Origin of the sequence: Nocardia sp. NPDC046763 (genome assembly GCF_040645495.1) — a bacterium.
GTDB lineage: Bacteria > Actinomycetota > Actinomycetes > Mycobacteriales > Mycobacteriaceae > Nocardia.
This window is the reverse complement of the sequence record NZ_JBEYYI010000011.1, coordinates 57,672-173,014: the sequence shown is the minus strand read 5'-3', so window position 1 is coordinate 173,014 and position 115,343 is coordinate 57,672. Positions and strand designations below refer to the sequence as shown.

At 68.7% G+C, this 115,343-nt stretch carries 100 protein-coding genes and 2 pseudogenes (2 of these 102 cut by a window edge); 56 read left to right on the top strand and 46 right to left on the bottom strand.

Annotated features, from left to right (window positions below; genetic code table 11):
• Positions 1-954 carry the 5' portion of an acyl-ACP desaturase gene (locus ABZ909_RS19990; protein WP_357001584.1) on the bottom strand. Its footprint begins 45 nt before the window's first position, so only the first 954 of its 999 coding nucleotides appear in the window; the start codon lies at positions 952-954; its stop codon lies off the left edge, out of view.
• Between the two features lie 301 nt (positions 955-1,255).
• Between ABZ909_RS19990 and ABZ909_RS19985 the strand changes: the two genes are divergently transcribed.
• Both ABZ909_RS19985 and fadD32 read left to right on the top strand, forming a co-directional pair.
• Positions 1,256-2,500: a KasA/KasB family beta-ketoacyl-ACP synthase gene (locus tag ABZ909_RS19985; RefSeq protein ID WP_357001582.1), complete on the top strand. Its 1,245-nt coding sequence runs from the start codon at positions 1,256-1,258 to the stop codon at positions 2,498-2,500.
• Between the two features lie 167 nt (positions 2,501-2,667).
• On the top strand, positions 2,668-4,545 hold the full coding sequence (gene fadD32, locus ABZ909_RS19980) for a long-chain-fatty-acid--AMP ligase FadD32 (RefSeq protein ID WP_357001775.1): 1,878 nt from the start codon (positions 2,668-2,670) through the stop codon (positions 4,543-4,545).
• Positions 4,546-4,691: 146 nt separating this feature from the next.
• Here the strand turns inward: fadD32 and ABZ909_RS19975 are convergent, their stop codons facing one another.
• Positions 4,692-5,261 (bottom strand): NADPH-dependent FMN reductase, encoded by a 570-nt coding sequence (locus tag ABZ909_RS19975; protein WP_357001580.1) that lies wholly within the window; start codon positions 5,259-5,261, stop codon positions 4,692-4,694.
• A 226-nt stretch (positions 5,262-5,487) separates the two neighbouring features.
• Between ABZ909_RS19975 and ABZ909_RS19970 the strand changes: the two genes are divergently transcribed.
• Positions 5,488-6,645, top strand: a complete 1,158-nt coding sequence (locus ABZ909_RS19970) for a lipase family protein (protein ID WP_357001578.1) — start codon at positions 5,488-5,490, stop codon at positions 6,643-6,645.
• A 54-nt stretch (positions 6,646-6,699) separates the two neighbouring features.
• Here the strand turns inward: ABZ909_RS19970 and ABZ909_RS19965 are convergent.
• Positions 6,700-7,113: pseudogene (locus ABZ909_RS19965) on the bottom strand (putative sulfate exporter family transporter); the annotation flags it as partial.
• On the opposite strand from ABZ909_RS19965, the gene ABZ909_RS19960 reads away from it, so the two are divergent.
• The 3 genes and pseudogenes from ABZ909_RS19960 (at position 7,018) to ABZ909_RS19950 (ending at position 9,428) form a co-directional block, all read left to right on the top strand.
• Entirely contained in the window at positions 7,018-7,341 is a 324-nt protein-coding gene (locus ABZ909_RS19960) for a hypothetical protein (protein ID WP_357001576.1), read from the top strand. The pseudogene ABZ909_RS19965 and the gene ABZ909_RS19960 overlap by 96 nt on opposite strands.
• 14 nt (positions 7,342-7,355) lie before the next feature.
• Positions 7,356-7,697 carry a hypothetical protein gene (locus tag ABZ909_RS19955; protein ID WP_357001574.1) on the top strand — a complete coding sequence of 114 codons (342 nt, stop codon included), beginning with the start codon at positions 7,356-7,358 and terminating at the stop codon, positions 7,695-7,697.
• 2 nt (positions 7,698-7,699) lie between these two features.
• Positions 7,700-9,428: pseudogene (locus tag ABZ909_RS19950) on the top strand (GMC family oxidoreductase).
• A 233-nt stretch (positions 9,429-9,661) separates the two neighbouring features.
• On the opposite strand, the gene ABZ909_RS19945 reads toward ABZ909_RS19950, so the two are convergent.
• Positions 9,662-10,612 (bottom strand): oxidoreductase, encoded by a 951-nt coding sequence (locus ABZ909_RS19945; RefSeq protein WP_357001572.1) that lies wholly within the window; start codon positions 10,610-10,612, stop codon positions 9,662-9,664.
• 294 nt (positions 10,613-10,906) lie between these two features.
• Positions 10,907-11,467, bottom strand: a complete 561-nt coding sequence (locus ABZ909_RS19940) for a hypothetical protein (protein ID WP_357001570.1) — start codon at positions 11,465-11,467, stop codon at positions 10,907-10,909.
• Between the two features lie 605 nt (positions 11,468-12,072).
• Between ABZ909_RS19940 and ABZ909_RS19935 the strand changes: the two genes are divergently transcribed.
• The gene (locus ABZ909_RS19935) at positions 12,073-13,029 is read left to right on the top strand and encodes an oxidoreductase (RefSeq protein WP_357001568.1); all 957 of its coding nucleotides are present in this window, start codon (positions 12,073-12,075) and stop codon (positions 13,027-13,029) included.
• Between the two features lie 194 nt (positions 13,030-13,223).
• On the opposite strand, the gene ABZ909_RS19930 is transcribed toward ABZ909_RS19935, so the two are convergent.
• The gene (locus ABZ909_RS19930) at positions 13,224-14,117 is read right to left on the bottom strand and encodes an oxygenase MpaB family protein (protein ID WP_357001565.1); all 894 of its coding nucleotides are present in this window, start codon (positions 14,115-14,117) and stop codon (positions 13,224-13,226) included.
• A gap of 132 nt (positions 14,118-14,249) precedes the next feature.
• Here ABZ909_RS19930 and ABZ909_RS19925 point away from each other — a divergent pair, with 132 nt between their 5' ends.
• Entirely contained in the window at positions 14,250-14,873 is a 624-nt protein-coding gene (locus ABZ909_RS19925) for a helix-turn-helix domain-containing protein (RefSeq protein ID WP_357001562.1), read from the top strand.
• 146 nt (positions 14,874-15,019) lie between these two features.
• On the opposite strand, the gene ABZ909_RS19920 is transcribed toward ABZ909_RS19925, so the two are convergent.
• Positions 15,020-16,819 (bottom strand): alkyl sulfatase dimerization domain-containing protein, encoded by a 1,800-nt coding sequence (locus tag ABZ909_RS19920; RefSeq protein WP_357001559.1) that lies wholly within the window; start codon positions 16,817-16,819, stop codon positions 15,020-15,022.
• 420 nt (positions 16,820-17,239) lie between these two features.
• On the opposite strand from ABZ909_RS19920, the gene ABZ909_RS19915 reads away from it, so the two are divergent.
• The 6 genes from ABZ909_RS19915 (at position 17,240) to ABZ909_RS19890 (ending at position 22,350) form a co-directional block, all read left to right on the top strand.
• The gene (locus ABZ909_RS19915) at positions 17,240-17,782 is read left to right on the top strand and encodes a helix-turn-helix domain-containing protein (RefSeq protein WP_357001556.1); all 543 of its coding nucleotides are present in this window, start codon (positions 17,240-17,242) and stop codon (positions 17,780-17,782) included.
• 169 nt (positions 17,783-17,951) lie between these two features.
• Positions 17,952-18,812: a metal-dependent hydrolase gene (locus ABZ909_RS19910; protein WP_357001553.1), complete on the top strand. Its 861-nt coding sequence runs from the start codon at positions 17,952-17,954 to the stop codon at positions 18,810-18,812.
• 30 nt (positions 18,813-18,842) lie between these two features.
• A complete protein-coding gene (locus ABZ909_RS19905) occupies positions 18,843-19,724 on the top strand; it encodes a metal-dependent hydrolase (RefSeq protein ID WP_357001551.1) in 882 nt (293 codons plus the stop codon).
• A gap of 47 nt (positions 19,725-19,771) precedes the next feature.
• Complete coding sequence (locus ABZ909_RS19900) at positions 19,772-20,665, top strand: SDR family NAD(P)-dependent oxidoreductase (protein ID WP_357001549.1); 894 nt, start codon at positions 19,772-19,774, stop codon at positions 20,663-20,665.
• Positions 20,662-21,729: a ferredoxin--NADP reductase gene (locus ABZ909_RS19895; RefSeq protein ID WP_357001546.1), complete on the top strand. Its 1,068-nt coding sequence runs from the start codon at positions 20,662-20,664 to the stop codon at positions 21,727-21,729. Before ABZ909_RS19900 ends, ABZ909_RS19895 begins: the two co-directional genes overlap by 4 nt.
• Positions 21,730-21,798: 69 nt before the next feature.
• Positions 21,799-22,350: a GtrA family protein gene (locus tag ABZ909_RS19890; RefSeq protein WP_357001544.1), complete on the top strand. Its 552-nt coding sequence runs from the start codon at positions 21,799-21,801 to the stop codon at positions 22,348-22,350.
• 111 nt (positions 22,351-22,461) lie between these two features.
• Here ABZ909_RS19890 and ABZ909_RS19885 read toward each other — a convergent pair whose 3' ends face one another.
• Together ABZ909_RS19885 and ABZ909_RS19880 are read right to left on the bottom strand one after the other, a co-directional pair.
• Entirely contained in the window at positions 22,462-23,664 is a 1,203-nt protein-coding gene (locus ABZ909_RS19885) for an amidohydrolase (RefSeq protein ID WP_357001542.1), read from the bottom strand.
• On the bottom strand, positions 23,661-24,896 hold the full coding sequence (locus tag ABZ909_RS19880; RefSeq protein WP_357001539.1) for an MFS transporter: 1,236 nt from the start codon (positions 24,894-24,896) through the stop codon (positions 23,661-23,663). The genes ABZ909_RS19885 and ABZ909_RS19880 overlap by 4 nt, the downstream gene beginning before the upstream one ends.
• Before the next feature lie 204 nt (positions 24,897-25,100).
• Here ABZ909_RS19880 and ABZ909_RS19875 point away from each other — a divergent pair, with 204 nt between their 5' ends.
• From ABZ909_RS19875 to ABZ909_RS19850, 6 genes are all read left to right on the top strand, one after another.
• Entirely contained in the window at positions 25,101-26,321 is a 1,221-nt protein-coding gene (locus ABZ909_RS19875; RefSeq protein WP_357001538.1) for a serine hydrolase domain-containing protein, read from the top strand.
• A 232-nt stretch (positions 26,322-26,553) separates the two neighbouring features.
• Entirely contained in the window at positions 26,554-28,302 is a 1,749-nt protein-coding gene (locus ABZ909_RS19870) for a thiamine pyrophosphate-binding protein (RefSeq protein ID WP_357001535.1), read from the top strand.
• Positions 28,299-28,958, top strand: coding sequence for an SRPBCC family protein (locus ABZ909_RS19865; RefSeq protein WP_357001532.1), 660 nt, complete (start codon positions 28,299-28,301; stop codon positions 28,956-28,958). The genes ABZ909_RS19870 and ABZ909_RS19865 overlap by 4 nt, the downstream gene beginning before the upstream one ends.
• 2 nt (positions 28,959-28,960) lie before the next feature.
• Positions 28,961-29,971, top strand: a complete 1,011-nt coding sequence (locus ABZ909_RS19860; protein WP_357001530.1) for a 3-oxoacyl-[acyl-carrier-protein] synthase III C-terminal domain-containing protein — start codon at positions 28,961-28,963, stop codon at positions 29,969-29,971.
• Between the two features lie 13 nt (positions 29,972-29,984).
• Positions 29,985-30,989, top strand: coding sequence for an aminotransferase class I/II-fold pyridoxal phosphate-dependent enzyme (locus ABZ909_RS19855; protein WP_357001527.1), 1,005 nt, complete (start codon positions 29,985-29,987; stop codon positions 30,987-30,989).
• On the top strand, positions 30,989-31,501 hold the full coding sequence (locus ABZ909_RS19850) for a MarR family transcriptional regulator (RefSeq protein ID WP_357001524.1): 513 nt from the start codon (positions 30,989-30,991) through the stop codon (positions 31,499-31,501). The genes ABZ909_RS19855 and ABZ909_RS19850 overlap by 1 nt, the downstream gene beginning before the upstream one ends.
• Before the next feature lie 113 nt (positions 31,502-31,614).
• Here the strand turns inward: ABZ909_RS19850 and ABZ909_RS19845 are convergent, their stop codons facing one another.
• Positions 31,615-32,520, bottom strand: coding sequence for a Mut7-C RNAse domain-containing protein (locus ABZ909_RS19845; protein WP_357001521.1), 906 nt, complete (start codon positions 32,518-32,520; stop codon positions 31,615-31,617).
• 197 nt (positions 32,521-32,717) lie between these two features.
• Here ABZ909_RS19845 and ABZ909_RS19840 point away from each other — a divergent pair, with 197 nt between their 5' ends.
• From ABZ909_RS19840 to ABZ909_RS19830, 3 genes are all read left to right on the top strand, one after another.
• The gene (locus ABZ909_RS19840; RefSeq protein WP_357001518.1) at positions 32,718-33,728 is read left to right on the top strand and encodes a diiron oxygenase; all 1,011 of its coding nucleotides are present in this window, start codon (positions 32,718-32,720) and stop codon (positions 33,726-33,728) included.
• A 133-nt stretch (positions 33,729-33,861) separates the two neighbouring features.
• The gene (locus tag ABZ909_RS19835) at positions 33,862-35,364 is read left to right on the top strand and encodes an NAD(P)/FAD-dependent oxidoreductase (RefSeq protein WP_357001515.1); all 1,503 of its coding nucleotides are present in this window, start codon (positions 33,862-33,864) and stop codon (positions 35,362-35,364) included.
• Between the two features lie 91 nt (positions 35,365-35,455).
• A complete protein-coding gene (locus tag ABZ909_RS19830) occupies positions 35,456-36,508 on the top strand; it encodes an aminotransferase class V-fold PLP-dependent enzyme (RefSeq protein WP_357001512.1) in 1,053 nt (350 codons plus the stop codon).
• 8 nt (positions 36,509-36,516) lie between these two features.
• Here ABZ909_RS19830 and ABZ909_RS19825 read toward each other — a convergent pair whose 3' ends face one another.
• Both ABZ909_RS19825 and ABZ909_RS19820 read right to left on the bottom strand, forming a co-directional pair.
• A complete protein-coding gene (locus tag ABZ909_RS19825; RefSeq protein ID WP_357001510.1) occupies positions 36,517-37,215 on the bottom strand; it encodes a hypothetical protein in 699 nt (232 codons plus the stop codon).
• A 64-nt stretch (positions 37,216-37,279) separates the two neighbouring features.
• On the bottom strand, positions 37,280-38,839 hold the full coding sequence (locus ABZ909_RS19820; protein WP_357001507.1) for a carboxylesterase family protein: 1,560 nt from the start codon (positions 38,837-38,839) through the stop codon (positions 37,280-37,282).
• Positions 38,840-38,906: 67 nt separating this feature from the next.
• Between ABZ909_RS19820 and ABZ909_RS19815 the strand changes: the two genes are divergently transcribed.
• Complete coding sequence (locus tag ABZ909_RS19815) at positions 38,907-40,184, top strand: ROK family transcriptional regulator (protein ID WP_357001504.1); 1,278 nt, start codon at positions 38,907-38,909, stop codon at positions 40,182-40,184.
• On the opposite strand, the gene ABZ909_RS19810 is transcribed toward ABZ909_RS19815, so the two are convergent.
• Together ABZ909_RS19810 and ABZ909_RS19805 are read right to left on the bottom strand one after the other, a co-directional pair.
• Complete coding sequence (locus ABZ909_RS19810; protein WP_357001501.1) at positions 40,185-40,826, bottom strand: hypothetical protein; 642 nt, start codon at positions 40,824-40,826, stop codon at positions 40,185-40,187. It abuts the gene before it with no gap.
• Between the two features lie 46 nt (positions 40,827-40,872).
• On the bottom strand, positions 40,873-41,259 hold the full coding sequence (locus ABZ909_RS19805) for a hypothetical protein (RefSeq protein WP_357001499.1): 387 nt from the start codon (positions 41,257-41,259) through the stop codon (positions 40,873-40,875).
• Positions 41,260-41,602: 343 nt separating this feature from the next.
• Here ABZ909_RS19805 and ABZ909_RS19800 point away from each other — a divergent pair, with 343 nt between their 5' ends.
• Entirely contained in the window at positions 41,603-42,622 is a 1,020-nt protein-coding gene (locus ABZ909_RS19800; protein WP_357001496.1) for a helix-turn-helix domain-containing protein, read from the top strand.
• The gene (locus tag ABZ909_RS19795) at positions 42,619-45,108 is read left to right on the top strand and encodes an aminotransferase class I/II-fold pyridoxal phosphate-dependent enzyme (RefSeq protein WP_357001494.1); all 2,490 of its coding nucleotides are present in this window, start codon (positions 42,619-42,621) and stop codon (positions 45,106-45,108) included. The genes ABZ909_RS19800 and ABZ909_RS19795 overlap by 4 nt, the downstream gene beginning before the upstream one ends.
• A gap of 102 nt (positions 45,109-45,210) precedes the next feature.
• On the opposite strand, the gene ABZ909_RS19790 is transcribed toward ABZ909_RS19795, so the two are convergent.
• Complete coding sequence (locus tag ABZ909_RS19790; RefSeq protein ID WP_357001491.1) at positions 45,211-45,792, bottom strand: TetR/AcrR family transcriptional regulator; 582 nt, start codon at positions 45,790-45,792, stop codon at positions 45,211-45,213.
• 67 nt (positions 45,793-45,859) lie between these two features.
• Between ABZ909_RS19790 and ABZ909_RS19785 the strand changes: the two genes are divergently transcribed.
• Positions 45,860-47,176, top strand: a complete 1,317-nt coding sequence (locus tag ABZ909_RS19785) for a family 1 glycosylhydrolase (protein ID WP_357001488.1) — start codon at positions 45,860-45,862, stop codon at positions 47,174-47,176.
• A gap of 163 nt (positions 47,177-47,339) precedes the next feature.
• Here ABZ909_RS19785 and ABZ909_RS19780 read toward each other — a convergent pair whose 3' ends face one another.
• Positions 47,340-48,332: an LLM class F420-dependent oxidoreductase gene (locus tag ABZ909_RS19780; RefSeq protein WP_357001485.1), complete on the bottom strand. Its 993-nt coding sequence runs from the start codon at positions 48,330-48,332 to the stop codon at positions 47,340-47,342.
• The gene (locus ABZ909_RS19775; protein ID WP_357001482.1) at positions 48,332-48,805 is read right to left on the bottom strand and encodes a MarR family transcriptional regulator; all 474 of its coding nucleotides are present in this window, start codon (positions 48,803-48,805) and stop codon (positions 48,332-48,334) included. The genes ABZ909_RS19780 and ABZ909_RS19775 overlap by 1 nt, the downstream gene beginning before the upstream one ends.
• Positions 48,806-48,884: 79 nt before the next feature.
• Between ABZ909_RS19775 and ABZ909_RS19770 the strand changes: the two genes are divergently transcribed.
• Together ABZ909_RS19770 and ABZ909_RS19765 are read left to right on the top strand one after the other, a co-directional pair.
• Positions 48,885-49,208 carry a rhodanese-like domain-containing protein gene (locus tag ABZ909_RS19770; protein ID WP_357001479.1) on the top strand — a complete coding sequence of 108 codons (324 nt, stop codon included), beginning with the start codon at positions 48,885-48,887 and terminating at the stop codon, positions 49,206-49,208.
• A 116-nt stretch (positions 49,209-49,324) separates the two neighbouring features.
• Complete coding sequence (locus ABZ909_RS19765; protein WP_357001476.1) at positions 49,325-50,014, top strand: dienelactone hydrolase family protein; 690 nt, start codon at positions 49,325-49,327, stop codon at positions 50,012-50,014.
• 195 nt (positions 50,015-50,209) lie between these two features.
• Here the strand turns inward: ABZ909_RS19765 and ABZ909_RS19760 are convergent, their stop codons facing one another.
• Positions 50,210-50,794 (bottom strand): helix-turn-helix domain-containing protein, encoded by a 585-nt coding sequence (locus ABZ909_RS19760; RefSeq protein ID WP_357001473.1) that lies wholly within the window; start codon positions 50,792-50,794, stop codon positions 50,210-50,212.
• 134 nt (positions 50,795-50,928) lie between these two features.
• On the opposite strand from ABZ909_RS19760, the gene ABZ909_RS19755 reads away from it, so the two are divergent.
• Together ABZ909_RS19755 and ABZ909_RS19750 are read left to right on the top strand one after the other, a co-directional pair.
• Entirely contained in the window at positions 50,929-51,759 is an 831-nt protein-coding gene (locus ABZ909_RS19755; protein WP_357001772.1) for a CoA transferase, read from the top strand.
• Positions 51,760-51,764: 5 nt separating this feature from the next.
• Positions 51,765-52,925 carry an acyl-CoA dehydrogenase family protein gene (locus ABZ909_RS19750; RefSeq protein WP_357001471.1) on the top strand — a complete coding sequence of 387 codons (1,161 nt, stop codon included), beginning with the start codon at positions 51,765-51,767 and terminating at the stop codon, positions 52,923-52,925.
• A 76-nt stretch (positions 52,926-53,001) separates the two neighbouring features.
• Here the strand turns inward: ABZ909_RS19750 and ABZ909_RS19745 are convergent, their stop codons facing one another.
• A complete protein-coding gene (locus tag ABZ909_RS19745; RefSeq protein ID WP_357001469.1) occupies positions 53,002-54,228 on the bottom strand; it encodes an MFS transporter in 1,227 nt (408 codons plus the stop codon).
• On the bottom strand, positions 54,228-54,878 hold the full coding sequence (locus ABZ909_RS19740) for a GntR family transcriptional regulator (protein ID WP_357001467.1): 651 nt from the start codon (positions 54,876-54,878) through the stop codon (positions 54,228-54,230). The genes ABZ909_RS19745 and ABZ909_RS19740 overlap by 1 nt, the downstream gene beginning before the upstream one ends.
• Positions 54,879-55,026: 148 nt before the next feature.
• On the opposite strand from ABZ909_RS19740, the gene ABZ909_RS19735 reads away from it, so the two are divergent.
• Complete coding sequence (locus ABZ909_RS19735) at positions 55,027-55,488, top strand: YiiD C-terminal domain-containing protein (RefSeq protein ID WP_357001465.1); 462 nt, start codon at positions 55,027-55,029, stop codon at positions 55,486-55,488.
• Between the two features lie 58 nt (positions 55,489-55,546).
• Here ABZ909_RS19735 and ABZ909_RS19730 read toward each other — a convergent pair whose 3' ends face one another.
• Both ABZ909_RS19730 and ABZ909_RS19725 read right to left on the bottom strand, forming a co-directional pair.
• Positions 55,547-55,930 (bottom strand): hypothetical protein, encoded by a 384-nt coding sequence (locus ABZ909_RS19730; protein ID WP_357001462.1) that lies wholly within the window; start codon positions 55,928-55,930, stop codon positions 55,547-55,549.
• Between the two features lie 112 nt (positions 55,931-56,042).
• Positions 56,043-56,255: a cytochrome P450 gene (locus ABZ909_RS19725; protein ID WP_357001770.1), complete on the bottom strand. Its 213-nt coding sequence runs from the start codon at positions 56,253-56,255 to the stop codon at positions 56,043-56,045.
• A 153-nt stretch (positions 56,256-56,408) separates the two neighbouring features.
• Between ABZ909_RS19725 and ABZ909_RS19720 the strand changes: the two genes are divergently transcribed.
• Both ABZ909_RS19720 and ABZ909_RS19715 read left to right on the top strand, forming a co-directional pair.
• Positions 56,409-58,004 carry a carboxylesterase family protein gene (locus ABZ909_RS19720; protein WP_357001459.1) on the top strand — a complete coding sequence of 532 codons (1,596 nt, stop codon included), beginning with the start codon at positions 56,409-56,411 and terminating at the stop codon, positions 58,002-58,004.
• A gap of 548 nt (positions 58,005-58,552) precedes the next feature.
• Entirely contained in the window at positions 58,553-59,128 is a 576-nt protein-coding gene (locus tag ABZ909_RS19715; RefSeq protein WP_357001767.1) for a TerD family protein, read from the top strand.
• On the opposite strand, the gene ABZ909_RS19710 is transcribed toward ABZ909_RS19715, so the two are convergent.
• Positions 59,125-59,904 (bottom strand): SGNH/GDSL hydrolase family protein, encoded by a 780-nt coding sequence (locus ABZ909_RS19710; protein ID WP_357001456.1) that lies wholly within the window; start codon positions 59,902-59,904, stop codon positions 59,125-59,127. The two genes, ABZ909_RS19715 and ABZ909_RS19710, sit on opposite strands and share 4 nt — an antisense overlap.
• A 76-nt stretch (positions 59,905-59,980) precedes the next feature.
• Positions 59,981-60,418 (bottom strand): nuclear transport factor 2 family protein, encoded by a 438-nt coding sequence (locus tag ABZ909_RS19705; protein WP_357001453.1) that lies wholly within the window; start codon positions 60,416-60,418, stop codon positions 59,981-59,983.
• Between the two features lie 166 nt (positions 60,419-60,584).
• On the opposite strand from ABZ909_RS19705, the gene ABZ909_RS19700 reads away from it, so the two are divergent.
• On the top strand, positions 60,585-61,517 hold the full coding sequence (locus ABZ909_RS19700) for a LysR family transcriptional regulator (RefSeq protein WP_357001451.1): 933 nt from the start codon (positions 60,585-60,587) through the stop codon (positions 61,515-61,517).
• 63 nt (positions 61,518-61,580) lie between these two features.
• Here the strand turns inward: ABZ909_RS19700 and ABZ909_RS19695 are convergent, their stop codons facing one another.
• The 4 genes from ABZ909_RS19695 to ABZ909_RS19680 form a co-directional block, all read right to left on the bottom strand.
• Positions 61,581-63,344: an oleate hydratase gene (locus ABZ909_RS19695; protein ID WP_357001448.1), complete on the bottom strand. Its 1,764-nt coding sequence runs from the start codon at positions 63,342-63,344 to the stop codon at positions 61,581-61,583.
• A 51-nt stretch (positions 63,345-63,395) separates the two neighbouring features.
• Positions 63,396-64,256, bottom strand: a complete 861-nt coding sequence (locus ABZ909_RS19690) for a 3-hydroxyacyl-CoA dehydrogenase (protein ID WP_357001446.1) — start codon at positions 64,254-64,256, stop codon at positions 63,396-63,398.
• 2 nt (positions 64,257-64,258) lie between these two features.
• Complete coding sequence (locus ABZ909_RS19685; protein WP_357001444.1) at positions 64,259-64,936, bottom strand: helix-turn-helix domain-containing protein; 678 nt, start codon at positions 64,934-64,936, stop codon at positions 64,259-64,261.
• 62 nt (positions 64,937-64,998) lie between these two features.
• Positions 64,999-65,169 carry a hypothetical protein gene (locus ABZ909_RS19680; RefSeq protein WP_357001442.1) on the bottom strand — a complete coding sequence of 57 codons (171 nt, stop codon included), beginning with the start codon at positions 65,167-65,169 and terminating at the stop codon, positions 64,999-65,001.
• A 255-nt stretch (positions 65,170-65,424) separates the two neighbouring features.
• On the opposite strand from ABZ909_RS19680, the gene ABZ909_RS19675 reads away from it, so the two are divergent.
• Positions 65,425-67,713, top strand: a complete 2,289-nt coding sequence (locus ABZ909_RS19675; RefSeq protein WP_357001439.1) for a molybdopterin guanine dinucleotide-containing S/N-oxide reductase — start codon at positions 65,425-65,427, stop codon at positions 67,711-67,713.
• On the opposite strand, the gene ABZ909_RS19670 is transcribed toward ABZ909_RS19675, so the two are convergent.
• Positions 67,700-68,581, bottom strand: a complete 882-nt coding sequence (locus tag ABZ909_RS19670; protein ID WP_357001436.1) for a LysR family transcriptional regulator — start codon at positions 68,579-68,581, stop codon at positions 67,700-67,702. The two genes, ABZ909_RS19675 and ABZ909_RS19670, sit on opposite strands and share 14 nt — an antisense overlap.
• 91 nt (positions 68,582-68,672) lie before the next feature.
• Between ABZ909_RS19670 and ABZ909_RS19665 the strand changes: the two genes are divergently transcribed.
• Positions 68,673-69,941 carry an MFS transporter gene (locus ABZ909_RS19665; protein ID WP_357001434.1) on the top strand — a complete coding sequence of 423 codons (1,269 nt, stop codon included), beginning with the start codon at positions 68,673-68,675 and terminating at the stop codon, positions 69,939-69,941.
• Here the strand turns inward: ABZ909_RS19665 and ABZ909_RS19660 are convergent.
• The 3 genes from ABZ909_RS19660 to ABZ909_RS19650 all read right to left on the bottom strand — a co-directional run bounded on the left by ABZ909_RS19660 (position 69,914) and on the right by ABZ909_RS19650 (position 78,373).
• A complete protein-coding gene (locus ABZ909_RS19660; RefSeq protein WP_357001432.1) occupies positions 69,914-71,305 on the bottom strand; it encodes an aminotransferase class I/II-fold pyridoxal phosphate-dependent enzyme in 1,392 nt (463 codons plus the stop codon). The two genes, ABZ909_RS19665 and ABZ909_RS19660, sit on opposite strands and share 28 nt — an antisense overlap.
• Complete coding sequence (locus ABZ909_RS19655) at positions 71,302-77,640, bottom strand: beta-ketoacyl synthase N-terminal-like domain-containing protein (RefSeq protein ID WP_357001430.1); 6,339 nt, start codon at positions 77,638-77,640, stop codon at positions 71,302-71,304. The genes ABZ909_RS19660 and ABZ909_RS19655 overlap by 4 nt, the downstream gene beginning before the upstream one ends.
• 100 nt (positions 77,641-77,740) lie before the next feature.
• Complete coding sequence (locus ABZ909_RS19650; protein ID WP_357001427.1) at positions 77,741-78,373, bottom strand: GNAT family N-acetyltransferase; 633 nt, start codon at positions 78,371-78,373, stop codon at positions 77,741-77,743.
• 282 nt (positions 78,374-78,655) lie between these two features.
• Between ABZ909_RS19650 and ABZ909_RS19645 the strand changes: the two genes are divergently transcribed.
• A complete protein-coding gene (locus ABZ909_RS19645) occupies positions 78,656-79,750 on the top strand; it encodes a TerD family protein (protein WP_357001424.1) in 1,095 nt (364 codons plus the stop codon).
• A 175-nt stretch (positions 79,751-79,925) separates the two neighbouring features.
• On the top strand, positions 79,926-81,266 hold the full coding sequence (locus ABZ909_RS19640; RefSeq protein ID WP_357001421.1) for a hypothetical protein: 1,341 nt from the start codon (positions 79,926-79,928) through the stop codon (positions 81,264-81,266).
• 69 nt (positions 81,267-81,335) lie between these two features.
• On the opposite strand, the gene ABZ909_RS19635 is transcribed toward ABZ909_RS19640, so the two are convergent.
• Positions 81,336-82,676 carry a TerD family protein gene (locus tag ABZ909_RS19635; protein ID WP_357001418.1) on the bottom strand — a complete coding sequence of 447 codons (1,341 nt, stop codon included), beginning with the start codon at positions 82,674-82,676 and terminating at the stop codon, positions 81,336-81,338.
• 57 nt (positions 82,677-82,733) lie between these two features.
• Positions 82,734-83,441, bottom strand: coding sequence for a haloacid dehalogenase type II (locus ABZ909_RS19630; RefSeq protein ID WP_357001415.1), 708 nt, complete (start codon positions 83,439-83,441; stop codon positions 82,734-82,736).
• 65 nt (positions 83,442-83,506) lie between these two features.
• Between ABZ909_RS19630 and ABZ909_RS19625 the strand changes: the two genes are divergently transcribed.
• From ABZ909_RS19625 to ABZ909_RS19605, 5 genes are all read left to right on the top strand, one after another.
• A complete protein-coding gene (locus ABZ909_RS19625; protein ID WP_357001413.1) occupies positions 83,507-84,379 on the top strand; it encodes a class I SAM-dependent methyltransferase in 873 nt (290 codons plus the stop codon).
• 64 nt (positions 84,380-84,443) lie between these two features.
• Entirely contained in the window at positions 84,444-85,748 is a 1,305-nt protein-coding gene (locus ABZ909_RS19620) for a DUF1800 domain-containing protein (RefSeq protein ID WP_357001411.1), read from the top strand.
• 13 nt (positions 85,749-85,761) lie between these two features.
• Entirely contained in the window at positions 85,762-86,955 is a 1,194-nt protein-coding gene (locus ABZ909_RS19615; RefSeq protein ID WP_357001408.1) for a DUF1501 domain-containing protein, read from the top strand.
• 189 nt (positions 86,956-87,144) lie between these two features.
• A complete protein-coding gene (locus ABZ909_RS19610) occupies positions 87,145-93,117 on the top strand; it encodes an amino acid adenylation domain-containing protein (protein WP_357001406.1) in 5,973 nt (1,990 codons plus the stop codon).
• 51 nt (positions 93,118-93,168) lie between these two features.
• Positions 93,169-94,197, top strand: a complete 1,029-nt coding sequence (locus tag ABZ909_RS19605; RefSeq protein WP_357001403.1) for an LLM class flavin-dependent oxidoreductase — start codon at positions 93,169-93,171, stop codon at positions 94,195-94,197.
• Here the strand turns inward: ABZ909_RS19605 and ABZ909_RS19600 are convergent.
• Positions 94,189-95,511, bottom strand: coding sequence for a hypothetical protein (locus ABZ909_RS19600; RefSeq protein WP_357001401.1), 1,323 nt, complete (start codon positions 95,509-95,511; stop codon positions 94,189-94,191). The two genes, ABZ909_RS19605 and ABZ909_RS19600, sit on opposite strands and share 9 nt — an antisense overlap.
• Positions 95,512-95,652: 141 nt before the next feature.
• On the opposite strand from ABZ909_RS19600, the gene ABZ909_RS19595 reads away from it, so the two are divergent.
• Positions 95,653-95,814, top strand: coding sequence for a hypothetical protein (locus ABZ909_RS19595; RefSeq protein WP_357001399.1), 162 nt, complete (start codon positions 95,653-95,655; stop codon positions 95,812-95,814).
• A 278-nt stretch (positions 95,815-96,092) separates the two neighbouring features.
• Positions 96,093-96,701: a MerR family transcriptional regulator gene (locus tag ABZ909_RS19590; protein ID WP_357001397.1), complete on the top strand. Its 609-nt coding sequence runs from the start codon at positions 96,093-96,095 to the stop codon at positions 96,699-96,701.
• Positions 96,702-96,778: 77 nt separating this feature from the next.
• Here the strand turns inward: ABZ909_RS19590 and rplL are convergent, their stop codons facing one another.
• From rplL to ABZ909_RS19575, 3 genes are read right to left on the bottom strand one after another with little or no spacing between them, the layout of a single operon-like run.
• Positions 96,779-97,162 (bottom strand): 50S ribosomal protein L7/L12, encoded by a 384-nt coding sequence (gene rplL / locus ABZ909_RS19585; RefSeq protein ID WP_357001394.1) that lies wholly within the window; start codon positions 97,160-97,162, stop codon positions 96,779-96,781.
• A gap of 41 nt (positions 97,163-97,203) precedes the next feature.
• Positions 97,204-97,656, bottom strand: a complete 453-nt coding sequence (locus tag ABZ909_RS19580) for a thioesterase family protein (RefSeq protein ID WP_357001391.1) — start codon at positions 97,654-97,656, stop codon at positions 97,204-97,206.
• Positions 97,656-98,039, bottom strand: a complete 384-nt coding sequence (locus ABZ909_RS19575) for a thioesterase family protein (protein ID WP_357001388.1) — start codon at positions 98,037-98,039, stop codon at positions 97,656-97,658. Before ABZ909_RS19575 ends, ABZ909_RS19580 begins: the two co-directional genes overlap by 1 nt.
• A 137-nt stretch (positions 98,040-98,176) precedes the next feature.
• Between ABZ909_RS19575 and ABZ909_RS19570 the strand changes: the two genes are divergently transcribed.
• The 5 genes from ABZ909_RS19570 to ABZ909_RS19550 all read left to right on the top strand — a co-directional run bounded on the left by ABZ909_RS19570 (position 98,177) and on the right by ABZ909_RS19550 (position 103,088).
• The gene (locus ABZ909_RS19570; RefSeq protein ID WP_357001385.1) at positions 98,177-99,133 is read left to right on the top strand and encodes a GlxA family transcriptional regulator; all 957 of its coding nucleotides are present in this window, start codon (positions 98,177-98,179) and stop codon (positions 99,131-99,133) included.
• A gap of 15 nt (positions 99,134-99,148) precedes the next feature.
• Positions 99,149-99,880, top strand: coding sequence for a DJ-1/PfpI family protein (locus tag ABZ909_RS19565; RefSeq protein WP_357001383.1), 732 nt, complete (start codon positions 99,149-99,151; stop codon positions 99,878-99,880).
• Between the two features lie 20 nt (positions 99,881-99,900).
• A complete protein-coding gene (locus ABZ909_RS19560) occupies positions 99,901-101,091 on the top strand; it encodes a cytochrome P450 (RefSeq protein ID WP_357001380.1) in 1,191 nt (396 codons plus the stop codon).
• Positions 101,092-101,223: 132 nt separating this feature from the next.
• Positions 101,224-102,228, top strand: coding sequence for a saccharopine dehydrogenase NADP-binding domain-containing protein (locus ABZ909_RS19555; RefSeq protein ID WP_357001378.1), 1,005 nt, complete (start codon positions 101,224-101,226; stop codon positions 102,226-102,228).
• 11 nt (positions 102,229-102,239) lie between these two features.
• Positions 102,240-103,088 carry an NAD(P)H-binding protein gene (locus ABZ909_RS19550; RefSeq protein WP_357001375.1) on the top strand — a complete coding sequence of 283 codons (849 nt, stop codon included), beginning with the start codon at positions 102,240-102,242 and terminating at the stop codon, positions 103,086-103,088.
• Here the strand turns inward: ABZ909_RS19550 and ABZ909_RS19545 are convergent.
• The 6 genes from ABZ909_RS19545 to ABZ909_RS19520 form a co-directional block, all read right to left on the bottom strand.
• Positions 103,075-104,727 carry a sulfatase-like hydrolase/transferase gene (locus tag ABZ909_RS19545; RefSeq protein WP_357001373.1) on the bottom strand — a complete coding sequence of 551 codons (1,653 nt, stop codon included), beginning with the start codon at positions 104,725-104,727 and terminating at the stop codon, positions 103,075-103,077. The two genes, ABZ909_RS19550 and ABZ909_RS19545, sit on opposite strands and share 14 nt — an antisense overlap.
• Positions 104,728-104,790: 63 nt before the next feature.
• Positions 104,791-105,648 (bottom strand): class II fructose-bisphosphate aldolase, encoded by an 858-nt coding sequence (locus ABZ909_RS19540; protein WP_357001370.1) that lies wholly within the window; start codon positions 105,646-105,648, stop codon positions 104,791-104,793.
• Positions 105,645-106,586 carry a hexose kinase gene (locus tag ABZ909_RS19535; RefSeq protein ID WP_357001367.1) on the bottom strand — a complete coding sequence of 314 codons (942 nt, stop codon included), beginning with the start codon at positions 106,584-106,586 and terminating at the stop codon, positions 105,645-105,647. Before ABZ909_RS19535 ends, ABZ909_RS19540 begins: the two co-directional genes overlap by 4 nt.
• Entirely contained in the window at positions 106,583-107,740 is a 1,158-nt protein-coding gene (locus tag ABZ909_RS19530) for an amidohydrolase family protein (protein ID WP_357001365.1), read from the bottom strand. The genes ABZ909_RS19535 and ABZ909_RS19530 overlap by 4 nt, the downstream gene beginning before the upstream one ends.
• Positions 107,737-108,675, bottom strand: a complete 939-nt coding sequence (locus ABZ909_RS19525) for an ROK family protein (RefSeq protein ID WP_357001362.1) — start codon at positions 108,673-108,675, stop codon at positions 107,737-107,739. Before ABZ909_RS19525 ends, ABZ909_RS19530 begins: the two co-directional genes overlap by 4 nt.
• 13 nt (positions 108,676-108,688) lie before the next feature.
• A complete protein-coding gene (locus tag ABZ909_RS19520; protein WP_357001360.1) occupies positions 108,689-109,642 on the bottom strand; it encodes a sugar isomerase in 954 nt (317 codons plus the stop codon).
• 158 nt (positions 109,643-109,800) lie between these two features.
• Here ABZ909_RS19520 and ABZ909_RS19515 point away from each other — a divergent pair, with 158 nt between their 5' ends.
• From ABZ909_RS19515 to ABZ909_RS19500, 4 genes are read left to right on the top strand one after another with little or no spacing between them, the layout of a single operon-like run.
• A complete protein-coding gene (locus tag ABZ909_RS19515; protein ID WP_357001358.1) occupies positions 109,801-111,042 on the top strand; it encodes an extracellular solute-binding protein in 1,242 nt (413 codons plus the stop codon).
• Positions 111,043-111,101: 59 nt separating this feature from the next.
• On the top strand, positions 111,102-111,938 hold the full coding sequence (locus ABZ909_RS19510) for a sugar ABC transporter permease (RefSeq protein ID WP_357001355.1): 837 nt from the start codon (positions 111,102-111,104) through the stop codon (positions 111,936-111,938).
• On the top strand, positions 111,935-112,759 hold the full coding sequence (locus ABZ909_RS19505) for a carbohydrate ABC transporter permease (RefSeq protein ID WP_357001352.1): 825 nt from the start codon (positions 111,935-111,937) through the stop codon (positions 112,757-112,759). The genes ABZ909_RS19510 and ABZ909_RS19505 overlap by 4 nt, the downstream gene beginning before the upstream one ends.
• Complete coding sequence (locus ABZ909_RS19500; protein ID WP_357001350.1) at positions 112,756-113,547, top strand: DeoR/GlpR family DNA-binding transcription regulator; 792 nt, start codon at positions 112,756-112,758, stop codon at positions 113,545-113,547. Before ABZ909_RS19505 ends, ABZ909_RS19500 begins: the two co-directional genes overlap by 4 nt.
• Positions 113,548-113,560: 13 nt before the next feature.
• Here ABZ909_RS19500 and ABZ909_RS19495 read toward each other — a convergent pair whose 3' ends face one another.
• Positions 113,561-114,076, bottom strand: coding sequence for a helix-turn-helix domain-containing protein (locus ABZ909_RS19495; protein ID WP_357001348.1), 516 nt, complete (start codon positions 114,074-114,076; stop codon positions 113,561-113,563).
• 223 nt (positions 114,077-114,299) lie between these two features.
• Between ABZ909_RS19495 and ABZ909_RS19490 the strand changes: the two genes are divergently transcribed.
• Complete coding sequence (locus tag ABZ909_RS19490) at positions 114,300-114,698, top strand: ester cyclase (protein ID WP_357001345.1); 399 nt, start codon at positions 114,300-114,302, stop codon at positions 114,696-114,698.
• Here ABZ909_RS19490 and ABZ909_RS19485 read toward each other — a convergent pair.
• Positions 114,695-115,343, bottom strand: the 3' portion of a protein-coding gene (locus ABZ909_RS19485) for a DUF1460 domain-containing protein (RefSeq protein WP_357001343.1). The gene runs 158 nt beyond the window's last position; only the last 649 of its 807 coding nucleotides appear in the window; its start codon lies beyond the right edge, outside the window — the gene reads right to left on this strand; the stop codon is at positions 114,695-114,697. The genes ABZ909_RS19490 and ABZ909_RS19485 overlap by 4 nt on opposite strands.

Sequence of the window (115,343 nt, the reverse complement as noted above, 5' to 3'; positions counted from 1 at the left end):
GGCGAGGGCGCGGTCGCGCTGCTCCTCGAAGCGGACCACGTCCTTGCGGAGCTTGTCCAGGAATTCGCCGAGCTCATTGCGGCGCCGGTCGCCGGCGGGGCCGAAGTCGGTGCGCTCGAAGATGTTCCACTTCTTGAGGTTGGGGACCAGCACCTCGTCGAGGTGCTGGCGCAGATCGTAGATGCCGTGCTTGGCCATCAGCACGCCGTTGCGGCGGAAGTTGGGCATGCCCAGGCCAGGCATCTGGAAGCTCGTCACGACATTGGTGATGGCGTCCATGGCCTGATCGGGCGAGAGGTCCAGGGCCGCGGCGCACAGGGAGCGGTAGAAGATCATGTGCAGGTTCTCGTCGGCGGAGATGCACTGCAGCATGCGGTCCGCGATGGGATCGTCGCAGACCTTGCCGGTATTGCGGTGGGACACACGGGTCGCCAATTCTTGGAATGTCACATAAGCGACGGAATGCATAAATCCGGCATCGGCTTGAATGAACGCGGTGTTCGAGTACTTCTTGATCAGACGCGCCGGGTTGTACCCGTCGGTCATGTGAATCATTCGCGCCTGCTCCAGCGCCACCGGATCCACACCTCGGGTGACCACCAGATAGTCGCGAATCACGATGCCGTGCCGGTTCTCCTCGGCCGTCCAGCGGCCCACCCAGGTGCCCCAAGCCCCGTCCTGGGAGAAGTTCTCGGCGATTTCCCGATGATAGCTGGGAAGATTGTCCTCAGTGAGAAGATTTGTCACCATGGCCGCCTTGGCGACCTCACTGAGCTTCGACTGCTCCGGGTCCCAGTCCGCACCACCCATAGCTGCAAAGTTGCGACCTAGATCCCAGGGCACGTAGTCGTGCGGGTGCCAGTCTTTGGCCATCGATAGGTGACGGTTCACGTTCTGCTCGGCGATCGGCTCCAGCTCGATGAGCAGCTCCAACTGCGTGAGACTCCTGGCCACGATCCTTTGCCCTCCCTCGGAATGGCTCGGTGCTGGGGGAATGATGTAGGAGAGAATGCTGGAGATCCGGCGATCGCCGCCGCGGCGAGAGGGATCCGTGGGGTTGAAAAGGGATGCCCGCGTGTCGCTTAATGAGACTGGTCGGCTCCGCCTCGGATAATCTAGCTCAGTTCGCCGAATATTGGCTCAAAACCCCGCCGATGTGTTCACGGCCGGGCCCAACTCTGTAGTTCCAAACCAGTCCCTGACAGCCATGCGGATCGCACGCTGGTTCGCCGAAGCATTGCTACGGAGAGTGAACATGCAGACACCCCACCGCCGGCAGTACCCCGGTGTCGTTGTCACCGCGCTCGCGGCGACCACCTCGATCGCGGGAGACGTCGACTCGACGTGGAAGGGACTACTCAATGGGGAGAGCGGGATCGACGTCCTCGAGGACAGCTTCCTCGACGATCTCGGCTTACCGGTCCGTATCGGTGGTCACCTCAAGGTCTCACCCACCAGCCAGCTCACCAGGGCCGAGACCCGGCGCCTGGCCTACGTCGAGCAGATGGCGGTGGTGCTGGGCCGTGAGGTGTGGGCCAATGCCGGCAGCCCCGAGGTGGACCAGGATCGTCTCGGCGTCTCCATCGGCACCGGCCTCGGCGGTGCGGAGGTGCTCATGTCCGCCCGCGACAAGCTGGTCAACGGCGGCTACCGCAAGGTGGTGCCGCACACCGTGCAGGCCGTGATGCCCAATGGCGCGGCCGCCTGCGTCGGAGTCGAGCTCGGCGCGAGGGCTGGTGTGTCCACGCCCGTTTCGGCTTGTTCGTCCGGTTCGGAGGCGATCTCCAATGCCTGGCGCATGATCGTCATGGGCGATGCCGACATGGTGGTCACCGGCGGCGTAGAGGGTTCCATCCAGGCGCTGCCCATCGCCGGGTTCTCCATGATGCGTGCCCTGAGCACCCGCAACCACGACCCCAAGGGCGCCTCGCGGCCGTTCGACATGGACCGTGACGGTTTCGTTTTCGGTGAGGCGGGAGCGCTCATGGTCATCGAGACCGAGGAGCACGCCAAGGCCCGCGGCGCCACCATCCACGCCCGCATCATGGGTGCGGGCGTCACCTCCGACGGCTTCCACCTGGTCGCCCCCGACCCCGAGGGCACCGGCGCGGCCCGCGCCATGTCCCGCGCCATGGAGTACGCGGGCCTGTCCAAATCCGATGTCACGCACATCAATGCGCACGCCACCGCCACGCCGATCGGCGATACCGCGGAGGCGAACGCCATTCAGCAAGCCGTCGGCAATCACGCCGCGGTGTACGCGCCGAAGTCCGCCCTCGGGCATTCCATCGGCGCGGTCGGTGCGTTGGAGTCCATCATCACCGTTCTCAGCGTGCGGGACGGAATCATCCCCGCCACACTGAATTTGGAGAATCAGGACCCCGAGATCGACCTCGATGTGGTGAAAGGCCAGGCCCGGCCGGGTCGCTACGACTACGCCCTGAACAACTCCTTCGGCTTCGGCGGGCACAACGTGGCCATCGCCTTCGGCCGCTACTGATCGCTCCGGCCGTACGCGGTACCTCCATCGGCCGTAGACGGTGACGCGGGATTCCGGCACCTGCTAGAGTTCCCCAGCCCCCAGCAACATTCGGGCTTTCGTGTCGATCTTTGTTCGGTGTCACTGCACAGTTCTGACGGCTGTGAGTTGAAAAAGGATAGGGAATGATCGGCGAGACCTTCGATGACTATCTGGACGAGCACGGCAACATCAAGATCCCTGACAACCAGACCATGGTCGACCTGGTCGACAAGCACGCCGCGGCCAACGGGGACGAGCTCGCCTACCGCTATATCGACTATTCACGCGAACGCGACGGCGAGTACCACGACATCACGTGGAATCGCTTCGGCGTCCGGCTGCGCGCCGTAGCCGCCCGGCTGCAGCAGGTCACGCAGCCGGGCGACCGGGTCGCCATCCTGGCCCCACAGGGACTCGACTACATCGTGGCCATGTACGCCGCGGTGTACGCGGGCAATATCGCGGTGCCGCTGTTCGATCCGGACGAGCAGGGCCACACCGACCGGCTGCACGCCGTGCTCGAGGACTGCACGCCCGCAGCCGTCCTGACGGTCGGTGCGGCTGCCTCCGGGGTGCGCGAGATCTTCAAACACCTACCGGCGCAGCAGCGTCCGCGCATTATCGCGGTCGAGGCGATCCCGGACGGCGTAGGGGAGAGCTGGGCGCGGCCGCACCTGCAGATGGACGATGTGGCCTACCTGCAGTACACCTCCGGCTCCACCCGTACCCCGGCGGGCGTGGAGATCACGCACCGGGCCGTCGGCACCAACCTGCTGCAGATGATCGATGCCATCGGCATCACCGAGAAGGCCCGCGGCGTCACCTGGCTGCCGCTGTTCCACGACATGGGGCTGCTGACGGTCATCCTGCCCACCATCGGCGGCAAATACATCACCATCATGTCGCCCAGCGCCTTCGTGCGCAGACCCTCTCGCTGGATCAAGGAGCTGGCCGCCCAGGAGGACGGCGCCGAGATCTTCGCCGCCGCACCGAATTTCGCCTTCGAGCACGCTGCGGCCCGCGGATTGCCCAAGGCCGGTGAGGAATTGGACCTGTCCAATGTCATCGGACTGATCAATGGCAGCGAGCCGGTGTCGGTGACCTCGATGAAGAAGTTCAACGACGCCTTCGCCCCGTACGGCCTGCCCAAGACCGCCATCAAACCCTGCTACGGCATGGCCGAGGCCACGCTGTTCGTCTCCGCCACCAAGCGCGAGGACGAGGCCCGCACGGTCTGGGTGGACCGGACGCGGCTCAATGCCGGGCACATGGTCGAGGTCGACGAGCACGCGGAAAACGCTGTGGCCCAGGTGTCCTGCGGCTATGTGGCAAAGTCCCAGTGGGCGGCCATCGTGGACCCGGACACCGGCGCGGAGAAGGCCGAGGGCGAGGTCGGTGAGATCTGGTTGCACGGTGCGAACATCGGCCGTGGCTACTGGGGCCGTCCGGAGGAGAGCCTTGCGACGTTCCACAACAGGCTCACCTCCCGGCAGCCCGCGAGCCACGCGGAAGGCGCAGCGGCGGACGGGAACTGGATGCGCACCGGCGACTTCGGTGCGTACTACGACGGCGAGCTGTTCATCACCGGCCGCGTCAAGGACCTGGTGATCGTGGACGGCCGCAACCACTATCCACAGGATCTGGAGTACTCCGCCCAGGAGTCCAGCACCGCCCTGCGCCCGGGTTTCGTGGCGGCCTTCTCGGTCGCGGGGGATCAGCTCCCGGCCGAGGTGGCCACGGTCGACACCGCCGCGTCCGCCTCCGCCGGCGAGCAACTGGTCATCGTGGCCGAACGCGGTACCGGTGCGGCCAAGCTCGACCCGGAGCCGATCACCGAGACCGTGCGGGCGGCCATCGCCAAGCGCCATGGTGTCACCGTGCGAGACCTGCTGCTGGTTCCCGCCGGATCGATTCCCCGCACCTCCAGCGGCAAGATCGCCCGCCGCGCCTGCAAGGCGGCCTATCTGGAGGGCACCCTCCGCGGCGGCCACCGCCAGCAGGCGTTCCCGGACGAGGCCGACTGACCGGGTCTCTCGGCGAGTGGCGCATCTTCAGAGACCTCGGAGCTGTGCCACTCGACGTTTCGGGCAGTGCCCGCGGCGGAGGATCCGACATCAGCGAATGTCTAGCAACTTGCCCGGTCTGTCTGCTCTTTTCGACGTGCAATGCGTCAATTGTCGAGCTGTACCGAGGTGAGTGGCTCGGCGGGATGGGCGGCGTGTGCGGCCAGGGTGCGGGCGGCGGCATTCAGGCGAGCACGCGCATCGGCATCGGCAACCAGGCCATCCGGACCGATACCGCTCTGGCGTACGGTGATCCGGCCGCAGGCCGCCTCGACCAGCTCGGCCCCGACGTAGCCGAGCACGGTGCGCAGGGTGGCCACGGCGGCCTCGCCGCGGCCCTCGTAGGCGACGTTCACGTAGGCGACCGGCTTGTCGCTGAGATCGGCATTGCCGACCGTCCACTCCAGCAGGTTCTTCAGGCTGCCGGGGATCATGCCCGCGTACTCGGGGGTGCAGAACAGCACCGCGTCGACCTCGGCGAGCTGCCGGTGCAGGGACTCGACCACAGCTGGCTCGGGCTCGCCACCGGGGATGAAAGCGGGCAGGTCGAGTAGGCCCTGGTACCGAACGGCCTCGAAATCGAGCCCGGCGTCGGCGGCGATCGAGCGCAGCGCTGCGGTGTTCGTCGAGCCCTCGCGAGTGCTGCCCGAAATCAAGAGGATGCGGGGAATGGTCACAACTGCGCCAACAGGGCTGGGGCCGGGAGTATTTCGAGGTCGCGGAGCGGTTGTCTCTTATGCGCCGTCCCACCGAATGGGAGTTGTTGTGACAAGAGGTGTCGCCATCTCTCATAGTGGGTATGGTTTCGTTCAACCGGACTGTCCGGGACAGCTGACGCCTCCCCTCGGATCCGATTGTGCGACAACTGCATAACGCGAGTATGTGCTAGAAGGGCAGGCAACGATGACTGCGAACACCAACCGCCTCGACGAGGCGGCGGTCGGTGCCGGGCATCCCGGTGCGTTCGAACCCGGCAGGCTGTTGGCCGCCGAACCGATGACCGCACGGATGCTGCCCGGGGTTCCGCTGCCCGCTCGGGCCTGGCGCATCAAATACACCTCGACGACCGCCACCGGGGCTCCGACGCAGGTCAGCGGCACCGTGCTGGTGCCGAACACGCCGTGGCGCGGACCCGGCTCGCGACCGCTGGTCGGGTATGCGGTCGGCACGCAGGGCCTGGCGAGCACGGTCGCCGCCGCATCCTGGCAGCTGCGGTTCGGGCTGGAGTACGAATCGATCTTCCTCCGCGCCGCCCTGCGCCGCGGCTGGGCGCTCGCCATCACCGACTATCCGGGCCTCGGCAGTCCTGGCCTGCACCCGTACGTCATGGGCCGCGCCCTGGGCCCGGCTGTCCTGGACAGCATGCGTGCCGCGCGCCGGCTGCCCGAGGCGGACCTGGATCCCGATGGCCCGCTGGGCGTCTATGGCTACTCCGAGGGCGGCAATGCCGCGGGCTGGGCGCTGCAGTTGCAGCCCGACTATGCCCCCGACCTGCAGCTCGCCGGCGGCGTGGTCGGCTCGGCGCCCGCCGACATGGTCGAGATGGTGAAGTTCCTGGACGGCACGCCCTACGCCTTCCTGCTCTTCTACGGTGTGCTCGGCATCGAGGCCGCCTATCCGGAACTGAATGTGCTCCAGCACCTCAAGCCGCAGGGCCGCGCCCTGGCCGCGCTCTTCCGCCGCACCCATGTCGCCGCCGCGGCCGTGCTCGGGATCGGTGCGGGTCTGATCGTGCCCACCAGAGTTTCGACCTTCTGCCACCGGCCCCCGTTCGACGTGCCCGAGGTGAAGGCCCGGCTGCTGGAGAACCGGCTGGGCGGAATCGCACCCGCCGCACCGGTTCTGGTCGCCGGTGGCACCAGCGAGCAGGTCATCCCGTATCCGCAGGCCGTGCGCCTCGCGGAGGAGTGGGAGGCGGTGGGCGCGGACGTCACCATGCACACCATGCGGGGACGCGAACACCTCGGCGGCGCAATGGCCTTCGCCGGACCGGCCATGCGGTTCCTCTCCGAGCGTCTCACCGAGCAGGCCGAAGCTCCGGCGCTGCGCCGCGGCGCGTAATCATCGGCGAAGGGCCGGGATCGACCGATGGATCCCGGCCCTTTCTCGTGAATCTCAGCCCGCGACACCCCAATACAGGATGCGTGAGGTGACCAGCACCAGCCCGAGCGACACCACCGCGACGGTCACCAGGCCGACCACGGCGACCACCAGCGGCCGCCAGCCCGTGCGGGCCAGCTCGCGAATATTGGTATCGAGCCCGACGCCCGCGAAGGTGAGCAGGAAGGCCCATCGGGACACATTGGCCAGGTTCGTGACCTGCTGCTTGCTCAGCCAGTGGAAGGTCGCCACCGCGGACACGGCCAGGAAGCCCAGCACGAATTTCGGGAACTTGGACCACACGAACACCGCTTTCGCCCGCAGCCCGAACTCGTGATCGCTGAGCCCGATGGCGTGCCCCAGCGGCGGCAGCGCGAACAGCGCGACCGCGCCCAGTGCCAGAATGGCCGCGATGGCATAGCCGACATCGGGCCGGTGCCCACCAGCATCCGCGCGGCCGGGACGCCGCGCTCGCCCGCGAATTCGGTCATGACCGCGCCGCTGGCCGTGCCGCGCGGGAAGTTTCAGGTCCGGACCTCCGGCTCCTCGACCGTGCTCATGGACCGATTATGGCCGAAAGTATTGATTTTATGGCCGTCGCTCTTTATGGCCGGATATGCGCAGGTCGTAGCGTCGGACCCGAGCACATCGAGGTGAGGAGAGGGTGACGCATGACCACCAGTCCGTCGATCGCCATCATCGGCACCGGCTCTATCGTGCACATCATCGAGTCGCAGACCCGCTCCATTCGCCAGGCCGTCGAACTGCTGGACCGCCGACCCGGCCAGGTGCTCGAGGTCCTTCCCGAGGTCGAGGCCGCCTACGACGCGAACATCCAAGGACGACTGGATCGTTCGGTGTGGAATTTCTGCACCAGCTGGTACCGCAATGCCGCCGGGCGCATCACCGACAACTGGCCGGGCACCGTCACCGGATACCGCCGCGCGACCCGCCGCCGGAACCCCGCCGACTACCGGATCACCCCGGTCGTCAGCGCAGAATCCCAGGAGTAGCAATGCGATTCGACTACGACGTCCTCATCATCGGTTCCGGCTTCGGCGGCAGCGTGAGCGCCTTGCGACTGATCGAGAAGGGCTATCGCGTCGGCGTGCTGGAGGCGGGCCGCCGCTTCGAGGACCACGAGTTCGCGAAGACTTCGTGGCGGCTGCGGCAGTATCTGTGGGCCCCGGCCCTGGGTTGCTTCGGAATTCAGCGACCTGGCGCTACTGAAGGACACCTTCGTGATGGCGGGTGCGGGTGTCGGCGGCGGCTCGCTGGTCTACGCCAACACCCTCTACGAGCCGCCGGACAGGTTCTACGCGGACCGGCAGTGGGGTCACATCACGGACTGGAAGGACGAGCTCGCCCCGCACTACGACCAGGCCAAGCGCATGCTGGGCGTGACGGCCAATCCGGCGACCACCCCGGCGGATCGCGTGCTGCGAGACGTGGCCGAGGGCATGGGAATCGGCGACACCTACCGGCCCACCCCGGTCGGCGTCTTCTTCGGAGGACCCGGCCGCCGCCCGGGCGAGGACGCGCCGGATCCGTTCTTCGGCGGCGCGGGGCCGGACCGGCGTGCCTGCACCCACTGCGGGGAATGCATGACCGGCTGTCGGCACAACGCCAAGAACACGCTGGTCAAGAACTACCTGTACCTGGCCGAAAAAGCGGGTGCCGCAGTGCATCCGCTCACCACCGTCACCGATGTTCGACCGCTGAGCGGCGGCGGCTACGTGGTGGAAACCGTCCGTACCGGGCGCGTGGTCCGGAAGCAGCGTCGCGAATCCACGGCCGAGCACGTGATCTTCGCCGCCGCCTCGCTCGGGACCCAGCGGCTGCTGCATCGGCTGCGGGACAAGGGCTCGCTCACCGGGATCTCGGACCGCCTCGGCTATCTGTCACGCACCAACTCCGAGGAATTGCTCGGCGTGCGCAGCCGTGACGAGCACGCGGATTACACGAAGGGCGTGGCGATCACGTCCTCGATCCACCCCGACCACGACACCCATGTCGAGCCGGTCCGCTATGGCAAGGGCAGCAATGCCTTCGGCGTGATGAGCACCCTCATGGTCGACGACGAGGGCGACACCCCGCGCTGGCGGCTCTGGTTGCGAGCGGCCCGCCGTCGGCCTCTCGATGCGGTCCGGGTGCACAATTCGCGACACTGGTCCGAGCGCACCATCGGCCTGCTGGTCATGCAGTCGGTGGACAACTCCATCACCACCTATACCAGGCGTGGACTGTTCGGCCGCCGCATGACGACGAAACAGGGTGAGGGCCAACCCAATCCGACCTGGGTACCCGCCGGGCACGAGGTCGCCCGCCGGATGGCGGATGCCATCGGTGGTATCCCCATCGGCGCCAGCTCCAGCATCCTGAAGATCCCCATGACCGGACACTTCCTGGGCGGCTGCGCCATCGGCGACTCGCCCGCCACCGGCGTCGTCGACGCCTACCACCGGCTCTACGGTCACCCCGGCCTGCACGTCATCGACGGCTCCACCATCTCGGCCAATCTCGGCGTCAACCCGTCGCTCACCATCACCGCCCAGGCCGAACGCGCACTCTCGTTGTGGCCCAACAAGGGTGAGCCCGACCCCCGCCCGGAGATCGGCGCGGCCTACCGCCGTGTACCCCCGATCCCGCCCCGCAACCCCGTTGTCCCGCCCACCGCCCCGGCAGCCCTGCGGCTCCCACTGGTCGGCTTCAGCGACGGTTCGAAGACACACACGAACAACTGATCCGGCCGCCGATTCGGCGGCCGAGACTTTGACCGGCCCACCACCGGCGGGCCACGGCGAACCCGTGTACCGAGCTACGCGCGGGAACACACCACCGACGCCCCCGGTCCGATGCGAGGGAAGGCGTCCACGGGTGCGTGGGACAGAGCGCCCGATGTGAGCGGCGGACCACTGAGTCTCGACTGTCCGAGGACGCGGATGACGCCGGTGCACATCCGCCCGGCATGCTTCGGCTACTCCGCGATGTCGTCGTCGAACCGGTAGGCGACCCCGGTGAGCCGCTCGGACTCGGCCCACAGTTCGGCCGCCAGCTCCGGGTCACCCGCCTGCTCGCCGATCTTGTTCTCGACCGGGTAGCCCTTGCTGGCACCGCTGGGCCCGAAGAACTCCCCGCCGCGCACCCCCAGGTCGGTGGCCGCGCGCAGCGTCGGCAGCGCCCCCATCTCGACGGTCTGCATGAAGATTCGGAACATCCACCGGACCTGCGGTTGGGACAGGAAAGCCACTGCGGGACCGAGGTTCTGGGCGAAGTCCGATTCCGCCGCCCCCGGGTGCGCCACGACCGAGATCAGCCTCGATCCGGTGCCGTTGAGCCGCCGCTGTAATTCGAACGCGAACAACGCATTGGCCAGCTTGGACTGCGCGTAGACCGACAGCCCCTTGTACTTGCGCCGCTCGTAGAACAGATCGTCGAGCTCGAACGAGGTCCGCGCGGACAGCCCGCTGGTCACCGTCACCACTCGCCCGAGCGGCGCGGCCTGCAGCAGATCCAGCACCAGGCCGGTGAACGCGAACGGCCCCAGATGATTTGTCGCGAAGGTGCTTTCGAACCCGTCCGCGGTAACCGACCGCTCCCGGTTCAGCGTCCCCGCATTGTTTACCAGCAGATCGATCCGCTCGAACTCGTCGTGCACCCGCACCGCGGCCTTCGCCACCGACTCCTGCGACGCCAGATCCAACTCCACGAACGGCAATTCGGCATCGGGCGCACTCTCCCGAATGACTTCCGCTGCCGCCGCGGCCCTCTCGGCATTCCGGCAGGCCAGCACCACCCGGGCTCCACGCTCGGCCAGCCGCCGCGCGGTCTCCAGCCCCAGCCCCGCGCTGGCCCCGGTGACAATCGCGGTGCGCCCGTTGAGATCCGGAATGTCGTCGGCGGTCCACGGCATCGTTGAGCTACCCACGGTGCGATCCTGCCTACTCAGATCCAGTACTTTTCGCCAGGGAGCCTAGATCGAGTTGTACGCCGGTACCAGCTGCGCGTCGTGAATGTCACTGCGGGACGGGCCGTCCCGCTGGGCTGGACCGCAGCCAGGACCATGCGATCGGCCCACCGGGGCGACAGGGTGCCGAGAGCCCGCGGGCCTTCGGCGATTTCAGCGCGGCTTCGATGCGGGTCTGCTGGGAGCAGCATCACGGCCTTCGCCGGTATCGAACCATCGACCGCGGCCGACGTGGCGGCGGACAACCGGTTTGGATCAGCGCAGGTTGGTGATCAGGTCGGCCGCGATCGCCTTGACTGCGGCCTCTGACGCATCTGGGCTGGTCCAGTCGTTGAACGCGACTTCGACGACGGCGTTTCCGGCTCGCATGATCAGCCGGCTGTCGGCGCGGCCGGGGAAACCCACGGAAGCACCACTGATCACGAAGGCTTCCTGAACTTGTGGCCCAAGGTCGGATGGGTTGATATCGGCCGACTTCGGTTTGGTGAGTTGTGGACCGTAGCGGTCCAGGAACGAACTCTTGGCGTTGGCATAGCTTTTCGCCGCAGCCGAGGTGATACGCAGATCCACCTGAATACTGGCGGGGTGAGTCGGAGCATCGACTGTCCAGCTGGGCGATCGGGTGAATTCGCCGTGTGCCATCGGGACCGTCGGGGTGCGTTTGCACGCCGCGCCGGGAGTGTACGTGGTGAGTACTGCCGGCGAGATCAGAGCGCATTCGTCGGTCGGGCTCTGATAGGTCGGTCCCGTGGCAGTCGGATCGGAATCCTTGCCGTGCAAAGCAATTGCCGTGCCACCGCCGATCGCGGCTGCCACGACTACGGCTCCGGCGATCAAGGCCCATTTCTGTCGAGGTCGTCGCGGCTTGCCATCGGTGACGGCATTCGATGACGGCACCGAGTTGCTGTTGAGTGACCCGGGAACAGTTCGTGTCGGCCTCGGCGCGGGAGTCGCCCTATCCATGAATCTCACTCCGATCTCAAGCGTTGCCGGCTTGAGACCCTACCGCAGCGGCTCCGAGGTCGTTGTGTCCGGTCGCGGATCGTCCTCGGCCGAATGGTTGTGGAGGCCAACCCAATTCGAATGTGCGTACCTGCGGGGGCGTTGCCGGCGGTGGTCTCCGCCGGATCAGTGATCGGTGCATGCCTGATTGCCGATGATGTCCAGCGGGGAACACGGGCCTCGACACGGCCGGACTGGATGTCCGAGCGCCGAGTGTTCGCCGCCGCACGGCGCAAGTGCGGTATGTGTTGTCTGGGCGCGTTACCGGAGCGGTGTTCGATTCGGTGGGGCAAACGTGGTTCGTCCCGGTCGTGGTCGAGACCGGGCGGCTTCAACGCCAGCATGGACCGACCCGCGCCCGCGCCTCCCCCCGACGCGATTGGTCTGCGAAGGGCCCAGACGCCCTGCACTATTGCAGGATGGGCGGAACAACACCGTGGACGACTGCCGATATCCCGGACCTACGTGGGCGGACGGCGGTGGTCACCGGCGCGAGCGCGGGACTCGGCCTCGAAACGGCCCGGCGGCTCGCCGAACGCGGTGCCGAGGTGATACTGGCCTGCCGAAGCACCGAACGCGCCGCCGCCGCGGCGGCGGCGATACGACAGGCGGTGCCGGGGGCCCAGTTGCCGATCTTGCGCCTGGATCTGGCATCCCAGCGGTCGGTACGCGAGGCGGCCGATCGGCTGCACGCGCGATACGAACACCTCGATCTGCTGATCAACAACGCCGGGACGCTCGCGCGGACGCGGTCGAGGACCGACGATGGTTTCGAAACTGTCTTCGCCACAAATCATCTCGGACCGTTCGCCTTCACCGGGCTGATCCTGAGCCTGCTCATGGCCGCGCCGAACGGACGGGTGGTGACCGTCAGCAGCGGGACCTCGGGATACCGCACTACCAAGCTCGATCTCGACGATCTGCACTACGAGCGGCGTGCATATCGAGCCTTCCGGGTCTACGGGCAGTCGAAACTGGCGAACCTGTTGTTCGCGTTCGAACTGCAGCGGCGCCTCAACGACATCGACACCCGCCTGGTCGCGGTCGCCGCTTACCCGGGAGTCGCTCATACCGACTTCAGCCGCAATCTGAGTCCGGCCCTACGACGGGTGCTGACGGCGCCGCTACTGGACAAGCTCCTACGGCCGATCGTTCAGAGCGCGGAAATGGGTGCGCTACCGACACTGCGGGCGGCCACCGACCCCGCGGTGCGCGGGGGTGAGTACTTCGGTCCGGCCAGACGCGTGACGGGGTATCCGGTGCTGTGCGAGGCGGGGGAGCAGGCCCACGATCTGACACTGGCCGCAGAGCTGTGGGCGGCATCCGAACGGCTCACCGGGGTCGTGTTCGACTTCGGCCCGACCGCTAGAAATTGACAAATCGGGCGTAGCGCGAACGGTCGCGCAGCCAGAACGGCTGCCCACGACGCCGTCCACGCTGGCCGGGACAACAAAAACGGTCGCCCACGGCGGCCTGGAGATCCTCGTCGAATGGTTGCGCGATGAGCTCGATATCGACCGTGACCAGCTCATCGACTTCCTGGTGGTCATGTTCCTGACCGCGTCCGAGATCACGACCACCGTGCAGCGCGAGCTGGCCTCCAGCTGAGTCCCTTTTCGGCGGCGCGGATCTTGCGGTAGACGCGCCGGTCGTAGCGCAGCGGACGCGGGACCAGCGGCCAGGTCGTCCGGACCGCGCCGGCGAAGACCCGGAAATCGAACTGGTCCAGGCGATTCCATTCGATACCCAGAATCTCCCGGCCGCGCTCGGGCATCAGGGCGGCCAGCAGCCAGACATTGAATTCCATGAACGGCCGCCGGATTACCGTCCATGCCCACTCCGGAACCCCGGGCACGGGCGGAATCGGGGTGGCGGCCGCCCGCAGTGCGAAGTCGGTGGTCTCGTTGGCCTCCAGCTCTTCGGCGAGCATGTGCGACCAATACGCCCGGAACTCTTCGTAAGTCCCGAACACCGGCTGCATGGACAGGCCGTAGCGCTCCCACCAGGTGACGCTCTCGGCCCACAGCTGCCGCTTCTGGGCGTCGGTCAGGGGCGTGCCGAAGTGTTCGTTCATGGTCATGACGGTCTCGACGAATGTGACGTGCGTCCACCAGAAGATGTCGGGATTCAGGGCGTGATACCGCTGTCCGTGGTGGTCGATGCCCTTGATGTCGCGGTGGTAGTCGCGCACGCGCACGGCCGACGCGGATTCGGGCGGGTCGTAGACCGAGTCCTCGATTCGTGGCACCGAGCGCAGCAGCCGATCCCACGGATCGTCGAAGAAGTTCGAATGCTGTTGCAGCGCCGCGGAAACGGCGGGGTGCATGTTCTGCAGGGTGCCGGAGCGCCCGAAGAACAGTTTGAGGCGATGGTCGCCGAAGTACTCCCACAGCAGTGAGCCGGGGCCCAGGGGTGCGCCCTTCGGCAGGGTTGTCGGCTGGTCGATCTCTGCTGCACTGCTCATGGCACGGCCTCCACGTCATTGGGAACTCCTATCGAAGAGTGCAACATATAGTCTCTCTTTGTCGCAAGACCATGCGACAAATTTTGTTGCGCTGTCGCACATCCATTAGACTCCGGTCAGGAGGTGCGCCCGGTGGAATCACCCTTGTCACTACAGGCCCTGCTCACGGCTGTAGAACCCGACGACGCCGTGGACACGCGCATCAAAGAGGCTGCCCTGGAACAGTTCTCGCTGGTCGGCATCCGGCGAACCAGTGCCGACGACATCGCCAAGCGGGCCGGGGTGAACCGGGCCACGCTCTACCGGCGGATGGGCGGCCGCGAGGAGATCACCCGGGCCGCGCTCTCCCATGAGGTGCGCCGGACCCTGGCGGAGATCGAGCGCGGCATCGGGGATATCGCCGATCCGCTGGAACGGCACACGCGCGGGTTCATCGTCACCGTCACCACGCTGCGCGACCATCCGCTGCTGCGGCGGCTGTTCGCCGTGGACCGGGACGAGGTGCTCGGCTGGCTCACCCTCGAAGCCGGTGAAATCCTGCGCATCGCAACGGCGTTCGTGACCGCGCAGGTGAACGCGGGTCGGGCCCAGCTCGGGCTGACCGGGGGCGAGCAGACGGAGTTCTACGCGACCACCGTCGTGCGGCTGATCCACTCGCTGGTGCTGACACCGGACGCGCCGCCGCTACTGGACTCCGAGGAGCGGCTGCGCGACTACGCGGTCCGCTACCTTCAGCCGTTGATGACCGCCCCCTGACCGTCGGTCACACCGGGGCCGATCGCGTCCGCACCGGCGAGTTCATGCTCTTGCTCCCTCATCCTCGATGGGTGAATTCGGCGGCGGCCGAGTTGGATCCGGACCGCCTCGGTGGGTGCCGATGCGGTCCGGCGGTCTCCCGAGCGTCAGGGAACGACGACCGTGAAATTGGGATCGGCCTTGTCCAGCAGGCGGGTGAGCCGCTTCCACACCCCGGCGTCGCCCTTGGTCCGCAGGCCGTCGAACGAACCGGTTGCCATCAGCTGCAGCAGGCCGAGCTTGGTGAGGGTGATGTCGAGATCGGCATCCCGTTTGCGGGTGGCCGGATGGTGGATGAGCGCGCCATGGCTCAGCTCCATCCGGTAGTCCTCGTCGCTGTCGGTGAAATGCCAAGCGATGCTGAACTTCTCGTCCCACGCCTTGGACCCGACGATGTTCAGCGACAGGGTGTCGAACAGCTGGGTGATGCTCATGGCGAGGGCTACCGCCTGGCTGGCGGCGATCGCCGTGGGGGTGACACCCCGGCGGAGTTCCTGTGCGCCGGTGAGAAAACAGTTGCGCCACGTCGCGTTCTCGGAGCCGAGGCCGAGCTGCTCGAACACCGCCGCCAGGGTCTCCTTGGCCTCGGCGTGGGACGGGTCGGCGAAGACCGCGTGGCTGCCGAGTTCGGCCGCGAAGCGCAGATCACCCTGGTCCACGAACTCCTTCACCCTGGCGACGGTCGCGTCCACGCCACCGAGCAACTGCACGTAGCGGGTGGCCTGCTCCTGCGGCGGGTGCGGCCACAGGTGCGCCGGATTGGCGTCGTACCAGCCGAGATAGCGCTGGTAGACGGCCTTCACGTCATGGCTGATGGAGCCGTAGTACCCGCGGTTGTTCCACTGTGCGGCCAGCTCCGGGGCCAGCGGGAAGTCTTCGGCGATCTCGATTCCGATCTCGCCCCGGTTCATTCGCCGCACGGTCTGGTCGTGCAGGTAGGCGTAGGTGTCGCGCTGCTGGATCAGGAACTCGACAATGTCGTCCCGGCCCCAGGTCGGCCAGTGGTGCGAGGCGAACACGACATCGGTGCGGTCGATGAACATCTCGATCGCCTCGGCGATGTACCGCGACCACATGCGGGCATCGCGAACCTGCGCCCCACGCAGCGTGAGGATGTTGTGCAAGGTGTGGCAGGCGTTCTCGGCCATGCACAGCGCATTGCGGTCGGGCAGCAGGAAGTTCATCTCGGCCGGCGCCTCGGTGCCGGGCGTCATCTGGAAGATGATCCGCACCCCGTCGACCACTTCCTCCTGGCCGGTGGCGGTGATGTCGAGTGTCGGTGCGAGCAGCCCGAATTCACCCGCCGAGGCGACCGGGCCCAGTCCCATGCCGACCAGTCCCTTCGGGTCGCGCGCCAGATTCGCGCCGGAGTAGTACATGCCGCGGCGCAGCATGGCCGAACCGGCGTACACGTTCTCCGAGATGGCGTGTTCCATGAAGTGCTCGGGTGCGATGATCGGCACGGTGGTGTCCGGATCGACCACCCCCAGGACGCCGCCGAAGTGATCGGCGTGCGGGTGGGTGTAGATCACCGCGGTGACCGCGCGGTCGCCGCGGTTCGCGCGGTACAGTGCCAGCGCAGCGGCCGCGGTCTCCGCGCTGACCAGCGGGTCGACCACGATGACGCCATTGTCCGACTCGATCAGTGTCATGTTCGAAATATCCAGGCCGCGAACCTGATACACGCCCTCGCACACCTCGTAGAGGCCGTGCATCGCGGTGAGCTGGGACTGCCGCCAGAGACTCGGGGGGACGGTGGCCGCGCCATCGGCCTGCAGGAAGTCGAAAGAGTCCGCGTCGTAGGCCACGCCGCCGTTCTTCCCCGAAATCACGGCGGGAGAGAGGCGGGCGATGAAGCCGCGCTCGGCATTGTCGAAATCGGTGCGATCCGCAGGTTCTAGTGTCATGTGTCACCTCACTGTTGGGCTTTCCGGCTCTCGATCCAGTTGGTTCCAAGGTCGACGGCCTTGGTGACCGGCCCGAATATTGGCGGTTGTAGTCGAGCTTGCGCCCGAGCCGCGCACCCTCTTCTCCACGCGTCGTCTCCTCGCCGACCGTTTGCCACCGCAATCCCCGAGCCAGTACGCGTATTTCTCGAGCGCGTACGCGGACACCGTCCACGCCACGTCTTCCGCCAGCCTCACACAGAAAAGGTGAACTTCCAGCAATTTGAGATAGGTCTGTTGTAGATCGGTATCCGAGGCGATTTGGTGTATTTGCGGAGATTCAGCTATCCAGTGGGCACCCCGTGGTGTCCGCATTGACCCTGGACGAATCCGGACTCACATCTCAGGATGAGACCTGATCTTCATCGATGAGGAGTGGGCATGGTGACCGAGCAGCGCGTGGACTGGCTGGCGGGTGGCGTGCGGCGGTCGGTCGCCGCGGACCGGATCGTCGGGGTCGCGTCGGAGCTGTTCCAGGCGCGCGGGTTCGACCATGTGGGGATGGACGAGGTGGCGAGCGCGGTCGGATGCTCGCGAGCCACGCTGTATCGGCACTTTCCCGGCAAGGCCGCGCTGTTCGACGCGGTGATGGCCAAATCGGCGATCGCGGTGGCGGAGCGGGTGGCCGTGGCGGTGCGGCGGTACGAGGGCTCGCGCCGGATCGCGGAGGCGATCTTGGCGTCGGTGGCGGCGGTGCGCTCGGATCCGGTGCTGGCCAACGGATTCGCGGGCACCCGGGCGGGCGGCAGTGGCGGCGCCTTCACGAGCTCGCCGGAGCTGGGGCGGGTCGCCACCCTGCTCACCGGGATCGCGCCGGATGACGAAGCGGCGCAATGGATTGTGCGCATGGTGCTGTCGCTGCTGACCTGGCCCCTGGCCGATGTCGCCAGCGAGCGGCGGATGGTGGAGCGCTTCATTCGCTGAGCCATTCCTCTCGCCCGGGCGGTCGTGACTCGGGTGGGAGGCCATGCGGCAGGTTGTAATTCGATCCGTTACGGCACCTGCCTTGTGCACTGTCTGGGACAATCCTACACTGGGCATTACATCGAGCACGCAGTACTAGGTACTTCGTGTTGCATCAAGGATGGTCCAGATGGCGAATGCCCTTCCGGCGCAGGCCTATCCCAAGGCCCGCCGCATCAGGTTCCGATTCGATCAGCGCACTTCCAGCGACAAGTACTTCGTCGAAAACGACCTGGTCTACAGCCATTTCGTGGCCGGCATGTCCGGCGGCTTCCCAGCGGGGGAGGAGTCCTTCATTCGTTCGGTGCGCCGGGTGGCCGACCGGGTCACCGATCCGATGCTCAAGAAGCGGGTGACCGGTTTCGTAGGGCAGGAGGCCATGCATGGCCAGGAGCATCGCAAACTCAATGAAAAGCTGGTCGAGCTGGGCTATCCCATCGCCTGGCTGGACTCCGAGCGGGCCCGGGAGCGCATGCTCTGGATCGAGGAGCGGGTCCCGCCCGAGGTACACCTGGCCATGACCGCGGCGGCCGAACACTACACCGCCGTGCTGGCGCAGCGGGTGCTGTCCAGCGACGAGATCCAGGCCATTCCCGGTGATCCGGAAGTGTGGAATCTGCTGAATTGGCATGCGCTGGAAGAACTCGAACACAAGTCGGTGGCCTTCGACGTGTTCCGCGCGGTCGGCGGTACCGAGCGCACCCGCATCGGGGTCATGCTCGCCATGTACTCGCTGACGCTGCCGCTGACCTACCTGAGCCTGGCGCTGGCCGTCGGGCGCGACCCGGCCGCGCGGCGGCAGCCGATCCGCGTGGCGCGCGAGGCATATCGGCTGTTCACCGGCCCCATCTTCCACGGGCTCATGCCGGAGCTCGGCAAGTACCTGCGGCCCGGCTTCCACCCCGACGACATCGACACCGCGGCACTGCTGTCCCGGTGGCAGCAGGAGCTTTTCGGGCCGGACGGTCAGCTCGTCGAGCACGTGAAGTAGTCACAACCCATGGCGAGAAAGGACCGGCCAATGGCGATCGGTCGGCAGGACAGCACGTCCCTCATGCCCTATCCGAAGGTGCGGCGCATGCGATTCCGGTTCGGCGAGCCCGAACCGATGGCGCATCAGTTCGTCCAGGGCGACATTCCCCTCACCCACCTGATTGCGGTGCTCTCGGCGGCCTTTCCGCCGGGCGAGGAATCCTTCATCCGCTCGGTGCGCAGATACTCCGGTGAGATCACCGATCCCGTGCTCAAGAAGCGGGTTGCCGGATTCATCGGCCAGGAGGCGGTGCACGGGCAGCAGCATCGGCGATTGAACGAGCAGCTCATCGAGAACGGCTTCCCCATCGTCCGCCTGTTCACCTTCGCGCCCGGCGCGCTACGGGAGAAGGGCGTGGTCGCGATCGAGAACGCGGTGCCGCGGCAGGTGCATCTGGCGGTGACCGCCGCCGCCGAGCATTACACGGCGACGCTCGCCAAGCGGGTACTGGGCACCCAGGAGATCCAGGATATTCCGGGCGATCCGGAGGTCTGGAATCTGTTGAACTGGCACGCTTTCGAGGAACTCGAGCACAAGTCGGTGGCCTTCGACGTGTTCCGGAGCGCCGGCGGGACCGAGATGGTGCGCATCGGTGTGATGGCGGGGATGTATGTCTTCACCATTCCGGTGGTCTCGCTCGGTGTGCTCGCCTCGATCCTCAGTGATCCACGCAGCTGGCGGCCCCTGCAGGTGGTGCGGCAGTCGATTCGGCTGTACCGCGGGCCGATTGTGCAGGGGCTGCTGAAGGAGATGCGGCCCTACCTGCGGCCGGGGTTCCATCCCGACGACATCGACACCAACGCGCTGCTCGAACGATGGCGGCGGGAGCTGTTCGGCACGGACGGCGAACTGCTCGACCGCATCGGCTGAGGGGTTGGCGACGTGAGAGCCAGTGACAGGGTGCGCCGGGAGGTCTCGTGAAACTCAACAGTGTCGATCCGAAGCTGGTGGTTGTCACCGGTGCGGGCAGCGGGATCGGGCGGGCCACGGCCCGGCGGTTCGCGCGCATGGGATCCCGGGTGATCGTGTCGGACATCGACAAGGACGCGGCGCTGTCGACGGTGGCCGTCATCCAGTCGCAGGGTCAGCGGGCGGTCGCCATGCAGCTCGACGTCACCGACCCGCACGCGTGGGCTGCCTTCGCCCGGGACGTGCACGCCGATCACGGGGTGCCGGATGTGCTGGTCAACAATGCCGGAATCCTGGTCAGCGGGGCGTTTCTGGATCTCGAGCCCGAGGATTGGGAGCATCAGCTGAGCGTGAATCTGCTCGGCGTGGTGTTCGGCTGCCGGGCCTTCGGGCGACTCATGATCGATGAGGGCAAGCGCGGGCACATCGTGAACATCGCCTCGGCGGCTGCGTTCACGCCTACTCCGGTGATGTCGGCGTACTCGGTGTCCAAGGCCGGGGTGAAGATGCTCACCGAGTGCCTGCGGCTGGAGCTCGGGCCCAAAGGCGTTGGGGTGAGCGCGATCTGTCCCGGCGTGATCAATACGAATATCGCCCGGCACGCGATCGCCGTGGGCGTCGATCCGCGGCTGCTGGAGCGCGGGCAGCAGCTCACCGCGCAGATTCAGGAACTGGCCGAGCGGCTGCCCTTCTCGCCGCTGAGCCCGGATCTGGTGGCGCGGGCCGTGGTGCGCGCCGTCCGCTACGACCTGGCGGTGGTTCCGGTACGCGCCGAGGCGTGGCTGGGCTACTTCATGCTGCGCATCGCGCCGGGCGTCAATCGCCGGATGACGCAACCGCTTTCGATGGAGCGTATCCAGTCCCTGGGGGAGCTGGCGTTCGGCCGGGGAGGACCCCGTTGAACGCACGCGCCCACCAGCTGAAGGTGCGCGAAGTCATCAGCGAGACCGCCGACGCGGTCTCGCTGATCTTCGATATCCCCACCGACCTGACCCGCCGCTTCGCCTACGCGCCGGGCCAATACCTCACCCTGCGCGTTCCCAGCGAGCGCACCGGCTCGGTCGCCCGCTGCTACTCCCTGTCCAGCAGCCCGCACTGCGACGACCGGCCCACCGTGACGGTCAAGCGCACGCCGGGCGGTTACGGCTCGAACTGGCTGTGCGACAACGTCTCCGCGGGCGACATCCTCACCGTCCTCGAACCGGCGGGCAATTTCGTGCCGCGCGCGTGGGACCGGGATCTACTGCTCTGCGCGGCGGGCAGCGGCATCACACCCGTCATGTCCATCCTCAAATCGGCGCTCGCCATCGGTCGCGGCAATATCGCACTGTTCTACGCCAACCGGGACCGGGAATCGATCATCTTCGCGAATCAGCTGCAGCAGCTGGCCCGCGGTTACCCGCGCCGCCTGACGGTGACCCACTGGCTCGAATCCGAGCGGGGGCTGCCGTCCGCGCGTGTCTTCGCGTTGTGGGCACGTCCCTACCGGCGTCATGACGTCTACGTTTGCGGCCCCGCGGGTTTCGCGTCCTCGGTGGAGCAGGGCCTCGGTCAGCTCCGCATTCCCGGCCGGGCCATCCGCAAGGAGAACTACCGCTCGCTCACCGGCAACCCGTTCGAACGCCACACCCCGGTGGCATCCGAACCCACGCAGGCCGTGGCGACCGCCCGGGGCACGGCTGCCGCGGATGTCGCGACCGTCCGGGTCGACATCGACGGCGAAACCCACACCCTGCCGTGGCCGAGATCCGAGAAACTCCTGGATGTCCTGCTGAGCCACGGCATCGACGCCCCCTATGTGTGCCGCGAATCGGCCTGCGCCACCTGCGTCTGCAGCGTCAAGCAGGGCCGCACCCGCATGCTCATGAACGAATCCCTGATCGAAGCGGAACTGGCGCAGGGCCTGACCCTCGCCTGCCAGACCCTGCCCGAATCGGACGACCTCCACATCGCCTTCGACCAGTGAGCGCCCGACGCAAGCCGCGCGTCAGGTCGACGTCAGGTCGATGTCAGTCGCGCCAGCGACGGTGATCACGTGAACAGCACCGCCGATCTCGGACTGCGCTACCTGCGCGGCGATCACGTCTTCGCCCAGCTGATCCGCTTCGCCCTGGTCGGCGGCGCCAGCAATATCACCTACCTCCTACTGTTCCTGACCTTGAACAGCGCCGGCCCCCTGATCGCCAATATCGCCGGCTCGATCCTCAGCACCGTGATCGCCAACGAACTCCACCGTCACCTCACCTTCCGCGCCGCCGGCCGCGTCACCTGGTTCACCGCGCAATGGGAAGGCGGCGGACTGGCCGTCATCGGCCTCCTGATCAGCACGGCCGCCCTGGCCGCCCTCGACTCCTACGCGCCCGGCCTCAGCCCCCTGACCCGCGCGGCCGCCGTCATCGCCCTCACCGCAGCCATCGGCGGCCTCCGCTTCCTGGCCCTGCGCGGCTTCGTCTTCGGATCGCCGTCCGCCGCATCCACCGCGGAGCGCGGAGAGAATCGTTCCACGGAATCCGAAGACGGCCTTCGGTATTCGCGACCCGGCGGCGATGCCCGGTCGGCCTTTCCACTGGCACCGATATTGGCGTAACTCCCAACCCCTCGGCAGCCCACTATCGCGTATCGATCGTCCCGAAAAGGACAGGGCCGACGCTGAACTCGGGTCGGCCCGGTCGCGGTATGCGTTGCTATCGGTCGGCTTTCAGGCGCGGGTGAGTTCGGCTCGGGCGGCGGTGAGCATGGTGGTGATGGCGGCGGGGAGGGCTTGGGCGGGGTCGGGGGCGAATCGGGGGGAGTGGTTGGAGGGGAAGCGGGGTGGGAGGGCGCCTTCGGTGAGCATGTAGGCCTGGTCCTCCTCGGTGAAGCGGGCGGGGTTCATGCCGCCGATGTGCCAGAAGACGGAGGGGGCGTGGGCCGCGGTGCCGAAGGCGCCGAAATCCTCGCTGCCGGTGATGGGGTTGTCCATGGGCATGACGGGGAGGCCGGCGGCGGTGAGGGTGGCCAGGACCCGTTCGGTGTCATCGGGGGTGTTCTCGGTGACCGGGAAGTGGTCGTAGAACTCGACTTTCGGTTCCTGGGGTGCGCCGGCGGCGGCCGCCTCGGCCTCGGCCATGCGCTGGATGCCCTCGACCATGTGGTTGCGCGAACTGTCGGTGAAGGTACGCAGGCTGAGCAGGACCTCGGAAGTGTCCGCGATGATGTTGGGCCGGGTGCCCGCGTGCAGGGCGCCTGCGGTGAGGACCGGGCTGGCGGCGGTGGCGGTCTGGCGGGCAGTGAGCGATTGCAGCCGCACCACCAGGGAGGCCGCCATGAGCAGCGGATCGATGGCGGTGTGCGGCTGGGAGGCGTGGCCGCCCTTGCCCAGGAAGGTGATCCGGACCGAGTCGGAGGCGGCCATCAGCGTGCCTGGCCGGCTCAGGATGATGCCCGCGGGCAGCGGGCTCACATGCTGGCCGAGCACGATGCGCGGATGCGGAAAGCGTTCCAGCAGACCGTCATTGATCATGCCCTGTGCGCCCGCCCCGGTCTCCTCGGCGGGCTGGAACAGCGCGACCACCGTGCCGGGCAATGGATTCGCCGACAGTTCCGCGCAGGTGCCGAGCAGCGCCGTGACGTGTACGTCGTGGCCACAGGCGTGCATGACGCCGGGGATCGTGGAGGCGTAGTCGAGCCCGGTCTCCTCCTGCACCGGCAGCGCATCCATATCCGCGCGCAGCCACACCACCGGCCCGGGACCACTCTGGAGCACGCCGACAACGCCGGTGCCACCGACGTTTTCGGTCACCTCCCAGCCGGGCAGGGCGCGCAGCTCATCGGCCACCAGGCGAGCAGTGGCGTGCTCCTGGCCCGACAGCTCCGGGTGAGCGTGCAGATGGCGGTAGACCTGCTGCCAGTGCTCGGTCATGTGAGACTCTCCTTCGTCGGGACGGTCGCCGAGGCGCGGCGGGCCACCGTCGCCCGGAACGCGTCGGCGGTTTGCGGGACCACGGCCGCTGCCAGCAGCGCCAGCAGCGGTCCGAGGGCCATGGCTTCGAAAGCCGTTGTGTACGAGACATGATCGGTGATGACACCGAAGGCGAGCGGGCTCGTCACCCCCGCCAGCTGCCCGCCGAAGATGATCACCCCGGTGGCCGCGCCGATGTAGGCGCTCGGCAGCGACCGCAGCGGCACCGAGAACGCGGGCATGTAGGCCATCCCGGCGACCAGACTCATCATCGTGCCCAGCAGCACGAACAGCGGGAAGGAATCGGCTCGCGGCAGGGCGAAGAGCATGGCGGCGGTGAAGGCCATGGCCGGCACCACGATCACCCGAGGCCGCCCGCCGATCCGATCGGAGAGCCGGGCGCCCAGCACGACGCCGGCCGCCGCGGCCAGCGTGGTCGGCACCGCGGCGATGGCGATGCCGCCCATGGAGATTCCGCGCTGGTGCAGGAAGGTCGGCGTCCACGCGGTGACACCCCACACCAGCACGTCGTAGCCGAAGAAGACGACCGCGAAGCCGATCAGCGCGGGCGAGAGCAGCACGGCGCGGCGTTCGGCCTTCGTGCCGGCGTTCGCGACCGGAATCTCGTCCTGCACCAGCGGTTCCGGCATCCACCACCGCCACGCCAGGATGACCGCCACCCCGAGCACCGAGATGACCCCGAACATCACCCGCCACCCGACCGTGGGCAGCATGACCCCCGCGATCACCGCGGCCAGCAGCAGGCCGGCCGCGTTCGAGGAGTTCGTCCAGCCCGCCGCGGTCGTCCGCTGCTCGGGCAGACTGCGTTCCGCCAGCGCCTTGATGGCGGCCGCCGGGAAAACACCCTGCACCGAACCGAACAGGAACCGGATGGCCAGCAGGACCGCGAAAGACCAGGCGACCGCGGTCAATCCGGTGAAGATCGACCAGGCCGTCAGGCCCACGATGCCGACCTTCAGGGCCCCGTACCGATCCGCCAGCAAACCTCCAGGAACCTGGATGAGCGCGTACGCGATGAAGAACACCGACACCAGCAGACCCTGTTGCGTGTGGTCGAGACCCAGGTCGTCGCCGATCGAGGGCAGCGCGAAATTGATCACGGTCCGATCGATGTAATCGACCACCCACGCCGCGAACAGCAGCATGATGGTTATCCGGGTGGTGCGTGGCATCCAGGCCCCTTCAAAAGCGGGAGTAGTGGCTGGGTGCCACGTTCGTGCCGATGCCGAGCATACGGCGCAATTGCTGAGAGCCGCCATGTGAGGAGGTGACGCCCTGATCGCGGTTGGTGAACGCTCTGCAATTGGCTGGCAGGGGTTCGAGCGCGAGTCACGGCCCGCACCCCTGGCCTGCGGCGTGTCGTAGTCTCGCGTCCGATGAGCGACATGACTATTCACGGGTATGCGGCCGACGGGTACGGGCGCGTTGCGGACGCGTTCCGGCGCAACTTCCAGCACGGGGAGATCGGCGCGGCCGTGGCGGTGTTCGATGGCGCCACACCCGTGGTGGACCTCTGGGGCGGCTGGCGGGATGCGGTCCGGCGGCTGCCGTGGGAGCAGGACACCATCGCCCCGGTGTTCTCGTCGACGAAAGGTATTGCGGCGCTGTCGCTTGCCATGCTGGTATCGCGCGGGCAGCTGGACTACGACGAGCCGGTGGCGCGGTACTGGCCCGAATTCGCTGCGCGAGGCAAGGCCGAGGTCACCGTCCGGCAGCTGATCGATCATCAGGTGGGCCTCCACATTCTGCGCGATACCCGGATGACCCTGGCGGACCTGTTCGATCTGGATCGCGTTGCCGGCGTGCTGGCGGCACAGCGGCCGGGGTGGACGCCGGGTACGCGGCAGGGTTATCACCCGGTCAGCATCGGGCTGTACATCAATGAGCTGGTGCGTCGCGCCGATCCGGCCGGGCGCAGCATCCGGCGGTTCATCGCCGAGGAGATCTCCGGTCCGCTGGGCGTCGATTTCACGATCGGGCTGGATGCGGATCTCGGGGGTCAGCGAATCGCCCGGCTGGTCCGCACCTCCGGGCTGGACCTGCGGCACGAGCGGAATCTGCCCTGGAATCAGGCGGTTCCGGCGCTGCTGCGCCGGGGTCCGCTCTTCCGGGCGCTGACGGTTCCGGACCTGGGCATGCCCGAGGACTTCGTACGACCCGAGATCATGTCGGTGGAGCTGCCGGGCAGCAATGGTGTCGGCTCGGCGCGCGGCCTGGCGCGGATCTATGCGACCGGGCTGACCGGTGAGTTGTCGATCGCGGACGATGTGCGCGCCCGCATCGCCGATCCGGGGCCGGTGCCCGCACCCGATGCCGTGCTCAAGACCACGACCCGATTCCACCTCGGTTTCCGAAAGTCCTGCCCGGCCTTCCCGTTTGGGTCGTCCGGCCACCGCGCCTTCGGCACGCCCGGTATGGGCGGTTCGCTCGGGTTCGCCGATCCGGAAACCGGGCTCTCCTTCGCCTACGTTCCCAACCGCCTCGGGCTCACTCTCAACGGCGACCGGCGCTGCCTCCGGCTGGCCCGCGCGGCCTTCGGAAGGCCGACACGCCGATCGGGTGCTCGCACTGAACCCCGGCCGGCCGCCGATCGTTGACTGGATAGACCGGTCCCACGCCGGTAGCCATCCAGATGCGGTCCGGTTCTCCCCCTGCGTCCGGACCGGGACCCCGCCGAGGCATCCCCGGCGGGGTCTTCGCGTGGCTAATTGTGCTTCCCAACAGCATCTTCCGAATTGAGTGTGACTTGTGCCATGTTGATCGAGTTCGCTCCGGATGGATACCTTGTGTGCGATATATCGCGGACAAGGCAATGCGAAACGGGGGATCGTGCCCGAGAGAAAGCCCGAATTCCGAACCGTGGCCGACGTCATTGCCGAGCGGATCGCGGCACACGCTGACCACATCTTCGGCGTCGGCGGCGCCAATATCGAGGACCTCTACGACGCCCTCCACCGGCACCCCGGCCTCACCGGCATCATCGCCAAACACGAATTCGGCGCGGCCACCATGGCGGACGGCTACGCCCGCGCAACCACTCGCCTCGGCGTGGTGGCGGCCACCTCCGGCGGCGGCGCCATGAATCTCCTCGCCGCCCTCGCCGAATCCTTCGACTCCCGGGTCCCGGTCCTGGCCCTGGTGGGCCAGCCCCCGACCACCCTCGAAGGCCGCGGCGCCTTCCAGGACACCAGCGGCCACCCCGGCCGCCTCGATGCCGAGCGCATCTTCACCGCAGTCTCCCGCCACTGCGCCAAAGTCACTCGGCCCCAGGACATCTCCGCCGAACTGGACCGTGCCATCGCCGCTGCCCGGTCCGGCGGCCCAGCAGTCCTACTGCTCCCCAAGGACATTCAGGCAACCCTGATATCGAGCGGCTCCACCCTGGAGGCCGGCCTGCGATACGAACCCGCCCACGCGGGCCGGGATGAGCCGATTGCGGGCTCGGAGGAAATGCCGGCGGACATCGCGGCGCTGCTTGCCGATATGCCTTCCGGTAGCCGGGTGGTTGTCATCGCCGGACCCGAGGTTGCCGCGGCCGATGCACGGGCCGAGCTTGCGGAGTTGGTGCGGGTGCTGGATGCGGCGGTGCTGGTCACACCGGATGCCAAGGATGCCTTCTCGAATCGGGATGACCGCTTCGCCGGGGTCGTCGGAGTCATGGGGCACCCCGATGCTGCCGGGCTCGTCGCGGCGGCGGAGCTGTGCCTGCTGGTGGGGGCACCGCTGTCGATGACCGCCCGGGCCGGATTGGATGCGGCGCTGGCCGCCTGTCCGCGCGTGGTGTATCTGGGAGCGGAACAGCCGTTCGTGCCGGTCCATGCCGGGGCGCGAGGGCCGTTGGGTGCATCGCTCGGCGAAATACGTGCTTTCCTGGCGGAATCGGCCGTCCTGCAGGGCACCTCGGCGATGGCTGGTGACACGGTATTCACCTCGGAATCGGTTGGTGTGCAATCGAATCCCCGCCCACTGCCCGAGCTGACCGTCCCGCCCGCGTCCGGGCCGGGTGTGCGATATCGCCCGGCCGTCGCGGCCATCGAGGCGGCGCTCGAGCCTGGGGCCGATGTGGTCGTGGATGCCGGGAACACAGGTGCCGCCGTCGTGCACTACCTGCGGGTCCCCGAGGACGGGCGGTTTCTCATCGCGCTCGGCATGGGCGGAATGGGGTATTCGTTCGGGGCGGGGATCGGGTGTGCGCTGGGGCGGGGGCGGCGGGCCGTGGTGATCGCCGGGGACGGCGCGTATTTCATGCACGGCCACGAGGTGCACACGGCCGTCGAGTACCAGGTGCCGGTGACCTTCGTGGTGTTCAACAACAACGCGCACGCCATGTGCGTGACGCGGGAGCAGGTCTTCTATTCCGGCGAGTACAGCTTCAACCGGTTCCGGGCGGCGGAGATCGGGGCGGGGGTCGCGGCCATGTTTCCCGAGCTGCCCGCCTGGACCGCGCGCACCCTGTCCGAATTCGAGAATGTACTGGACAAGGCACGGGCGGTACCGGGGCCCGCGTTCATCGAACTGCAGTGTGACCCAGACGAAATCCCACCGTTCGCCCCCTTCCTGAAGGAGCCCCTCGCATGACCGAGACCGTCACCGACGCGCCGATCGAAGTCCCGGAGCTGGATATCCCGGGCGTGTACCGCATCGAGACCATGGCCCTCAAGGAGGGCATGCCGCTGGTACTCGACATGACCCGCGCCGTGTACCCGCACGACGAGATCTACGGGGACTACTGCACCGTCACCGAATTCATCGCCGCCCCGCCGGACGAGGTGTACGGATATCTGGCCGACACGCGCAGCCTGTGCGAATGGACCTACAGCATGCGGGGTTTCGAGCGCACCGGCGATCCCGAGATCTGGGTGTCGGATGATCGGATCGGCTCGCACACCCGCATCTACACCCGCACCGTCGCCAACCCCGACGCCCGCACCGTGGACTACCACTGCGCCTGGGATCAGGCCGACCACCTGTGGATGATCTACCTGATGCGGGTCGTCGACGCGCAACTCGTGCTGAACAAGCCGGGATCCGTTGTCACCTGGACCAATTGCCATCACCCCTTCTACGAGGACAACGGCTATCCCGAGACCGAGCCGCAGGGCCGCCCGGTCTGGGTGGGCGACTTCTGGCACCTCTTCGCCGCCGGGCACCTGCTGGAACTGCGCAATCTCAAAGCGATCTGCGAACATCGGCACGCCGCCGGGCAGCCGATCAAGCCGGAATGGATGGCCTGATCATGAGCACCGTCAGCCTGCTCGACGTCGCCGGATACCTGCCCGAGAACATTGTCCCGGCAGACTATTTCGCGCAGTACGCGGATCCGGACGAGGTCACCTCGAACATCATGTTCAAGGCCCCCAAGTTCCGTCACCATGTCGCGCCCGGTGAGACGCCCGCCGATATGGCCGAGCGCGCCGTGGCCCCGATCCTGGCCCGACAGGGCCGGGATGCGTTGCGCGACATCGATGTTCTCATCGTGCACACCCAGCTCCCGGACATCGGCATCGTGGGCAGCGGCGGCGACGTGGCCGCGCGCCTGGGCATCGCGCCCGAGTGGCTGATCGACCTGCACAACGGCGGCTGCGCGTCCTTCGTGTACGGCATGAAGCTGGCCCGCCAGATCCTGCTCTCGTCCGACGCCCGCTCCGCGCTGGTGGTGACCATCCAGAATGTCGCGGGCCAGGTCTTCACCCAGGAGCAGGTGCGCGGCAAGGCGCAGGCCGCGATTCCGGGCGACGGTGCGGGCGCGGGACTGCTGGTGAAGTCCGATGCTTCGCCGATCCTGGATATCGAGACCCGGCACCTGCCGGAGTTCGCCGGGCAGATGACCGTCATCGCCGACCCGCCGCGCCGTTACTGGGAGGCCGGATCCGGCCAGATGCACGTGGGTTTCACCGAATCCAAGATCGCCAAGGTGCTGCAGCGCGGCAACCGGCTGGTGCCCGAGGTCGCGAATGCGGTGTGCGGTCGCATCGGGGTGTCCGCGCAGGAGCTGGATCTGCTGGTCACCAATCAGCCCAACCGCGCTTTCCTGCGCAACTGGCGCGATGCCCTGCAGTTGCCGCCCGAACGGCACCCGGACACCTTCGACGACTGCGGAAACCTGTTCGGGGCGGGCATTCCCGTCACCTTCGACCGGGCGGTGGACGAGGGCCGGGTGCCGGCCGGGTCGCTGGTGATGTTCGCGGGCTTCGCGCACGCGGGTGATTTCGCCGGGGCCGCCGCCGTCCGCTGGGGCGGGCGCTGAGGGGCCGGCCGCGATGAGTCCGCTGATCACGGCCGGACATCGGCTGCAGCTCAACGAGATTCCCTACGGACCGCCGCCCTCGGTCCAGCAGGCGCTGAGCGCCGCCCTGGCCTCGGCTAATCGCTATCCGGAATTCCTGCCGCAGCGGCTGCCGCGGCTGATCGCCGCCCGGCTCGGCTGCCACCCCGATCGCATCGTGGTGGGCGCGGGTGCGACCGGCGTGATCATGCACATCGTCCAGGAATTCGGTTCCGGCGCGGCCGAAGTCGTCATGGCGACGCCCACCTTCGACGGGTTCCCGATCCTGACCAGCATGGCGGGCGGGCGGCCCGTCACGGTGCCGCTCACCGGCTCGGGCCGCCAGGACCTGGCGGCACTGGCCGCCGCGGTGACCGAACGGACCCGGCTGCTGGTGGTCTGCAGCCCGCACAATCCGACCGGAACCCTGGTGCCGGCAGGGGAATTCGAGGCCTTTCTGCACGAGATCCCGGCGGCGGTCACCGTCGTCCTGGACGAGGCCTACGTGGATTTCGTCGCCGAGGCGGACCGCATCGATGTCTTCGCCCTGCTGGACCGGCACCCGAATCTGCTCGTACTGCGCACCTTTTCGAAGGCGTACGGCCTGGCGGCCCTGCGGGTCGGCTATGCGCTCGGTGCGCCGGAGCTCATCGAGCGCATCGCCCGCTGGCAACTGCCGTTCGGCATGACCGCGCTGGCCGAGGTGGCGGTGCGGGCCTGCTACGAGGCGGAAGACGAGATCGCGGCGCGGGTGGCGGTGCTGGGCGAGCATCGCGCTCATCTCACCGCCGGGCTGCGCGAGCTCGGCCTGTGCGTTCCCGACAGCTACGCCAACTTCTCCTACCTCACGCTGTCCGGCGCCGAGGCCGATCGGGTGGCAACGGCTTTGGCTGGCGCGGACATCCACGTCAAGGCCTATCCCACCGGTATCCGCATCACTGTCGGCGATCGCGCGGCCACCGACGCCGTGCTCGCCACGGTCCGCAGTACAGTGCAGTAATGCACGAACATCCGCCTTCCGCACCCGACGGGCAACGGGCCGGAGCGGACGAGGAGATCGACTACGCACTGCTGTCGCTCAATGCTCAGCTGTGCTTCGCGCTGTACTCCACGTCGCGATCCATGACCGCCGCCTACCGGCCGTTCCTGGACGACATGAACCTGACCTACCCGCAGTACCTGGTGCTGCTGGCGCTGTGGGAACGGCCCGGCATCACCATGAAGGACCTCGGTGAACAGGTGCATCTCGACTACGGCACGCTCTCGCCCCTGGTCCAGCGACTACAGTCGCGCGGCCTGGTCGAGAGCGTGCGCAGCGCCACCGACGGCCGGGCGGTGGTGCTGCACGCCACCGACGCCAGCCGCGAACTCCAGCACGGCGCACAGCAGATGATCCGCACCGTGGTGGACCTGGTCGGGGTCCCGATAGAGGACATCGAGGTGCTGCGCGATCAGGTCAAGGCCCTGGGCGCCCGCCTCGACGCGGCCGCGGCGGCCGCCCGCGCCCGCTGAAGCCGTGGTGCAGGTCAGATCCTCGGTATTGCCGAAGATGTGACGGCCACGTTCTGGACGAACCCCACGATCGCGGCCTGGCAGGGGCCGACCTGGGCATTGGTCGCGATCGGTCAGGCGAATTTGGCCATTGCGTCCGCCACGATGGCGTCCAGCCGGGCGTGGTGCGCGCCCTTCCAGTAGGTCTGGCCGCAGTCGACGCACTGGGCGAAGGAGTCGTAGGTCTGGCCCGTGCTGTCGGGCAGGTGGTCGCGGACGGTCTCGCGGTCGGCGGCGCGCAGCGTGCCGTTGCAGGAGGTGCAGCGGGTCCACGGGGCCAGGCGCGGGGCGAAGCGGGACAGCACGTCATCCAGCTGCTCCGCCGGATGGTGGCTGTAAACATAAGCGCCGGAAAAGATTTCGCGGCGGCGCAGCAGGCCGCGATCGCGGGAGAGCAGCACCCGGTGCTCGGCCGCGGAGCGGGCCGCCAGCGCGGCGTCGCCGATATCCGGATTCTCGTATGCCGCATCGATTCCCAGCAGGCGCAGCCGCCGGGCCAGGGTGCCCAGGTGGATGTCGAGTAGGAAGCGCAGTGGCTCGGGACTGGTCTGCGGGCGGGCCACCGCCGCCACCGTGACGCTCTCGCCGCCGCGTGGAGTGTGCCCGGCCGCAACTGGTTCCCCGTTCACCAGCAGGACGCCCACCTCGGTGAGCGGCACACCCAATGACTCCACCACATGTCCCAGCGTCGAGGTGCCGTCCACCCGGACCGGCGAGCCGTCGCGCTGACCGACGAACACGCGCAGCTCGGGCGCGAACTCGACGGTGATTTCCCCTGCGTTCACCAGCCCAGGATCCCAGAAACCGGGCACCGGCGAGCAACTCCATTTCGATCCCGGCCGGTAGATCTTGGCATCCGGCTTGCCCTCGCGGGCCTCGACCTCGAACTCGACCAGCCCGCGCTCGACCAGCTTGCCCAGTGTGCGATACACCTGCGGCAGGGTCGCCCGGTAGCCGACGAACCGGCCCGGCCCGTCCATCCATTTGCCCAGGTCGTAGCCCGACAGCGGGCCCAGTGCCAGCAGGCCGAGGATCAGGGTGTCGAGTATGGGCCCACCCTATGTGCTCGCGCACCTAAGGCGGCGGGCAGCGCGGGCGGATTCCTGTTGACGACCGGCCAATATAGGCGTAACTATGGGATACAGATACATAGGTCACTTCCCGAGAGGTTCTGACAATGACGTCAGCATCCGTGACGGCCGACGACCCTGCGGTCGCATTCGCCCGGCAATATGCCGAGAAGCTCATGCTGCTCTCGCAGGGCTCGGTCGACAAGAATTTCGATCCCTACACCGATATCGACTGGGATCACCCCGATTTCGCGGTGAAGACCGACGACAAGCGGTGGATCCTGCCGGTTTCCGGCGATATGTTCGCCCGGCATCCGTGGTATCAGGCGCAGTCCGAGGCGCGCAAGATCGCCATCGGGCTGTGGCGGCAGGCCAATATCGCCAAGGTGGGACTGCAGTTCGAGACGTTGCTCATCGGCGGCATGGTGCAGCACACCTTCAAACTGCCCAATGGCTCACCGGAGTTCCGGTACTGCACCCACGAGGTCATCGAGGAGTGCAACCACACCCTGATGTTCCAGGAGATGGTGAACCGCATCGGGATCGACGTGCCCGGCATGAACCCGATCCTCAAGCAGCTCACCTATCTGGTGCCGCCGCTGGCCTCGGTCTTCCCGAACCTGTTCTTCATGGCGGTGCTCTCCGGCGAGGAGCCGATCGACCACATCCAGAAGGCGATTCTGCGCGCCGGCGAGGACATACATCCGATCATGCGCGGTGTCATGGCGATTCACATCGCCGAGGAGGCCCGGCACATCTCCTTCGCCCATGAGTTCCTGGAACATCATGTGCCGCAGGCGAACCCGATGGACAGGTTCGTGCTGTCGCTGGCCTTCCCGATCGTCCTGTGGGTCGGCGGGCGGGCCATCCTCGTTCCGCCGCGCGCGTTCTTCCGGGAATTCGGGGTTCCGCGCTCGGTCCGCAAGGACGTCTTCTTCGGGCTGCCCGACTCGAAGGAGGCCTTCGCGGGCTTCTTCGGTGACGTGCGGTCGCTGGCCAAGAAGATCGGGCTGATGAATCCGGTGTCCAAGCAGGTGTGGAAGGCGCTGGGTATCGACGGCGCGACCACCCGCTACCGGTCGGAACCGGATCGCCCGGGGCGGGTCCGCGCGGCCTGATCGGGGCGATGGGCGCGGAACGGGGACTTTGGTCCCCACCCGCCGCCCGAAGGTAGACGTTACCGTAAATAACATGTAATACTCGGTGCGTCCGGACGCCGGTGTCCGGGCGCGACCAGAAGCGAGAACCTCAATGACGCGGCATGTCGACGTACTGATCATCGGGGCCGGTCTGTCCGGAATCGGCATGGCCTGTCATCTGACCCGCGAGCAGACCGGGCGCAGCTACCTGATCCTGGAGCGCCGGACCGCCATCGGCGGCACCTGGGACCTGTTCAAGTACCCCGGCATCCGCTCCGACTCGGACATGTACACCTTCGGCTACGGCTTCCGGCCCTGGCACGGCACCAAGGTGCTCGCCGACGGTCCGCACATCCGCCAGTACATCGAGGACACCGCCGCCGAATACGGCGTCACCGACCACATTCGCTTCGGTCGCAAGGTCACCAAGACCGCCTGGTCCGGCGACCAGGGTGTGTGGACCGTCGAGGTGCTCGACGAGCGCACCGGCAAGACCGAGACCTACACCGGCAACTTCCTCATCGGCTGCACCGGCTACTACGACTACGACAAGGGCTACCGGCCGCAGTTCCCCGGCGAGGAGAACTTCGGCGGGCAGATCGTGCACCCGCAGCACTGGCCCGAGGACCTCGACTACCGCGGCAAGCGCGTGGTCGTGATCGGCAGCGGCGCGACCGCCATCACCCTCATCCCGGCCATGAGCAACGACGCCGCGCACGTCACCATGCTGCAGCGCTCGCCCACCTACATCGCCGCGCTGCCCGCCGACGACCCGGTCGCGGTCGGCTTCAAGTTCGCGAGAGTGCCTGCCGCCATTGCCTACAGGGCGGGCCGGGCGCGCAATATCGCGCTGCAGCGGGCCAGCTACCAGCTCTCGCGCACCAACCCCAAGCTGTCGGCCAAGCTCATGCTGGCCGCGGTGCGCGCGCAGGTCGGGCCGGACATCGACATGAAGCACTTCACCCCGAGCTACAACCCGTGGGACCAGCGCCTGTGCGTGGTGCCCAACGGCGACCTGTTCCGGGTGCTGCGCAAGGGTGAGGCGTCCATCGTCACCGACACCATCGAGACCTTCACCGAGAAGGGCATCCGCCTGTCCTCGGGCGAGGAGCTCGAGGCCGACATCATCGTCAGCGCAACGGGTCTCACCGTACAGATGCTCGGCGGCGCGGATCTGGAGGTGGACGGCGAAGCGCTCGCCACCCGGGATCTGGTGGCCTACAAGGGCGCACTGCTCGGCACCGTCCCGAACATGATGGTGATCCTCGGCTACACCAACGCCTCCTGGACCCTCAAGGCCGATCTGGCCGCCGAGTACTTCTGCCGCCTGCTGAACCACATGCGCGACAACGGATTCACCGAGGTCGTCGCCATCCCCGAGGAGGGCGACCGCTCCGAGGCGTCCCTCATGGGCGGCGCGCTGACCTCGGGCTACATCCAGCGCGGTGACGGCGTCATGCCCCGCCAGGGCACCCGCGGCCCGTGGCAGGTCATCAACAATTACTTCCGCGACCGCGCCATGCTCCGCAAGGCCCCACTGGAGGACGGCGTCCTACGCTTCCGCCGCACCACCCGCCAATCCACCCCGACCCCCGCCGAATCCCGTTCCGCCTGACCCTTTTCCCAGGCCGCCGGATTCACGATCAAGCCAGTTTTCCGGCGGCTGGCCCTTTCGGCACCGCAGGCCGGGATCGCAGGATGGTGGAATGACCACTACTCCGCCTTCGTTCCCGGCCATGGTGCGCGAGGAGTTCGCGCCCACGACGACCTACCTGAATGCGGCCAGTTACGGCCTGCTCCCGAAATCGGTTGTGGCAGAGGTGATCGCGGCCGAGGAACAGCGCATGCACGGCGAGTTCGACATCCCCGGCGTGGACGCGCACGTCGACGCGTGCCGGGCCGCGTTCGGACGGCTCACCGGGTTCGAGGCGGCCCAGGTGGCGGCGGGTGCGCAGGTCTCGCAACTGGTCGGGCTGGTGGCGCAGAGCCTCCGGCCGGGCGCGAACGTGCTGGTGCCCGAGCACGAATTCAATTCGGTGCTCTGGCCTTTCCTGGTCCGAACCGACTTGAACGTGCGGGTCGTACCGCTGGCGGACCTGCCGGACGCGATCCGGCCGGGCGACGATGTGGTGGCCGCCGCCCTGGTGCAGTCCGCCGACGGCGCGGTGCTGGATGTCGCGGCGACCGTGGCCGCCGCCCGTGCCCATGGCACGCGGGTGCTCTTCGACGTGAGCCAGGCCGCCGGCTGGCTGCCGGTGCGCGATACCGGGGCCGATTGGATCGTGAGTGTCGGTTACAAGTGGCTGCTCGGTCCGAAGGGCACCGCGTTCCTTGCGGGAACGCCTGCGGCACTGGATGATCTGAGCCCGGTCGCCGCCGGCTGGTACGCCGGGTACAACCCCTGGGAGACCGTCTACGACGGCCCGTTGCGGCTGGCGGAGGACGCGCGCCGGTTCGATGTCGGGCCGGTGTGGCCCGCGTGGATCGGGCAGCGGCGGAGCCTGGAGCTGATCGAACGGGTCGGGATCGACGCCATTCACCGGCACGATGTGGCGCTGGCGAATCGGCTGCGCAAGGGACTCGGCCTGCCCGAGGGCAATTCGGCGATCGTGTCGATCGAGGTGCCGGAGCAGACCCTGGAGCGGGTGCGCGAGGCGCGCATCATCGGCGCCCTGCGGGCCGGGCGTCTGCGGCTGGCCTGCCACCTCTACAACACCGAGGCGGACATCGACCGGGCGCTCGACATGCTCGCCGGGTAGGCCGGAGGTCAGATCGGCTGGAAGCCGCTGCCGACGCCCTTGCCGGCGTCGACGGCGGCGCGGATGGTGTCGAAGGCTACGGCTATGACGGGGGTGTGGACCGGGTTGTCGGCGTTGGTGCAGCTGAAGTGGATGACGCGGGTGTCGCTGATCAAGGGCGCCGAGACCATGCCGACTAGTTGGTCGCCGCTGGTGACGGGAGCGCCGGAGTCGCCGTAGCTGGAGCAGGCCTGTTCGAGGAAGCCCACGGGGCTGGAGGCCAAGACGACGCCGCAGGCGTGGCCGCTGGTGCGGCCGTTCTGGCAGACGATGCTCAGGGCCGGTGGTGTGGGGGCGACGGCGGTGATGGTGCTGCCGTTGAGTGTGCGCAGCGGGGTGACCGCGGACGGATCGAATTCGATGACGGCATAGTCGAGTTGCTGGTCGGCGTCGCGGACCACGCCGACCACTCCGGCATCGGGGAACTGCTCGCCGCGCACCGGGGTCCCCGCCTCGGCGCAGTGGCCGGCGGTGAAGCCGATCAGTCGGCCGGCGGTGTCGTAGCCGATGGTGGTCAGGCTGCATCTGGTGGCGCGGCCCAGGACCAGACCGGAGCCGCCGCCGAGCGCGACCTGCGTGTCACCGGGATCGGCGTGGGCGGCGGGTGCGGCGGGCAGTCCCAGGGTCACGGCCACCGCGACCGGTGCGATCCAGCGGTTCACCTGCATGCCTACCACCCATCCGACTCGACGCGTACGGCTTCCGGCTCCGGCTACACGGTAGCCTCCGGTGTCAGCGCAGCCAGATCGGACGCTGTGCGGCGAATGGATCGGACTGGACGTGCGGTGCATCGGACCAGATCATGGTCTCGCGCCGGTCGAGAGTGTAGCGGGGCCAGCCGCCACCCGGGTCCGCGTCATTGACGAAGGACACCCACGCCCGGTGCACGGCATCGGCCAGCGACTGCGGCGGATTGTCGCCCGCCACCGCGGTCACGCCCGGCGCTCCCAGCAGGTCGAAGGCGAACGGCACGTCGAGGCAGTGGAACGACATGCCCCGGTACTTGGGCGCATTCGAGGCCCAGGTGAATTCGTAGAGCCAGGTCGGCTGGTTGCGCCCCGCCCGCATCTCCGCCACCCGGTAGGACGGCATGCGGATGACCGCGTCGCTCTGCGCCTGTCCCGCAAGCTGATTCGCGTTCATCCCCGGGTAGGCGAGACCGAACGCGGCGGTGGTGGCGGCGCCGAAACCGAGCGCGCCCAGGGCCGCCGGCAGCGTGGCGTCGGTGACCGGCGGCTGTTCGCCGCTGAGCGAGGCGCCGTTGAACTCCTGCGCGGTGAAGCCGATCATGAGCGGAATATCCTGGTCCGCACCGGATTTCAGGACCTCGGCGCTGGTCGCGGGGATCAGTGTGCCGTCCGCCCAAGGGGCGAGGCCGAGCAGGGTGGCGGCGGTACTGTCCGGACCGGGAGCGCGCAGCGCGTCCTCCATGTCCTGCAACCGCATCTTGCTGACGTCGCGCAGCGCGGCGGCGGTGGCGGGCACACCGGTGCGCTTGGTGAACAGCTCGGACATGGCCAGCGCGGTGGCGCGATCATTGGGTTGCGTGGCCGCGCCGGACTCCGAAATGCCCGCGCGGAAAAGTCCTTTCGCGGACGGGGTGTTCATCAGCGCCCACACCGCGCCGCCGCCGGCCGACTGGCCCGCGATGGTCACCCGGGCCGGGTCGCCGCCGAACGCGCCGATATTGTCGCGGACCCAGGTGAGCGCGGCGATCCAGTCCAGGACCCCGCGATTGTCGGGGGCGTCGTCCAGATGCAGGAAGCCCTCGATGCCGAGCCGATAGCCGGCCGACACCAGCACCACGCCGTCGCGATTGAAGGCCGCGCCGTCGTACCACGGGCTGGCGGGGCTGCCCGCCACGAAGCCGCCGCCGTGAATCCACACCAGTACCGGCAGTTTCGCGGTCCGGTCCGGGTTCGGGGTGAAGACGTTCACTGTGAGGATGCCGTCGCCCGGGATGGAGGGCTCGGGGATGGCGGTCACCTCCGACAGCTGTTTGATCTGCGCGGTGGGTCCGTACTTCGTGCAGTCGCGGGTCTCCACCCAGGGGACCGGGCTCTTGGGCGCGGCGAAGCGCAGATCACCGATCGGCGGCTGGGCGAAGGGGATGCCGAGGAAGGCGACGCCGGTTTCGCGGCGCTCGCCGCGGACGGGCCCCGAGGCGGTGGTGACGGTGTCGGCCGCGCTCGTCCGGTCCGATCCGGATTGCCCGCTCGAGCAGGCCGCGGTCAGGGCCATTACCCCTGCCCCGAGCAGGAGGGTCCGTCGTCCGATGTGTTCCGCGGCCATGCCAACCTCTGATCCACCATTTACGTCAACACTTGAAATAATTAACCGAAACCCTAGTCTCGACCCCGTGGATCCCGCACCCCCGCCCACCGATGCCGCCGCCATCCGCCGCCGCAATCTGGGCCTGGTCCTGCGTCACCTCGCCGACCACGGTCCCTGCCCCCGCACCGAGGTGGCCGCCGCCACCGGACTCGCCCACGGTTCCGTCACCGCCCTCGTCGCCGATCTCGCCGACCGTGGCCTGCTCCGCGAGGACGACGTCCTGCGCTCCGGCACCCGCGGCCGCCCCGGCCGGCCCCTCCGCCTCGAACCGCGCCGCGCCGCTGTTGCCGCGATCCAGATCACCTCCGAACAGCTCCGTGTCGCCGTCTCCGATCTCGCGGGCGGTGGCGTCCACCGCGAAGTCGTGCCGCACGACCTGGCCCCCGGCACGCCGGAGGCCATGGCGGACGCCGTCGCCGGCGTCATCGCCCGCATCGAGTCGTCCTTACCCGGATACGCCGTCGCTGAAACGGATTCGGGCCCGCACCCCGCGCCGGTACTCGCCCGGATCGTGATCGCCATGGCCGGGCCGGTGCGCGACGACGCGGCGCAAACCGTCGTGGTCGCACCGGATTTCGGCTGGCTGGAACCGGTGCGCCTGCGCGCCCTGGTGGCGGCCCGGCTGCCCGCGCCGACCGTCGCGATCGACGTGGTCAATGACGCGAACGCCGCCGCCCTGGCCGAATTCCATGCCCTGCAGCATGATTCGCGCGGCCTGGTCCTGATCGAGGCCGGCACCGGGATCGGCGGCGGCGTCGTCCTCGATGGCCGCATCCACACCGGCAGCCACGGCATCGCCGGCGAACCCGGGCACATTCCGGTCGCTATGGACGGCCCCGCCTGCGTCTGCGGCGCCCGCGGCTGTCTGGTCTGCTTCGCGGGCCCGGAGGCGGTGTTCGAGGCCGCCGGACTCGGGGAACTGTTGCGTCGCAAGGGTTCGCAGCCCGCCCAGGCGGAGCTGCTGGCCCTGCTGAGACGGGGCGACGCGCGCGCGGCGGCCGCCCTCGACACGGCCGCCGTGGCCCTCAGTGCCGCGATCCTGTCCATCACCGCACTACTCGATGCCGACGAAGTGGTCCTCGGCGGCCTGCTGAGCGAGTGGTTCCGCTGGTTGATCCCGGTCATCGAGTCCCGCCTCGCCGGCCGCCGGGCCCTCGCGCCCGCCCTGGCCCTGCGGGTCACCCCGGCGGCCCTCGGCGAGAACGGCATCCTCACCGGCGCCCTCGGCTTCGCCCGCCGCGCAGTCCTTTCCGACCCCGCCGCGGTGCCGCCGCTACCGGCGGCGGCCCGGGCGGGCGCCTGATCAGGCGGGGGCGGTCCCGAGCATCAGCCCGGCCAGCACCACGCTGGTCGCGGCGGCGATCGAGGCGGTCGCCCAGCGGCTGAAATGCCGGTTGCCGGTGCGGATATTGGTGACGGTGAGCGCCCGGAACTCGCCGAACCGGTTCTCGTGGCCGTCGGCGAACGCGGGATCGCCCAGGTGCAGGTCGGTGCCGAACAGCGGCAGGAAATGCAGAACCCAGTGGGCCCCCGCATCATCGGTGATACCGACCCGCATCCCGAGGTACCGGCGTACCGGCGCGCAGCGCCCGGCCAGCCGGGCCAGCGGCCCGATCCGAGGCCGGGCCGCCAGGTGAACGAGCAGGGCGGTGACGGCCACCCCTCCCGCCGTCACCGCCATCGCCGCCCGCGAAAGCGGGAGCATTCCCTCGCCGACCAGCGCGACCGCCGTGCCCACGAACCACAGTGGCTGCAGCGCAGGCATTTCCATCGGTCGCGGCGACGAGGTGATCGTGCCGATCACACTGGACCTCCGATACCCGGCCGACGGCAGCGGCACCGCCGCGATCCGCCCGAGCGGCCGCGCGCAGCCCCGGCAGGCGCCGGCATCATGCGCATTGGTCCAGCCGCAGCGCGAACATCGGATGGTGGAATCGGTGGTCATGGAGATCTCCTCCCCGGGATCTCGAAAGGTGGCGCCGGTCAGCGGATTAGCTGATCAGCTGTGGACCGGGGCCGCCGAGTGCGGCGGCGCCGGTTGTGGATTCGGTGCGCAGGTCTCGCTGTGCGGACCGAACCCACAGCAGCACAACGACTTCGCGCAGGGTGAGGTCGAGCTCGGCGGCCAGCAGCTCGGCCACCGCGAGCGCCTGCTCGGGATCGTCCGGATTCGGATCGCTCAGGATCTCGTCGAGCACCAGGCCGTGGCAGGCGGCTTCCTGGGTGAGCAATCGATCCGGAAGCCAGGTGAGCACCCAGCTGTTCGTGGAAAGGGTTGTGCGAATGGCCATCTCGGGCGTCTTGTCGCTGCGGACGGTCCAGGGTGTGAATTCGAGGGCCATGAGGTCGGGCGCCTCCTCGAAGAGTGGTTGTAGCACCAACGATACTGGAGTGCTTCGATGGCACATAGCCGGAAGAATTGCTCATGGCTGATACATGGAAAGCGAAGAGTGCGTAGAAAGATGCGAATAGGCGTACATGTATCTCAGATATCGTAGATATCAAGCGGTTTGGGTGCTGTGGTGCTGATCGCTGCTGCATTCGAATCGCAGATCTGGGGCCCAGCTGATATTCGCCATGGTTGTTTCGCCCGTTTCAGCCTGACCGGCAAAAGCATCGGAAGATTCGTGCCAGGTCTGTGATGGCGAAGATGACACATCGTGCTTAGGATGGGCTTCGCATGACACGTCTGAGCAATCCGGATCATGATGGGAGACGAGCATGTCTGGCTCGGCCTCGGACGGCGAGCAGATCGGCGCGGCAGTCAAGCGACTCCGCCGGCAACGCAATCTCACCCAGGAGGCGCTGGCCGATCGGGTCGGCTGCTCGCGCAGTCTGATTCAACAGATCGAGAACGGCAGACGCGTTCCACCCCGCCCCCAGCGCGAAAAGCTGAGTGCGGCCCTGGGCGAACGCCTGCCCGGCCTGGACGACGAGACCGAGGCCGAGCGTGTCATCAGCGACCTGCGCATCCGCTTCGAGATCCTCTCGACCGAGAAGCCCGACCTGGCCACCCGGGTCCTCGCGCTCGCCCAGAGTCTGTCCAACCTCGACGACATGGGCGAGCAACTCGTGCCGCTCCGGGAGATCGCCGAGCGCCAGCTGGTCCGGGCCGAGGAGGTACTGGTTCAGATTCCCTCGGGCAGTGTCGTTGTGCCGGAATGGAATACGGTCCTGGACTGGCTCACCGTGCTGGATCGCGCGCAGCAGCGGATCTGCGCGATCCACACCGCCGAACTGGGCGCGATCGGCGGCGACGTCGGCGTCGAATATCACCGGGCAATCCTCGCCAAGGCCAGATCCGGTGTGTCGGTGCAGCGTGTCTATGTGCTGGACGACGTTGTGAACGTGACGCCCTACGAGGACAAGCTCTGGCAACAGGTCAAGGCGAAGGTGGAAACCACACTGGTGAAAAGGGAGTTCGCTCCCAACGCACAGGGCATGCTCATCGTCGACGACAGTTACGTACTGGCCGGCGACTACGACTTCCGCCGCCGCGAGCGTGACTCCAGCCGGTTCTCGTCACTGTGGCACGACGTCCAGACCGCCCACCGCAAGTTCAAGCACCTCCGTGATCTCAGGGCGGACGGAATGGCGCTCGTCGTCAACGATCTCGTGGAGAGTACGGGACTGATTCGGTTCGAGCACCTGGACCAGGAGGACTGCCGCGACCGTTTCCGTGCGGCCCTGCGTCAGGCCTGGAACGACGGGCAGCCCGGCTCTGAAGGCGCGCCCAGATGAGCCGAGGGTTCGCGGTGTCGCCGCCGCTGGACCCCGTCGACGTGGCGGACCGTTCCGACCAGCGCAAGCATCTCGCGCGGAACTACCTCGACAGCGAGAGCCGGTTCGCCGGGACGAACGGCCGGATCTATCGCGGGATCATCGACGCGTATCACGGTGAAACCGGGCTCCCCATGGACCGGAACGCCACGGCGGCCCTGAATTCCGCATGGGCCGAGGTGATGGCCGGTCATGGCGCGGCGGGCGGCGGAAATCTCACCGACGGCCGGGACGGGTCGCCCTACGCCAAGAAGCAGCCGGCGGTCCTGCGCCGGTTGGCCGCCGAGCGGCTGTTCGCACGGATATCGCAACCGATCGACGGAATGCCGGGAGTCGATATCGATCCCGGCGAGGTGATCGTCAGCCCCTACTCGAGCACCGTCCTGCTGGAGGAGGCGATCGCCACGCTGGCTCGGCCCGGTGGCGTCCTGGTCTGCCCGGAGGGCTACTACAAGAGCGTGGCCGGGCACATCGCCAAGTTCGGCATGCGGATGGCGACCAGCGATGTGACCGCCGACCGCGACTTCCGGATCGACCCGGTCTCGCTGGCGCGAACCCTGAAACATCATGCGGCTCATGGAGACCTGTGCGGGGTCCTGCTGACCCTGCCCGGCAACCCCGTGGTAGCCGACTACACCGTCGAGCAGTTGGTCGAGATCGGCCGGGTACTCGTCGCCGCCGATGTGCCGGTGATCTGCGATATGTCGTTCGACTTGCTCGTGGCGGGGCACGTACCGATCGCGTCGATCGTCGTCCCGACGGCCGACGGTCCGGTCCGGTTGTATGACCGGGTACTCAGCATCACCGGTAATTCCAAGGCGTTCAACGCCTTCGGCCCGTGCAAGCTGGGTGCGGCCTGTTCGGGAGACCAGCAGTGGCTGGCCCGGGTGCGCGAGCGACTGCGCGTCGCGTTCCAGCGTGAGACAACACATCTGGCCCGTGCCACGATCGAGGGCACCTCGGACGGTTACCTGATCCGGAATCGTGTGCTGCTGCGGGAACGGATGGATTCCGCGCGGCGGCTGGTGGCCGGGATCAATGCCGGATTCGGCACCGAATTGCTGCGGCCCTTGGGCAGCCGGGACGGCATGTTCCTCACGATCGAATTCGATGCCGGGGTGATGTCGGCGGCGGCGGTGCGCTCCAGCGCGGACCTGGAGGACCTGCTGCTGATGGCGGCCGGCATCGACTGCGTGGCGCTGGACCGCACCGGATCGCATCGAATGGGCGTGCGGCTCAACGTGACAACGCCCCGGCGCGCCACCGGCGAGGTGGGTCCGGACCTGGTCGTCGAGTTGTTCGACCGCATCGAGCGGCTGCTCCAGCGGATCGACGCCGGCATGACGTATTCCGGCGCCCTGCTGGAACGACGGATTCCCGCCCGGTCTCCGCGTGTCTCCACCGTCGGCGTGCTGCGCGAAACCGCCGCCCACGAATTGCGTGTCGCCTCCACACCGGATGATGTGACGGCGCTGGTCCGCAGCGGGCTGAAGGTGGTGGTGGAGCAGGATGCCGGTCGGTGGGCCCGGTTCGACGACGCCGACTATCGGGCCGCCGGCGCCTCGGTGGTGCCCGGACCCGAATGCGTCTTCGCAGTCGCCGACCTGGTCGCCTGGGTGAAACCGCCTGCCTACGACCTGGATACGATGCCGACTAGGACCGGGCAACTACTCCTCGGATTCCAGGATCCGGTGAAACGCCGCCGGTCCATTCACCGGCTGAGCCAATACGGGGTGGAGTCGGTGGGCTTCGAGCACATGCCACCGGATCTCGAAGCGGCTCATCTCGATCCGCTGACCGCCATGAGCCGGATCGCCGGTGAGGTGGCCTACCGCGAGGGGCGTGAGCGCCTGCGCGAGCAGGATCCGGATGGTGTGGTGCGCGCGCTGATCATCGGCTGTGGACAGGCCGGGCTCGCGGCCATCGACGCCGCGGTTCACTGTGGAGATGCGTCGCCGGCCGTTATCGGTCGCCGAGCCGAGCAGCACGCCGCCGCGTCGGCCCGTGGTGCGAATCGCTTTCTCCTCGATCCCGATCCGGGCCGGGTCGCGGACTACATCCGTTCCGTGCGTCCGAATCTGGTGGTGTGTGCGGCCGGCCGGCGCGGGACGCCCGCGCCGGTGCTCCTGGACCGGTCGGGGCTGGCGGCGTTGCCGACCGGTGCGGTGGTGGTCGACCTGACGGCGAAGTCGGGTGGCAACTGCGTGGTGACCCGCGTGGACAGCACGGTGACGGTGGCCGACAACGTCACGGTGATACATCGCTCGAACTTCCCGTCCGTGCGTCCGGATGTCGCGAGTCGTGCGTACGGTGCGGCCGCGGCCACCGCGATCCTGGGGTACAGCGCGGCCCCCGGGGCAGGTGGAAGGGATGTCGTTCCAAGCGCTTTCGAGGGCGGCGCGGAACAGGGTGCGGCAATCGCCGGTATCGAGATGAGCGAACTGTGACAGCGGCGGGGTCGCGAGCGGTGCATCGATGCGATGGCTCGGCCGCCGCGCCGGTACCTGGCTTCGAGCCGGTCGAAGCGATCCATTTTCGTCCACCACCAGCTAGTCGCCGGTGAACGTCATGCCGGTGAATCGGGTCCAGCACTGGCGGAGATAGAACTCCATGTCGATGGACGGGTCGATGAGCCAGCGCGATTGCAGGCCGTCGGCGAGGGCCATGAACGCGGTGGCCATCACCTCGGCGTCAACGGACTCCGGGATGCCGCCCGCCCGCTGGATGCCGCAGATGAGCTCGGCGAAGCCGGCGGTGCCGAGTTCATAGTGCAGGCGCATGTACTCGTGGGCGGGGTGGTTCGGATCGGCGGCGGCAGCCTGCATGTGGGTGAACAGCTCGATGAGGCCGGGCACCTGGGTATTACGGCGAATGAGCTGGATGAGCGCCTCGGGCGTGGGGTCGCCCATGGCCGCCACGTCGATCTCGTCGCGTTTGCGCAGGACCGCGACGAACAGCTCCTCCTTGGAGCCGAAGTAGTGCAGCAGCCCGCTCTGGCTCAGGCCGACCGCCTCGGCCAGCTCGGCCACCGAGGTCGCCAGGAATCCGCGCTCGGCAATGGTGTGCAGCGCGGCCTCCAGGATCTGCTCCCGCCGTTCGATGCCTTTCCCGTAGGGTCCTCGTTTCGCCACCGGTCGAGTTTAAGCGGATTCTGAGAGTTGCTTGTCCACCAAAACCGAGCACTGTACGGTTTTTCCCATGCGATTCCGCCGCCGCACCTTCGCTCTGGTCGTCCTGGCCGCCTCCGCCGCCCTCACCGCGAGTGCGGCCCCGGCCTTCGCCCGGCCGGAACCGCCCGCGCGGATCGCGCCGCTCGGCCCGGACTTCCTGTGGGGCGTGGCGGCCTCGGGCTTCCAGTCCGAAGGGCATGCGCCGGACAGCAATTGGTCCCGCTACGCCGCGTCCGGGAAAACCGATGACCCGTACCGGGATTCGATCGACTTCGCCGACCGCTACGAGTCCGATATCCAGCTGGCGAAACAGCTGGGCGTGAAGGTGTACCGGATCGGCATCGAATGGGCGCGGGTGCAGCCGCAGCCGGGCGTGTGGGACGAGGACGGACTTCGCTTCTATGACAGGGTGATCGGGGCCATCGAGGCGGCCGGCATGCGGCCCATGCTGACGCTCGACCACTGGGTGTACCCGGGCTGGGAGGCGGATCGGGGCGGCTGGAACCAGCCGGGGATGGTCGATGACTGGCTGGCCGACGCGCGCACCATCGTGGACCGCTACGCGGCCGGCAATCCGCTCTGGGTCACCTTCAACGAGCCGACCATGTACATGATCAACGAGGTCCGGATGGGCTCGCTGCCGGTGACCGCCGTGCCGATCATGCAGGACCGGATCGCGCAGGCGCACAACGCCATCTACGACTACATCCACCAGGTGCAGCCGGACGCGCTGGTCACCAGCAATGTCGCCTACCTCCCGTCGGCGGAGGACGCGGTGAACGGCCCGCTCATCGGCAAGATCGCCGCCAAGCTGGACTACATCGGAATCGACTACTACTACGGCCTGTCCCCGGACGCTCTGCGTTCGGCGAACATCAGCCAGCTCTGGCACAACCCGCTGCAGGCCGACGGCATCTACTATGCGCTGGAACACTATTCGCACGCCTTCCCGGGCAAGCCGCTCTATATCGTCGAGAACGGCATGCCCACGGAGAACGGCAAGCCGCGCGACGACGGGTACACCCGGGCGGACGACCTTCGCGACACCGTCTACTGGGTGCAGCGCGCCAAGGCCGACGGCATGAACGTGATCGGCTACAACTACTGGAGCCTCACCGACAACTACGAATGGGGCTCCTACACACCGCGATTCGGCCTCTACACGGTGGACGTCCTGACCGATCCCACCCTCACCCGCCGCCCCACCGACGCCGTCCCGGCCTACACCGAGATCACCCGCGCGGGCGGCGTCCCCGCCGGCTACCGCCCGACCCGCGAGCCCAAGACCTGCTCGCTGGCCGACGCCCCCGCCAGCTGTACCGATCCGGTGACGCTGCCCCGCTGACCACCCGGCGGCTCGCCGGATCGGCCGTGCGACACCGTGTCAGGTGCTTCCCCTGACCGGCCCGACCCGCGCATCGGGCGTCGACCCATTCGGTCCGATCCGGCGATGCACCGCATGCCGCCCGCTGACCCCGGACAACGGTGTCAGCGGGCGGTTTTCGGGTTCAGCGCAGCGCGGGGACGACCTCGCGCTCGAAGAGCTCCAGACCGGAGGCGTCGTACGCGGTCTCGGGGAAGTAGTGGATGGAGTAGCCCAGCCCGAGATCCTTGACGCGCGAGAGCCGTTCGACGATCTGCTCGGGGGTGCCGACGGCGGGGGAGTCACGGAACAGATCCTTCACGTGCTGAGCCGCGCCCTCGGCTCCGACGAAGGGGATGAGGCGGGCCTCCAGCTGGGACAGGCGGTCCTGCACCTCGGCCTCGGTCGCGCCGACCAGGGTATTGAAGTTGGAGCTCCGGGTGATGGCGTCGAATTCCGTTCCGACCGCGGCACAGTGGCCGCGCAGCAGGTCCGACTTCTGGGTGAAGGTCTCCGGATCGCCCGCGAAATTGGTGTACTGCGCATACTTCGCCGCGATGCGCAGCGTCACCTTCTCGCCGCCGCCCGCGATCCAGATCGGAATTCCGCCCTCCTGCAGGGGAAGCGGGCGCACGATGGCGCCGTCGACCTGGTAATGCTTGCCGTCGAGAGTGGCCTTGCCGGTGGTCCACGCCTGCTTGAAGATCTGCACGCCCTCGTCCAGGCGGCCCAATCGCACCCCGGCGGAGGGGAATCCGTAACCGTAGGCGCGCCATTCGTGCTCGTACCAGCCGCCGCCGATGCCCATTTCCACCCGGCCGCCCGAGATGAGGTCCACGGTGGCGGCGACCTTGGCCAGGTAGGCGGGGTCCCGATAGCTCATGGCGGTGCACATCTGGCCCAGCCGGATGCGCGTGGTACTGGCCGCCAGCGCGGACATGAGCGACCACGCCTCGTGGGTGGCCTCCTCGGTGGGGACCGGCACGGTGTGGAAGTGGTCGTACACCCACAGCGACTCCCAGGCGTCCCCCGAATCCGCGCGCTGCGCCAGGTCCTGCATCACTCCCCACTGTGCGGCGGGATCGATGCCGACCAGGTCGAGCCGCCAGCCCTGCGGGATGAAGATGCCGAAACGCACTAGATATCTCCTCTGTTCGAATCCGGTGTGGTCACCTCGGCCGGGCCGAGCACCTTGCGCAATGCCGATGCCACAGTCTCGAGTTCGGCCGGATCCAGGTTGCCCCCGAAGCGCTGCTCGATGCCGGTCAGATAATGCGGCGCGGCCTCGCGGAAGCGGCGGCGGCCCGCATCGGTAATGCTCACGAACGCCGAGCGGCCGTCGTCCGGATTGGATTCACGCCGAACCAAACCGTGCGACTCCATCTCGGTCACCAGCCGGCTGACCCGGGTCCGGCTCAGCACCACCCGCTCGCCCAGGTCGCTCATCCGGAGCCGGTGCGGCCCATCGAGTTCCAGCAGTACGTCGTACCAGCTCAGTGGCAATCCGGTAGCGCGGCGCAGGGCGGCGTCGAGCTCTGGCACGAGTTTCGCGTGGACCTGCAGCAGCGCGGCCCAGGCGTGGACGGCCGGATGGGATCGGGAAGCGGACACCGGCCCATCATAACCAGTTGCGTGCGCGCGCACCTAAGTAGTAGCGTGCACACGCACATAATTTCGGAAAGGAACACCCATGACCGCACTCATCACACGCGACGAACTCGTGCAGGAGATCAAGGCCGGTTCGGTCGTCGTGCTCGATGCCCTCGGCGGCGAGTACTACGCCAAGTCCCACCTCCCCGGCGCACTCGCCCTGGTCGAGGCCGAGGTGGAAAGCCGTGCGCCGCAGCTGCTTCCGGATCGCGACGCGGCCATCGTCACCTACTGCTCCAACGCCGCCTGTCCCAACAGTCAGAACGTGGCCACCCGGCTGGAGCGGATGGGCTACACCAATGTCCGCAAGTACCGCGACGGCATTGAGGATTGGACCGAAGCGGGCCTGCCCGTCGAAAGCTGATCGCACGCACCGGAACTCGGCCGCCCCCCGTCGCGACGCGTGGCGGGGGAGCGGCACATTGTCCCAGACGCGCTACGATGCCCCGGTTAGTTCGATCTCCGACGGAGGGCTCACCGGTGAGCACGATCCAACTGACCACACCCGACGGCACCATCGACGCCTATGCCGCCACCCCGGCCGGACCCGGGCCCTGGCCCGGTGTCGTGGTGCTGCACGACATGGTGGGCGTCAACGACGACATGCGGACCATCGCCGGGCGCCTCGCCGACAACGGGTATCTCGCCGTCATCCCGAACCTGTTCGCGCGCGGCCGGGTTCGGTGCGTGCCGAGCATGATCCGGGAACTGCTGTCCAATGGGAACGGCACCACCGTCCACGACATCCTCAGCGCCCGTGCCCATCTCATCGCCGATCCGAACTGCACCGGCCGGGTGGCGGTGGTCGGCTTCTGCCTGGGCGGCGGGTTCGCACTCCTGGCCGCCACCAAGGGTTTCGACGCCGCGGCGCCGTTCTATCCCTCCGGCCGCGGCAACTACGAGGATATTCTGCGCGGTTCCTGCCCGATCGTCGCCAGCTACGCCGCCCTCGACCCCGCCAATCTCGGCCGCGGCCCGAAACTCGAACGCGTCCTGACCGATTACGGCATCGATCACGACGTGAAGACCTACCCCGGCGTCACCCACGCCTTCGCCAACCTCACCCCCGCCGAACCGGTCATCCGGGTAACCGGCCTGGGCTACAACGAGGAAGCCACCGAGGACGCCTGGAGGCGTATCTTCACCTTCTTCGAGACTCACCTGCGCTGAGCCTGGCGGGCTCGACGGGTACTGAGATCATTCAGCGGTCTCGTTTTCGTCCGGGATAGCTATGAATTCGTGCGTTTCGACCTCACCGGCGTCGACGGCGGGCGATGGATTCCAAGAGTCGCCGAGCCATCCCGGGCGAGGACATCAGGTAATCGGTTTCCGTCATCGCGCGGTCCTTCGGTCGAAGCTCTCTGCTCAGTCCCTGACCGTAATCGACAGGCGCGGGCGCGTGGGGTTGTCGGGGGAGACGCGTTCCCAGACGGCGTCGAGCATGGGGGCCAGCAGGAGTTCGCCGAATTGGCGGAGTAGGACCGCGACTATCTGGGCGGATTCGGGCTTGTCGGTAGAGGCCAGGCCGGCCTCCCGCAAGCCGGTGACCTCGCTGCGGGTCAGGTCGACGACCGCGTCCAGCAGATGGATACGGGTTTCGGAGGGTTCCAGCAGCGAGCGGCGGATGTAGTTCACGACGGCCGGGTTGTCGTGCAGCATCTGGCGGACCGCTTCGTCGCGGGCCGACGCGACCTCGGCGTGCGTGCCGGTGGGGGGAATCGAGGCGACGGTCTGGGCGAAGTAGTCGACGACCAGCTTGTCGACGGCGTCGCGCAGGCCGTCCTTGGTCTTGAAATGGTGCTGGACGAGCCCGAGGGTGACGCCGGCCTCGGCGGCCACCGCGCGCAGCGAGACCCGGGAGTCGCCGTACTGGGCGAACAGGTCCATGGCGGCATTGCGGATACGGGCCTTGGCGGTCAGGTCGTCATTGGTGGCTCGTGGATTCAGCATCGCCCCTCAACTCGTCGATTGCGTCCGCCGATTTTACGTCGAGTGGTAGCGGTTCCCGGTCAGGCGCTGAGCTGGCGTTATCATTGACCTACTTACAATACAATTGTATCGTTCGCTGCATGGAGGAACCAACGATGCGGCCCCTGACCGGGATCGAGGTCGTCTCGCTGGCGGTGAATCTGCCAGGGCCGCTGGCCGCCGCACGGCTGGCCGAACTGGGCGCGAGCGTCACCAAGGTCGAGCCGCCCACCGGCGATCCGCTCGCGGCCGCCGCGCCGCAGTGGTACGAGACGCTGGTGGCGAGCCAACAGGTCGTCACCCTCGACGTGAAGCAGGCGGCCGACCGCGCCAAGCTCGACGAGTTGCTGGCCACCGCCGATCTACTCATCACGTCCATGCGGCCCTCGGCGCTGGCCCGGCTCGGGCTGGCGCAGCCGCAGGAACGGTTCCCGCAGCTCTCGCTGATCGAGATCATCGGCCACGCCGAGGAACCCGAGGTGCCGGGTCACGACCTGAATTACCAAGCCGTGCACGGCACTCTGACCCCGCCGCACATGCCGACCGTCCCGGTGGCCGACATGCTCGGCGCGGAACGCGCGGTGTCCACCGCGCTGGCCGCCCTGGTACGCCGAGTGGGAACCGGTGCAGGACAGCCGTATCGGGTGGCGCTCGAGGAGGCGGCGGCCCGCGCGGGCGACGCGGTGCGGTATCGGCTCATGGGGGACGGGGCGGTGCTGGGTGGAGCCTTCCCCGGCTACGGCGTCTACGAGTGCGCCGACGGCTACATCGCGCTGGGGGCGGTGGAGCCGCACTTCTTCCTGGGCGCGCTGACGACCTTCGGGACCGACGGCACCCACGAGACCTTCCGGAAGGCCTTCGCCGACAAGACCATTGCCGAGCTCGAAGCCATCGCCGCTCGGGACGACCTGCCGCTCAACGGCATCCGACGCAACAACGGAGAGTGACACCGATGTCCGTACTGTTCCCCGACTACCGCCCCACCTGGGAGACGGACCAGCACCGCGAGCTGCGCAAGCACGCGGCGGAGTTCTTCCGTAAGGAGTCCGCGCCCAACCGTGAGCGCTGGACCAAGCAGCACATGGTCGATCGCGAGTTCTGGAACAAGGCCGGTGACGCCGGTCTGCTCGGACTGGACCTGCCCGAGGAATTCGGCGGCGCGGGTGGCGATTTCGGCCTGCAGGCCGTGGTCCAGGAGGAGCTGGTCTACGCGCACGACAATGGCTTCGGCTTCTCGGTGCACTCGCCGATCGTGTCGCACTACGTCTACCACTACGGCAACGAGGAGCAGCGCCAGAAGTGGCTGCCGGGCATCATCAGCGGTGAGCTGGTGCTGGCCATCGCCATGACCGAGCCGGGCACCGGCTCGGACCTGCAGTCGGTGCGCACCACCGCCATCCGCGAGGGCGACCACTACGTCATCAACGGCTCGAAGACGTTCATCTCCAACGGAACCCACTGCGATCTGCTGGTGATCGTGGCCAAGACGGACCCGTCCCAGGGTGCGGCCGGCGTCTCGCTCATCGTGGCCGAGACCAAGGATCTGCCGGGTTTCGAGCGCGGCCGGGTGCTGGAGAAGATGGGCCAGCATGCCCAGGACACCCGCGAGCTCTTCTTCTCCGATATGCGCGTCCCGGTCGCCAATCTCCTCGGCGCGCAGGAGGGTCTGGGCTTCTACCAGCTGATGGAGCAGCTGGCCCGCGAGCGCCTGATCATCGCCAGCCTGTGCTCGGCATTGGCCGAGGCGGCGGTGCTGGAGGCGCTGCGCTACTCCAAGGAGCGCGAGGCGTTCGGCCGCCCGATCGGCAAGTTCCAGCACAATGCCTTCACCCTGGCCGAGGTCAAGACCGAGGCGCTGGCCATCAAGACGCTGGTGGACTACGCGATTCAGCAGTACATCGACGGCAAGAACGATCCGTCGACCGCGTCCATGGCCAAGCTGTTCGCCGCCGAGACCGCCGACAAGGTGGTCGACAAGTGCCTGCAGCTGTTCGGCGGCTACGGCTACATGATGGAATACCCGATCGCGAACATGTACACGGGTTCTCGCGTGAACCGCATCTACGGCGGCACCAGCGAGATCATGAAGGAGATCATCTCCCGCTCGCTGTGAGGCGGAGCTGTACGGCAGTGGCGGCGGCCCGAATTCGGGTCGCCGCCACTCTTTTCCGGAGTCTCGTACTCCCGGGTCAGGCTGCGCGGGCGCGGCTCACGATGCTCAGGCAGATTGCGCACCCGGCCGCGAGGACACCGAACATGGCCGGGTAGCCGATGCCGATGCCGTCATGGCAGACCGCCATGACGGCCGGGACGCCGAAGCCGAGATAGCTGACCGCGTAGAACACCGCGGTCAGTCCCGCGAGGTCGTCAGGCCGGGCCATGCGCTCGATCTCGAGCAGGCCCGCGACCAGACCGCTGCCGAAACCCATGCCCAATGCGATAGCGGTCAGCACCGTCAGCCACATGGTGAGGGTGGCGGAAGCCGCTGCGGCCAGGACCATTCCGATGATCACCAGGCTCAGCGCCAGGACGGGCAGGCGCAGCGAGCCCGGCCGGTCGATGCGGCGGGCGACGGACTGGATGCCGAACCCGCAGCCCAGCGTGATGACGGTGATGAAGGCCGAGAAGGCGATGGGCGCGCCGTGCACCTTGGGCATCATGAGCGTCGGCATGATGGCGTAGGCCGCCGCCGACGAGGTGAACAGCCACAGGCACACCGGCAGCGCCACGGTGCGGAAGCGGTGGTGCGCGGCGGCGGGGACCTTCAGGTCGTCCCGCAGCGGGCCCGGATTCGCCTGCGGGGCAGTGGTTTCCGGGGCGCGGAACAGCAGTGCCGCCGCCAGCGCGCACAGTGTCACATTGATCAGGTAGGCGAGGGTGTCCGGCCACGGCGCCCACTGGGCCAGCACCCCGGCCACGCCCGCGCCCACGCCGAAGCCGCCGGTGAGGCTCATGGCCGAGCGTCGCGCCCCGGTGCCGGCGGCGGTCTCGGCGGTGAACGGCGGCTGTGAGAGCTCCTTGAGCCAGCTGCTGCCCACCGCCATGGCCAGGCCCAGCGCGATGCCGCACAGCACGCGCCCGGCGGAAAGCATGGGGACGGAAGCGGATCCGAAGGCCAGCAGGGTCGAGCCGGTGGCGGCGATGAAGGGCGCGGGCCGCATGAGCGGGCGGCGGCCGTAGCGGTCGGAGAGCGGGCCGCCGATGAGCAGCGCGGGGACGATGCCCAGCACGTATTCGAACAGCAGCAGATCCACGGTGGTGACGGGCAGCCCGTCCCGCTTGTACATGACCAGCAGCGGCGTGAATTCATTGCCGCCCCAGGCGATCGCGAAGATCGTCGCGGCCACGCCGAGCCACGCCCTGGGATGGGTGCCGATACCGGTGGTGCGGGTGCCGACGGCTGTCAGCGTCGCCATCACAGTCCTCTCAGGGTCACGCCGTGCACGTCGGTGAGGTGCTCGGCGAGTGCTTCGGCGAAACCGGCGGCGTCGGCGGCTTCGATCAGGTCGGCGAGCTTGGTGTGCTGCTCGATGATCCGGTGCGGATGGGTCTCGCCCCGGTGCAGCGCAACGCTGTTCATCCGGCGCTGGCGCTCGCGCAGCGAGTCGTAGAAGCCGATGAGCAGCGGATTGTCGGCGGCCACCACGTACTCGCGATGGAAATCGGCGTCCACGATGGCGAATTCGTCGAGGGCGCGCGCGTCGGCGAGTTCGCGCTGGCGGTCCAGGGACTCGCGCAGCCGGGGGATCAGCCCCGCGCGGGCGATACGGGTGAGTGCGTCGACCGCGCCGGTTTCCACGATGTAGCGGGCATGGATCACATGCTCGGCCTCGTGCGAGGGCACCGGCACCACCAGCGCGCCGCGCTTGGGGTAGAGCCGCATCCAGCCCTCGGTCTCGAGCCGGAGGAAGGCCTCGCGGACCGGGGTGCGGGAGGTGCCCAGCTCCCCGGCCATCTCGTTCTCGCTGACCAGCTCCCCGCCCGGCAGGTCGCCGCTCAGGATGCGTTCCTTGATTTCGCGGTAGGCCCGCTCGGCGGCGGAGAAGGTCTTGGACACGACTTGCATACTAGAGGTGGCATGGGATGATTTGCCCGAATGTGGCGGGATTCACCCGGGGTTGAAAGAGTTGCGCCACAACCCTCTCACCCATAATGATTCACGTTGTTGGCAATACGTCAGTAAGTTGCCCCATTTCCGGGACGAGGAGGTCCGCATGGCGAACGATGCCCCACCGCTGAACGAGGTCGTGAACGGTGGTCTGGAGTTCACGATTCCGATCGCGCACAAGATGGGGGTGCGGGCCGACGAGGTGCGCCCCGGTTTCGCCGCCACCACGGTGCCGGTCGAGGGCAATGGCAATCACTTCGGCGTCATGTACGCCGGCGTGCTGTTCACCGTCGCGGAGATCCTGGGCGGCGCGGTCGCCATCGCCAGCTTCGACACCGCCAAGTACTTCCCCCTGGTGAAGGATCTGCACATCTTCTTCCGCAAGCCCGCCGCCACCGATGTGCGCGCCGAGGCCACGCTGTCGGAGGAGGAGATCGCGCGCATCACCGAGGAGGCCGAGGCCAAGGGCAAGGCCGACTTCACCCTCAGGGCCGTGGTGACCGACGCCAATGGCGTGGTGGTGGCCGAGACCGAGGGTCTGTACCAGTTGCGCGCCCACGGCAAGTGAGCCGAACGACCGAGCCCCGGAGGAAAGCCTCCGGGGCTCGGTCGTTCTCGCCGGCGCGTCAGGCGACGATGATCCAGCCCTTGCAGCCGGTGCCGACGCTGCCGGGCCACTCCGAGCCGGAGATTTCGAACGGGATGACCCCGGGCATCGGGGTGCCCAGGTCGATCCGGGTGGTCTGGGCGCCGTAGGTGTCGGGCAGCGGGGTGCGTTGCCCGTTCATGTCGATCTTGGCGTCGTCGGTGAAGTTGTTGGAGGTGGTGATCTCCAGCGTGGTGGGCGTGAACGAGTGGGCCAGCAGGATGGTCTGGGCGCAGTGGCCCTTGGAGTAGTCGAGCGTGATCCGCTGCGGGGCCGCGTCGGCGGACGCGGGGGCGGCGAAGGCGCCAGAGGCGGCGCAGGCCAGCGTGGCCAGGGCGATGCGGCGGAGGTACACGGTCTTCACGAACAGAACCTCTTTCCTGTGGTCACGGCGGTGAATCCCCCCTCGATCGACGACGATCATGCCGTGACCGAGCCCGCGGCACGCGGCGGACGCGCGGAAGAATCCGCGCGGATCAGCGGATGCGCAGCGGCAGGCTGCGGTGACGGCGCACGAAGATGCTCGGAAACCACTGTCGCGGGGCGTCTTCGACGAGGGTGAATCCGGTGGTCCGGTCCAGCAGCGCGGTCAGGGCCGCGGTGGCCTCCAGTTCGGCCAGCGCCGAGCCGATGCAGAAGCGGATGCCGCGCCCGAAGGCGAGATTATCGGCCCCGCTGCGGCGGTCCAGGTCGATGGCCGTCTCGCCATGAGACGGCCGCGGCGCGGTGACCCACTCGTGCGCAGGGGTTTTGCGCGTATCTCGAGACTCCGGGCCCCCGCCTCGGACAGCCGACTAGTATCGAGCGATTACGCGATAACGCTGCTGGCCCAGGAGGCTCGGGTGATCGTGCGTGACCGGGAGTGGATGGGATGGGGAGCCGGGGCGGTGCTCTCGGTGGTCGCCCTGCTGGTGACGGTCTTCGCGGTGAACAGACCGGTGGCGCAGGCCCTGCCGGCTGCCCCCGACACCGTCGCCATCGACAGTGGCAGCCTGCACGGCGTGATCGCGCCGGACTACCGGCTCTTCAATGGAATCCCTTACGCCGCACCGCCGGTGGGTACGCTGCGCTGGCGGCCACCCGCGCCGGTGCCGCCGTGGCCGGGCGTCCGCGAGGCCCGCGACGTCGGGCCGAAATGCGCGCAGGCCACGGGTACGGGCGGGCTGCGCTCGACCGATGAGGACTGCCTGTACCTGAACGTCTGGACGCCGCGCACCCTGCCCGCCGACGGCCGCGGCCTGCCGGTCATGGTGTGGATTCACGGCGGCAGCCTGCAGACGGGCACCGGAAGCATCTACGGCGCAGCGCCCCTGGTGTCGCAGCCCGACGGCGACAGCATCGTGGTCACCATCAACTACCGGCTCGGGACCTTCGGCTTCCTGGCCGCCTCGGCGCTGGACGAGGGCGCGGGCTCGGGGGACTACGGGCTGATGGATCAGCAGGCCGCGCTGCGCTGGGTGCAGCGCAATATCGCGGCGTTCGGCGGCGATCCGAACCGGGTGACGGTGGATGGTGAATCGGCGGGCGGGGTTTCGATCTGCGCGCAGCTGGCCACGCCCTCCTCGGCCGGGCTGTTCCAGGCGGCCATGATGCAGAGCGGCCCGTGCGCCGGACAAGCCCTCGCCGCCGCCGAGGCCGAGGGCGATGCCTGGGCGGCCGGAGCCGGATGCCCGGAAGCGGACGCGGCGTGTCTGCGCGGTCTCCCGGCGGACGTGCTCGTCGATCGGGCACCGGAGTCGGCGAATGTGGTGTACGGCAACGACTTTCTCCCACGCGATCCGGTTGCCGTGCTGAAAGCCGGTGGAATGGCCCATGTTCCGACCTTCATCGGCTCCAATCACGATGAGATGGCGCTGTGGGTGTGGATCAAATACGGCAACCCGCTCGGCGCCAGGATGACCGCCGCGGACTATCCCGCGCTGCTCAGCACCCAGCTGAGCGGCATGGACCAGGCGCAGGTCGATCGGATCATGGCGGAGTACCCCCTTGGCGACTACGCGCAGCCCGCTCTCGCGCTCACCCGGGCCTGGACCGACAAGGCCGTCTGCAATCTGGTCGACCAGGTCGGCGACTTCGGCCGCCAGAACCCCACCTACGTCTACGAATTCGACGACCGCTCCGCCCTGGCCCCGCCCAGCACCTTCCCGATGGGCGCCTATCATGCCGCGGAACTCCCCTCCCTCTTCGACCTCATGCAGGCCGGCCCGCTCCTGCACGGCGTCATGACCCCGGACCAACAGCGTCTGCAGGATCAAATGCGCCGTTACTGGACCCGCTTCATCACCGCGGGCGCCGCGGATCCGCAAGGATTGCCCGCCATCCCGCAATACAACACGGCCGCACCGTCATTCCTCTCCTTCCGGTCCGGCGGTAACCAATTCTCCGATGCCTTCTACGCCGACCACCGCTGCGAGTTCTGGAGCGACCTGGTGCGGTAGGCGGGGCGCCGCTGGGAAGGCAGCTCAGTGGTGACCGCCGGCCGAGGTCGGGTGGCCCGCCGCCTCGGAGGTGGCCGAGGTGTGCGGGCCGGTGGCGGGCATGTGCCGCGGCCGCCCGCAGCTGCGAAGCCATTGTGGCCGCGAACAACTGAGCACCTGCTGCGCGCGTCCATCGCGACGCTGATCACGCGGTGCCGTGCAGGTACATTCGAGTCGTGACGCTCGGTAAGGGGGAGCCGCGGGCGGGGCTGGGGCGGGTGGGTCCCGAGCCGTCGACGCGGTGGGCGGGATTGGCCGCGCGGCTGCGGGCGGCGGTGCTGGACGCGCACGCCGAGGCGATGCGTGCGATGGACTCCGCGGAAGGCGAAGTGGCGTCGGGGAATCGGGACCTGATCGAACTGCTCGCCCTGCAACGCCGGATCGCCGTGATCGCTGGGCAGCTGGATACGGATTCGGTTGCCTCGGTCTCGCAATTCGAGGTGGCCTCCGCCTCACTGCACGAGGACGATTGGGCGTGGAGGTACCGATCGCGGAGGGAAGGCAGTGCGATGAGTGTCAGCTTGGCCAAGGGCGGCAATGTCTCGCTGTCGAAGCAGGCGTCGAATCTGACGAAGGTGGCCGTCGCCCTGGGGTGGGACGTACGCGGCACCACCGGAGCCGATTTCGATCTCGATGCCAGCGCCCTCGCCTGCGGACCGAATCAGCGCGTGGTCTCCGACAAGCATTTCGTGTTCTACAACAACCTGCGGTCCCCGGAGGGCACCATCGAGCACACCGGCGACAACCTCACCGGTGAGGGCGAGGGCGACGACGAGGTGATCACCGTGGATCTGGCGGCCATGCCGCCGAGCATCACCAATATCTTCTTCCCCGTATCGATCTACGAGGCCGAGATCCGGCGGCAGGCCTTTGGGCAGGTACGCAATGCCTACATCCGGGTCGTGGACGCTGTCACCGGGTCGGAGCTGACCCGCTTCGACCTCACCGAGGACGCCTCGACCGAGACCGCCATGGTGTTCGGCGAGCTGTACCGGCACGGCGCCGAATGGAAGTTCCGGGCCATCGGGCAGGGCTACGCCTCCGGATTGGCCGGTATCGCACGGGATTACGGGGTCAACGTCTAGAGGCGCACCGGGAGCGGCACCGGGCGCTTGGGCACCCGCCGGTCACCGGAGGAGATGCCGCGCAGGCGGCGCATCACCCACGGCCCCAGCGCGGTTGCGGCCCACTGGAATTCGGCCGCGATCGAGCGCAGCGCCCCGTGCTCGGGCAGGTCCGGGATCAGCGGACGGGTCCAGGCGTCGTTCGCGCCGGGCAACCGCAGGGCCTCGGCCACCGCGTCGGCGATGCGCTGGTGCCCGAGCGGGCTGGCGTGCAGCCGGTCCGCGTCCCACAGGCGGGGATCGGTCACCACGGCATGATGGCCGGTCTCGGCCACCAGTACCCCGTGCCGGTGGGCCGCCGCCCGCAGCCGGTCGTTGATCGCCGCGATCCGGCCGCGAATCGGTCGGGCCAGCGGAATCGTCTCGGCCACATCGGGAAAGGTCAGTGTCGCCACCACCGCGCCGGTGGCGGTGAGCGCGGCGAACATGGCCTCGACGTGCCCGGCGATCTCGTCCGGATCGAAGTTCGGGCGCAGCAGGTCGTTCATGCCCGCCAGTACGGTGGCCAGATCCGGGCGCAGCGCCAGCGCCGCGTCCAGTTGGTCGTCGCGGATCTGGTGGGCCAGTTTGCCGCGCACCGCCAGATTGGCATAGCGCAGTTCGGGATTGGTGAGGGCGAGACGCTCGGCCAGCCGGTCCGCCCACCCGCGCAGGCCGGTCAGATCGTCGCCGTCGCCTACGCCCTCGGTCTGACTGTCGCCCAGGGCGACGTATCGGGTGTACGTGCCTTCGGTCATGGCGGATCGGCCTTTCGGTGACTGTGCGTGGATCATCCCAGGAAATCGGCGGGCAGGGGGGCCGGGCCGAACTCGTTCACGAGCCCGCCGCTTGGCGTTCGGCCGCTGCTGCCTCCCGTTCGATTTGCGCGACGGCCTCGGCCTGGATCCGCTCGAACTGCGCGGCCATGGCCTCGGCGAGCGCCTGCGCGCCGGAGAGCGGACGCACCATCACCATGAACTCGTCGATCCGGCCGTCGGCGTCGAAGTGCAGGAAGTCGCATCCGGTGATGCGCTTGCCCGCGACCGTGGTCTCGAAGACCAGCGCGTGATCGCTGCTGTCCGCCGTACCGATCTCCTTGATGTAGCGGAAGTCCTCGAACACCCGCATGACTCCGCGCAGGATGGCGGCGGTGATGGCCTTGCCCGGGTAGGGCTTGAAGGCGACCGGGCTGGTGAACACCACATTGTCGGCGAGCAGGGCCTCGATGGCGGCCTCGTCACGGGCCTCGACGGCCCTGCGGAAGGGGTGCATGATTCCCTCATTTCCTATAGTCAAATCATTGTCTACTTACTTCGAACAGTAGTGTGCAACACATCAGGATGTCCAGGTCTGATGTATTCAATAAATTGGGTATAAAAAGAGCTTTGGGACCCGCGCTCGCGGCGGCCGCGCATCATCGGGCCAATAGACTCGCCGGGTGCGACATAGGCAGGCCGATGGCTCGATGGACCTGACGCAACTGCGGACCTTCCTGGCCGTCTACCGTGCCGGGTCGATCACCGCCGCCGCGGGTCAGGTCGGTCTCTCGCAGCCGACGGTGACCACCCAGCTGCAGGCGCTGGAACGCCAGGTGGGACGGCCGCTGTTCGAGCGGCTGCCGCGCGGTGTCGCCCCGACCGCGGTCGCGCACGATCTGGCCGCGCGGGTGGCCGCGCCGCTGGACGCCCTGGAGTCGGTGATCGGCGACGGCTCCGATGACGGCCTCGCAGCCGTGGAACCGCCGGTCCTGCTCGGCGGCCCGGCCGAATTGCTGGCCACGCTCGTTCTGCCCACGCTCGCACCCCTGGTCGCGGACGGCGTCCGGCTCGCGGTGAGCACCGGCCTGGCCGACGACCTGCTGGCGGATCTGCGACTCGGAAAACTCGACCTGGTCGTTTCGACCATTCGCCCGCGGGGCCGGACCGTGCTCGCGGAGACGCTCGCCGATGAGGAGTTCGTGCTGGTGGCCGCGCCCGAGGTGGCCGCCCGCGCGGATCTGGAACGCCTGCGCGCCAATGACTTCGGCGGAGTGCCCCTGGTGACCTACGCCCCGGACCTGCCGATCGTCCGCCGCTACTGGCGGCACGTCTTCGACACTCGACTGGAAGCCGACCCCGGCCTGGTGATCCCGGACCTGCGCGCCGTCCTCGCCGCGGTGGTGGCGGGCGCGGGCGTCTCGGTGCTCCCGAGCTATCTGTGCACCCGCGAATTGGCTTCGGGCGCAATCGAAAAGCTCTGGGACCCGCAGGATGCGCCGATCAATACCGTCTTCCTGGCCCGCCGGGTGGGCGGTCCGGCCCGCCCGCATGTGGACCGGGTGCGCGCCCGCCTGCTCGCGGGCGCGCACGAGTGGCGCGACTGCCCGGACTGACGACAACGGCCCGGTCCCCAGGGCACCGGGCCGTTGTGGCTCGTCGAACCGAATTCGGACCGCCTACTTCTCGATGAGACCGTACTGGGTGAGCAGTTCGCCGATCTCGTTGTTGCCGAGGCGCTTCGCCAGTCCGCGCCAGAGCAGGTCCGGGCCCGGGAGGTCGATGGGATCGCCGTCGCGGAGGCGGCTCATGGCGGCCAGCAGGGTGCGGACGTCGTAGGTGGAGTTGAAGACCTCCGGGACGCCGCGTTCGATATCGAGCAGCCGGTACGCCGCTTCCATGCCGGTGCGCACCGAGTACTCGGTGGTGAAGATGCAGTCGCGGCTGGTCTCGGCGAACTCGCCGATGAAGGCGAAGTTGACCGAACCCTCCGGGACCACGTCCGGACGGTCACCCGCCTTGCGGGGCATGAAGAAGGCGGTCACATAGGGCATCATGACCGGCACGCACTTGGCGCCGCTCGCCGCCAGCTCGGGGATGACCGCTTCGGGAACGCCCAGGTGGTAGAGCCATTCCTGGGTGATCTCCTCGCCGGTGCACTCCTGCATGGTCTTCTTCACGTAGTCGCCGGGCTTGTCGACGAACAGCGAGTACACCCAGACCACGATCTGGTCCTTGGGCTGCTGCTTGAAGTGCGGCTGCCGGTTGACCGTCCAGCTCATCAGCCAGTTGGAGTCCTTCACGGTGACGATGCCGCCGGTGACGACCTTGCCGCTGAAGGGATCCCGCTTGCAGATCTTCTGAATGTATTCGGGGATGCGCTGATCCAGCGTGGTGACGGTGGCCGACTCCCACTTGGTCTCGGGAATGTGCGAACCGAACACGTCCGGATGGCCGAAGGCCTTGTCCTTGGCGGCGATTCGGCGCCACAGATCCCACGCGGGGGCCGGGCCCTCGTCGACCTTGGCGGGCGTGTGGTGGTCGCCCTCGTCGGAGTTCTCGGTGAGCGAGCCGATGGTCATCAGCAGCAGATCGTCCGGCCCCAGATCGACGCCGCCCTCGACGCCCTCCGAGATCCAGTGAATCCTGGTGGCCTGCTTGCGATCCGCCGTGAGGTCGAAATCGACGTCGGTGACGGTGGTGTCGAACTTGAAGGTGACGCCCTGGTCCGATAGCCAGCGGCAGAGCGGCAGCACCAGCGACTCGTACTGGTTGTACTTGGTGAACTTCAGGGCCGAGAAGTCCGGTAGCCCGCCGATGTGGTGGATGAACCGGTGTAGGTACAGCTTCATCTCGAGCGCGCTGTGCCACTCCTCGAAGGCGAACATGGTGCGCCAGTACATCCAGAAGTTGCTCTCGAAGAAGTCCTTCGAGAACACCTCGTTGATGCGCTTGCCCTCCATCTCCTCACGCGTGGCGAGGAAGATCTTGGTGATGTCCTTCTGCGCCTTGTCGTTCAGCGTGAAGAGGTTCTCGGTCCGGGCGCTCTGACCGCGGTTGACGGTGGCGCGCTCGAGAGAGAAGTTCGGGTCGTCCTTGTTGAGCCAGTAGAACTCGTCGAGCACGCTTGCGTCCTCGATCTCCATGGAGGGGATGGTCCGGAAGAGGTCCCAGAGGCATTCGAAGTGGTTCTCCATCTCGCGGCCACCGCGAATGACGAAGCCCTTCTCGGGTTCCCTGATGCCGTCGAGCGCGCCGCCGGGCAGCTTCAGCTCCTCCAGAATGGTGATCTTGCTACCGGGCATCTGACCGTCGCGGATCAGGAATGCCGCACTCGAGAGCGAGGCGAGGCCCGAGCCCACGAACCAGGCCGTCTTCCCGTCCACGCCCGCCGGCTTGCGCGGCCGCGCGAAGGCTTCGTAATTGCCACTGCTGTAGAACATAAGAACTCCTGTCCAAGAGATTGGCCTGGAAGCGCTTGCGTCGCTGTGGATCTAGGCCGTGTACTTGTAGAACCCCTCGCCGGTGGCGATGCCGAGCTTGCCCTGGTCGATGTAGTTCTCCTTGAGCCACTTGGCGATTCGCTGGGCGTTCTCATCTCCGTGGGCCATGATGTTGTAGGGCGTGGTGAGGCCGATGATGTCGAGGATCTGGAAGGGTCCCGCCGGTGCGCCGGTGCCGATGCGCCAGGTCTTGTCCACCGCCTCGGGCTCGGCGAAGCCGCCCTCGGCCAGATTCATGGCCGCGTTCAGCAGCGGCACCAGCAGCGAGTTCAGGACATAGCCGGCCTTCTCCTTGTGCAGCTCGATGGGCACCATGCCGATGGCGGTGGCGAAGTCCACGACGGCCCGGAAGACGGCCGGATCGGTGTCGGGGGTGCCCATGATCTCGGCGGTGTTGAAGTGCCACACCTGATTCGCGAAGTGCAGCGCCAGGAACCGGTCCGGGCGGCCGGTGAAGTCCTTCATGGCGCTGGGCAGCAGCGTGGAGGAGTTGGTGGCGAAGATGGTGCGCTCGGGCGCGAGCTTGCCCAGCTGCTCGTAGGTGTCCTGTTTGATGGCGAGCACCTCGGGCGCCGCCTCGATCACCAGGTCGGCGTCGGCGACCGCCGCGGCCAGATCGGAGCTCAGCGCGATGCCCGCAGCGATTGTCTCGGCCTTGCCGTCGCCCGCGCCCGGTACCTGCTCGCGGTAGGTGGCGGCCAGCTTGTCGAAGCGGTCGCGCGCCGCGGTCAGCACCTCGTCGGTGATGTCGTACGCGGTGACGTCGAATCCGCGGAACGCGGTCTGGAATGCGATCTGGGAACCGAGAACTCCGGTGCCGAGCACGGTGACCTTGCGGATTTCGATGCTCATTGTCATTGCCTCCCTATGGATGTGAAGAATCCAGCGATGATTTGTGCGATCTGCGCTCGCAGATCCGCCATGGCGTCGTGGCCGGGATGCGCCCCGGTGGACGGTTGCACCAGCGCCAGGTGCAGGACCGCGAAGATGCTGCGCCCCGCCAGCCTGGCCTGCTCTTCCCAACGCGCCGAGGCGGTTTCGTCGAGGGGCGGTGAACCGATCCCGTCGCGGCGTGCGTCGGCGATGAGCCGCTCGGCGATCATGGACTCCAGTCCAGCCACCAGGGCCAGGCCCTCGGAGCGGTAGGTGTCGGTGGGTGAGCCGAACAGCAGCTCACGCTGATAGACGATGGTGTTCTCGGGCCGGTGCTCGGCCGCGCGCAGGAGCGGGCCCACCAGGGCCGTCACCGCCTCGACCGCATCGGTCTGCGTGCGGGCCGCCGCGGCGCCGTCCGCCAGCGCGGTCCGCAATTCCTCGTTGTAGACCATCAGCAGCAGCTCGCCCTTGGTGGCGGCGTAGCGGAACAGTGTCCCGGCGGCGATATCCGCGCGATCGGAGATTTGCTGGGTGGTGACTCGATTGAAACCGTGCTCGGCGAACAGGGCGGCGGCGGCCTCGAAGATGCGTGACTGCTTGTCGTGCATCTTGCGCTGGCGCCGGCCGGTGTGCACCGGCTTGGTCTGCGTGACCATCGGACACCTCCAACCCGGATCAGAAAACTGAGTGGACTCAAAAATGAGCGTACTCCCGGTTATCAAATGTGCAACCCCGCCGAGCGCAGGATCCGCGTGGACCGCCCGCCGATGGAGATGTCGCCGAGCGCCCACACGATGTCATCGGGCCGGACGAGGTCGCCCCAGAACCGGGCCAACGCCATGTCGTGGCCTTCGGAGGTGGCGCAGGCCATCGCGAGTGCGGGTGTCATTGTTCTGGTAGTCGCGGCACCGCTCATCGGCCGCGCAATCCGTTACCGCACAGTGTTTTCGGCATAGGCTGAGCAGTTGTCCTCGAGCGGGACCGGGGTGTCGCCGCCGAATTTGCCGTGGCGAATCCGCCTGTCTGCGAGTCGATTCGGATGGTGCCCGACAGCTGGATGGTCGTCTGCCACGGGGCCACATGGGGTGGATGCCGTTGCTCAGCGTGCTGGTCCGGCCGGGTCTGCCGGGCGTATGTTGGTCGGATGGCCACGCATCTCACCCACTGGGGCGTTTTCGAGGCGAGCAGCGACGGGGACCGGCTCACCGCGGTGCGACCCTGGCGAGGTGATCCGGAACCCACCCCGCTGATCGAGAATGTGGCCTCGGCCCAACATCATCCGGCGCGCATCTCGCAGCCCTACGTGCGAAAGGGCTGGCTCGAGAACGGCCCGGGACCCGCGGCGCGCGGCGCCGACGAGTTCCTGCCGGTGTCCTGGGACACCGCGCTGGATCTGCTGGCCGATGAATTGTCCAGGGTGTACCGCGAATTCGGACCGACGGCGGTGTACGGCGGTTCCTACGGCTGGGCCAGCGCCGGGCGATTCCATCACGCGCAGAGCCAGGTTCACCGCTTCCTGAACTGCCTCGGCGGGTATGTCTCGCACCGCAACAGCTACAGCCTGGGCGCGTCGACGGTGTTGCTGCCGCACATTCTCGCGGATATGGGCACGATCATGTCGCGCGCAACGACGAAATCGGTGCTGGCCGAGCATTCGAGGCTGGTGGTCTCGTTCGGGGGACTGTCGCCGAAGAACGCGGCGGTGGCGCCGGGAGGAGTCTCGCGGCACAACGGTCGCGGCTGGATCGAGACCGCGCGGGAGAACGGCTGCCGGTTCGTCACCGTCTCGCCGCTGCGCGACGATATTCCGGCCGAAGCGCACGCCGAATGGATCGCGGCTCGGCCCGGCAGCGATACCGCCCTGATGCTCGCGCTCGCCCAAGTGCTGGACGCGGAAGGCTTGGCGGACAACGCTTTCCTGGACCGTTACACCGTCGGCTACGAGCGCTTCGCCGACTACCTGCGCGGTGCGGTCGATGGCGTCGTCAAGGATCCGGAGTGGGCCGAGCCGATCACCGGCATTGCCGCGGAACGGATTCGGACGCTCGCCCGGGAGATGGCGGGCACGCGCACGCTGGTCACGGTGAGCTGGTCGCTGCAACGCGCCCGATACGGCGAGCAACCGTTGTGGCTCGGCGTGGTCCTCGCCGCCATGCTCGGCCAGATCGGTTTGCCCGGTGGCGGATTCGGCCACGGCTACGGGTCGGCCGCGAATGTCGGTCTGGCCGTGCGACTCACGTCGCCGCCGCGCGTGTCCCAGGGCGTCAATGGTGTCGATGACTTCATTCCGGTCGCGCGTATCGCAGACATGCTGCTGAACCCCGGCGCGCCTTACGAATACAACGGCGAGCACCGGACGTATCCGACTATCCGGCTGGTCTACTGGGCCGGTGGCAATCCTTTCCATCACCACCAGAATCTGGCCCGGCTGCGCACCGCGTTCGGTCGCCCGGACACCGTGGTGGTGCACGATCCGTTCTGGTCGGCCACCGCCCGGCACGCCGATATCGTGCTCCCGTCGACCATGACGATCGAACGTGACGACTACGGCTCCGGCGAGGGCGACCGCTTCCTGTTCCCGATGCCGGCCCTGACTCGCCCGCACGGCGAGGCCCGTGACGACTACTGGATGTTCGGCGAGCTGGCCGAAAGATTGGGCGTCGGAAAGGAATTCACCGAGGGGCGGACGACGCGGGAGTGGCTGCGCCACCTCTACGACGAATGGCGCGAGCGGCTGCACGACCGCGGTCACGAGGTGCCGGACTACGACTCGTTCTGGGCGGGGGAGTCGATAGACCTGCCCATCGAAGCCGAGGAGCACATCGCGTTCGCGGACTTCCGGGCCGACCCGTCGGCGCACCCGCTCCGGACCCCGAGCGGCCGGATCGAGATCTTCTCCGAGACCATCGCGGGCTTCGGCTACGACGATTGCCCGGGACATCCGGTCTGGCTCGAGCCCGACGAGTGGCTGGGCAGCCCGCTGGCGGCGCGGTTCCCGCTGCAGCTGGTGGCCAACCAGCCCCGTTCCAAGCTGCACAGTCAGCTGGATATCGGCGCGCACAGCCAGTCCACGAAAATCTCCGGCCGCGAACCGGTCCGGCTGCATCCGGACGACGCCGCCGTCCGCGGCCTCGCCGCGGGTGACATCGTCCGGATCTTCAATGACCGCGGCAGCTGTCTGGCCGGACTGGACATCAGCGACGCGGTACGTCCCGGAGTCGCACAGCTGTCGACCGGCGCCTGGTACGACCCGGACCCGGCCGACCCGGCCTTCTGCCGCCACGGAAACCCGAACGCGCTGACCGACGATCGCGGCACCTCCCGCCTGAGTCAGGGCTGCACCGGTCAGCTGTCCCTGGTGGAGATCGAGCCCCATATCGGCCCCGTCCCGCCGCTGTCCGTCACCGGCCCGCCCGCGATCACCGCTTCCTGAGCCTGTTGTTCGCTGTGAGGGCCTCGATCACGGTACGAGCCGCATTGGACGGCGTGCGCTCGACGGCATGGCCGACGCACAGTTTCCAGGGCAGCGGCCGGGGTGCGAATTCGGAGTGGGGCACACCGGGGAAGAGCAGTGCGACGGACTTCGGGATGAGGACCACCCCGAAATCCTTGGCGGCCAATTCCAGTGCGAAGGCCTGGTCGGCTACCTCGATGACGGGAACGCGGCCCGGAAACAGCTCGTCGGCGATGGTGCGGATGCCCCAGCCCGGTGGGAAGTCGATGTAGCGCGCGCCCTCCAGGTCCGCGGCCCGGAAGGGACGCCCCGCCAGTGGATGGCCCGGGCCGGTGCACAGTACGAGGGTCTCCTCGGTGATGAGATGCGTGGCGATGCCCGGGAATTCGTTGCTCGCGCCTGCGAGCAGCGCCAGTTCGAGCGAATTGTCGCGCAGCCCGGCCACATTGCCCGCCATGCCGGAGATGCTCTGCCGCATCTGCAACGTCACGGCCGGGAACCGCTGGTGCAGTTCGGCGATGATGCCCGCCAGGTCGAAATTGTGGATGTTCATGAGGTTGCCGATGACCACCTCGCCGCGGATCTCGCCGCGGTCGGCGTCGATGGCGTCCACGATGTCACGCCGGGCGCGCAGCAGCGCCCGGGCGGGGGCGACCATGGCCCGGCCCGCCTCGGTGAGCTCCAGGGTGCGTGGCGTGCGGTCGAACAGGCGCACCCCGAGTTCGTGTTCGAGCTTGCCGACGCTCGTGGAGACCGCCGATTGGACCAGGTTGAGGGCACGGGCCGCGGCGGTGAAGGACCGATGGTCGCAGCAGGCCAGGAAGCATTCGATCTGACGCAACTCCATACGCCGAGCCTACCGATGTCATCAATCTCAGAGATGGCAGTATCGAAAACCATCGCTTTTGTTGATTGCTCGGCGCACCCACCATGGACTGGTGACTGATTCGATGACCGTGGCCCCTGCCCGGCCCGCGCCCGAGACCGCGCCCGGCCCGGCGCTGACCCGGACGACGGTGCTGGTGTTCGCGGTGACCGCGGGCTCCTCCGCGGCCGGCAACTACTACCTGCAACCCCTGCTGCATCAGGTCGCCGGGGATCTGAGCATCTCCACCGCGACCGCGGCCCTGCTGGTCAGCGCCGCGCAGATCGGCTATCTGTGCGGTCTGGCCCTGCTGGTGCCGCTGGGTGACTTCCTCCGCCGCCACCGCATGGTCCCGGTGCTGCTGCTGGCCTCGGTTGCGGCCCTGCTGGTTTCGGCCTTCGCGCCCAATTTCGCGGTGCTGTTCGCGGGAGTGGTGGCCACCGGTGTCGCGGCATCGGCCGCGCAGGTGGTGGTGCCGTGGGCCTCGGCGCTGGCCGATCCGGCCCGGCGCGGGCAGGTGGTCGGCACGGTCATGAGCGGACTGCTGCTGGGAATCCTGTTGTCGCGGGTGCTGTCCGGGGCGGTGGCGCAGCTGGGCGGCTGGCGGGCGGTGCTGCTGGTGGCGGCCGGACTGCAGGTGGTGATGGCGGTGAGCGTGTACCTGCTCGCGCCCGCCACGCCGCGGGCGGCCACGGGCGAGAGCTACCGGCAGGTGCTGGCCTCGATCCTGGGTCTGATCCGCCGGCACGCGGTGCTGCGGCAGCGCATGATGCTGGGCTTCATCCTCATGGCCTGCTTCTCCGCGGTGTGGACGGCCATCGCCTTCCTGCTGTCCGGCTCGCACGGAAGCGATTACCACTACGGTGAATTCACCATCGGCCTGTTCGGTCTGGCAGGCGTGGTCGGGGCGCTGGGCGCGCCGGTGGTCGGGCGGATGGCCGATCGCGGGCACCTGCGCCGCGTCACCACGCTGACCTGGCTGGTGCTGCTGGCGAGCTGGGCGCTGATGGCCTTGGGCGCGCACGGCGTGGTCGCGTTGATCGCCGCGCTGGTGATCTTCGACTTCGGCATCCAGGGCGCGCATCTGACCAATCAGAGCGCCATCTACGCCCTCGATCCGGCCGCCCGCAGCCGCCTGACGACCGCGTACATGGTCACCTACTTCCTGGGCGGTGTCGCCGGTTCGGTGACCGCCGGCGTGGCCTACGAGGCGGGCGGCTGGGCGCTGGTGTGCGAGATCGGCGTCGTCGCAACCATGCTGGGCCTGCTGCTGTGGGCGGTGTTCGCGCTCCGCCCACAGCGCGCGAGCGTGCGTCAGCCCGCCATGTCGGCGGGCAGCTGACCGGATATGGCAATCGCCTCGGCGAGCAGGTCGGCCGTCGAGAGCAGTTGCTGCCGTGTGTGTTCGGAGGTGATGAAGAAGCGCAGCCGCTCCTTGCTCACCGGGACCGCCGGGGCCGAAATGGCCCCGGCGTACACGCCGTGCTGGAGCAGGTGGGCCGAGACGAATCCGGCCCGGATCTCGCCCGGCACGATCACCGGCAGGATCGGGGTGCCCTGGGAGTCACCGAGATTCAGCTCTCGCTCCCGTAACGCGGCATCGAACAGGCGCGTGTTCTCCCACAGCCGGGTGACCCGCTCCGGCTCGGCCTCCAGCACCTCCAGCCCGGCCAGGGCCGCGGCGATGCCCGAGGGCACGGGCCCCCCGGTCAGCATGGCCACGCCGGGCGCGCTCGACTTCATCGCTCCGATGAGATCGGCGTCGGCGGCGATGAACCCGCCGACGCTGCCCAGCGCCTTGGACAGCGTGCCCATCCAGATGTCCACATCCGCCCCGGCCATGCCGTAGTGCTCGCGAATGCCGTGCCCGGTGGGTCCGAAGACGCCGAGCGAATGGGCCTCGTCCACCATGACAGCGCAGTCGAATTCCCGTGCGACGGCGGCGAGTTCGGCGACGCGGCCGACGGTGCCGTCCATGGAGTAGTGGCCCTCGATCACCACCATTGCCCGGTCGAACCCGGAGCGCGACATCTTCAGCACCGACCGCAGCGAGTCCGGGTCATTGTGCCGGAAGTTGATCCGGCGGCAACCCGCCCACTGCGTGCCCGACACCACGCTGCCGTGAATCAGGCTGTCGCAGAACGCCACATCGCCCTCGCGCAGCAGGAAGCCGATGACCCCGGCATTGGTGAGATAGCCGCTGGTGGTCACCATGGCGTCGCCCACGTCGTAGATCCCGGCCAGCCGCTGTTCGAGTTCGCCGTAGAGCGGGATCTCACCGGAGACGATCCGGCTGGCCGACGCGGACGCGCCGTACTGGTCGAGCGCGTCCTTGGCGGCCCGCACCACCCGGGGGTGGCTGGACAATCCCAGGTAGTTGTAGGCGCTGAAGTTCACCAGGTCGGTGTCCAGGGCCCGGATCACGGTGTCGTTCGGGCCGGTTCGTGGCAGGAACACCGGGTTCGGCATCCCCGACTGCCCGTAGAGGGCGGCGATGGCGGCCCGCTTCACCACGGCTGCGGCGACGTCGGGGTGATCGGCGAACTGGCGGCCGGGACCGCGCGGGGTGCGCGTGGCAGCGGTGCGGCCCACCGGTGCGATCCCGGTGGACACCGGGTGCGGCACCGCGTTGCCCGTGGCTGTCGTCTCTTTGATCCCGTTGCCCGCCAGGAGTTTCCGGGCCAGATCGCGTGCCGACTCGCTCATGCCGGCACCGCCTCGCCGGTCGCCGCCGCAGTGCCGCCGACCAGGAGTTCGGCCGCGCGGGCGCCGGCCTGCTGGAGGGTGAAGGACCGGCCGACCTTCATCGACATCAAGTCCACGCCGAGCGTCTTGCTCACCAGCGCACCGAATTCCACCGCCATCAGCGAGTCCAGGCCCAGTTCCGGCACCGGCACGGTCAGATCGATGGAGTCGGCGTCGACGCCCATGACCACCGCCAGCTGTTCGGCCAGCATGTGCGCCACCACGTCGGCGCGCTTCTGCTCGTCGAGCGCTCGCAGTGCCGCCACCAGATGCGACGCGGCCGAATTGTCCTCGGCGGCGCCGGCGACGCGCTCGGCGGTGCGCCCGGTCATGGCGTACCAGGACACCGTGGCGGCCACCCGGGACCAGTCGATGGGAATGATGGACGCCTGGTGGTGGATGCCGAGTTCCAGTGCCTTCTCCAGGTATTCGGCGCCCTCCTCCATGCTGATCGGATCGAATCCGGCGGTGCGCAGGTAGCGGGACACGTACTCGTCCTCGGCCATCCCGCCGCCGGACATGTGGCCCCAGCCGACCGCCAGCGCGGTGCCGCCCTGCCGCACCACCACGTCCGCGGTGGCATCGAGCGCGAGATTGGCCGCGGTGTAGGCGTATTGGCCGATGCTGCCGAAAATGCTGCTGCCGGAGGAGAACAGTACGAACATGTCGAGCTCGGCCCCGGCGGCCTCGATGCCGCGCCGCAGCGCGATCACGCCCTCGGCCTTGGGCCGGTACACGGTGGCGAGGCTGTCCCGGCTCATATCGGGTACGCGCTTGTCGTCGAGGCTGCCCGCGGTGTGGAAGACACCGCGCAGCGGGTGCTCGGCAGTGTGCGCCCGCGCGATCACCGCGGTCATGGCGTAGCCGTCGGTGACGTCCACCCGCTCCTCGACCACCTCGACGCCCTGCTCCTGCCAGAGGGCGAGCTGGGTCCGGGCGGCCTCGGTGCGCGGGCCGCCGCGCCCGAGCAGGGTGAGCCGCCGGGCGCCCAGCCCGACCAGCCAGCGGCCCATGGCCAGGCCGAAGGCGCCGAAGCCACCGGTGATCAGGTACTGCGCCGCCGGATCCACGGTGACCGCCGGAATCATCGGGCGCACCTGCGGCGCTTCGGATTCCAGGCTCACCGCGATGCGGCCGAAGTGCGCCGACCGGGCCACGTCCTCGAAGGCCCTGGCCACGTCGGCGGCGTCGTACAGCTCGTAGGGCAGGTACCGGTAGATCCCGGCGGCGAGCTTCTCGTGCACGCCCCGCACGAGTTTTCCGGTGGGCTTGCGCTTGAGCGCGAGCATGCGGTCCAGGTCGAAGGAATGGTAGGAGAGGTTCTTGTCGAAGTACCCCAGGTCGAGCACGCCGCCGGTGTAGATGTCGGCCTTGCCGATCTCCACGATGCGCCCGAACTCGGCCACCGCCTTGAAGTTCCGGCGCAGGATCTCCCCGGGCGCGGTGCTGATCACCACGTCCACGCCCCGGCCGTCGGTGAGGCCGAGGACGTCGTCGGCGAAGTTCAGCGAACGGGAGTCCAGCGCGTGGTCCGCGCCCTGCGACAGGACGTAGGCCCGGCGCTCGTCACTGCTCGCGGTGCCGATCACGGTGGCCCCGTGCAGTTTCGCGATCTGCACCGCCGCCGAGCCGACGCCGCCCGCCGCGCCGTGCACCAGCACCACATCACCCGCCTGCACCCGCGCCAGCTCCAGCAGCGAGTGCTCGGCGGTGGCGAAGGCCACGGTGCTCGTGCACTGGCCGACCTCGGTGCTGTCGGCGACCCGGGTGATCAGGTCCGCGTCGGTGGTGTGGAAGCGGGAGAACATGGCCTTGGAAGTCAGGAACACCCGATCGCCGACGGCCACATTGTCGACGTCCGCACCGATGCGGACGACGACGGCGTCGGCCTCCATACCGGGTTCGGTGCCGTAGAAGGTGCCCGCCATTTCACGCTCGCCGAGCACGCCGATGACCTTCAGCGGGTCCTTGTAGCCCAGTCCGATGGCCAGGATCCGCACCTCGACCTCGGTCGCGCCCGGGGCGCGCCGGTCGCAGCGCCGCCACGCCATCCGGGACAGCACCCGCGACTTCGGCAGCTCCAGACGGAAATTCGCCTCCGGATCGGTGAGCGGTTCGGCCCGGTCCAGGGCCTCCAGCCGCTCGGGCAGGGTGGCCGCGACCACCGTCACCCAGCGCAGGCCGTTGCGCAGCACCACCTCGTCGGAGTGGTCGTAGGTGAACGCGCCCGCGATGGCGAGCTCGGCGGCCAGATCCGCCTCGGCCACCTCGGGATCCACATCGATCAGTCGCCAGCGCAGCCGCGACTGCTCATTGAGCAGCACCCGGCGGGCGCCGGCGAGGGCGGCGTGGGCCGGGTCGGGCGCGGCATCCTCGTCCGGGTGCGCGAAGGCGCGCTCGGTGACCAGGGAGACGTGCAGGGAGCCGTCACCGGTCATGGGGATCTCGGCGCCCCGCTGCTGCAGCCAGTCCTCGAGGAAGCCCTCGATCGTCACCGCGATCCGGCGCAACGTCCAGAGCGCGTCCAGGTCGGTGTATTCCGAACCCGCCACCAGGACGACGTGCGTGCGCTCGACGCCGCTCAGTGCCACGATCTGCTGAAGTCGTTCACGCACCACGGCTTCCAGGTCCTCGCGGGTCGGATCGCCGACCGGGAGCACCTCACCGTGGGCCGTCGTGCCCGCGATGAAACCGGCACGGGAACCGGCCCTGGTGGCGAGGTCGATGGCGAGGGTGTACGCCGTGTCGGGGGACGGCAGCGCGCTGGTGTCCACGGGTTCCCGCATGTCCCAGCGGTCTTCGTAGAAGTAGTCTGTGAGCCGCTGCAGCGCACCGCGATCCGGGTTGATGGCACCCAGCCGCAGCCCGATGATCCGCATGATCACGTTCCGCTCGGCGTCGAGCAGGTCGTAGTCGCAGGTCAGATCGTCGCCGCTGTGCAGCCGCGCGACCACGGTCACCTGGTCGGGGATGGGTGCGAACACCCGCACCCCTTCCACCGCGACCGGAACCAGCGCGCCCCGTTCGGCATTCGGCGCGGCGGCGAGGACCGCGCCGAAGCACTGCACGGCCGCGTCGACCACGGCCGGGTGGGCGAGGTGGCCGCTGTCACGGGCGATGGCGGCGTCCAGGGTGGCGACCACGGTATTGCCGGACACCCGCAGCTCGGTGGCGCGGCGGAAGGCCGGGCCGTAGTCCAGGCCGCGTGCGGCGAAGGCGGTGTAGTAGGCGTCCGGGTCGATGGCCAGCATCTCCTCGAGCGCCGGCAGGTCGGCCTTGGTCGGCTCGTACACGCCCTCGACCAGCCGGCCGGTGGCATTGATGGTCCAGTTGATGCCCGCGGGCTCGCGGGAGCGAATCGTGAACCGCCGCGTGGATTCCTCCACGTGCAGTTCCACCACCGGGGCCATGCCCTCGTCCACCACCAGTGGCGCGAGGAAGCGGACATCCTCGACGGCCACCCGGGTGGACTCGGTGCGCAGCGCCGCCGCGCTCAGCGCCGCGTCCAGATAGGCCGCGCCGGGCAGAATCCGGGAGCCGCCCACCACATGGTCGGCCAGCCACGGCAGATCGCCCACGCTGAGCTGGATGCGCCAGGCCGTGGTCGGGTCCTCGAGCATCGGATCGCCGAGCATGCGGTAGCCGCCGGGGGTGCCGTACTTGAGCTGTTGCAGGCCCGGCAGTTCGACGCGCAGCCGGGTGCGCTGCCACGGATAGCGCGGCAGGTCCACGTGCGGGGTGACGACCGCGCCGAAGAGAGCGTCGATATCGAGCACGCCCGCGGTGTAGAGGCCCGCGACGGTCTGCCGGACGCTCTCGTCGTCGGCCTGCTTGCGATTCAAGGTGGCGACGGTGGTGCCGGTCTCACCCGCGCCGATGAGGATTTCGCGAATGTTGGCGCCCAGCACCGGATGCGGGCCGACCTCGAGGAACACCCGGCTGCCCGCGCTCACCAGCTCGGTGACGGCGTCGGCGAAGCGCACCGGCTGTCGCACATTGGCGCACCAGTATTCGGCGTCCCAATCGCCCGCCGTGACCCGGGTCCCGGTCACGGTGGACCACAGCGGAATTCGCGGATCGGCGAGCGTCAGATCGGCCAGCGCCGTGCGCAGCTCGTCGAGGATGGGGTCCATCAGGTAGCTGTGGTAGGGCACCTCGACCTGTAGTCGGCGCGCGAAAACACCCTGCTCGGTGAGGGATTCGGCGATCTCGTCGAGCCGCTGCTCATGGCCGGCCAGGGTGACCGCGCTCGGGCTGTTGATCGCCGCGATGCTGACCAGCTCATCGCCGTCGATCAGCTCCAGGGCCGCGGCCTGTGGCAGGCCGATGGCGAGCATGCCGCCCGAACCGGCCGTGGTGGCCTGCAACCGCGCCCGGTGATAGCTGACGAGCAGCGCGTCCCGCAGTGAGAGCATCCCGGTGACATAGGCGGCCGACACCTCGCCGACACTGTGGCCGACCACGGCGGCGGGCCGGATGCCGAGCTCGTCGAGCAGCGCGACCAACGCCACCTGGATGAGGAAGTTGGCAGGCTGGGCGACCGCGGTCGAGGTGACCCGCGACTCCTCCTCGGGCCGCAGCAGCTCCTCGACGATGGACCAGCCCGAGATCTCCCGGAACACGGCGTCGATCCGCTCGGCCTCGGCGGCGAAAGTGCCACCGGCGGTGAGCAGTTGGCGGCCCATGGCCCACCACTGCGGTCCCATGCCGGTGAAGACGAAGACCGGTTCGGGCACCTTGCGCGCGATCACCTTGGCGGTTCGGCCCTCGCCATTGGCGAAGTCCACCAGGGTCCGCACCAGCTCGGCGTCGTCACCGAAGGTCAGGCCCGCGCGCACAGGGTGGTGGTGGCGGCGCGTCCACGCCGCCTCGGCCAGTCGGGCGGGGTCGGCGCCCGCCGCGATGAGCTCGGCGAAGCCGCGGGCCAGTGCGCGAGCGGCGATGTCGTTGCGGGCCGAGATCGGCAGCACGCCATGGTGTCCGGGCTCACGGGCGGGAGCCTCCGCCGGGATGTACTCCTGGAGGATGGCGTGCGCGTTGGTGCCGCCGTATCCGAAGCCGTTGACCGCGATGGTCATTCGCGTACCCGCCGCGACCGGCTGGGCCTCCAGCTGCAGCGCCAGGCCGAGCTCCTCGAAGGGGATGTCGGGATTGGGCTCGTCGAGCCAGCCCTGCGGGGCGATCGTGCGATGGGTGATGGCCAGCGCCGACTTGATGACGCTTGCGATGCCCGAGGCCGCCTCGGTGTGCCCGAGCTGCGCCTTCACCGAGCCCACGCCCAGCGGTCCGGTACGGTCCCCGACCCGTCCGTAGGCGCGGCCGATGGCCCGCAGCTCGAGCGGATCGCCGACCGGCGTGCCGGTCCCGTGCGCCTCCACGTAGGTGACCTCGTGCGGCGCGATGCCCGCCCGTTCGGTCACCGACTTCGCCAGGGCCTCCTGAAGGTCGGCATTGGGCACGGTGATGGCGGTGGTGCGCCCGTCCTGGTTGGACCCGGTCGCCTTGACCACCGCGTAGATCCGGTCCCCGTCGCGTTCGGCGTCTTCGAGCCGCTTCAGGACCACCATGCCCGAGCCCTCGCCACGCCCGTAGCCGTCCGCGCTTGCGTCGAAGGGCTTGCTGCGGCCGTCGGCGGCCAGGAAGCCGCCCTTGCACATGGACACGAACGTCTCGGGCAACAACATCAGGGTGACGCCGCCGGCCAGCGCCACGGTGCAGTCGCCGTTCTCGAGCCCCTGGCAGGCCAGGTGGAAGGCCACCAGCGACGACGAGCACGCCGTGTCCACCGTCAGGGCGGGGCCGATCATGTTGAGCGCGTACGCGATCCGGTTGGAGATCATCGTGTACGACGCGCCTGCCGGGGTATGCATGTCCACCCAGGGCAGCGTCGCATTGGTCAGGGACGTGCCCATCTGGTCGAGGGTGAAGGCCCCGACGTAGACGCCGATCGGCGCACCCGAGACGCGACCGGCGATGCCCGCGTCGTCCAGTGCCTCCCAGGCGACCTCGAGCACCAGCCGCTGCTGGGGGTCCATGGCGGCGGCCTCGCGCGGTGAGATGCCGAAGAATTCGGGGTCGAAGGCCCACGGATCGCCGGTCATGAACGCGGCGCGCTTGGTGTACATGCGCCCCGGCGTGCGCTTGTCCGGGTCGTAGAAGCGGCGGTAGTCCCACCGACCTGACGGGATCTCCACGACCCCGTCGCCCTTGTTGATGATGAAGTCCCAGAACGATTCCGGTGAATCGATACCACCGGCATAGCGGCATCCGATTCCGACAATGGCAATGTCAGACACTACGTCTCCTCGGCAAAACAGAAACGAACCTGGCGATCCCCCCGAGGCACTGCGGAGCCGCCCGGGTCGTGATCCACGATCCGGGCGCCCGCTGCCGACGTCAGCCGGCGCTGACGCGCGTCGGCGGACGCAGCACGAAGTTCATGTCCGGACCGCTACTCCCGATTCGGGTCCGGCTGACCTGCTCGAAATTGACCGTCTCGTAGTAGGCGACGTTCTCGTCCTTGCAGATTCCGCACAGCGCGCGGCCGTGCGCGTCGGATTCGGCGGTGAGCCGGGCCAGTAGCGCGCGGCCCACACCCGCCCGCTGCGCCTGGGGTTCCGCGCCCATATAGACCAGATAGTTGTGCGGTTCGGCGGGCGCGGTGCGGGCGATGGCGGCATCCACCTCGATGCCGCGCTTGGTCGCACCGACACCCATGGCCCACAGCAGCTGCGGGCCCGAAATGGCTTCCCGCCATGCCGGATTGCGGTAGCCGTCCGGGATCCACAGCGACACGCCGACGATCCGGCCTTCCACCTCTGCCACCAGCGCGGCGTCGGCGGGCAGGTAGCGGTGTTTGATCAGAACGCGAAGCATGCCGGGCGCGCGCCGGCGGCGGACCACGGGATCGGGGAAGACATAGTCCTCGATCGGATCGTCGGACTCGAAGGCCAGGGCGAGTACCCGGACCATGTCCTCGATGTCGGCTTCGGTGGCGCGGCGAACGACCGGTGCATCCGACTGAACCAAAACAGTCCCTTACATTTTCATGCCCGTCGGCGCCCGACCCCGATGACGAACAGTCTGCTGGTGTCCAGTGGTGCCTGCTTGTCCCCCACTGGACGGTAGCCCCGCAGGCTACTGCGGAGTAGGGTACTCGTAAGTTACTGATCATGCGACCGATTCGTGTTGTGGCATAAAACGATTCACCGGGGGATGGCCTGACGGTGTGACATGCCCTAAAGTTCGCGCGCGTAAAGCGATATCGCTTCGTTTCGTCCGGGTGACCCCGGGTTCCCATAGAGTGGGAGCGTGGCCGCACTTCTAACCCAAGGGCAGACCGGTGAACTGGGCGTCGCGGATATCACCGTGACGGTGCATTTCAGCGCGGGTATCGATCTGGCCGCGCTGCTCCTCACCGATCGTGGCGCCGTCCGCGACGACAATGACCTGATCTTCTACAACCATCCCGCGGGCCCCGGCATCCAGCTGGTGCCCGGGCAGAACGCCTTCGCCGTCAGCCTGGCGTCGATCCCGCAGGGGGTGGCGCACATCCGCATCGTGGTCACTCTGGACGACCGCGACGGCCGCCTCGGCGACTATCCCGCCCCGCACATCGGCATCGCGGACGAGCGCGGAATCCCGCTGTACGAGTACGTGATCGACGGCCTCGGCAACGAATCGACGGTGGCGGCCGTGGATCTGGACCGCGGCGACCACGGCTGGTACGCCCGGGCGGTCGGCTTCGGCCATCCCGGCGGCTTCGCGGCACTGCTCGCCGATCACGGCGTGTCGATCAGCACCTCGCCGCGGCCGGCGCGCTCGGCCGCGCCGGTCATCGCGCCGGTGCTGCGGGTCGGCGACACCGTCGCGCTGCGGCGGCAGGGCGCCGACCTGAGCTTCGTCAAGATGGGGCTGGGCTGGGATCCTGTCCAGGTGCAGCACAAATGGGGTTCGCGCCCGGCCGAGATCGATCTGGACGCCTCGGCCCTGGTGTACGCCGGGCAGGATCTGGTGGACGCCGCGTACTACGGCCAGCTGGTGACCAAGGACGGCGCCATCCGGCACTCCGGCGACAACCTCACCGGTGAGGGCAAGGGCGACGACGAGGTCATCACCGTCGACCTGACCAGGGTCGGCTCGCATGTCACCGCCATCGTCTTCGTCATCACCTCCTACGCGGGGCACACCTTCGAGCGGGTGCGCAATGCCTTCTGGCGCTTGATCGACGGCACGAACAGCGCCGAACTCACCCGGTCCAACCTCAGCTCGGGCGGCCCGCACACCGGCATGGTGGTGGCGAAAGTGCACCGCGAGGACGGCATCTGGAAGGTGCAGGCGCTCGGTCACCCGATCCAGGCCGGGCATCCCGTCGAGGCGGCCGCGCAGGTCGGCAAGTTCCTCTGAGTTCTGGACCCGGCCGGTTCGTCCGGCCGGGTTTTCCGGCGAGTCGCCGGTGTGCCGCAGTGAACAGGTTCATCCGGGTCCGGCCGGATGCTGATTGCGGCCATACTGTCGTAGTTTTCGTGGTTCCAAGCTGTGCTGCTCTACCCCCTTCCATTGCTGAAACGAGGTAGCTCACATGTTGCTTACGTCACGACGGTTCGGCGTCACACCGAAATCCCTGCTGTTACTGGTCTTCCTGGCCATCGTCGGGCTCGCCATCAGCGCTTGCTCGGGCGCGCAGGGCAGTTCGGTGTCCGCGGGCACGCTGGACACGGGGTTCGGTGACGGCGGCAAGGTCACCACCGATCTAGGGTCGCAGGCAGATCACGCGAATGCCGTTGTGGTGCAGCCCGATGGCAAGATCGTCGTCGCCGGCAGCACCCTGGATCCGGCCCAGGGCGACAACTTCGCCGTGGTCCGCTACTCCTCGAATGGCAAGCTGGACAACGGGTTCGGCGCCGGCGGCAAGGTGACCACCGACTTCGGCGGAAAATCCGATGTGGCGAGCGCGATCGCCCTCCAGTCCGACGGCAAGATCGTCGCGGTGGGCACCAGCCACGGCACCACCACCGGCGACAATATCGCGCTGGCGCGCTACACCTCGGATGGCAAGCTGGACAGCGGCTTCGGCACCGGCGGACAGGTGAGCACCGATCTGGGCACCGCCGCGGATCACGGTAATGCGGTGGCGGTGCAGTCCGACGGCAAGATCGTAGTGGTGGGCAGCACCCGGGACCAGGTGCAGGGCGACAACTTCGTCGTGGTGCGGTACACGCCGGATGGCAAGCTGGACAGGGGTTTCGGCGACAGTGGCAAGGTGTCCACCGACTTCGGCGGCAAGGCGGACACGGCGAAATCCGTTGTCGTGGAATCGGATGGGAAGATCGTGGTCGCGGGCACCAGCATCGGCACCACCACCGGGGACAATATCGCGGTGGCCCGCTACACCTCCGACGGCAAGCTGGACCCAGGGTTCGGCGTGGGTGGTCAGGTGAGCACGGATCTGGGCACCGCCGCGGATCACGGTAATGCGGTGGCGGTGCAGTCCGACGGCAAGATCGTGGTGGTGGGCAGCACCAAGGACCCGGTCCAGGGTGACAACTTCCTGGTGGTGCGGTACACGCAGGATGGCAAGCTGGACAGCGGTTTCGGTGAGAATGGCAAGGCCGTCACGGACTTCGGCGGCAAGGCCGATGTCGCGGCGGCGGTGGCGCTGGCTCACGACGGCAAGATCGTCGTCGTCGGCACCAGCAGCGGCACCGCCACCGGGGACAATATCGCGCTGGCCCGCTACACCTCCGACGGCAAGCCCGACAGCGGCTTCGGTGCGGACGGCAAGGTGAGCACCGACCTCGGGACGGCGGCCGATCACGGGAATGCCTTGGCGCTGCAGGCGAATGGCGAGATCGTGGTGGCAGGAACCACCAGGGATCCCGCGCAGGGCGACAACTTCGTGGTGCTGCGTTACGGCGCCTGATTCCCGGTTCGGTTGGCGGCGGGGCACGTCCGGTCCGGACGCGCCCCGTTTTCGTCGGGCGTCGCGTTGTCAGGAGACGCTGATGAAGCGGCCCAGCTGCGGCACGGCCTCGCCCGGGTGCTTGGCCTGGAAGCCCTCTCCGATGGCCTGCAGGGCCCACTCGCCGTTCGCGCGGAACACCTTGGCCATGGCGATGGCCGTGAACGGCATGCCACCCGCCAGCGCGTACCGGGCCAGCTCGGCCTGCGTGATGTCGTCGATCAGCCGGCAGTAGGCATTGCTGACCTGCTCGAAGGTGTGGCCCTGATACGAGGTGACGATGAACAGCAGCGTATTCACCTGGCGTGGCACACGACTCAGGTCGACCAGGATCACCTCGTCGTCCCCGGCGGCGCCCTCGCCGGTCAGGTTGTCGCCCGAATGCCGGATGGAGCCGTCCTTGGACGTCAGCTGCCCGTAGTAGGCCACGTCCACCAGGTGCCGGTCGGCGAACAGGGCCACCCAGGCATCCAGGTCGATGTTCACCGGTCGCCGCCCGAACAGTCCGCCCTGCCGGGCGGGGTCCCATCCGAGCCCCATCCGAATCCGGGTCAGCGCGACACCGCCGTCCTTGCGGAGGGTGACGCGCTGGCCCTTGGACAGATTCACCGGTCGCCCGCGTGGGAGCCCGCCGTCACCGGTCGGCGGCGCGGGGTTCGGGGGTGGCGGGACCTGATACGCCGAATACTGCTGGGGCTGGGCGGGATACGGCGAACCCGGCGGCTGAGTGGGATATGGCGAAGTTGGTGGCGGTTGAATGGGATACGGCGAGTTCGGCGTGACATAGGTCGGCTCGACCGGCGGCGGGTAGGCCGTGGGGTACGGCGGCGGAGGCGGCACAGTGGTGCGGGTCTCGGCGGGCGGCGCTTCCTCGACGGTGACCCCGTGGTCGGTGACCAGGGCCTCGAAGCCGCCCGCATAGCCCTGGCCGACCGCGCGCACCTTCCAGTTGCCATACCGCCGGTACAGCTCCACCGCGATCACGATCGATTCGCTGTGCAGGTCCTCGATCTTGTACTCGTACAGCGGGTTCCCGTGCCGATCGGAGACCAGCGCGATCGGCGGCGCGATCCGGCCGAAGGTGGACCCCGCCTCGTCGAGCGTGATCACAGCCCGGATCTGGGTGATGTCGGCGGGCACCTGGGTCAGCGCCACCGACAGTTCGGCGGGCTGCCCCGCCACCCCGTTCCGCAGCCGCACTCCTGGCCCGGCCGGCTGGTTGTAGAACACGAAATCGGCGTCCGAGCGCACCTTCCCGTGCTCGGTAACCAGCAGCGCGGACAGCGCGGCGGCCGCCGCGACCCGGACGGAAACCACCACCTCCGGCGCGGTGAGCGGTCCGTTCTGACCCTTCACAAGCGTTGTGGACAAGTCGGATCCTCCCCGTATCGAGACGTCCACTTGCCACTGTAGGAGACCCCGGTGCCCTCAGCAGCCGAGCTGGTCGGCCAGGTCGAGGAAATCCACGGCATTGATATCGAATTCGTCCGAGAACTCCGCATCGCCGAGCTCGGGATCGCCGTACTCCAGGGGGCGCGTGATGAACGCCGTCCGGAATCCGAGCTCGCCGGCCGCCCGGATGTCGTACTTGTGGCTGGCCACCATCATGATCTCGGCCGGTTCCAGCCCCAGATACCGCGCCGCGAGCCGGTAGGTCCGCGGATCCGGCTTGAACACCCCGGCCATCTCCGCCGCGAACACGGCATGCCACGGCAGCTCCCCGTGCCGCGAAATCTCCACCACGGCACTGACATCCGCGTTCGACAGCGTCGCCAGCGTGAACCGCTCCCGCAATCGTCGCAGCCCCGCCACCGTATCCGGCCACGGGTCCAGCCGAGCCCACGCCCGGGCCAGCTCGTCCCGCTCCGCCACCCCGACCGAGATCCCCCTCGCCTCGAGCAGCGGGTCCAGCGTCTTCCGGTACACCGAGGCCACGCTCACCCAGGGCCCCTGCTCCGGCCGCTGGGACGTCTCCGTGAAATACGCGGCCCGCCACTCGTTCACGAACGCGCCCCAGTCCTCTCCCGGCCGGTCACCCCCGAGCGCGGCCTCGGCCGCCCGCCGGATGGTCGAATGGAAATCGGTAGCGGTCCCCTGCACATCGAACAACAGCGCCTTCGGGCTCAATACATCCACAGCCGAAGACTAGGCGAGTTGTTTGTCATAGTTCCGACGGCCAGGGACGGTTCTAGGCTGAGCCCATGGAAACCGGTAGGGCGAGTTGGACGGCCTTGGCTACCGCGTATGCGCGGGCCTATCACCAGCTTTCGGGGGAGCCTCGGGTGTTCACCGATCCGCTGGCGGCGCGGATCCTGGGGATGACGGCGGATCGGGTCGGGGATCTGGATACCGCGACGCTGGATCGGCCGGGCGGGAACGATCCGCAGAAGCGGGTGCGGCGGTACTTCCTGGGGGCGCGGGCTCGGTTCGCCGAGGAGGTGGTGGCCGGGGCGGTGGCCGACGGGGCCACGCAGGTGGTGATTCTGGGGGCGGGTCTGGATACGTTCGGGTATCGGAATCCGTATCCCGGTCTGCGGGTGTTCGAGGTCGACCATCCGGACACGCAGGAGTGGAAGCGTGAGAGGCTCGCGCAGGCCGGGATCGAGATTCCGGAGTCGCTCACGTTCGTTCCGGTGAATTTCGAAACCGGCACGCTGGCAGCGGGATTGGCTGCCGCCGGGTTCGATCGCGAGCGGTCGGCGGTGTTCGTCTGGCTCGGCGTGGTCATGTATCTGACCCAGGAAGCGATCGAGGGGACCCTGCGGTTCATCGCGGGGCAGGGGCAGCCGGTGCATGTCGTGCTCGACTACCTGAGCGGGGGAAGCACGGACGAGGAGCGTGCGGCGGTGCGGGCGCGGGCCGAGCGGATCGCGGCGATGAACGAGCCGTGGCTGAGTTTCTTCGAACCGGAGGAGATCGAGAACCTGCTGCGGTCAGTGGGTTTCGACACGGTCGAGTTGCGGTCGCTGTCGGGATTGTTCGAGGAGTACCTCGGCGAACCGCTGGCCGATCTGCCGCCGGGCAACGGTCGCGCGCCGCTGCTGCACGCGGTCCGCGGGCCGGTCGGAGACTGAAGATTGCCTGAAACTTCGCGCCCGACCGGCTGAACGGGCACGCGGGCGCTCGATACTCGGGGACATGGGCAAGTCTGCGGAGTGGATGCGTACCGCGCGGGTGCTGCGCCGGACCGGGTTCGGGGCGACCGGGCCAGAGATCGACGCGGTCTCGGATGTGGCGGGCTACCTGCGCGCCGCGCTGACCGCCGACCCCGAGGCCGATCCGGGCGCTCGTGCCACCCCCGTGCCGGAGCTGGTCCCGCCCGCCCCGCTCGGCAAGGGCGCGACGACCGAGGCCCGCAAGCAGTACCAGGCGCAGATCACCGGTCAGCTGGACACGCTCACCTGGTGGTGGCTGCGGCGCATGGCCGCCGTCCGGGTCCCGGTGCGGGAGAAGCTGACCCTGCTGTGGCACAACCACTTCGCCACCTCGGCCACCAAGGTGCGCAATGCCGCCGAGATGGCCGCGCAGAACCGGACGCTGCGGGCCGGCGGCGCGGGTGACTTCTCCGCGCTCGCCTATGCCATGCTCACCGATCCGGCCATGCTGCGCTGGCTCGACGGCGTCGCGAATACCGCGAAGGCGCCCAACGAGAACCTGTCCCGCGAGTTCATGGAACTCTTCGCGCTCGGCCACGGCAATGGCTACACCGAGACCGATGTCCGCGAGGGCGCCCGGGCCCTGACCGGCTGGACCATCACCGGCGGTGCGGCCACCTTCGACGTCGAGCGCCACGACACCGGAGCGAAGACCGTGCTGGGCGCGACGGGTGCACTGGACGCCCGGTCGTTCTGCGATGCCGTGCTCGCCCGCCCGGAGTCCCCGCGGTTCGTCGCCGGGCGACTGTGGCAGCAGCTGGCCTCCGACGATCCGCCCTCCGATGCCGCCCTGAACCGCCTGACCGCCGCCTACGGCCCCGGTCGGGACCTGTCCGCCCTGGTGACCGCCGTCTGCACCGATCCCGAATTCACCACCGCCCGCGACACCGTCGTCCACGGACCGGTCGAATGGCTGATCGCCGCCGTGCGGGCCTTCAGGATCCCGCTGACCGCGGACGCCGATGCCCGCGCCCTCGCCGGGACGCTGCGCAAACTCGGCCAGCTGCCCTTCTACCCGCCCACCGTCGGCGGCTGGCCACGCGGGCAGGGCTGGATGTCGAGTGCCGCCGCGCAGATACGGCTCACGGCGGCAATGGATCTGATGAAGCAGGCCGACCTGTCGCCGATCACGCAGGCGGGCCGAGCCGACCGCCTGGACGCCACCGCCTACCTGCTCGGCGTCGGCTCCTGGTCCGACCGCAGCGCCGCCGTGCTCGCGACCGCCGTCGATCAGCCGCCCCGGCTGGCCGCGCTCGCCATCAATACGCCCGAATACCTCACCAGCTGAAAGCCACACCACCATGCCGCAATTCAGTCGCAGACAGTTCCTGGTCGGCACCGGCGTGCTGGGCGCGCTCGGAGTGGCCGGCGGCTCCGTGATCACCTGGGACGAACTGCAGCAGCGCGCCGTCACCACCCCGCTGGCCGCCGGTTCCGGAGTCCTGGTGGTGCTCACCCTCTACGGCGGCAATGACGGCATCAGCACCGTGATTCCGTACGCGGACAACGCCTATCACGACGCCCGCCCCGAGCTGTCCTACCGCCCCGAGGAAGTCCTGCGTCTGGATGACCAGCTGGGCCTCAACCCGGCCCTGAAAGGCCTGTCCGGCCTGTGGAGCGACCGCACCCTCGCCATTGTGCGCGGAGTCGGGTATCCCAAACCCGACCACAGCCACTTCCGTTCCATGGACATCTGGCAGACGGCCTCACCCGACGAGCCGGTGCAGACCGGATGGATCGGCCGCTGGCTGGACGCGACCGGTGACGATCCGGTCCGCGCGGTCAATATCGGGCCCGTCCTGCCCCAGCTCGCCATGGGCGTGAAACACACTGCGGCAGCGCTGGATCCAGCGTCCGCGCCGCTGTCCGCCGATTTGGCCGCGGCCCTGTCCGGCCTGGCCGCCGCCGACGCCGCCGACAGCCCGGCGCGGGCCCGGGTCTGCACCGGCTATCAGGCCGAACAGACTGTACGACAGACCTTTTCGTCGCTGAAGCCGCCCGGGAAGACGGCCGCGAACCCCCTGACCGCCCAGTTGGACCTGGTCTCCCAGTGCGTCAAGGCGGGTGTCCCCACCCGCGTCTACTCGGTCAGCCTGGGCGGCTTCGACACCCACGCCGACGAACGGCACACCCAGGAACAGTTGCTGGGCCGCCTGGACGAGGCGGTCACCGCCTTCCTGAAGGACCTCTCGACACATCCGCGCGGCCGTGATGTGGTGCTGATGGCCTACAGCGAGTTCGGCCGCAGGGTGGCCGCCAATGCCTCGCAGGGCACCGATCACGGCACCGCCGGACCCGTCTTCCTGGCCGGGGCGTCCGTGGCGGGCGGCTTCCACGGCGACGAGCCCAGCCTCACCGACCTCGACAATGGCGACCTGAAGGTGACCGTCGACTTCCGCGACGTCTATCACGAACTGCTGCACCGGGTCCTCGCCACCGACCCCGCCCCGGTGGTCGGTTCCGGTCGCCGAGACCTCGGCCTGCTGTCCGCCTGACCACGACACGACCGGAATTTCGGCCTGCCGACACGCCTACGTGTTGCCGACCCACTCGGAACGCGGTATTCAGTTCGCTCGTGTGGGAAGGCGAATCGAGGCTGAGAGTAGGAACCGGTGCGCGCCGATGTTTCTGCGGTGGGTCAGGCGAGAAACACGCATGGCCGCCGCGACCCACGGATCCGACTGTTGCCCCAGCTGCTGGCCGCGGCGGCGGAGGGTAATCCGTTTGGGATAGCACTGCGCGCGGGCGCGCAGTCGCTGACCTATGCCGAGCTCGACGAGCGATCCACCCGCTTGGCGCGGGTGCTGGTGGCCCGGGGGCTGGGCCCGGGCGACCGGGTGGTGCTGGCGCTGCCGCGCTCGCCCGAGGCTGTGGTCGCGGTCTGGGCGGTGGCGAAATCGGGGGCGGCCTTCGTGCCGGTCGACCCCGGCTATCCGCCGGATCGGGTGGCGCACATGCTCGCCGACGCGGGCGCGCGCAGCGGGCTCACCCTGGCCGCACTCCGCGACCGGCTCGGCGCCGACCTCGACTGGCTCGAACTCGACGCGCCCCACTGCGCCGCGCTCCTCGCCGACGCCTCGGCCGAATCCCTGCACTTCACCGAACGCACCCGCCGCCTGCACGGCCGGGATATCGCGTATGTCATCTACACCTCCGGGTCGACCGGGGCCCCGAAAGGCGTGGCGGTCACGCATTCCGGTCTCGCCGGACTCTGCGCCGACCAGTCCCGTCGCTTCGCCGTCACCGCCGAGTCCCGCACCCTGCACTTCGCCTCCCCGAGTTTCGACGCCGCTGTGCTCGAACTGCTGCTGGCCGTCGGAGCCGGCGCGACCATGGTGCTCGCGCCCGCGGACTGCTATGGCGGTGGCGAACTCGCGGACCTGCTGCGCGCCGAGCGGGTGACGCACGCCTTCCTGACCCCGGCCGCCCTGGCCGGACTGGAGGCGAGCGGGCTGGCCGACCTGGCGGTGGTGGTCGCGGGCGGCGAGGAGTGCCCACCGGATCTGGTCGCACGCTGGTCCCCGGGACGGTCCTTCTTCAATCTCTACGGCCCGACCGAAACCACCGTCGCCGCGACCATCAGCACCGCGCTGGCCACCGTGGACACCGTCGATATCGGTGGACCGATCGCCGGGGTGACCGCTCTCGTCCTGGACCCCCGCCTACGGCCGGTGCCGACGGCGGTGGCCGGTGAGCTGTATCTGGCCGGGCCGGGCCTGGCGCGCGGGTATCACGAGCGTCCCGGGCTGACCGCCGCCCGCTTCGTGGCGCACCCGAATGGCAAGGGGGAGCGCCTCTATCGGACCGGTGACGTGGTGCGGTGGATCAGCGGCCGCGCCGGTGTCCCCGTGCTGCAATACCTGGGCCGCAACGATTCGCAGGTGCAGATCCGGGGCATCCGGGTGGAGCTCGATGGGATCGACGCCGTCCTGTCCGCACACGAATCCGTGGCCTTCGCAACCACTTTCGTACGTCGCCTGCGCAGCGGAGCCGACGGTGTGGTGTCGTACGTGGTGCCCGCGGCGGACACCGTCGTGGATACCGCGAGCCTGGCCGAGTATGCGCGGCAACAGCTTCCACGCCATGCCGTCCCCGCCGCCATCACCGTGATCGACGCCGTTCCACAGACTCCGTCCGGGAAGCTGGATCGGGCCGCCCTGCCCGAGCCCATCGTCGCCGCGCGCCCGTACCGGCCGTCGCTGACCGCCGGCGAGCGTGCCGTGGCCGCCGCCTTCGCGGAGCTGCTCGGGGTGGGCCGGATCGGCGCGGCCGACGACTTCTTCGAGCTCGGTGGAAACTCCCTCCTCGCCATCCGATTGGCCGGACGCCTGGGTGCGGATCGGGGGACCCGGGTGCCCGTGCAGTTGATCTTCGAGAATTCGACGGTGGCCGCGCTGGCGGCGGCCGTCGACGGGCTCGAGGGCGGCGCCCGGCCACCGCTGACCGCGCGGTCGCACCGCGCGACCCGGGTGCCGCTGTCGCCGACGCAGCAGCGCCTGTGGTTTCTGGCGCGTCTGGACCCGGGATCGGCGACCTACAACATTCCGTTCGCACTGCGCCTGTCCGGCGAACTCGACACGGTGGCTCTGGAACTCGCCGTGCGTGATCTGCTCGACCGGCACGAGGCGCTGCGTACGAGCTATCCCGAGCACCATGGCACCGGCTATCAGGACATCCTGCCCACCGCCGCAGTCCGGTTCGATCTGGCACCGGTCGATATCGCGGAGACCGAGGTGCGGCCGCAGCTGATCACGATGTCGGGCACGGGATTCGACGTCACCGGCGAGGTCCCGGTGCGTCTGCGGCTGTTCCGGACCGCCGACCGCGAGCACGTGCTGGCCGTCGTGATCCACCACCTGGCCGCTGACGGCTTCTCCATGGTCCCGCTGACCCGCGACCTCATGACCGCCTACACCGCCCGCACCCGAGGCACAGTCCCCGACTGGCCGCCACTGCGTGTGCAGTACGCCGACTACGCGATCTGGCAGCGCGAATTGCTGGGCGTGGCATCGGATCCCGGCTCACTGCTGGCGACTCGACTGCGGCACTGGCGCGAGGCGCTGGCGGGCCTGCCCCCACTGCTGGACCTGCCCACCGATCGCCCGCGCCCACCGGTGGCGTCGCATCGCGGTGCGGCCCAGCACTTCCGGGTGGACGCCACCCTGCACCGGGCGCTGGAGGAACTGGCCCGTGCGCGCGGCATGTCCGTGTTCATGCTGGTGCACGCGGCGCTGGCGGTCGTGCTGGCCCGGCTGGCCGGAACCACGGACGTGGCGGTGGGAGCGCCGGTCGCGGGCCGCGGCGAACCCGAGCTCGACGATGTGGTCGGCATGTTCGTCAATACCCTGGTCCTGCGCACCCGCATCGACCCGGGCGAGAGCTTCGCCCGCCTGCTCGACCGGGTGCGCGATACCGACCTGGCCGCCCTCGCCCATGCTGAACTGCCCTTCGAACGGCTGGTGGCCGACCTGGACCCGCCGCGCAGCCGGGCGCATCATCCGCTGTTCCAGGTGGCCCTGTCATTCCAGGAATTCGGCGATCAGGTGCTGCGGCTGCCCGGTCTGACGGTCACCGTGGCCGACCTCGGTGAGACCTTCTCACCCTTCGATCTGCAACTGACGGTCGTCCCGCAGCGCGACTCCGAAGGCGCTGCGGGACTGAGCTGTTCGTGGCGATACGCCGTCGATCTGTTCGACGATCCGACCATCGCCCGGCTCGGCCGGCGGCTGACCGCGCTGCTCGCCGCGGTCGCCGTCGACCCGGAGCGGGCGGTCGGGGACCTGCCCCTGACCGAGGCCGCCGAACTCGCGACCTTCGCGGCGACCGGGCCGAATCACACAGTGCGACACAGGTTCATGTTCGAGGCGTTCATGGACCAGTCCCAGCGAACCCCCGACACGATTGCGGTGACCGGAGACGGCGTCGCGCTGACCTATCGAGAGCTCGCCGAGCGATCGAATCGATTGGCACGCAAGCTGATCGGGCTGGGCGTCGGTCCCGGCGCCAGGGTCGGCGCGACGCTGGATCCCGGCCCCGATCTGGTGGTATGCCTCTACGCCATCGTGCAGGCCGGTGGCGCGTTCATGCCGATCGACCCCGGCCAGCCCGCCGACCGCATCGAGGCCATGGTGGCCACGGCCGCGCCCGTGTGCACGGTGACCGCCGATCTCCTGAATCCCGCTGAGCTGTCCGAGTTCTCCGCCGATCCGGTGACCGACGCCGACCGGCTGCGGCCGCTGCGTGAACAGGACCTCGCCTATGTGATCTTCACATCCGGATCCACCGGCCGCCCCAAGGCCGTCGGCGTCCCGCATGCCGCCCTGGCCGGCTACATCGCGTTCTTCACCGCCGAATACCAGCTGACCGAACGCGATACCTACCTCCAGCTGGTGCCCGCCACCTTCGACGCCTCCCTCATCGGCGCCACGGTCCCGCTCGCCGTGGGCGCGCACCTGGTGATCCCGTCGGGGCCGGGCCGCACCGATCCGGAACACCTGGCCGATCTCATGGCCCGCCACCGGGTGTCGGCTTTCCTCGCCGTCCCGTCCCTGCTGCGCGCGCTGCTGGACCATGCCCCGGCCGGGGCCTTCGCGGCACTGCGTGTGGTGTGGGCCGGTGGTGAAGCCCTGCCCGCCGAGCTGATCGCGCGGTTCACCGCCGCCGGCCCGGCCCGGCTGCACAACCTGTACGGGCCCACCGAGGCGACGATTTCCGTGACCGGCGTCGAGGTCACGCACTTGGGCGATGCACCGGTGTCCATCGGTGCGCCGCACTGGAATTCGCGCGCCTACGTGCTCGATTCCCGCCTGCACCCCGTGCCCGTGGGCACGCCCGGTGAGCTGTACGTCGCGGGTGCTCAACTCGCCCGCGGCTACCTCGGACAGGCCGGTACTACGGCGGATCACTTCGTAGCCGATCCCTTCAACGTCGCAGGGGAGCGCATGTACCGCACCGGTGACCTGGTCCGGCGTACCCGCTGTGGTGGCCTGGAATACCTGGGCCGCACGGATTTCCAGCTCGAGCTGCACGGCCTGCGCATCGAGCCAGGTGAGGTGGAGGCCGCACTGCGCACGCACCCTGCCGTCGCCGAGGCGGTTGTCGCGATCCGCCGGGAGCGGCTGGTGGGATACCTGCGCACCGGCGTGGCCGACCCGGACCTCTCCGACGTGCTGGCGGCAGCCCGAAAGCGGCTGCCCGGCTACATGATGCCCGCCCAGCTGATCGTGGTCGAAGCCTTCCCTCTCGGGCCGACGGGCAAGCTGGACCGGGCGGCGCTGCCCGATCCAGAACTTCCGGTGCGGGAATACCGTGCGCCGGAGACACCCGAAGAACAGGCCATTGCGGATGTGCTCAGTGCGGAACTGGGCATCGATCGGGTCGGCCGTGAGGACGACTTCTTCGCCCTGGGCGGAAACTCCCTGTCCGCCATCCGGGTTCGCGCCGCCCTGGCCGAACGGCTCGGCCTTCCGGTACCGCTCACTCACCTCTTCGCCCATCCGCAGGTGCGGGAACTCGCCGCCGCCCTGCGGGCGGACTCGGCCCCGATCGGCGATGAACCCGACCCCTCGGCCGACACGGCCCTGGCCCCGGAGATCACCGCCGCGGGCCTCCCCGCGCTTCGCCCGGGCGAACCCGCCGCCATTCTGCTCACCGGCGCAACCGGATTCCTCGGCGCCTTCCTGCTGCGGGAGCTGCTCGACCGAACCACCGCCACCATCTATTGCCTCGCACGCGCCCGCGATGTCTCCGCCGCACACGACCGGATCTCCGCGAACGCCACCCGCTATGGCATCGACATCTCCGCCCATGTCCATCGAATCGCCGCTGTCCCTGGCGATCTCACCCGACCCTGGCTCGGCCTGACCCCGGCGGAGTTCACCGAACTAACCCTGCGGATCGACGTGATCTACCACAACGCCGCCCTTGTCAACCACCTCGCGCCGTATGCCCACATGCGCGCCGCCAACGTCAGCGGCACGGTGGAGGTCCTGCGGCTGGCCACGGTGGGTCGCTGCAAACCGGTCCACTACATCTCGACCGCCTCGGTCGCCGACGCCCCGCTCCCGCAGACGTTGCCGGGTTACGTCGCTACGAAATGGGTTGCCGAACACCTCGTCCGGACCGCCGCCGACCGCGGCCTGCCCGCTCGCGTCTACCGCCCTGGCCTGATCACCGGCGATTCCCGTACCGGCGCGGCCGGCACCGACGACGCCTGGTGGACCATGCTGCGCGCCATGCTGGTCCTCGGCCTCGCACCCGAGCTGCCGGACGGCGAGGTCGCCATGCTGCCCGTCGACCAGGCTGCCGCGGCCATCGTGGCCGCGGCAGCCGAACCCGCAGGGCCCGGCACCGTCGACCTGCTGCCCGGACTGACCCTGTCCCTCGAGGCCATTCGCGACGAACTCTTGGGTCGCGGCTATCGGATCGACCTCGTCGACCCGGCGGAATTCGCGACCGCACTGTTGACCGCGGCCGAACAACCCGGAGCCGACGACCTGCTGGTGCGGGCGGCCGCACTCACCGTCAACTATTCGGCCGAGGTGACCGGGGCTCCCAGCGATCCGGACTCCGCCTGTCCGGGCGCCGACCGTGTCACCCTGAACCGCTACCTCGACTTCTATGTCGCCACCGGCTTCCTCCCACCGCCGCCGCTGTGACCCGGGTCGCGCGCCCGGAATGAAAGCCCGCCGCCTGCGTTGGCACTGACCATGACTCCGGCACTGCGGGCGATCCGCTTCTCCATCCTGGACCGCTCCCGGGTGCGCGTGGGCCAGGCACATCCGGAGGCTCTGCGCGAGACCGTCGAGTTCGCCCGTCTCGCCGAAGAGTGGGGCTACCACCGCTTCTGGGTCTCCGAACACCACAGCGTGCCCGGCGTGGCCGGGTCCGCGCCGACGGTCCTGGCCGCCGCCATTGCCGCGGCCACCTCCCGCATCCGCGTCGGCGCCGGTGGCGTCATGCTGCCCAATCATCAGCCGCTGATCGTCGCCGAACAGTTCGGTGTCCTGGAATCGCTGTATCCCGGCCGCATCGATATGGGCCTGGGCCGCTCGGTCGGCTTCACCGGCGGCGTGCGCCGCGCCCTGGGCCACGACCGGCGCGACGCCGAGGACTTCGACGCCCAATTGTCCGAGCTGCTGGCCTATTTCGCGGGTGGCCGCCAGGGCGTGCACGCCTGGCCCGCGGAGGGCCTGCGGGTGCCCGCCTTCCTGCTCGCCACCGGTTCCGGGGCCGAGCGTGCCGCCCGCTTCGGCCTGCCCCTGGTCATTGCGCCCGTCTCCGGTGCGGACGCCATGGTCGAGGCGATCGAGCGGTACCGCACCGGCTTTCGCCCGGGCCCCGGTGGCGGCGAACCGTATGTCGTCCTGTCGGGCTCGGTCGTCATCGCCGACACCACCGAGCAGTCCCGCCGCCTGCTCCTACCCGAGGCCTGGTCGGCAGCCTGGTCCCGCACCCACGGCGAATTCCCGCCCCTGAGCCCGCTCGAGCTCATCGAGCGCGAGCCCATGACCGACCGCCAGCGCACCCTGTTCGAGGAAGCCCTGCGCGGCCATATCCACGGCACCGCATCCGAGGTCCTCGCCGACCTGGACCGTCTGGTGCACCGCACCGGCGCCGACGAATTCCTGGTCCACACCAGCACTTACGACCGCACCGCCCGCCTGGAGTCCCACCGCCGGCTCGCGGAGGCGGTAGGACTGCGCGCCGATGTGGAAGGACAGCGCGCCTCAGCGTGAGCCGTGCCAGACGCCGTGGTGCTCGCGGTGGGTGGACAGGTAAGCGGTCTCGCTGAGCAGCGTGTCGTAGAAGTCCAGGTCGATGTGCTGGGCCTGGAGATAGTTCATGATCCAGACCGTGGGCACCGTGCCCGGGAACTTCCCGAACGTCTCGTCGATGTAAGTCGCTTGGCGAGCGACGAATTCGCGGAAGCGGCGGTCCCACGGCGCGGCGGCGCCGCGCACGCCCGGGGTGTCGGCGAAGGGTCCCGGCGTCGCCGGGTGGTACGGCCCGCCCGGCCCGAACTTGCGCTCGGCCAGCGCCTCGACCGCGGCGGCCATGGACTCGTGGTGCGGACGGCAGAACGCCTCGAACACCCCGAGCAGTCCGGTGGGATTGGGGAACGGCCAGTCCGGATCGGCGTCATAGCGGAACCCCAGGCCCGGGACCTCCGGATCGCCGGAGGCCCCCAGCACGGTGAGCCGGTCGATGCCGTCGAAGGTCCACCCGCCCAAACCCATGGCCCCGAGCAGCAGGTGGCCGTTCACCACCGCCGCCATGAGTTCGGCGGTGGCCTCGGTCAGCGAGTATTGCTCGACGAAGCTGAGCGGAATCGGATCGGTGAAACGCAAACGGTCCCGGTACTTTTCGACGCCCGGGAGCTCCCGCTTGTTGATGTCGTCGTACAGCGCGAACCCGTTCTGGACGAAGAACGCGATATTGGCGAGCAGCTGCTGGGCCACATCCGCGACCGGAATCACCAGCAGCGAGCCGGGGTGATTGGCGATCCAGGTGTTGTGGCCCTCCAGATACGGCTCCTTGCGCGGAATATGAATGCGCTTGTCCGACAACCGGATCACCCGCGCCAGCAGCGCGTTCAGCTGGGCCTCGGCCGCACCGTCGCCCTCGGCGTAGGCCGCCGTCGGCGCGGCGTCGCGGGTCGGCAGGAAGTAGGTCCCGGAGTCGTCGGTGAAGAAGAACTCGCTGGTGTGGAATCCGGCCGCCGAGGCGAAGGTGCGTCCCGTCGCCGACCCGCTGTAGTTCGGCCACGCGGGCGCGTAGCCGGGATGGTGGCTGATGCCGAAATGCCAGCCGGTCCAGCCCGCAACGGTATTGAGCACCACCGCCCGCTCCAGCTCGCTCAGCGCGCGCGGCGCGTGCTTGCTGGTGAAGGCCAGCGGCCCGGCCGGGATGTTCCCGCCCAGCGGAAAGCGACGGGAGCGCCGCCCGTAGATGGCATCCAGGAGCGGGAACCGCGCCAGTTCACGTAGCGCGTCCCGTTCGCCATCCCCGAGAGTCAAGGGCGGCAATCCCACAGAGCTCGAATCCGGCATTGTTCTCCTAAGGTGAACGGAAGGTGAACGGAACTTGACCAAAAGGTCGGAGGCGGGCCATAATTGCTGATCTGTGCCTCGCAACCCGCGAGGTTTGTGCAATCGGTATTACGCCGGCGCAACTCCGGAAGGAGGGCTGTCATGGCTTTCATCAACTTCTCTCGTAATCCGCTGACCGTGCTCTCGGTCCTCGCAGAGCGTTCCCGCTCGGCGCTGACCGCGCAGGAGCGGGCCAACCTGCGGTCCACGCGCGCCCGCGCCGCGATCTTCAGCGCCGCGCTGGGCGCCCACAGCTCCCGCTGAGCCCCGGCCGCCGCCACGTCACGGAGCCGACGCCCGCCGTCCCGAATCATCCGGGGCAGCGGGCGTTTTCGTTATTCGGCGCGTAGGTGCAGCCGGGTGCAGTGCGCGCCGGGAGTCGGCCGAAGCCCTGGTGGCGGTTCGCCACCCGTCGACATCCAATCGACCGTCATAGCCGAAAAATATCAGGTCGCGATCGGGAATGTGTGACCGGGCTCACGCTTGAAACCGACGTAACGTCAGGTTTTAGCGTGGGTGGAGCACACCGAAAGGGAGGCGCGATGGATGAGCGGACCTGGCGGGTCGGGGAATTGGCCCGGGAGACCGGGGTGACCGTGCGGACGCTGCATCACTACGACCGGCTCGGGCTGGTGACGGCGTCCTCGCGCACCGGTGGCGGGCATCGCTGCTACGGCGCGGCGGACGTGCGGCGGCTGCATCGCGTGATCGCGTTGCGGGAGTTCGGGTTCACGCTCGAGGAGATCGCGGGCGTGCTCGCCGATGCTCCGGATCAGGACCCCCGGGACCTGGTCCGCCAGCAGCTCGAGGTGCTCGACCGCCGGATCGCACAGGCACTGCGCCTGCGCGCCCGCCTGCTCGGTGTGCGCGACGGCCTCGACCGCACGGCCGAGCCGTCGGCACTGGAGTTCCTGCGATTGATCGAGGAGATGGTGGCCATGAATCAGCCCATGACGCTGGAGGAATTCACCCGGCTCGCCCAGCAGCGCGAGGCCCGGATGCGAGAACTCACCGAGGAGCAGCGCGCCGAGCTGTTCCAGCGCCGTGAGGCCGCGTTCGCCGCGTTGAGCGCCGAGGATGTCGAGCGCATGCAGCAGGAACGGCGACGCTACCTGCCGCCCGGCTTCGAACCCGGTGGCGCGCAAGGGTAGTCGCGTCGGCGAGGGTGGCTCCGGCGTCCCGCCGGGGCCACACTCGCACAGGACCGAACAGCGCTGTGCGCTACTGATCAGCGGAGGGCGGCGCGGGCCCCGGCGGCCTCGAGCCTGATCCGGGCCGCCTCGGCGGCATCCTTGTCGACCTTCTCCAGGACCGCCTTGGGGGCTGCCTCGACCAGGTCCTTGGCCTCCTTGAGGCCGAGGCCGGGAATGATCTCCCGCATGGCCTTGATGACCTGAATCTTCTTGTCCCCGAAAGATTCCAGGACGAGGTCGAATTCGCTCTGCTCGTCCGCCGCCTCGGCCGGGGGCGCGTCCGCCACGGCCTGGACGGCCACGGGTGGCGCGGCGGTGACACCGAACTCTTCCTCGAACGCCTTCAGGAACTCTGAAAGCTCCAGCAGCGTCATACCTTTGAAAACGTCGAGCAACTCGACAATGGTCATCTTGGCCATGATGTACCCCTTGCAACGCTGACCAGGCGATACGAACAAGTCTAAGCGCGCGGAGCCGCCAAGGTCATCAGATATTCGCGTTCCCCGCGTGTCAGCGGGCGTGGCGCGCCGTCGTCGATGGCGACCAGCGTGGAAGTGGCGGAAAGATACAGGTATTCGGCGTCGCGGACCTCGTGGGCCAGGGTGAACGAGGTGGTGCCGATGCGTTCCACGACCGAGGTGACGGTGACCGGCGCGGCTCGGAAGAGCAGCGGCATGCGATAGGACAGGCGCTGGCCCGCCACCACCACCCGCCACGCGGCCCCGCCGGATTCGTGGCTACCCGCCAGAGATTCGAAGCCACCCCGCAGAGATTCGGAGCCACCCCGCAGAGATTCGTAGCGGCCCAGCAGATCCGAGCGGGCCTCGTCCAGGTACTGGGCGAACACCACATTGTTGAGGTGCTGCTGCGCGTCGATGTCGGTCCGGCGCAGCTGGATGTCGTAGGTGTGCATCAGGCTTCCAGATCCTTCAGCAGGTGGCGCTGATCCTCGGGCAGTGGGCGCGACCTCTGGGTGGCCTGGTCGAAGGCGACCATGGTGCACACGGCCGTGGAGTACACCACGTCCTCGTCCCGGATCTCCTGCTGCAGCGCGAACGACGAGGCGCCGATCTTGGTCACCCAGGTCTCCACCCGCACCGGCTCCTGGCGGTAGCGCAGCGGCGTCAGGTAGTCGATGTCCATCTGCGCGACCACATTGGCGCCGCCGAAACCCCGCGTCCAGAACAGGTCGATGCGGGATTCCTCCAGGTAGCGCAGGTGCGCCGCATTGTGCACATGCCCGTCGGCGTCCATATCGGACCACCGCAGGGGGCACAGGAAAAGGTGTCGGGCCACCCCGCATTCATATCAAGCGGGCCGGGGTGATTCAGCTCATGCCGGTTCGGCCAGCAACGTCCGGGCTATTGTCGAATGGCCGAATCTGCAAGAGTCGTGTCATTGACGCCATCGGGCGGAGACCGCAGGCTGAAGGCATGCGGGTGGTGCTGATCGTGGTCTTCGACGGGTTCCAGCTGACCGATCTCGCCGGGCCCGCCGACGTGTTCACCGGGGCGGCCGCGCTCGGCGCGACCCCGGGCTACCGAGTCGAACTGGCAGCCGCGCAGGCCGGTCCGGTGCGGTCCTCGTGTGGCATCGAGGTGACCGCGGCGCACGGGCTCGACACCTGGGACGGACCGCTGGACACGCTGCTCGTGGTGGGCGGGTTGACCGTCTGGGCCGCGGCCGGGGACGCCGAGCTGGTGACCGGCATCCGGCGGCTGGCCGCCGGATCGGATCGGGTCGGCTCGGTCTGTTCGGGCACCTTCCTGCTGGCGCGGGCGGGACTGCTGGACGGCCGCCGCGCCACCACACACTGGGCGGGCGGCGAGCTGCTGGCCGAGCAGTTCCCTGCCATCACCACCGAACCCGACCGCATCTATGTGCGCGACGGGCCGATGTGGACCTCGGCCGGGGTGACCGCGGGCATCGACCTGGCGCTGGCCATCGTGGCCGCCGACCACGGGCCGGACCTGGCGCGCGAGGTGGCGCGCTGGATGGTGGTGTACCTGCACCGGCCCGGCGGACAGAGCCAGTTCAGCGCGCCGCTCGCGGCCAACCCGCCGAAGCGGAATTCGCTACGGGCGCTGCAGGTCTGGATGGAGGAGAATCCGGAGGCCGATCTCTCGCTGCCCGCGCTGGCCGGGCGGGTCGGCATGAGCATCCGGCACTTCTCTCGCGTCTTCGCCGGCGAGACGGGGACCACCCCCGCCCGCTATGTCGAGCAGGTCCGCGTGGCCGCGGCCCGGCGCCTGCTGGAGACCACCGACCAGCCCCTGGACCGGATCGCCGCCGCCGTCGGGCTAGGGAGCCCCGAGACCCTGTACCGAATCTTCCACCGTCAGCTGGGCATACCGCCGGGCGAGTACCGCGCCCGGTTCACCACTTTCTGAAAGGGGGAGTGTCCCATGACATTCCAGATCGCCATCGTGCTCTACCCGGGCATGACCGTGCTGGACGCGATCGGGCCGTACGAGGTGCTGCGGATGATTCCGGACAGCGAATTGCGGTTCGTCTCCAATGAAGTCGGCCCGATCGTCTCCGACAGCGGGGTGCTGGCGCTGGGCGCGACCCACACCTTCGCCGAGACGCCCGCACCGGATCTGGTGCTGGTCGGCGGATCCGAGGCCGCGACCACCGAGGCCATGGCCAACCGCGAGCTCATCGAGTGGCTGCGGGCCGTGCACCCGAACACGCAGTGGACCACCTCGGTCTGTTCCGGCGCGCTGATCCTGGCCGCCGCGGACATCCTGCGCGGTCATCCCGCCACCACGCACTGGGCCGCCCAGCCCGCCCTGGCCGCGTTCGGGGCCGAGTCGCGCCCGCACGACCGGATCGTGCACAGCGGCAAGATCGTCACCGCCGCCGGGGTTTCCGCCGGAATCGATCTCGGGCTGTGGCTGGTCGGCCGGATTGCGGGGGAGCAGGTCGCGCAGATAACTCAGCTCTACATCGAATACGACCCGCACCCGCCGTTCGACACCGGTCACCCGGACAAGGCGCCGGCCGAGATCATGCGCAAGGCCCGACTGGAGATGACCAAACGCGCCGCCACACCCCGCCTTCCGGTCGACCTGGCCACCACCTTCTGGCGGCTGACCCTCAACCGCATGCGGGAACGCGCCGCCGCCAAGCGCTGACTTCCCGTACCGTCGGAAGGGTGACCGAGCTGCTCGGCGACCACTTCTTCGCCAATCCGCATGCGTATTACCGGCTTTGGCGCGAGCACGGCCCGGTCCACCGGGTGCATTTCGGCGACGGCGTGGACCGCTGGCTCATCATCGGCTACGAGGAGGCGCGCGCGGCGCTGGCGGATCCGCGGCTGTGCAAGGACATCGACCGGCTGGAAGCGGTGATCGCGCGCAAGTACGCCGGGACCTGGGCGGGGCCGCGCACCCACGACGGCCTGCGGCACATGCTCAATGCCGATCCGCCCACCCACACCCGGCTGCGCAAGGCGGTGTCCCAGGCGTTCACCGCGCGCCGGGTGGCCGCCCTGCAGCCCATCATCGAACGGACGGCGAACGACCTGCTCGACGCCATGGCCGCGCACGAGCGGGTGGATCTGCTGCAGGCCTTCGCGGTGCCGCTGCCGGTGGCGGTGATCTGTCACCTGCTGGATGTGGACATCGAGGACCACGGCACCTTCCGCGAGTGGACGAAGGCCCTCGTCGGCACCCTGGAGCCGGATGTGGACCGGGCCCGGGCACACGACGAGATGGTGGCGTTCCTGCGGAAGATGCTGCGGCGCAAGCGGGCCGAGCCCGGCGAGGATGTGCTCTCGGCGCTCGTCGGTGACGACGCCGAGCTCGACGAGGGCGAGCTCATCGGCATGGCACTGCTGCTCCTGGTCGCCGGGCACGAGACCACGGTGAACCTGGTCGGCAACGGCATGCTCGCCCTGCTGCGCGACCGTCCCTGGCTGGAACGGCTGCGCGAGAACCCGGACCTGATCCCCGCCGCGGTCGAGGAATTCCTCCGTTTCGACGGCCCGGTCGACATGGCCACCCTGCGCTTCACCAGCGAGGCGATCACCGTGGGCGGCACCGTCATTCCCGAGGGCGAAATGGTCCTGGTGGCCCTGGCCGCCGCCAATCGCGACCCGCGCCACTTCACCGATCCGCACCGCGTCGACCCCGCGGCCGACCGCACCGGCCACCTGGGCTTCGGCTACGGCATCCACTACTGTGTCGGCGCGCCCCTGGCCCGCCTCGAGGGCCGGGTGGCCTTCACCGCACTGCTGCAGCGATTTCCGGACATCACGCTGGCCGTCGACGACTCCGAGCTGCGGTGGTATCCGAATGCCGTGATCCACGGCCTGAAGCGGTTGCCCGTACGCCTGCGTTCCTGACCTGGCTCCGGGGTACGGAGATCCAGGAATCGAAATTCCCGGGCGACGAGCGATGATTTTTCGTCGGCGCGGCGGTCTATATTCATGAACTGACGTTCGAATTGTCCGTCGAATCAAAAGAGTTGATCTTTCATGACCGTATTCGCCATCTATGGGGCCACCGGTCACACCGGTCGCCTAGTCGCCGCTGATCTCACCGCACGGGGAAAGGAGGTGGTGGTATCCGGGCGGGATCCGGATGCTCTCGCTGCCCTGGGTTATTCGCGGGTGATGCCCGCCGCGCTGGATGATCCGGCGGCATTGCGCGCGCTGGCCGAGGCCGCCGACGTGATCATCCACTGTGCGGGGCCCTTCGCCACCACCGGACTGCCGGTCGCCACCGCCGCCGTCGAGGGCGGTTGCCACTATGTCGATCACGCGGTGGAGGTGCACCACGTCAAGCGGCTGTTCGACAGCTTCACCGAGCCCGCGCAACGGGCCGGGATCACCATGCTGCCGAGTGTGAGTTTCTATGGGGGACTGGGTGATCTGCTGGCCGGGGCGGTCGCACGCGGGATTCCCGACATCGACCGGATCACGGTGGCCTACAACGTCACCAACTGGATGATGACCCACGGCGCGGTGGAGACCGCGCGGCTGCTGTTCGCCGACACCGATCGCATCGGTTACGAGGACGGCGAGCAGCGGTACGGATTCGTGGAACCGCGGCAGGCGATCTTCGCGTTCCCGCCGCCGGTCGGGCCGCGGCCCATGATCGCGCCCGTACCGTTCCCGGAGGCGGTCACGGTGCCCCGGCACACCCGCACCCGAGCGGTGGAGGCCCAGCTGACCTCGCGCACGTTCGAGGAGGACCAGGCCTTCGCCAGTGAGCAGGTGGACGCGGCCGCCCGCGCCGCGAGCGAATTCATGATCGCCGCACAGGTTCTCGCGCCGGCCGGCTCCGCGGCCGGGACGCTGACCGGCCGGGACCTGTGGTCGGCGGCCGCGCTGGCGTCGGTGGAAGCCGCGGTGCGGCTCACCGAGGGCGAGGCCAAGCCCGGAGTCTCCAGTCCCGGTGCGGCTTTCGACGCGGCGGACTTCCTGACCCGCCTCGCCGCGCGCGGGGCCTTCGAACTGCGGTTGCCGGCGACGGCGTGAGGAGCAGAGCAATGGAACCGATTCTCGTCACCGGCGCGGCCGGTGGAAGCCAGGGCGGCACCGGCCGGCTGGTGGCCGAAACCCTGTTGCGCGCGGGACTGCCGGTGCGCGCCTTCGTGCACAGCGATGACGGCCGTGCGGCCGAGCTGAAGGACCTTGGCGCGGAGGTCGTCGTCGGCGATCTGCGCGAGATCACCGCCGTGACACCCGCGCTGCAGGGCGTGCGCCGGGCCTACTTCACCTATCCGGTGACCGCCGGAATGATCGACGCCACAGCGGTTCTCGCGGCCGTCGGCCGTCAGGCCGGGCTACAGCGCGTGGTCGCGACCTCACAGCTCGGCTCCGATCCGCAGGCGGGCACCCCGCACATGCGGCGGCACTGGGTGGCCGAACAGGTGCTCGACAACGCCGGCATCGGCGCGGTGCACCTGCGCGCGGCGGTGTTCTACGAGAACCTGCGGGTGGCCATCGGCGACCGCGGGGAGCTGGCGCTGCCGCTCGGCTCGCCCGACACCGTGCTGCCGCTCATCGCGGGCGCGGATGTGGCCGGGGTCGGGGCGGGCGTGCTGCGCACCGAGGGCCCGGTGGATCCGGTGCTGTGGCTGGCCGGCGAGATCATGACCGTCGCCGAGGCCGCCGAATTGTTCGGCGTCCCTTACCGGAACGTCGATCCGGGCGAGTGGGCCGAGTGGGCCATGACCGTCTACCGCGACGCGGTGGCCGTCGAGCACCTGACCCACCTGTGGACCATGTTCGCCGCCATCGGATCCGGTCACGAGCTCTTCCGCGTGACCGAATCCATCGAGCGGTTCACCGGCCACCCGCCGATCACCCTGCGCGAGTTCGTCACTTCGGCGTGAGGAAGTCCTCCAGGAAGTTGCCCAGGCGCTCGGCGCGCGCGGCGATGCTGCGGTTGGATTGCACGTAGTCGTCGATGCCCTGCTCCTGGGCGTCCTTCAGATACCCGGGCAGCGGCTGCTGGATCTCGGTGTCGATGGCCTGCGCCAGCAGCTGTGCCATGGTGTCCCGCAGCGGATTTCCGCTCGCCGCCTGATTGTCGAGCTCCAGGCGGCCGTTCTCGGTGGAGTAGTCGTAGAGCTCGAATTCCTGCTCGGCCGACGCGTCGATCTGGATGCGGCCGTCCAGCCACTTCGAGTAGGAGGCGAACTTGGCGTCGGCCGTGCGCACCATGGCCACGTGGCCGGGTGCGTTGTGGTCGAACAGGATCGCCGCCTCCTCGATGGTGGACTCGTCGGTGGTGTGCGCGATCCACGGGCGCCCGGCGGCGGAGGCATCGCGGCACAGGGCCGCCAGGTCCAGGCGGCCCCGCAGGTGCTCGTAGCGGTCCCCGGCCCGCCAGTCCGCGCCGCCGGTGGCGATGGTCAGCAGCAGGGGCGTGAGGTCGACGCTGGAGGTGAGTTGTGTGCGTGCACTGGTGGAATCGGTGGGGCTGAGGTATCCGCGCGGGTCGTGCACGTACAGCGGCACCCGGACCGCCTCGTCGTAGACGCCGCCGCCCTTGCCGTGCAACCCGTGCGATCCGGCGTAATCGCCGTGATCGGAGGTGAACACGATGACGGTATTGGCGGCGACGTCCGGTCGCGAGTACAGCGTGTCGAGCACCCGGCCGATCTGCCCGTCGACCTGCTGCTGCAGCCATAGGTACAGGTTGCGCATGTCGATCCAGGCCTGGGTGGCCTCGGGCGTGCCGTAGGGTGCGAGCCCGAACGCCACCACCGACGCCTGCACCAGTGCCATCTGCAGCCGCGGCTTGGCCGAAAGCTGTTCCAGCGACTCGAAATTCGCGGGCAACTGGTCCATCCAGCGCGGAATGTCGAGGTTGGCCTGGTCCCGGCGGGTCCAGCGCGGCCAGTACTGGATGTCGTGCGGATTCACCAGTGACACCGTGGTGCACCACGGCGATCCGCCGGAATCGTGTTCGAACCAGTCCACGAAGTCGTCGACGATCTTCGGATCGGCCTGCAACCCCTGCCCCGGCGCGCCGTTCGGCGACGGGTAGGTGCCGCCGCCGAACCCGTAGGCGTCCAGCGCGCCCGGCGTGCGGTCCGGGTAGTGGCCCAGATGCCACTTGCCCCACCAGGTCGTCTCGTAGCCCTGCTCGCGCAGCATGGAACCCCAGGTCGGGAAGCGCGGGGAGAGCGTCGATTCCGAGACCACCATGCAGCCGGTCTGGTGGCTGTAGAGCCCGGTCACCAGCGCGCCGCGGGAGGCGGTGCAGTCGTTGGCGGCGGTGTAGTGCTGCTCGAACGAGACGCTGCCGTGCCGGATGCGGGCCAGGTTGGGAAGCAGCAGATCCAGGGTCCGCTGATCGGGGAACCAGGCGGGCGCGCGCATCTCGTCGACGATGACGACGAGGATGTTCGGTTTGGCCGGGTCCACATCGGCCCGGGCCCTGGGCGCCGGTCCGGTCGCGGTGGCGGCCACCGCCACCGTCACCGATGCTGCTGCTCCCGTCAGGAATCCACGTCTGCCGAACAAGGGGCCTCCTACTGCCGAAGTGGCGATTCCCGGGCAGCGTAGGACAGTTCCGCGAGCCGATCGTCACGCCTGCGCGGGACCCGGTATCCCCCGTTCGAGGGACAGGACGCGAAGGTAGTGCTCGACCTCGTGCTGGATCGCGATCCGGCCGGGGCCCAGATATCGGCGCGGGTCGGAGAGATCCGGGTGCGTGGCGAGGGTCGACCGAACCGATTCGGCCAGTGCGATATTCAGGCGGGTCGCGATATTGATCTTCGCCATGCCGTGCCGTACGGCCGCGCGCAGGCCGGCGTCGGAGACGCCCGACGATCCGTGCAGTACCAGGGGGACCGGGAGTTTCGCGGCCAGGGCGGCGATCAGCTCGGTGTCCAGCACGGCATCCCGGGTGCGCATGGCGTGGGCGGAACCGACCGCCACGGCCAGGGCGTCCACCCCGGTCGACGAGACGAAGGCCACGGCCTCGTCGGGATCGGTGCGCACACCGGGGGTGTGGGCGCCGTCCTTGCCGCCGATCGCGCCCAGTTCGGCCTCCACGTGCACGCCCCGGTCGTGGCACCAGCGGGTGATGGCCGCGGTGGCCTCGACATTGGCGGTGTAGTCGAGGGCGGAGCCGTCGTACATGACCGAGGTGATGCCGAGTTCCACCGCCTGCGTGATCAATTCGCGGGAGGTGGCGTGATCCAGATGGACCGCGAGGTCGGCGGCGCTGTCGGCGGCCAGGTGCAGGCAGGCGTGCGCGAGCGGCTTCAGGCCCCGGTGGTAGTGGACGGTGTTCTCCGAAATCTGGAGCACGGCAGGCCGATTCGTGGACTCGGCCGCGGCGGCGATGGCCTGCGCGTGTTCCAGGGTGATGACATTGAACGCGCCCAGCCCGCCGGGACGGGCGGCGGCGAGCAGCTCGGGGAGCGGGACCAGCGTCACGGCCGGGACTCCGTGACCAGTGCGGTGACCTGGACGGCGGGGGTGAGGCGGTCACGGAGCGTCAGGTCGATCTCGCCCGCCACCGGGATCACCACGGCCGCCGCGGAGGTCGCGACGGCATCGGTGAGCAGGGCCGGCCAGTCCGGCTCGCCCGGGGCGGCCAGCGCGCGGATCACGGCGGCCGCGGCGGCATCGCCCGCGCCGGTCGGATTGCCCGCCAACGGTTCCGGCAGCGTCGCCGACCAGGCCCCGGATGCCGTCACCGCGATCACTCCGGCCGGGCCGCGGGTCGCGACCACGGCGCGGACACCGGCCGCCAGCAGTGGACCGGCGGCCGCCGCCACGGCCTGCGGGGTCTCGGCGACCACGCCGGTGAGGCGTTCCAGCTCATCCTGATTGGGTGTGAGCACGACGCCGGGGACGGTGGCCGCGAGCTTCAATGCCGGACCGTCGACATCGCATACGGCCGGCACGCCCGCCGCGACGGCCGTGCGTACCAGGTCGGCGGGCACCGCGTCGTCCACCCCGCCGGGCAGCGATCCGGAGATCACCAGCCCGCGCAGCTCGGGTAGCAGGAAAGCGACGCGATCCAGCAGCCGGTCCACGGCGTGCGGTTCGTGCACATACGCACCCGGCTCCCACAGGCCGGTGGCGGTGCCGTCGCGGGATTCACTGATCACCAGGGTGCGCCGGACCCACGGCAGGGCGGGCACGAAGTCGGCGGGAAATTCCGCGGCGGCCGCCGCGGCGAAGGTGTGGTCGGCGAATCCCGTTGCCCGCACACAGCTGCCGAGCTGGCACAGGATGCGGGTGACATTGATGCCCTTGCCGCCCAGGCGCTGCTCGACCGAGAGCACCCGCTGGGCGCGCCCGCGCTCCAGGCGTTCGAGCCGGTAGGTCAGATCGTAGGCGGGATTCATGGTGACGGTGAGGATCACGCCAGCCACCGTCCCCGCCGCAGCACCCGCCGTAGGTTCAGGTCGTCGTCGAGCACAGCGGCGTCGGCGTACAGGCCCGGCCGCAGGTCGCCGACCTGATCCAGCCCGGCGGCGTCGGCGGGGGTGGAGGTGACGGCCGCGACGGCGTCGTACAGCGGGACGCCGCACTCGCGCACCGCCCAGCGCAGGCAGTGCAGCAGCGTCGCGGTGCCGCCCGCCAGCGAGCCGCCCGGCACCCGGGCCACGCCGTCGGTCACGGTGACCGGCCGTGGTCCTAGCCGGTACTGGCCGTCCGGCATGCCCGCTGCCTGCATGGCATCGGTGACCAGCACCACGCGGTCGGGGGCGGTGGCGAAAACCAGGGCGCCGAAACCGGAATCGACGTGCACGCCGTCCCCGATGACCTCGACGAAGGCCTGCCGCTCGGCCGCCGCGACCAGGCCCGCCGCCACCGGCCCGGGCGCCCGATGATGCAGCGGCGGCATGCCGTTGGCGAGATGGGTGACCAGGGTGGCGGACCCCTCCGGGCTCAGCGCCGCCCGGAAGCGGGCGAAGCTCGAATCGCTGTGGCCGACCGCGACCACCACGCCGCTGTCGGCCAATTGTTTGGCGGCGGTGTCGAATCCGGCACGTTCGGGGGCCAGGGTCATGACCCGCAGGCTGCCCTCCGCGGCTCGCAGCAGACGGTCGATCAGCGCGGGATCCGGATCGATGAGACAGCCGAGATCGTGTGCCCCGCAGCGGGTCCGGGACAGGAACGGGCCCTCGACATGGATACCGGCGATGGCCCCGTCCGCGGCGAGCGTCCGCAGTGTGGCGGCCTGGGCCACCATGGTGTCGGGCGCGGCGGTCACCAGGCTGGCGAGCACGCTGGTCGAGCCCCGCCGATGGTGGAAGGCCGCGGCCGCGCGCGCCTCCGCCGGATCCTCGGTATCGAAGCGGTGGCCGAAACCGCCGTGGGTGTGGATGTCCACCAGGCCGGGGACGATCGTGCCCGCGTATTCGGGCGGTAGTTCGCGGTGGGTCGTGGCCCATTCGGTGGCCGGCCGCACCGCGGCCACCCGCTCGCCCCGGATCGAGACGACACCGTCCTCCAGCACCCCCGCCCGGGTCACCACCCGGCCGCGCAATTCGAGTCCGCGCCGGCCGGTCATCGCAGTTCACCCGTCCGCGCCAGGTGGGCCGCGCCGATCAGCCCCGCGCGAATGCCGAACTCGCCCAATGTGATCCGTGGAACAGGCGCCACCCGCAGCAGGGTGGTGAGCCGGGCGTGCAGGCCGTCGGTGAGGACCACGCCCGCGCGGGCCAGGCCCCCACCGAGCACGATCAGCTCGGGGCAACTCGCGTGCACGACGCCCAGCAGGCCCGCGGCCAGCGCGTCGATGGCATCGTCGATCACCGCCCGCGCCTGCGGATCGGCGTCGACGGCGGCGAAAACGGTTTCCGCGCAGCTGATTTCGCGGCCGGTGCTCGCGGCGTAGGCGCGGGCGATGGCCGGTCCCGACGCGACCGTCTCGACGCAGCCGGTATTGCCGCACGGGCAGGGCAGGCCGTCGCGGTAGCGCACCGGGATGTGGCCGTATTCCCCGGCCTGCGCGTGGCCGATCTGCCCGGCGGGGGTGCGCACCAGGCGGCCGCCCACCGACAGCGTGCCGCTGATGCCGGTACCGAGGATCAGCACACAGACATCGTCGAGGCCGCGGCCCGCGCCGAAACGCCATTCGGCCCAGCCCGCCACGGTCACGTCGTGGTCGATGAGCACCGGCAGGCCCCAGCGGTCGGTGAAACGATTGCCCACCTTCACATTCCGCCAGCCGAGATTGCTGCTGAAGACCGCGATGCCGCGGTCGGCGTCGACCAGCCCGGGCAGGACCACCGCAGCCCGTGCCACCCGCCGCCGGTGGTCCGGCGGCAGGGTCGCCAGCAGCTCCGCGCCGAGCCGTTCGATGGCATCGAAGGCTCCCTCGCCGCGCGGTGTCCCGACGGTTGCCGCACATCGGACGGCGCCGCCCGCGTCGGTGATCTCGGCCTTGGTGGTGCCGCCCCCGACGTCCACGGCGAGCACCAGATCCGTTGCTGCGTCAGCCATCACGGCACACCCATCAGCCCAGGATGACCGATCGCGTCAGGTTGCGCGGGTGATCGGGGTCCAAACCCAGGTCGGCGGCCCGCAGCAGGCACAGCAGGTGCACCCGTACCAGCTCGGCCATGGGGTCGATGTCGCGGTGCTCGACATGCGCTCCGGCGGCGCGGATGTCGTCGGCCAGGCCGGGCGGCTGTGGGCCCAGTGCCCACACCGCGCGGCCGGGCCCGGCGATGCTGATGGGGCCGTGCCGGTACTCGGTGGACAGGTAGGACTCGGTCCAGGAGCGGCACGATTCGCGCAGCTTCAATGCCGCCTCGTCGGCGAGCGCGGCGGCGAAATCCATTCCCACAAAGGTGATCTGCTCGGCATGGCGGACACCGTTCAGCGCATCGGGCTCGTAGTCGGCCAGCACGGCCCGGGCCTGCGCGATCACCGGACGCAGATCCTCACCGAGGTGCCAGCGCAGCAGCGCCAGCGTTGTTGTGGCGAACCGGGTTTGCACCACCGACCGCTCGTCCACCTCGTCGATGAGGATGGGGTCGGCCAGCTCCAGCACCGGCGTGGCGGGGCTGGAGCTGATGACCGTGCGCGGAATCTCCTCGGGCAGTGCGGAGACGGCGTCCAGCACCTCGGTGGTGGTGCCGGAGCGGCAGATCACCAGATAGCGGTCGTAGCCGCGGCCGATCCCCGCGAGATCGCGCAGGCGCGGATCGCTCGCGGGCCACGCGTCGGTGAGCCCCTGCCCGGCGGATTCGCGCAGTGCCGCGAAGGCGCGGGCCATGAACAGCGAGGTGCCGCAGCCGACTACGGCCACCCGTTCGCCCGAGACGGGCAGCAGGTGGCGGTGCGCGGCGGCGGTGGCGGCGGCGCGGGCCCAGTCGTCGGGCTGGGTGGACACCTCGCCGGCGAGATGGGATCCGGCGGCCAGATGGCTTGCGGGGATGGAGATTCGATTCGCCTCGGGCAGCACGTACCCAGGATCAACCCAGTGATTGTTCCTGTCAATTTTCCCGGCCAAACGATCACATTCGAGCAGACTTCGCGTTAGATTCGGACATACCGAATCGTTCGCTTCATTCATCATCCGCGATTCGCGTCGCAGGGTGTGCAGATTGAGGAGCCCTTGTCGTGAAACGTCCACTGCGCGGCGCACTTTCCTCGGTGGCGCTGCTGACCGGCCTGGTGCTGACGGTGTCCTCCTGCGGTTTCGGCGGGAGCAAATCCGATGACTCGGACCCCAATACGCTCACCTTCCTCGCGCCGACGTACAGCGACGGGACCAAGGCTGAGTGGGACGCCATCATCGCGGATTTCCAGAAGGCCAATCCGGACGTCAAGGTCAAACTCTCGATGGAGTCCTGGGATTCGATCAATGACGTGGTGCGTACCAAGCTGCAGTCCAAGGGCACCACGCCCGACATCCTGAATATCGACGCCTATTCGACCTACGCCACCGATGGCCAGCTCTACCCCGCCACCGATATCGCCGACCCCGCGGTGATCGCCGACATCCAGCCCGGCTTCGCCAAGAACGCGTCCATCGACCGAACCCAGTGGGCGCTCCCGCTTTTCGCTTCCACCCGCACGCTGTTCTACAACACCGAGCTGTTCGCCAAGGCGGGCATCGGCGCACCGCCTCGGACCTGGACCGAGCTCACCGACGACGCCAAGAAGATCCAGGCCCTCGGCGGCGTCTCCGGGTACGGGCTGCCGCTGGGCAGTGAGGAAGCCCAGGGCGAGACTTCCATCTGGACCTTCGGCGCGGGCGGCACCTGGTCCGATGGCGACAAGGTCACCGTCGACACCCCGCAGAACATCGAGGGCGTACGGGCCATGAAGGCCATCGCGGACGCCGGTGTGACCGAACCGAATCCGGGCGCCACCAACCGGCTCGATGTCATCAATGCGTTCATCCAGGGCAAGATCGGCATGATCGAGGGGCTGCCGCCCACCATCAGTCAGATCGCCGCCAAGAATCCGAGCCTGAAGTACGCCACCGCGCCCTCGCCGACCAAGACCGGCGACCCGTCCACCCTCGGTGTGGCCGACCATCTCATGGCCTTCAAGAAGGACGGCACCAAGGCCGCGGCCATCAAGAAGTTCCTCAGCTACTTCTACTCCGCGGGCGTCTACGCCAAGTTCGTCAGCGGTGAGCACTTCATCCCCATCACCACCAGCGGTGCGGCCGCGCTCACCGACGATCCCGTCACCAAGGCGTTCGCCGCCACCCTGCCGGTCGCGAAGTTCTACCCGAGCAACAACCCGAAATGGGGTGCCGCACAGGGCGCCATCCGGCAGCAGATGGGCACGATCGCGCAGGGCAGCGACCCGGCCTCGGTGCTGCAGAAGATTCAGCAGGCGGCGAGTTGAGGGGCGTCGCCTCCCATCGATCCACGGCCACGCTGCGCGCGTTGCCGTGGATCGGCCCTGTGCTGGTACTGATCGCGGCGGTGGTCGCGTACCCGGCCGGGTACATGATCTGGACCTCGACCCGCGACCTGAGCGCCTACGGGACCGACCGCGGCCCGGCCGGATTCGCCAACTTCCGCAGGCTGTTCGCCATCGATGAGCTGCCCGCGATCCTGGCGCACACCGGGGTGTGGGTGGTAGCGGTCGTGGTGATCACGCTGGTGCTCTCGGCGGGGCTGGCGCAGTTCCTGAACAAGGACTTCCCGGGGCGAACTGCGGTGCGGCTGGCCATCCTGGTGCCGTGGGCGGCGTCGGTGGTCATGACGACCACCATCTTCGACTACATGCTGGATCCGGATGTGGGGATCGCCAACCGGCTCCTGGTCGATATCGGGGTGCTGGACCGGGGTTTCGGATTCACCAAGGAGCCGGGGCCGGCGTTCCTCGTGGCCGTCGGGGTGGCGGTGTTCGTGTCCGTGCCGTTCACGACCTACACGATTCTGGCGGGGCTGCAATCGATTCCGTCCGATATCGACGAGGCCGGGCGGGTGGACGGGGCGAGCTCGTGGCAGCGATACCTGTATCTGACACTGCCGCAACTGCGTCCGGCCATGGCGGTGGCGACGGTCATCAACATCATCAACTCGTTCAATTCGCTGCCGATCCTGCAGGTGCTGACCGGCAGTATCGCGGGCTTCTCCGCGGACACCACGACCACGTTGACCTTCAAGCTGATTCGGCAGAATCAGCAGGTCGCCACCGCGGCGGCCATGAGCGTGCTGAACTTCGTGCTGATCCTGGTGATCATCGCGATCTACGTGAAGCTGATCCGGCCCGCCGGTGAGGAGGCGCGATGACCCGGCGGCGGTGGGGGCTCACGGCTGTCGGCGCGGCGCTGGCGGCGGTGTTCCTGCTGCCGTATCTGGTGATGGTGCTCGGGTCGCTCAAGCCGCGTTCGGAGATCCTGCGGATCCCGCCGACCTACCTGCCGCGGCAATGGCGGCCCGACAACTACGCCACCATGTGGCACACGCCGGAGACGCCGCTGCCGTTCAATCTGGTGAGCACCCTGGTGATCTCGGTGTTCGGGACGCTGTTGGTGCTGGTGGTGGCCATTCCGGCCGCGTATTACACCGCGCGGCGGCGGTTTCCGGGCAGGACGCTGTTCCTGGGTCTGGTATTGGTCACCCAGATGCTGCAACCGACCGTGCTGGTGACCGGCCTGCTGCGTGAGTTCTTCACCCTCGGCATCAACGACACCTGGCTGGCCATGATCCTGGTGAACGGCGCGTTCAATCTGTCGTTCGCGGTGTGGATCCTGCACAGCTTCTTCGCCGGGGTGCCGGTCGAGGTGGAGGAGGCCGCCCAGTTGGACGGGCTGAACCGCTGGCAGATCCTGACCCGGGTGAGCCTGCCGCTGGTGTGGCCCGGCATCGTCACCGCCACCGTGTTCGCCTTCGTCTCGTGCTGGAACGAATTCGCCGCCAGCCTGGTCATTCTCACCACGCCGGAGAATCAGCCGCTGTCGGTGGCGCTCACCAAGTTCGTCGGGCAGTACGACGTGGCTTGGCAATATGTGTTCGCGATCTCTACCGTCGGCATCGTGCCCGTCGTGATTCTGTTCGCGCTCATCGAGAAGCGCCTGGTCGCCGGCCTCACCGCCGGCAGCGTGAAATGACCGCTCCCGCCGATCGTGCCCGGCGCTGGAATCGCCTGCTGGAACTGCTCGCCGCCGCCGGCCGCCTCTCGGTCGAGGAGGCCGCCGCCCGCGTCGGCGCATCCCCCGCCACCATTCGGCGCGACTTCACCGCCCTCGCCGACCAGGGCCTGGCCACCCGCACCCACGGCGGCATCGTCGCCACGGCGGTCGCCTACGACCTCCCCGCCCGCTACCGCGGCGGCGCCGAAGAGCCCAAACAGCGCGTCGCCGAACATGCTGCGGCCCTGATCGATCCGGCCGAAGTGGTGGCCCTCAACGGCGGCACCACCACCACGGCCGTGGCCCGCGCTCTGGCTTCCCGCCCCGACCTCCCCACCTCCACCGACCACGAACTCACCATCGTCACCAACGCCCTCAATATCGCCGCCGAACTGGTCCTGCGCCCCCACCTGCGCACCATCTGCCTGGGCGGCCTGGCCCGCCGCGAGTCCTACGAACTCCACGGCCCCCTCGCCGCCCTGGCCCTGGCCGAATTACGCCTGGACACCGTGATTCTCGGCGTCGGTGCGCTCTCCGCCGAGGGCGGCGCCCAATGCCGTCACCTCGACGAGGCGGGCATCAATGCCGAAATGGTCCGCCGCGCCCATCGCGTCATCGTGGTCGCCACCGCCGACAAGTTGAACCGCACCGCCCTGGCCCGCATCTGCCCCATCGACGCCATCCACGTCCTGGTCGTAGACCGCGACGCCGCCCCCGCCGCCCTCGCCCCCATCCGCGACGCGGGCGTCGAGGTGCATCTGGTCTGAGCGGCGAAGGCGCTCAGTGGGATCGGGGTCGTAGCCCATCGAGGATGATCCCGGCGATTCGCGCCGAGCTGGACTGAGCGCCGGCATGCCGGATCGCGGCGAAGGCGCCCGCGACCAGTGCCATCACCTCGTCGACCGTGACGTCCTGCCGCACGGCACCTGCGGTGCGCGCCCGCTCGAGCAGATCGCCGACATGGCGGGTGAGATCCGCCGCCACCTCCGGTGCGGCCATCCGCAGGTCGAATTCGGCGGCGGCGAGTGCGCTCTTGACCGTCGCATTTTCGACGCCGTTGGCCATCATCAGCGACAGCAGCGTGAATAGTGCTGCGGGGTCTTCCGATGTCGCCAGCACCGCTGCCTCGGCCACCAGTTGTTCGATCTGATCGATCGAGACGGCGAGATACAGCGCCTCTTTGGTGGGAAAGTGCCGATGGACCGTACCGGGGCCCACCCCCGCGCGCCGGGCGATTTCATCGAGCGAGACGCCGAGCCCTTCCTGAGCGAACAGCTGCTGCGCGGTGCGCAGCACGCGTTCTCGATTGCGACGCGCATCGGCGCGCAGCTCGCGGTCGCGACCTCGCGTGGCCGATACATCGGACGGAATACGTTGGGACGGTTGGTGTGACATGTCGGCTCCAGGATAACCGGGTCGCCGCCCCGTATACTGATCGAATAAGCGGGGCGGCGCACCGATTATTCGGATGTGTTGCCGCTCATCGTGTTCCGATCCACTGCCCTGGGAGGGTGGAACCATGACCACACTGGACGCCGGTGCCGTCGTACGGCAGATGCAGGAGTGCTTCAACACCCGGCAGTTCGACCGAGCGGCTGACCTGCACACGCCGGACTGCTTCAGTCATCCGCTCGGCACCACCGGTTTCGAGGCGGGAAAGAGTGCCTGGCGCAGTCTTGTTGCCCAATTCCCCGACATCCGTGTCGTTGCCGAAGATGTACTGGTCGACGGCGACCGCGTGGCCGTTCGCTCGTCCATCGAAGGAATCCCGGTCCCTGGCAATGGCCCGGAACCGATGATGATCGAGATCTTTCGCCTCGACAATGGACGGATCGCGGAGAACTGGGCGCTTGGGCAGGGAATGCCGTACAGCGCGGAAACCTTGGCCGAGGTTCCGGTCGAGACTGACCGGGACTAGTTCGGGCGCAGCACGACCAGGCCCGGGACCGTGGTGAGGTACTGGGTCAGGGGGGTGTCGACGACCTGGTCGTTGCCGGCGAGGGAGGAGGCGTTACGGAACATCGGCCCGTTCGGGGTGCTGATGAAGATGCCGACGTGGGAGACGTCGAGGCCGGCGTCGGGGGTGTAGGCGCCGAGGTAGTCGCCGGTGTGGAGGGCGGTGATGACGGCGTTGTCGAAGGAGCCGGCGGGGATGTAGGTGATGTCGCGGTCCACCACCGGGATGCCCGGAAGATAGTTGCCGCCACCGGCTTTCGCGTTGAGGTGCTTGGTGACGGTGACCGCGGCCGGGGTGAGGGTCGGCGTGATGTCGGTGGCCGCGATGCGGTTGACGGCGGCCCAGTCGGTGAAGAAGTGCTTGCGGCGGGTGAATTCGACCTGGCCGTCGGCGTAGCGGGTGGCCACCAGGTTCTGGATGAAGTCGGCGCGGGTGGTGGAGCGGCTCAGGGCCTCCACGTAGTCGAGGTAGGTGAAGCAGTCGACGCGGCGGAAGTCGATGACCAGCTGCTCGGGCCGGGTGGCGGAGCCGATCAGCATGTTCGCGCCGTAGGGGGTGCCGAGGAAGCGGCTGGAGAGCTGGGCGATGGCGTCGGTCCGGTTGCCT

Bases quoted from the DNA above. Each gene is read 5' to 3' on its own strand.
- ABZ909_RS19750 (WP_357001471.1), top strand. From the start codon at position 51,765: ATGTCCGTACTGTTCCCCGACTACCGCCCCACCTGGGAGACGGACCAG.
- ABZ909_RS19615 (WP_357001408.1), top strand. From the start codon at position 85,762: ATGCCGCAATTCAGTCGCAGACAGTTCCTGGTCGGCACCGGCGTGCTG.
- ABZ909_RS19525 (WP_357001362.1), bottom strand. From the start codon at position 108,675: ATGGCTGACGCAGCAACGGATCTGGTGCTCGCCGTGGACGTCGGGGGC.
- ABZ909_RS19570 (WP_357001385.1), top strand. From the start codon at position 98,177: ATGCGGGTGGTGCTGATCGTGGTCTTCGACGGGTTCCAGCTGACCGAT.
- ABZ909_RS19490 (WP_357001345.1), top strand. From the start codon at position 114,300: ATGACCACACTGGACGCCGGTGCCGTCGTACGGCAGATGCAGGAGTGC.
- ABZ909_RS19605 (WP_357001403.1), top strand. From the start codon at position 93,169: ATGACTCCGGCACTGCGGGCGATCCGCTTCTCCATCCTGGACCGCTCC.
- ABZ909_RS19885 (WP_357001542.1), bottom strand. From the start codon at position 23,664: ATGACCGAGCACTGGCAGCAGGTCTACCGCCATCTGCACGCTCACCCG.
- ABZ909_RS19970 (WP_357001578.1), top strand. From the start codon at position 5,488: ATGACTGCGAACACCAACCGCCTCGACGAGGCGGCGGTCGGTGCCGGG.
- ABZ909_RS19915 (WP_357001556.1), top strand. From the start codon at position 17,240: ATGGTGACCGAGCAGCGCGTGGACTGGCTGGCGGGTGGCGTGCGGCGG.
- ABZ909_RS19955 (WP_357001574.1), top strand. From the start codon at position 7,356: ATGACCACCAGTCCGTCGATCGCCATCATCGGCACCGGCTCTATCGTG.
- ABZ909_RS19880 (WP_357001539.1), bottom strand. From the start codon at position 24,896: ATGCCACGCACCACCCGGATAACCATCATGCTGCTGTTCGCGGCGTGG.
- ABZ909_RS19910 (WP_357001553.1), top strand. From the start codon at position 17,952: ATGGCGAATGCCCTTCCGGCGCAGGCCTATCCCAAGGCCCGCCGCATC.
- ABZ909_RS19595 (WP_357001399.1), top strand. From the start codon at position 95,653: ATGGCTTTCATCAACTTCTCTCGTAATCCGCTGACCGTGCTCTCGGTC.
- ABZ909_RS19735 (WP_357001465.1), top strand. From the start codon at position 55,027: ATGGCGAACGATGCCCCACCGCTGAACGAGGTCGTGAACGGTGGTCTG.
- ABZ909_RS19580 (WP_357001391.1), bottom strand. From the start codon at position 97,656: ATGCACACCTACGACATCCAGCTGCGCCGGACCGACATCGACGCGCAG.
- ABZ909_RS19785 (WP_357001488.1), top strand. From the start codon at position 45,860: ATGCGATTCCGCCGCCGCACCTTCGCTCTGGTCGTCCTGGCCGCCTCC.
- ABZ909_RS19565 (WP_357001383.1), top strand. From the start codon at position 99,149: ATGACATTCCAGATCGCCATCGTGCTCTACCCGGGCATGACCGTGCTG.
- ABZ909_RS19905 (WP_357001551.1), top strand. From the start codon at position 18,843: ATGGCGATCGGTCGGCAGGACAGCACGTCCCTCATGCCCTATCCGAAG.
- ABZ909_RS19705 (WP_357001453.1), bottom strand. From the start codon at position 60,418: ATGCACCCCTTCCGCAGGGCCGTCGAGGCCCGTGACGAGGCCGCCATC.
- ABZ909_RS19770 (WP_357001479.1), top strand. From the start codon at position 48,885: ATGACCGCACTCATCACACGCGACGAACTCGTGCAGGAGATCAAGGCC.
- ABZ909_RS19640 (WP_357001421.1), top strand. From the start codon at position 79,926: ATGTTGCTTACGTCACGACGGTTCGGCGTCACACCGAAATCCCTGCTG.
- ABZ909_RS19850 (WP_357001524.1), top strand. From the start codon at position 30,989: ATGCACGAACATCCGCCTTCCGCACCCGACGGGCAACGGGCCGGAGCG.
- ABZ909_RS19745 (WP_357001469.1), bottom strand. From the start codon at position 54,228: ATGGCGACGCTGACAGCCGTCGGCACCCGCACCACCGGTATCGGCACC.
- ABZ909_RS19715 (WP_357001767.1), top strand. From the start codon at position 58,553: ATGAGTGTCAGCTTGGCCAAGGGCGGCAATGTCTCGCTGTCGAAGCAG.
- ABZ909_RS19550 (WP_357001375.1), top strand. From the start codon at position 102,240: ATGGAACCGATTCTCGTCACCGGCGCGGCCGGTGGAAGCCAGGGCGGC.
- ABZ909_RS19760 (WP_357001473.1), bottom strand. From the start codon at position 50,794: ATGCTGAATCCACGAGCCACCAATGACGACCTGACCGCCAAGGCCCGT.
- ABZ909_RS19930 (WP_357001565.1), bottom strand. From the start codon at position 14,117: ATGAGCAGTGCAGCAGAGATCGACCAGCCGACAACCCTGCCGAAGGGC.
- ABZ909_RS19985 (WP_357001582.1), top strand. From the start codon at position 1,256: ATGCAGACACCCCACCGCCGGCAGTACCCCGGTGTCGTTGTCACCGCG.
- ABZ909_RS19825 (WP_357001510.1), bottom strand. From the start codon at position 37,215: ATGCAGGTGAACCGCTGGATCGCACCGGTCGCGGTGGCCGTGACCCTG.
- ABZ909_RS19935 (WP_357001568.1), top strand. From the start codon at position 12,073: ATGGGCGGAACAACACCGTGGACGACTGCCGATATCCCGGACCTACGT.
- ABZ909_RS19755 (WP_357001772.1), top strand. From the start codon at position 50,929: ATGCGGCCCCTGACCGGGATCGAGGTCGTCTCGCTGGCGGTGAATCTG.
- ABZ909_RS19590 (WP_357001397.1), top strand. From the start codon at position 96,093: ATGGATGAGCGGACCTGGCGGGTCGGGGAATTGGCCCGGGAGACCGGG.
- ABZ909_RS19660 (WP_357001432.1), bottom strand. From the start codon at position 71,305: ATGAGCGAGTCGGCACGCGATCTGGCCCGGAAACTCCTGGCGGGCAAC.
- ABZ909_RS19835 (WP_357001515.1), top strand. From the start codon at position 33,862: ATGACGCGGCATGTCGACGTACTGATCATCGGGGCCGGTCTGTCCGGA.
- rplL (WP_357001394.1), bottom strand. From the start codon at position 97,162: ATGGCCAAGATGACCATTGTCGAGTTGCTCGACGTTTTCAAAGGTATG.
- ABZ909_RS19625 (WP_357001413.1), top strand. From the start codon at position 83,507: ATGGAAACCGGTAGGGCGAGTTGGACGGCCTTGGCTACCGCGTATGCG.
- ABZ909_RS19695 (WP_357001448.1), bottom strand. From the start codon at position 63,344: ATGTTCTACAGCAGTGGCAATTACGAAGCCTTCGCGCGGCCGCGCAAG.
- ABZ909_RS19500 (WP_357001350.1), top strand. From the start codon at position 112,756: ATGACCGCTCCCGCCGATCGTGCCCGGCGCTGGAATCGCCTGCTGGAA.
- ABZ909_RS19855 (WP_357001527.1), top strand. From the start codon at position 29,985: ATGAGTCCGCTGATCACGGCCGGACATCGGCTGCAGCTCAACGAGATT.
- ABZ909_RS19860 (WP_357001530.1), top strand. From the start codon at position 28,961: ATGAGCACCGTCAGCCTGCTCGACGTCGCCGGATACCTGCCCGAGAAC.
- ABZ909_RS19675 (WP_357001439.1), top strand. From the start codon at position 65,425: ATGGCCACGCATCTCACCCACTGGGGCGTTTTCGAGGCGAGCAGCGAC.
- ABZ909_RS19670 (WP_357001436.1), bottom strand. From the start codon at position 68,581: ATGGAGTTGCGTCAGATCGAATGCTTCCTGGCCTGCTGCGACCATCGG.
- ABZ909_RS19710 (WP_357001456.1), bottom strand. From the start codon at position 59,904: ATGACCGAAGGCACGTACACCCGATACGTCGCCCTGGGCGACAGTCAG.
- ABZ909_RS19740 (WP_357001467.1), bottom strand. From the start codon at position 54,878: ATGCAAGTCGTGTCCAAGACCTTCTCCGCCGCCGAGCGGGCCTACCGC.
- ABZ909_RS19680 (WP_357001442.1), bottom strand. From the start codon at position 65,169: ATGACACCCGCACTCGCGATGGCCTGCGCCACCTCCGAAGGCCACGAC.
- ABZ909_RS19840 (WP_357001518.1), top strand. From the start codon at position 32,718: ATGACGTCAGCATCCGTGACGGCCGACGACCCTGCGGTCGCATTCGCC.
- ABZ909_RS19845 (WP_357001521.1), bottom strand. From the start codon at position 32,520: ATGGACGGGCCGGGCCGGTTCGTCGGCTACCGGGCGACCCTGCCGCAG.
- ABZ909_RS19685 (WP_357001444.1), bottom strand. From the start codon at position 64,936: ATGGTCACGCAGACCAAGCCGGTGCACACCGGCCGGCGCCAGCGCAAG.
- ABZ909_RS19920 (WP_357001559.1), bottom strand. From the start codon at position 16,819: ATGACACTAGAACCTGCGGATCGCACCGATTTCGACAATGCCGAGCGC.
- ABZ909_RS19690 (WP_357001446.1), bottom strand. From the start codon at position 64,256: ATGAGCATCGAAATCCGCAAGGTCACCGTGCTCGGCACCGGAGTTCTC.
- ABZ909_RS19865 (WP_357001532.1), top strand. From the start codon at position 28,299: ATGACCGAGACCGTCACCGACGCGCCGATCGAAGTCCCGGAGCTGGAT.
- ABZ909_RS19530 (WP_357001365.1), bottom strand. From the start codon at position 107,740: ATGACCGGCCGGCGCGGACTCGAATTGCGCGGCCGGGTGGTGACCCGG.
- ABZ909_RS19795 (WP_357001494.1), top strand. From the start codon at position 42,619: ATGAGCCGAGGGTTCGCGGTGTCGCCGCCGCTGGACCCCGTCGACGTG.
- ABZ909_RS19875 (WP_357001538.1), top strand. From the start codon at position 25,101: ATGAGCGACATGACTATTCACGGGTATGCGGCCGACGGGTACGGGCGC.
- ABZ909_RS19830 (WP_357001512.1), top strand. From the start codon at position 35,456: ATGACCACTACTCCGCCTTCGTTCCCGGCCATGGTGCGCGAGGAGTTC.
- ABZ909_RS19555 (WP_357001378.1), top strand. From the start codon at position 101,224: ATGACCGTATTCGCCATCTATGGGGCCACCGGTCACACCGGTCGCCTA.
- ABZ909_RS19505 (WP_357001352.1), top strand. From the start codon at position 111,935: ATGACCCGGCGGCGGTGGGGGCTCACGGCTGTCGGCGCGGCGCTGGCG.
- ABZ909_RS19800 (WP_357001496.1), top strand. From the start codon at position 41,603: ATGTCTGGCTCGGCCTCGGACGGCGAGCAGATCGGCGCGGCAGTCAAG.
- ABZ909_RS19810 (WP_357001501.1), bottom strand. From the start codon at position 40,826: ATGACCACCGATTCCACCATCCGATGTTCGCGCTGCGGCTGGACCAAT.
- ABZ909_RS19620 (WP_357001411.1), top strand. From the start codon at position 84,444: ATGGGCAAGTCTGCGGAGTGGATGCGTACCGCGCGGGTGCTGCGCCGG.
- ABZ909_RS19600 (WP_357001401.1), bottom strand. From the start codon at position 95,511: ATGCCGGATTCGAGCTCTGTGGGATTGCCGCCCTTGACTCTCGGGGAT.
- ABZ909_RS19820 (WP_357001507.1), bottom strand. From the start codon at position 38,839: ATGGCCGCGGAACACATCGGACGACGGACCCTCCTGCTCGGGGCAGGG.